Origin of the sequence: Microbacterium aoyamense, assembly GCF_023155855.1 — a bacterium.
Classification (GTDB): domain Bacteria; phylum Actinomycetota; class Actinomycetes; order Actinomycetales; family Microbacteriaceae; genus Microbacterium; species Microbacterium aoyamense.
The window spans coordinates 1-113773 of the sequence record NZ_JAKNUT010000006.1 but is presented as its reverse complement, the minus strand read 5'-3'; the positions used below and the strand labels follow the sequence as shown (position 1 = coordinate 113773).

Annotated in this window: 107 protein-coding genes and 2 tRNA genes (1 of these 109 cut by a window edge); 66 read left to right on the top strand and 43 right to left on the bottom strand. The window is 70.1% G+C overall.

Features of this window, described 5'->3' with window-relative positions; translation table 11 throughout:
• The 6 genes in view from MA876_RS15400 to MA876_RS15375 are tightly spaced (at most 34 nt apart) and all read right to left on the bottom strand, a layout consistent with a single transcriptional unit that may run on beyond the window.
• Nucleotides 1-661: the 5' portion of a sugar ABC transporter permease gene (locus MA876_RS15400; protein ID WP_248151457.1), read on the bottom strand. The gene continues 584 nt to the left of window position 1, outside the view; only the first 661 of its 1245 coding nucleotides appear in the window; its start codon is at nt 659-661; its stop codon lies off the left edge, out of view.
• On the bottom strand, nt 658-1578 hold the full coding sequence (locus MA876_RS15395) for an ATP-binding cassette domain-containing protein (RefSeq protein ID WP_248151859.1): 921 nt from the start codon (nt 1576-1578) through the stop codon (nt 658-660). Before MA876_RS15395 ends, MA876_RS15400 begins: the two co-directional genes overlap by 4 nt.
• A gap of 34 nt (nt 1579-1612) precedes the next feature.
• A complete protein-coding gene (locus tag MA876_RS15390) occupies nt 1613-2677 on the bottom strand; it encodes a sugar ABC transporter substrate-binding protein (protein WP_248151455.1) in 1065 nt (354 codons plus the stop codon).
• Between the two features lie 24 nt (nt 2678-2701).
• Nucleotides 2702-3889: an ROK family transcriptional regulator gene (locus MA876_RS15385; RefSeq protein ID WP_248151453.1), complete on the bottom strand. Its 1188-nt coding sequence runs from the start codon at nt 3887-3889 to the stop codon at nt 2702-2704.
• Between the two features lie 21 nt (nt 3890-3910).
• Complete coding sequence (locus MA876_RS15380; RefSeq protein ID WP_248151449.1) at nt 3911-4762, bottom strand: NYN domain-containing protein; 852 nt, start codon at nt 4760-4762, stop codon at nt 3911-3913.
• 1 nt (nt 4763) lies between these two features.
• On the bottom strand, nt 4764-5747 hold the full coding sequence (locus tag MA876_RS15375) for a Gfo/Idh/MocA family protein (RefSeq protein WP_248151444.1): 984 nt from the start codon (nt 5745-5747) through the stop codon (nt 4764-4766).
• A gap of 46 nt (nt 5748-5793) precedes the next feature.
• On the opposite strand from MA876_RS15375, the gene MA876_RS15370 reads away from it, so the two are divergent.
• Nucleotides 5794-7122: a M20/M25/M40 family metallo-hydrolase gene (locus MA876_RS15370; RefSeq protein ID WP_248151441.1), complete on the top strand. Its 1329-nt coding sequence runs from the start codon at nt 5794-5796 to the stop codon at nt 7120-7122.
• Between the two features lie 4 nt (nt 7123-7126).
• Here the strand turns inward: MA876_RS15370 and MA876_RS15365 are convergent, their stop codons facing one another.
• Both MA876_RS15365 and hrpA read right to left on the bottom strand, forming a co-directional pair.
• Nucleotides 7127-8068, bottom strand: coding sequence for a quinone oxidoreductase family protein (locus MA876_RS15365; RefSeq protein WP_248151439.1), 942 nt, complete (start codon nt 8066-8068; stop codon nt 7127-7129).
• Between the two features lie 13 nt (nt 8069-8081).
• Entirely contained in the window at nt 8082-11924 is a 3843-nt protein-coding gene (hrpA, locus tag MA876_RS15360; RefSeq protein ID WP_248151436.1) for an ATP-dependent RNA helicase HrpA, read from the bottom strand.
• Nucleotides 11925-12559: 635 nt separating this feature from the next.
• On the opposite strand from hrpA, the gene MA876_RS19405 reads away from it, so the two are divergent.
• The 4 genes from MA876_RS19405 to MA876_RS15340 all read left to right on the top strand — a co-directional run bounded on the left by MA876_RS19405 (nt 12560) and on the right by MA876_RS15340 (nt 16389).
• Nucleotides 12560-13033, top strand: coding sequence for an ArsR/SmtB family transcription factor (locus MA876_RS19405; protein WP_344049927.1), 474 nt, complete (start codon nt 12560-12562; stop codon nt 13031-13033).
• 9 nt (nt 13034-13042) lie between these two features.
• Nucleotides 13043-13924, top strand: coding sequence for an aldo/keto reductase (locus MA876_RS15350; RefSeq protein WP_248151431.1), 882 nt, complete (start codon nt 13043-13045; stop codon nt 13922-13924).
• Between the two features lie 63 nt (nt 13925-13987).
• Nucleotides 13988-14566 carry an FMN reductase gene (gene msuE / locus MA876_RS15345; protein WP_248151427.1) on the top strand — a complete coding sequence of 193 codons (579 nt, stop codon included), beginning with the start codon at nt 13988-13990 and terminating at the stop codon, nt 14564-14566.
• Nucleotides 14567-14583: 17 nt separating this feature from the next.
• Nucleotides 14584-16389: a thioredoxin domain-containing protein gene (locus tag MA876_RS15340; RefSeq protein WP_248151424.1), complete on the top strand. Its 1806-nt coding sequence runs from the start codon at nt 14584-14586 to the stop codon at nt 16387-16389.
• Nucleotide 16390: 1 nt separating this feature from the next.
• On the opposite strand, the gene MA876_RS15335 is transcribed toward MA876_RS15340, so the two are convergent.
• Nucleotides 16391-17632, bottom strand: a complete 1242-nt coding sequence (locus MA876_RS15335; protein ID WP_248151420.1) for a glutamyl-tRNA reductase — start codon at nt 17630-17632, stop codon at nt 16391-16393.
• A 74-nt stretch (nt 17633-17706) separates the two neighbouring features.
• Here MA876_RS15335 and hemE point away from each other — a divergent pair, with 74 nt between their 5' ends.
• From hemE to hemL, 7 genes are read left to right on the top strand one after another with little or no spacing between them, the layout of a single operon-like run.
• Nucleotides 17707-18765 (top strand): uroporphyrinogen decarboxylase, encoded by a 1059-nt coding sequence (gene hemE, locus MA876_RS15330; RefSeq protein WP_372491540.1) that lies wholly within the window; start codon nt 17707-17709, stop codon nt 18763-18765.
• A complete protein-coding gene (locus MA876_RS15325; protein ID WP_248151411.1) occupies nt 18755-19987 on the top strand; it encodes a protoporphyrinogen/coproporphyrinogen oxidase in 1233 nt (410 codons plus the stop codon). Before hemE ends, MA876_RS15325 begins: the two co-directional genes overlap by 11 nt.
• 38 nt (nt 19988-20025) lie before the next feature.
• The gene (gene hemQ, locus MA876_RS15320) at nt 20026-20673 is read left to right on the top strand and encodes a hydrogen peroxide-dependent heme synthase (protein WP_248151409.1); all 648 of its coding nucleotides are present in this window, start codon (nt 20026-20028) and stop codon (nt 20671-20673) included.
• Complete coding sequence (locus tag MA876_RS15315) at nt 20670-21809, top strand: ferrochelatase (RefSeq protein ID WP_372491538.1); 1140 nt, start codon at nt 20670-20672, stop codon at nt 21807-21809. The genes hemQ and MA876_RS15315 overlap by 4 nt, the downstream gene beginning before the upstream one ends.
• A complete protein-coding gene (hemC, locus tag MA876_RS15310; RefSeq protein WP_248151406.1) occupies nt 21806-22729 on the top strand; it encodes a hydroxymethylbilane synthase in 924 nt (307 codons plus the stop codon). The genes MA876_RS15315 and hemC overlap by 4 nt, the downstream gene beginning before the upstream one ends.
• Nucleotides 22726-23703, top strand: coding sequence for a porphobilinogen synthase (gene hemB / locus MA876_RS15305; RefSeq protein WP_248151404.1), 978 nt, complete (start codon nt 22726-22728; stop codon nt 23701-23703). Before hemC ends, hemB begins: the two co-directional genes overlap by 4 nt.
• On the top strand, nt 23700-25025 hold the full coding sequence (gene hemL / locus MA876_RS15300) for a glutamate-1-semialdehyde 2,1-aminomutase (protein ID WP_248151402.1): 1326 nt from the start codon (nt 23700-23702) through the stop codon (nt 25023-25025). Before hemB ends, hemL begins: the two co-directional genes overlap by 4 nt.
• A gap of 4 nt (nt 25026-25029) precedes the next feature.
• Here hemL and MA876_RS15295 read toward each other — a convergent pair whose 3' ends face one another.
• Nucleotides 25030-26598: a dolichyl-phosphate-mannose--protein mannosyltransferase gene (locus MA876_RS15295; protein WP_248151400.1), complete on the bottom strand. Its 1569-nt coding sequence runs from the start codon at nt 26596-26598 to the stop codon at nt 25030-25032.
• 23 nt (nt 26599-26621) lie between these two features.
• Between MA876_RS15295 and rsmI the strand changes: the two genes are divergently transcribed.
• The 4 genes from rsmI (at nt 26622) to MA876_RS15275 (ending at nt 30299) form a co-directional block, all read left to right on the top strand.
• A complete protein-coding gene (gene rsmI / locus MA876_RS15290) occupies nt 26622-27440 on the top strand; it encodes a 16S rRNA (cytidine(1402)-2'-O)-methyltransferase (protein WP_248151390.1) in 819 nt (272 codons plus the stop codon).
• 88 nt (nt 27441-27528) lie between these two features.
• Complete coding sequence (metG, locus tag MA876_RS15285) at nt 27529-29097, top strand: methionine--tRNA ligase (RefSeq protein ID WP_248151388.1); 1569 nt, start codon at nt 27529-27531, stop codon at nt 29095-29097.
• 87 nt (nt 29098-29184) lie between these two features.
• Nucleotides 29185-30072, top strand: a complete 888-nt coding sequence (locus MA876_RS15280; RefSeq protein WP_248151379.1) for a TatD family hydrolase — start codon at nt 29185-29187, stop codon at nt 30070-30072.
• Entirely contained in the window at nt 30072-30299 is a 228-nt protein-coding gene (locus tag MA876_RS15275; protein ID WP_248151369.1) for a hypothetical protein, read from the top strand. The genes MA876_RS15280 and MA876_RS15275 overlap by 1 nt, the downstream gene beginning before the upstream one ends.
• A 3-nt stretch (nt 30300-30302) precedes the next feature.
• On the opposite strand, the gene MA876_RS15270 is transcribed toward MA876_RS15275, so the two are convergent.
• Genes MA876_RS15270 through MA876_RS15265 form a run of 3 tightly spaced genes read right to left on the bottom strand, consistent with a single transcriptional unit; the run spans nt 30303 to nt 33242 of the window.
• Nucleotides 30303-31598 (bottom strand): MFS transporter, encoded by a 1296-nt coding sequence (locus MA876_RS15270; RefSeq protein ID WP_248151352.1) that lies wholly within the window; start codon nt 31596-31598, stop codon nt 30303-30305.
• Nucleotides 31599-31624: 26 nt separating this feature from the next.
• Nucleotides 31625-31747, bottom strand: coding sequence for a hypothetical protein (locus tag MA876_RS19125; RefSeq protein ID WP_275563253.1), 123 nt, complete (start codon nt 31745-31747; stop codon nt 31625-31627).
• Between the two features lie 10 nt (nt 31748-31757).
• Nucleotides 31758-33242, bottom strand: a complete 1485-nt coding sequence (locus MA876_RS15265) for a sugar porter family MFS transporter (protein ID WP_248151351.1) — start codon at nt 33240-33242, stop codon at nt 31758-31760.
• A 70-nt stretch (nt 33243-33312) separates the two neighbouring features.
• On the opposite strand from MA876_RS15265, the gene rsmA reads away from it, so the two are divergent.
• Entirely contained in the window at nt 33313-34155 is an 843-nt protein-coding gene (rsmA, locus tag MA876_RS15260; protein WP_248151350.1) for a 16S rRNA (adenine(1518)-N(6)/adenine(1519)-N(6))-dimethyltransferase RsmA, read from the top strand.
• A gap of 105 nt (nt 34156-34260) precedes the next feature.
• The gene (locus MA876_RS15255; protein ID WP_248151349.1) at nt 34261-35178 is read left to right on the top strand and encodes a phosphodiesterase; all 918 of its coding nucleotides are present in this window, start codon (nt 34261-34263) and stop codon (nt 35176-35178) included.
• Here MA876_RS15255 and MA876_RS15250 read toward each other — a convergent pair.
• Nucleotides 35126-36712, bottom strand: a complete 1587-nt coding sequence (locus tag MA876_RS15250) for a stealth family protein (RefSeq protein WP_248151348.1) — start codon at nt 36710-36712, stop codon at nt 35126-35128. The two genes, MA876_RS15255 and MA876_RS15250, sit on opposite strands and share 53 nt — an antisense overlap.
• 189 nt (nt 36713-36901) lie before the next feature.
• Here MA876_RS15250 and MA876_RS15245 point away from each other — a divergent pair, with 189 nt between their 5' ends.
• The 4 genes from MA876_RS15245 to MA876_RS15230 are packed head-to-tail and all read left to right on the top strand — an operon-like array spanning nt 36902 to nt 42090.
• Nucleotides 36902-37969 carry an aldo/keto reductase gene (locus MA876_RS15245; RefSeq protein ID WP_248151346.1) on the top strand — a complete coding sequence of 356 codons (1068 nt, stop codon included), beginning with the start codon at nt 36902-36904 and terminating at the stop codon, nt 37967-37969.
• Nucleotides 37966-38898 (top strand): 4-(cytidine 5'-diphospho)-2-C-methyl-D-erythritol kinase, encoded by a 933-nt coding sequence (locus tag MA876_RS15240; RefSeq protein ID WP_248151344.1) that lies wholly within the window; start codon nt 37966-37968, stop codon nt 38896-38898. The genes MA876_RS15245 and MA876_RS15240 overlap by 4 nt, the downstream gene beginning before the upstream one ends.
• A 52-nt stretch (nt 38899-38950) precedes the next feature.
• Entirely contained in the window at nt 38951-40261 is a 1311-nt protein-coding gene (locus MA876_RS15235) for a GNAT family N-acetyltransferase (protein WP_248151342.1), read from the top strand.
• Nucleotides 40262-40299: 38 nt separating this feature from the next.
• The gene (locus MA876_RS15230; protein ID WP_248151339.1) at nt 40300-42090 is read left to right on the top strand and encodes an ABC-F family ATP-binding cassette domain-containing protein; all 1791 of its coding nucleotides are present in this window, start codon (nt 40300-40302) and stop codon (nt 42088-42090) included.
• A 58-nt stretch (nt 42091-42148) separates the two neighbouring features.
• Here the strand turns inward: MA876_RS15230 and MA876_RS15225 are convergent, their stop codons facing one another.
• From MA876_RS15225 to MA876_RS15205, 5 genes are all read right to left on the bottom strand, one after another.
• Nucleotides 42149-43564 (bottom strand): HNH endonuclease signature motif containing protein, encoded by a 1416-nt coding sequence (locus MA876_RS15225; RefSeq protein WP_248151336.1) that lies wholly within the window; start codon nt 43562-43564, stop codon nt 42149-42151.
• A 29-nt stretch (nt 43565-43593) separates the two neighbouring features.
• Nucleotides 43594-43977 (bottom strand): hypothetical protein, encoded by a 384-nt coding sequence (locus tag MA876_RS15220; protein WP_248151335.1) that lies wholly within the window; start codon nt 43975-43977, stop codon nt 43594-43596.
• Between the two features lie 147 nt (nt 43978-44124).
• Entirely contained in the window at nt 44125-44433 is a 309-nt protein-coding gene (locus MA876_RS15215) for a nucleoside triphosphate pyrophosphohydrolase family protein (RefSeq protein ID WP_248151334.1), read from the bottom strand.
• Entirely contained in the window at nt 44433-44936 is a 504-nt protein-coding gene (locus MA876_RS15210; protein ID WP_248151333.1) for a hypothetical protein, read from the bottom strand. The genes MA876_RS15215 and MA876_RS15210 overlap by 1 nt, the downstream gene beginning before the upstream one ends.
• The gene (locus MA876_RS15205; protein ID WP_248151332.1) at nt 44933-45430 is read right to left on the bottom strand and encodes a MarR family winged helix-turn-helix transcriptional regulator; all 498 of its coding nucleotides are present in this window, start codon (nt 45428-45430) and stop codon (nt 44933-44935) included. The genes MA876_RS15210 and MA876_RS15205 overlap by 4 nt, the downstream gene beginning before the upstream one ends.
• Before the next feature lie 79 nt (nt 45431-45509).
• On the opposite strand from MA876_RS15205, the gene MA876_RS15200 reads away from it, so the two are divergent.
• The 6 genes from MA876_RS15200 (at nt 45510) to MA876_RS15175 (ending at nt 51018) form a co-directional block, all read left to right on the top strand.
• Nucleotides 45510-45581 (top strand) — tRNA-Gln (locus MA876_RS15200).
• Between the two features lies 1 nt (nt 45582).
• The gene (gene glmU, locus MA876_RS15195; protein ID WP_248151331.1) at nt 45583-47049 is read left to right on the top strand and encodes a bifunctional UDP-N-acetylglucosamine diphosphorylase/glucosamine-1-phosphate N-acetyltransferase GlmU; all 1467 of its coding nucleotides are present in this window, start codon (nt 45583-45585) and stop codon (nt 47047-47049) included.
• On the top strand, nt 47024-48058 hold the full coding sequence (locus MA876_RS15190; RefSeq protein WP_248151330.1) for a ribose-phosphate diphosphokinase: 1035 nt from the start codon (nt 47024-47026) through the stop codon (nt 48056-48058). The genes glmU and MA876_RS15190 overlap by 26 nt, the downstream gene beginning before the upstream one ends.
• A gap of 79 nt (nt 48059-48137) precedes the next feature.
• Nucleotides 48138-48584 carry an FMN-binding protein gene (locus tag MA876_RS15185; RefSeq protein ID WP_248151329.1) on the top strand — a complete coding sequence of 149 codons (447 nt, stop codon included), beginning with the start codon at nt 48138-48140 and terminating at the stop codon, nt 48582-48584.
• Nucleotides 48585-48589: 5 nt separating this feature from the next.
• Complete coding sequence (locus MA876_RS15180) at nt 48590-49432, top strand: FAD:protein FMN transferase (protein ID WP_248151326.1); 843 nt, start codon at nt 48590-48592, stop codon at nt 49430-49432.
• A complete protein-coding gene (locus tag MA876_RS15175; protein WP_248151323.1) occupies nt 49429-51018 on the top strand; it encodes an FAD-dependent oxidoreductase in 1590 nt (529 codons plus the stop codon). The genes MA876_RS15180 and MA876_RS15175 overlap by 4 nt, the downstream gene beginning before the upstream one ends.
• Nucleotides 51019-51318: 300 nt before the next feature.
• On the opposite strand, the gene MA876_RS15170 is transcribed toward MA876_RS15175, so the two are convergent.
• Both MA876_RS15170 and MA876_RS15165 read right to left on the bottom strand, forming a co-directional pair.
• Nucleotides 51319-52761, bottom strand: coding sequence for a sensor histidine kinase (locus MA876_RS15170; RefSeq protein ID WP_248151322.1), 1443 nt, complete (start codon nt 52759-52761; stop codon nt 51319-51321).
• Nucleotides 52762-52811: 50 nt separating this feature from the next.
• Complete coding sequence (locus MA876_RS15165; protein WP_248151319.1) at nt 52812-53540, bottom strand: response regulator transcription factor; 729 nt, start codon at nt 53538-53540, stop codon at nt 52812-52814.
• A 170-nt stretch (nt 53541-53710) separates the two neighbouring features.
• On the opposite strand from MA876_RS15165, the gene MA876_RS15160 reads away from it, so the two are divergent.
• Nucleotides 53711-55168, top strand: a complete 1458-nt coding sequence (locus MA876_RS15160) for an ABC transporter permease (protein WP_248151317.1) — start codon at nt 53711-53713, stop codon at nt 55166-55168.
• A gap of 40 nt (nt 55169-55208) precedes the next feature.
• On the top strand, nt 55209-55931 hold the full coding sequence (locus tag MA876_RS15155; protein WP_248151315.1) for an ABC transporter ATP-binding protein: 723 nt from the start codon (nt 55209-55211) through the stop codon (nt 55929-55931).
• A 5-nt stretch (nt 55932-55936) separates the two neighbouring features.
• On the opposite strand, the gene MA876_RS15150 is transcribed toward MA876_RS15155, so the two are convergent.
• Nucleotides 55937-56926 (bottom strand): NAD-dependent epimerase/dehydratase family protein, encoded by a 990-nt coding sequence (locus MA876_RS15150; protein WP_248151313.1) that lies wholly within the window; start codon nt 56924-56926, stop codon nt 55937-55939.
• A gap of 57 nt (nt 56927-56983) precedes the next feature.
• On the opposite strand from MA876_RS15150, the gene MA876_RS15145 reads away from it, so the two are divergent.
• Together MA876_RS15145 and MA876_RS15140 are read left to right on the top strand one after the other, a co-directional pair.
• Complete coding sequence (locus MA876_RS15145; protein WP_248151311.1) at nt 56984-57997, top strand: magnesium and cobalt transport protein CorA; 1014 nt, start codon at nt 56984-56986, stop codon at nt 57995-57997.
• Between the two features lie 33 nt (nt 57998-58030).
• On the top strand, nt 58031-59350 hold the full coding sequence (locus MA876_RS15140; RefSeq protein WP_248151310.1) for an FAD-binding oxidoreductase: 1320 nt from the start codon (nt 58031-58033) through the stop codon (nt 59348-59350).
• Nucleotides 59351-59360: 10 nt separating this feature from the next.
• Here the strand turns inward: MA876_RS15140 and gnd are convergent, their stop codons facing one another.
• Nucleotides 59361-60809: an NADP-dependent phosphogluconate dehydrogenase gene (gnd, locus tag MA876_RS15135; protein ID WP_308221666.1), complete on the bottom strand. Its 1449-nt coding sequence runs from the start codon at nt 60807-60809 to the stop codon at nt 59361-59363.
• 93 nt (nt 60810-60902) lie between these two features.
• The gene (locus MA876_RS19120; RefSeq protein ID WP_275563252.1) at nt 60903-61031 is read right to left on the bottom strand and encodes a hypothetical protein; all 129 of its coding nucleotides are present in this window, start codon (nt 61029-61031) and stop codon (nt 60903-60905) included.
• A 213-nt stretch (nt 61032-61244) separates the two neighbouring features.
• Between MA876_RS19120 and MA876_RS15130 the strand changes: the two genes are divergently transcribed.
• A complete protein-coding gene (locus MA876_RS15130; protein WP_248151309.1) occupies nt 61245-61889 on the top strand; it encodes a 50S ribosomal protein L25/general stress protein Ctc in 645 nt (214 codons plus the stop codon).
• A 105-nt stretch (nt 61890-61994) separates the two neighbouring features.
• On the top strand, nt 61995-62579 hold the full coding sequence (gene pth, locus MA876_RS15125; RefSeq protein WP_248151306.1) for an aminoacyl-tRNA hydrolase: 585 nt from the start codon (nt 61995-61997) through the stop codon (nt 62577-62579).
• Between the two features lie 3 nt (nt 62580-62582).
• On the opposite strand, the gene MA876_RS15120 is transcribed toward pth, so the two are convergent.
• Complete coding sequence (locus MA876_RS15120) at nt 62583-63329, bottom strand: hypothetical protein (RefSeq protein ID WP_248151303.1); 747 nt, start codon at nt 63327-63329, stop codon at nt 62583-62585.
• Nucleotides 63330-63411: 82 nt separating this feature from the next.
• Between MA876_RS15120 and mfd the strand changes: the two genes are divergently transcribed.
• Nucleotides 63412-67014: a transcription-repair coupling factor gene (mfd, locus tag MA876_RS15115; protein ID WP_248151301.1), complete on the top strand. Its 3603-nt coding sequence runs from the start codon at nt 63412-63414 to the stop codon at nt 67012-67014.
• A gap of 54 nt (nt 67015-67068) precedes the next feature.
• Here mfd and MA876_RS15110 read toward each other — a convergent pair whose 3' ends face one another.
• Nucleotides 67069-67236 carry a hypothetical protein gene (locus MA876_RS15110; protein WP_248151298.1) on the bottom strand — a complete coding sequence of 56 codons (168 nt, stop codon included), beginning with the start codon at nt 67234-67236 and terminating at the stop codon, nt 67069-67071.
• Nucleotides 67237-67357: 121 nt separating this feature from the next.
• Between MA876_RS15110 and MA876_RS15105 the strand changes: the two genes are divergently transcribed.
• The gene (locus MA876_RS15105) at nt 67358-67957 is read left to right on the top strand and encodes a gamma carbonic anhydrase family protein (protein WP_248151297.1); all 600 of its coding nucleotides are present in this window, start codon (nt 67358-67360) and stop codon (nt 67955-67957) included.
• Between the two features lie 333 nt (nt 67958-68290).
• Here the strand turns inward: MA876_RS15105 and MA876_RS15100 are convergent, their stop codons facing one another.
• Nucleotides 68291-70954 (bottom strand): phosphoenolpyruvate carboxylase, encoded by a 2664-nt coding sequence (locus MA876_RS15100; protein ID WP_248151296.1) that lies wholly within the window; start codon nt 70952-70954, stop codon nt 68291-68293.
• Nucleotides 70955-71066: 112 nt separating this feature from the next.
• Between MA876_RS15100 and nhaA the strand changes: the two genes are divergently transcribed.
• From nhaA to MA876_RS15080, 4 genes are read left to right on the top strand one after another with little or no spacing between them, the layout of a single operon-like run.
• Nucleotides 71067-72221 (top strand): Na+/H+ antiporter NhaA, encoded by a 1155-nt coding sequence (gene nhaA / locus MA876_RS15095; protein WP_248151295.1) that lies wholly within the window; start codon nt 71067-71069, stop codon nt 72219-72221.
• A complete protein-coding gene (locus tag MA876_RS15090; RefSeq protein WP_248151294.1) occupies nt 72185-72913 on the top strand; it encodes a nucleoside triphosphate pyrophosphohydrolase in 729 nt (242 codons plus the stop codon). The genes nhaA and MA876_RS15090 overlap by 37 nt, the downstream gene beginning before the upstream one ends.
• A 39-nt stretch (nt 72914-72952) precedes the next feature.
• A complete protein-coding gene (hisS, locus tag MA876_RS15085; protein ID WP_248151856.1) occupies nt 72953-74209 on the top strand; it encodes a histidine--tRNA ligase in 1257 nt (418 codons plus the stop codon).
• A gap of 36 nt (nt 74210-74245) precedes the next feature.
• Complete coding sequence (locus tag MA876_RS15080) at nt 74246-75037, top strand: SGNH/GDSL hydrolase family protein (RefSeq protein ID WP_248151293.1); 792 nt, start codon at nt 74246-74248, stop codon at nt 75035-75037.
• On the opposite strand, the gene MA876_RS15075 is transcribed toward MA876_RS15080, so the two are convergent.
• Nucleotides 75018-75488 (bottom strand): DUF4442 domain-containing protein, encoded by a 471-nt coding sequence (locus tag MA876_RS15075; protein ID WP_248151292.1) that lies wholly within the window; start codon nt 75486-75488, stop codon nt 75018-75020. The two genes, MA876_RS15080 and MA876_RS15075, sit on opposite strands and share 20 nt — an antisense overlap.
• An 85-nt stretch (nt 75489-75573) precedes the next feature.
• Here MA876_RS15075 and MA876_RS15070 point away from each other — a divergent pair, with 85 nt between their 5' ends.
• The 13 genes from MA876_RS15070 (at nt 75574) to MA876_RS15010 (ending at nt 87510) form a co-directional block, all read left to right on the top strand.
• On the top strand, nt 75574-75921 hold the full coding sequence (locus tag MA876_RS15070; RefSeq protein ID WP_248151289.1) for a GntR family transcriptional regulator: 348 nt from the start codon (nt 75574-75576) through the stop codon (nt 75919-75921).
• Complete coding sequence (locus tag MA876_RS15065; protein WP_248151273.1) at nt 75918-76928, top strand: DUF1648 domain-containing protein; 1011 nt, start codon at nt 75918-75920, stop codon at nt 76926-76928. Before MA876_RS15070 ends, MA876_RS15065 begins: the two co-directional genes overlap by 4 nt.
• A gap of 31 nt (nt 76929-76959) precedes the next feature.
• Entirely contained in the window at nt 76960-77628 is a 669-nt protein-coding gene (locus MA876_RS15060) for an O-methyltransferase (protein ID WP_248151270.1), read from the top strand.
• A 211-nt stretch (nt 77629-77839) separates the two neighbouring features.
• Nucleotides 77840-79120 carry a phosphopyruvate hydratase gene (gene eno / locus MA876_RS15055; protein ID WP_248151267.1) on the top strand — a complete coding sequence of 427 codons (1281 nt, stop codon included), beginning with the start codon at nt 77840-77842 and terminating at the stop codon, nt 79118-79120.
• 23 nt (nt 79121-79143) lie between these two features.
• Nucleotides 79144-79674, top strand: coding sequence for an FtsB family cell division protein (locus MA876_RS15050; protein WP_248151265.1), 531 nt, complete (start codon nt 79144-79146; stop codon nt 79672-79674).
• A gap of 41 nt (nt 79675-79715) precedes the next feature.
• Complete coding sequence (locus MA876_RS15045; protein WP_248151262.1) at nt 79716-80234, top strand: DUF501 domain-containing protein; 519 nt, start codon at nt 79716-79718, stop codon at nt 80232-80234.
• A complete protein-coding gene (locus MA876_RS15040) occupies nt 80231-81529 on the top strand; it encodes a S8 family serine peptidase (protein ID WP_248151261.1) in 1299 nt (432 codons plus the stop codon). The genes MA876_RS15045 and MA876_RS15040 overlap by 4 nt, the downstream gene beginning before the upstream one ends.
• 21 nt (nt 81530-81550) lie before the next feature.
• Nucleotides 81551-82972, top strand: a complete 1422-nt coding sequence (locus MA876_RS15035) for an NAD(P)/FAD-dependent oxidoreductase (protein ID WP_248151260.1) — start codon at nt 81551-81553, stop codon at nt 82970-82972.
• A 65-nt stretch (nt 82973-83037) separates the two neighbouring features.
• Nucleotides 83038-83110 (top strand) — tRNA-Leu (locus MA876_RS15030).
• Nucleotides 83111-83180: 70 nt separating this feature from the next.
• Entirely contained in the window at nt 83181-84410 is a 1230-nt protein-coding gene (locus MA876_RS15025; protein WP_248151259.1) for an alanine racemase, read from the top strand.
• Nucleotides 84407-85720 (top strand): D-arabinono-1,4-lactone oxidase, encoded by a 1314-nt coding sequence (locus MA876_RS15020; RefSeq protein WP_248151258.1) that lies wholly within the window; start codon nt 84407-84409, stop codon nt 85718-85720. The genes MA876_RS15025 and MA876_RS15020 overlap by 4 nt, the downstream gene beginning before the upstream one ends.
• A gap of 87 nt (nt 85721-85807) precedes the next feature.
• Entirely contained in the window at nt 85808-86377 is a 570-nt protein-coding gene (locus MA876_RS15015; protein WP_248151256.1) for a LemA family protein, read from the top strand.
• A 35-nt stretch (nt 86378-86412) separates the two neighbouring features.
• Nucleotides 86413-87510 carry a DNA glycosylase AlkZ-like family protein gene (locus MA876_RS15010; RefSeq protein ID WP_248151253.1) on the top strand — a complete coding sequence of 366 codons (1098 nt, stop codon included), beginning with the start codon at nt 86413-86415 and terminating at the stop codon, nt 87508-87510.
• Between the two features lie 9 nt (nt 87511-87519).
• On the opposite strand, the gene MA876_RS15005 is transcribed toward MA876_RS15010, so the two are convergent.
• Nucleotides 87520-88422 (bottom strand): hypothetical protein, encoded by a 903-nt coding sequence (locus MA876_RS15005; protein ID WP_248151250.1) that lies wholly within the window; start codon nt 88420-88422, stop codon nt 87520-87522.
• A gap of 9 nt (nt 88423-88431) precedes the next feature.
• On the bottom strand, nt 88432-89709 hold the full coding sequence (locus MA876_RS15000; protein WP_248151248.1) for a winged helix-turn-helix domain-containing protein: 1278 nt from the start codon (nt 89707-89709) through the stop codon (nt 88432-88434).
• A 102-nt stretch (nt 89710-89811) separates the two neighbouring features.
• Between MA876_RS15000 and MA876_RS14995 the strand changes: the two genes are divergently transcribed.
• Both MA876_RS14995 and ilvA read left to right on the top strand, forming a co-directional pair.
• Nucleotides 89812-91005 carry an AI-2E family transporter gene (locus MA876_RS14995; protein ID WP_248151245.1) on the top strand — a complete coding sequence of 398 codons (1194 nt, stop codon included), beginning with the start codon at nt 89812-89814 and terminating at the stop codon, nt 91003-91005.
• Complete coding sequence (gene ilvA / locus MA876_RS14990) at nt 91002-92252, top strand: threonine ammonia-lyase (protein WP_248151243.1); 1251 nt, start codon at nt 91002-91004, stop codon at nt 92250-92252. The genes MA876_RS14995 and ilvA overlap by 4 nt, the downstream gene beginning before the upstream one ends.
• Here the strand turns inward: ilvA and greA are convergent, their stop codons facing one another.
• Nucleotides 92253-92744 carry a transcription elongation factor GreA gene (gene greA, locus MA876_RS14985; RefSeq protein ID WP_248151240.1) on the bottom strand — a complete coding sequence of 164 codons (492 nt, stop codon included), beginning with the start codon at nt 92742-92744 and terminating at the stop codon, nt 92253-92255.
• A gap of 72 nt (nt 92745-92816) precedes the next feature.
• Complete coding sequence (locus MA876_RS14980) at nt 92817-93209, bottom strand: DUF4307 domain-containing protein (RefSeq protein ID WP_248151237.1); 393 nt, start codon at nt 93207-93209, stop codon at nt 92817-92819.
• 77 nt (nt 93210-93286) lie between these two features.
• On the opposite strand from MA876_RS14980, the gene MA876_RS14975 reads away from it, so the two are divergent.
• Nucleotides 93287-93574: a hypothetical protein gene (locus tag MA876_RS14975; protein ID WP_248151235.1), complete on the top strand. Its 288-nt coding sequence runs from the start codon at nt 93287-93289 to the stop codon at nt 93572-93574.
• A 1-nt stretch (nt 93575) separates the two neighbouring features.
• Here MA876_RS14975 and trhA read toward each other — a convergent pair whose 3' ends face one another.
• Complete coding sequence (gene trhA / locus MA876_RS14970; RefSeq protein ID WP_248151232.1) at nt 93576-94319, bottom strand: PAQR family membrane homeostasis protein TrhA; 744 nt, start codon at nt 94317-94319, stop codon at nt 93576-93578.
• Nucleotides 94320-94431: 112 nt separating this feature from the next.
• Between trhA and MA876_RS14965 the strand changes: the two genes are divergently transcribed.
• The 3 genes from MA876_RS14965 (at nt 94432) to phoH2 (ending at nt 97897) form a co-directional block, all read left to right on the top strand.
• A complete protein-coding gene (locus tag MA876_RS14965; protein WP_248151228.1) occupies nt 94432-95217 on the top strand; it encodes an isoprenyl transferase in 786 nt (261 codons plus the stop codon).
• A 19-nt stretch (nt 95218-95236) separates the two neighbouring features.
• Nucleotides 95237-96358: an aminotransferase class V-fold PLP-dependent enzyme gene (locus MA876_RS14960; RefSeq protein WP_248151225.1), complete on the top strand. Its 1122-nt coding sequence runs from the start codon at nt 95237-95239 to the stop codon at nt 96356-96358.
• A gap of 183 nt (nt 96359-96541) precedes the next feature.
• Entirely contained in the window at nt 96542-97897 is a 1356-nt protein-coding gene (phoH2, locus tag MA876_RS14955) for an RNA 5'-3' helicase PhoH2 (RefSeq protein ID WP_372491537.1), read from the top strand.
• 349 nt (nt 97898-98246) lie between these two features.
• Here the strand turns inward: phoH2 and MA876_RS14950 are convergent, their stop codons facing one another.
• From MA876_RS14950 to xseA, 7 genes are read right to left on the bottom strand one after another with little or no spacing between them, the layout of a single operon-like run.
• Nucleotides 98247-98903, bottom strand: coding sequence for a response regulator transcription factor (locus MA876_RS14950; protein ID WP_248151222.1), 657 nt, complete (start codon nt 98901-98903; stop codon nt 98247-98249).
• Nucleotides 98900-100354 (bottom strand): sensor histidine kinase, encoded by a 1455-nt coding sequence (locus tag MA876_RS14945; RefSeq protein WP_248151220.1) that lies wholly within the window; start codon nt 100352-100354, stop codon nt 98900-98902. The genes MA876_RS14950 and MA876_RS14945 overlap by 4 nt, the downstream gene beginning before the upstream one ends.
• A 41-nt stretch (nt 100355-100395) precedes the next feature.
• On the bottom strand, nt 100396-101790 hold the full coding sequence (locus tag MA876_RS14940) for a class II fumarate hydratase (protein ID WP_248151219.1): 1395 nt from the start codon (nt 101788-101790) through the stop codon (nt 100396-100398).
• Nucleotides 101791-101842: 52 nt separating this feature from the next.
• Nucleotides 101843-102454, bottom strand: a complete 612-nt coding sequence (locus MA876_RS14935) for a carbonic anhydrase (protein WP_248151853.1) — start codon at nt 102452-102454, stop codon at nt 101843-101845.
• A gap of 32 nt (nt 102455-102486) precedes the next feature.
• Nucleotides 102487-103134 (bottom strand): DUF4245 family protein, encoded by a 648-nt coding sequence (locus MA876_RS14930; protein ID WP_248151218.1) that lies wholly within the window; start codon nt 103132-103134, stop codon nt 102487-102489.
• Nucleotides 103134-103355: an exodeoxyribonuclease VII small subunit gene (locus tag MA876_RS14925; protein ID WP_248151217.1), complete on the bottom strand. Its 222-nt coding sequence runs from the start codon at nt 103353-103355 to the stop codon at nt 103134-103136. The genes MA876_RS14930 and MA876_RS14925 overlap by 1 nt, the downstream gene beginning before the upstream one ends.
• Nucleotide 103356: 1 nt before the next feature.
• Nucleotides 103357-104640 carry an exodeoxyribonuclease VII large subunit gene (gene xseA, locus MA876_RS14920; RefSeq protein WP_248151216.1) on the bottom strand — a complete coding sequence of 428 codons (1284 nt, stop codon included), beginning with the start codon at nt 104638-104640 and terminating at the stop codon, nt 103357-103359.
• Nucleotides 104641-104719: 79 nt separating this feature from the next.
• On the opposite strand from xseA, the gene MA876_RS14915 reads away from it, so the two are divergent.
• Together MA876_RS14915 and MA876_RS14910 are read left to right on the top strand one after the other, a co-directional pair.
• Nucleotides 104720-105763: a 4-hydroxy-3-methylbut-2-enyl diphosphate reductase gene (locus MA876_RS14915; RefSeq protein ID WP_248151851.1), complete on the top strand. Its 1044-nt coding sequence runs from the start codon at nt 104720-104722 to the stop codon at nt 105761-105763.
• Nucleotides 105760-106329: a DUF6264 family protein gene (locus MA876_RS14910; protein WP_248151203.1), complete on the top strand. Its 570-nt coding sequence runs from the start codon at nt 105760-105762 to the stop codon at nt 106327-106329. The genes MA876_RS14915 and MA876_RS14910 overlap by 4 nt, the downstream gene beginning before the upstream one ends.
• Before the next feature lie 57 nt (nt 106330-106386).
• Here the strand turns inward: MA876_RS14910 and fbaA are convergent, their stop codons facing one another.
• Nucleotides 106387-107415, bottom strand: coding sequence for a class II fructose-bisphosphate aldolase (gene fbaA / locus MA876_RS14905; protein WP_248151848.1), 1029 nt, complete (start codon nt 107413-107415; stop codon nt 106387-106389).
• 176 nt (nt 107416-107591) lie between these two features.
• Between fbaA and glpX the strand changes: the two genes are divergently transcribed.
• Together glpX and MA876_RS14895 are read left to right on the top strand one after the other, a co-directional pair.
• Nucleotides 107592-108581 carry a class II fructose-bisphosphatase gene (gene glpX, locus MA876_RS14900; protein ID WP_248151200.1) on the top strand — a complete coding sequence of 330 codons (990 nt, stop codon included), beginning with the start codon at nt 107592-107594 and terminating at the stop codon, nt 108579-108581.
• A 104-nt stretch (nt 108582-108685) separates the two neighbouring features.
• Nucleotides 108686-108937: a UDP-N-acetylmuramyl pentapeptide phosphotransferase gene (locus MA876_RS14895; RefSeq protein WP_248151197.1), complete on the top strand. Its 252-nt coding sequence runs from the start codon at nt 108686-108688 to the stop codon at nt 108935-108937.
• An 8-nt stretch (nt 108938-108945) separates the two neighbouring features.
• On the opposite strand, the gene MA876_RS14890 is transcribed toward MA876_RS14895, so the two are convergent.
• Together MA876_RS14890 and MA876_RS14885 are read right to left on the bottom strand one after the other, a co-directional pair.
• Entirely contained in the window at nt 108946-110307 is a 1362-nt protein-coding gene (locus MA876_RS14890) for a DNA recombination protein RmuC (RefSeq protein WP_248151192.1), read from the bottom strand.
• Nucleotides 110308-110341: 34 nt separating this feature from the next.
• Nucleotides 110342-110944 carry a 3'-5' exonuclease gene (locus MA876_RS14885; protein WP_248151189.1) on the bottom strand — a complete coding sequence of 201 codons (603 nt, stop codon included), beginning with the start codon at nt 110942-110944 and terminating at the stop codon, nt 110342-110344.
• 59 nt (nt 110945-111003) lie between these two features.
• Here MA876_RS14885 and MA876_RS14880 point away from each other — a divergent pair, with 59 nt between their 5' ends.
• From MA876_RS14880 to ychF, 3 genes are read left to right on the top strand one after another with little or no spacing between them, the layout of a single operon-like run.
• Nucleotides 111004-111747, top strand: coding sequence for a class I SAM-dependent methyltransferase (locus MA876_RS14880; RefSeq protein WP_248151186.1), 744 nt, complete (start codon nt 111004-111006; stop codon nt 111745-111747).
• Nucleotides 111748-112449 (top strand): class I SAM-dependent methyltransferase, encoded by a 702-nt coding sequence (locus MA876_RS14875; RefSeq protein WP_248151183.1) that lies wholly within the window; start codon nt 111748-111750, stop codon nt 112447-112449.
• An 11-nt stretch (nt 112450-112460) separates the two neighbouring features.
• The gene (gene ychF, locus MA876_RS14870; protein ID WP_248151180.1) at nt 112461-113534 is read left to right on the top strand and encodes a redox-regulated ATPase YchF; all 1074 of its coding nucleotides are present in this window, start codon (nt 112461-112463) and stop codon (nt 113532-113534) included.
• The last annotated feature ends 239 nt before the right edge of the window (nt 113535-113773 follow it).

The window sequence follows — 113773 nt, the reverse complement described above, 5'->3', positions numbered from 1 at the left end:
CGCGGGCGCGGCGGCGTGCCTGACGGACTCGCATCCAGGCGTAGAGGCCCACGCCGGCGACGATCAGCGCGTAGGACGCCCACGGCGGCAGATACAGCTGTCGGGCGAAGTAGACGATCCACGACGAGTCGGGCAGATTGATCGAGCCCGTCGCGCCGAGCACCCACAGCTGCAGCCCCAGGAAGCCGAGAAGTCCGGCGAGGGTGATGACGAAGCTCGGCACCCCGAAACGGTTGTACAGGAAGCCGTACAGAAGCCCCACGAGGCAGCCGATCGCGATCGCCGCGAGGAGCGCGAGCTCGAGACTCCACCGCAGCTGCACGAAGGTCACGGCGAGCACGGCCGACGCGAGTCCGGAGACCGAACCGACCGACAGGTCGATCTCGCCGACGAGCAGCACCAGCACGACGCCGAGGGCGATCGTGCCGATCGCGGCGCACTGCATCGTGAGGTTCACGAGGTTCTCGGCCGAGAGGAACGCCGCATTGAGGATCTGGAAGACCGCCCAGATCACGACCAGGCCCCCGGCGACGGGCAGCGAGCCGAGATCGCCGCCGCGGATGCGAGCGACGAGGAGTGCGAACGAGGCGCGGATGCCCTCCGGGCTCAGGGGATTCTGCTCGGGGTCGTTCGGGATCGTGCCCGTCTCGCGAGCCGTCATGATTCGTCCCGTCCGCGCGGTGCACGACGGCCACGCCCGTCCTTCGGCCGTCCATCGGCGAGCCGGATGATGCCGGCCGGTGTGTCATCGGCGACGGTCTCGGGGAGGGGAGCGGGATGCTTGCGCGCGGCATCCTGCACCATCTGCCGCATCGTGATGTCTGTCGCGCCTGTGATCGCCGCGATGAGCGTCTCGCTCGTGATGTCGGCGACGTTGTACTCGCCGTTGTTGCGACCGAGCCGCAGCACGACGACCCGGTCGGCGACCGCCATGACGTCGGCCATGTTGTGGCTGATGAGCACGACGCCGTGACCGCGTTCGCGGAGACGCTCGATGAGGTTCAGCAGCTCGGCGGTCTGCGCGACTCCCAGTGCGGCGGTCGGCTCGTCGAGGATGATGACCCTCGGGTCGCCGATGAGCGAGCGCGCGATCGCGACGGTCTGGCGCTGGCCGCCCGAGAGGGATGCCACGGGGATCCGGACCGACGGCACCTTCGCCGAGAGCTCGCGCAGGAGCGTCCACGTGCGCTCCTCCATGCCGACTTCGTCCAGCATCCCCTCGGCGACGAGCTCGCGCCCCAGCCACAGGTTCGCCACGACGTCGAGGTTGTCGCAGAGCGCGAGGTCCTGGAACACCGTCGCGATGCCGAGCTCCTGCGCATCGGCCGGGGTGTGGATCTCGACGGCCTCGCCGTCGAACTCGATCGTGCCGGCATCCGGCGCATGCACGCCCGAGAGCACCTTGACGAGTGTCGACTTGCCCGCGCCGTTGTCGCCGACGAGCGCGACGACCTCGCCCTCGTCGACCCAGAAGTCGACGCCCGAGAGCGCCTTGACCGCACCGAAGTGCTTGCCGATGCCGCGCATCGTCAGCACGCGCTCGCGTGCACGACCCGTGCGGGGAGCGGGCATCGACATCGTCACACCTCCATCTTGCGTGGTCTCGGCGTCATCACTCGTCCAGGAGCCCCGCCGCGATGCACGCGTCGCGGTAGTCCGGCGTGCAGATGTCGTCGATCGTCCAGAAGCCGTCCGCGACGACCGTCTCGCGGATGTTGTCGATCGTCACCGCCTTCGGGTCGAGCAGCGTCGTGGGCGTGCCGTCGATCTCCATCGGCGCGCTGACCTCCTCGCCGTGCAGCAGCGCGACGGCGACCTCGGCCGCGAGTTCGGCCTGCGGCTTCATCGCCTTGTAGACGGTCATGTACTGGTCGCCCGTGAGGATCCGCTGGATCGCCGTGAGCTCGGCATCCTGCCCGGTCACGATCGGCCACGGATCGGCGTTCGCCGCCTTCAGGGCCGAGACGACGCCGCTGGCCGTGCCGTCGTTCGCGGCGTAGACGCCGACGATCTCGTCGCCGAACTGCGCGATCTGGCCGGCGACCCACGACTGCGCCTTGTCGGGGCTCCAGTCGGGCGTCGCGTACTCGGCCAGGATGCGCAGTCTGGTCTCATCGAGCACGCTGTGCGCGCCTTCAGCGAAACTCGTCGCGTTGCTGTCGGTGGGGGATCCGTTGACCATCAGGATGCCTCCGGTGCGGTCGCCCCGTGCGTCGAGCGCCTCGGTGAAGGCCGTCGCCTGCAGGACCCCGACCTTCTCGTTGTCGAACGAGACGTAGTAGGCGAGATCTCCGCCCGCGACGAGCCGGTCGTAGGACACGACGGGCACGCCCCGCTCGTTCGCCGCCGTCACGATCGACACGGCCGCCGCGACGTCGACGGGATCGAGCACGAGCACCCCCGCACCCGAGGTGAGAGCGGATTCCGCCTGCTGCTGCTGCTTCGCGGCATCCTGATCCGCATTCGAGTACAGCACGCGGTAGTCGCCGAGCTCGGCGACGCGGGCCTCGAAGAACGGCCGGTCGAACGTCTCGTAGCGTGCGGTCTTCGCGTCGGGCAGGAGCAGGGCGATCGTGCCCTCGGTGCCGGTGGGTTCGTTCGTGCAGGCGGTCAGCGCGCTCGCCGCGAGGCCGAGGGCGAGCAGGGCCGCAGCCGTCCGCCGGAGGAAGCGTCGCATCGACGCCGAGAATGCCACGGCGACCTACGCCGTGTGCGACAGCGCGTCGGCTTCGACGGTCACGTGGTCGAGGGCGACCGCGATCGCGCCGCGGGTCTCGGCCCATTCGCCGAACGACGCCCCGACGATCTCGGGCAGACCGCCCGGGCCCGCGAGGCCCGAGCGCTCGAGCGAGTGCCGCATGGGCGCCATGAGGATCTCGCCTGCGAGCCCGAGCTCGCCGCCGACGACGATCAGCTCGGGGTCGAACAGGTTGCACAGGCTCGCCGCCGCGACGCCGATGTGGCGTCCGGCGTCGGCGATGACACGGCGCGAGCTTCCGTCCCCGGCCTCTGCCGCCTGCAGGAGATCGCCGATGCGGCGCATGCCGTCCTGCGGGGGGAAGAGCGACAGGAGCGCGGGCCCGCCCGCGTACGACTCGAGGCAGCCCCGGTTGCTGCAGCGGCAGATCGGTCCGTTCTCGTCGAGCGTGACGTGGCCGATCTGGCCCGCTTTGCCGTTCACGCCGTGGAACAGGTCGCCGCCGACGACGAGACCGGCGCTGATCGAGTGGCCGACCCGGATGAAGACCGACGACGACACGGCGCGAGCGCTGCCCTCGCGGGCCTCGGCGAGCCCGCCGAGGTTGGCCTCGCTGTCGACATGGACGGGCCGGTTGATGCGCGCCGTGAGGCTCGCTGCGACATCCACCCCCTCCCAGCCGCGCAGAAGGCCGGGGGTCGAGACCATCCCTGTGCGCGGGTCGATCGGCGCGGGCAGCGCGAGACCGACCGCGAGCAGGTCGGCCACGCTGCCGCCGAGCGAGTCCATCAGGTCGGCGAGCAGGATGCTGAGGCGATCGAGCTCGGCGTCGTGCCGATGATCGAGGGGGAGGGGGAGGGATGTCTGGGTCACGACGGTCCGCGTCGCATCCGCGATCGCGATCCGCAGCTGCCGCGCGCTGTAGTGCACGCCGGCGACGAGGCCGAGCTGCCGCGCGAGGGAGACGAGGGTGGCGCGCCGGCCGCTGCGCGACGTGAAGGAGGTGTGCAGGAGTCCGGATGCCGTGAGCTCTTTGACGATGTTGGACACCGTCGCGGGGGAGAGGCCCGTGCTCCCGGCGAGCTCGACCTGCGTCAGGCGACCGTGGCGCTTGAGCGACTCGACGACGCGCGCGCGATTGGCCTCGCGGAGCGAGGTCTGCGATCCCGGCTGGGAGAGGCGGCGTGCCATGGCGACATCGTACGCGACGGGTCAGCGCTGGGCCGGGATGAGCCTGATCAACACGATGTTCGTCGACTCGTCGACCTCGGCGATCGACGGATGCGCCTTGACGAAATCGGTGAAGCTCTTGAAACCGAGCGCCTTCTCGCTGAAGGCGGGGTCCAGGCGACGGATGAGGCTCTTGACCGCCGACGCGTGCTGCCAGTCGCCGCCCTCCTTGTCGCTCTCGAGACGCAGCGCGCGGTCCAGCAGCTCGGCCTCGGGGTCGACCGTCTTCTTGCGCGAACGCGAGCGAGTCGGTGCTTCCGCCTTGGCGGCGGCGGGCATCTTCACTCCCGGCAGGGCGTCGTACGCGTCGAACTGGTCGCACGCGGCGGCGAGCGATTTCGCGGTCGATCCGGCGACGCCCACCCCCACGACGAACCTGCCGAGGCGCTTGCACCGCTGCGCGAGCGGCACGTAGTCGCTGTCGCCCGCGACGATGACGACGTGCGTCAGGTCGGGCAGGCGGAACATGTCCTCGACCGTGTCGACGGCGAGACGGATGTCGGCGCCGTTCTTGGCGTAAGCGGCCGCCGGGAAGAGCTGCACGAGGTCGACGGCGCGCGCGACGAGCTGCGATCGGTAGACGGCGTTGACGGGCGACGACCAGTCGGCGTAGGCGCGCGTGAGGACGAGCGTGCCGAAGGATGCCGCGAAGTCGATGATCGCCCCGACGTCGATCGTCGCGGCCGAGAGGCGCTCGACGATCTCGGGGTCGTCAGGGCTCTCGGCGATCCGCTGCCGATCGCGCGAGTACGAGTTGCGCCCGTGCACGCGGTCGTACCAGCTCATGACGATGTTGTCGAAGTCGAGATAGACCGCGACGCGCTGATCAGGCATTTCAGGCCTCCGTGGGGTACCGCACGCCGATGATCCCGCGCACGTCGTCGAGCGTCTGCATGATGGCGACCGTCTCGTCGAGGGGGAGGATGCCGCTGTCGAGCGATCCGTCCTGGACGTACTGCTCGGCGGCGATGGCCTGGTACTGCATCCCGCGCCCCTCGATCTTGGTGTCGTACGACTCGAGCACCGTGCCGTCGGGGGCGACGACCCGGAACGACGTCTGGTTGTACCAGGTCTTGTCGATGTCGATGCGGGCCTCGGTGCCGATGACGTGCGCCGTGTTGGGCCCGGCCGAATGCGCCGCCGACAGTGTCGTCGCGATCGCGCCCGACGCGTACGTGAAGATCGTCGCGACTTCGGCGTCGGCTCCCGTCTCGCCGAGGACGGCCGCGGCCGAGACCGAGGCGGGCTCGCCCAGGACGTCCCACGCGAACGAGACCGGGTAGATCCCGAGATCCAGCAGCGCGCCACCGCCGAGCTCGAGCGCGTTGAGTCGGTGACCGGGGTCGTTCGAGATCTTCTGAGTGTGATCGGCGGTGACGGCGCGGATGTCGCCGAGCGTGCCCGCCGCGATGATCTCGCGCACGCGCACCATCATCGGCAGGTATCGGGTCCACATCGCCTCCATCGCGAGGAGACCCTTCGCGCGGGCGACGCCCTGCACCTGCGCGGCTTCGGCCGCATTGATCGTGAAGGGCTTCTCGACGAGCACGTGCTTTCCGGCCTCGAGCGCGAGGATCGCCTGCTGGGCGTGGAACGGGTGCGGTGTCGCGATGTAGACGATGTCGACGTCCGGTTCGGCCACGAACTTCTCGTACGAGTCGTGCACGTGCGGCACGTCGAACTCGGCGGCGAACGCGCTCGCCGTCTCGGCGCTGCGGGAGCCGACTGCGACGATGTCCAGTCCCGCCGTGCGCAGGTCGCTTGCGAAGGCGCGGGCGATCCCGCCGGGGCCGAGGATGCCCCATCGAAGTCCAGTCATCCTCCGAGCGTACTGGCGCTCGGCACAGCTCGCTTAGGCTCTTGCCGTGACTTCCCCCGTCGATCGCTTCCGCGAGCTCCTGCGCATCCCGACCGTCTCGCACGCCGACGAATCCGAGGTGGACTGGGCGCGGTTCGAGGAGTTCCGCGCGGCGCTCGAGCGGCTCTACCCGCACACGCATCGCGTGCTCGACCGCGAGCTCGTGGACGGGCACTCCCTTCTCTACCGGTGGACGGGGAAGGATGCCGCGGCCCCGCTCGTGCTCATGGCCCACCAGGACGTCGTGCCGATCGTCGAGTCCGAGTGGGAGCACCCGCCGTTCGAGGCGCTCATCGTCGGCGAGGGGGCGGATGCCGCGATCCACGCGCGCGGGGCGATCGACGACAAGGGCTCGCTCGTCGCGATCCTCGAGGCCGTCGAGGCGCTCGCCGAGGAGGGGTTCGTGCCCGAACACGACGTCTACCTCGCCTTCGGGCACAACGAGGAGACGGCCGGCGGGGGAGCGCAGGCGATCGTCGGGGTGCTGAAGGGACGCGGCATCCATCCGTCCCTCGTGATCGACGAGGGCGGCGCAGTGGTCGACGGCGTCATCCCGGGCGTCACGGTGCCGACCGCCATGGTGGGTGTCGCCGAGCGCGGCGTCATGACGCTCTGGCTCACGGCGCGCGAGGGCGGCGGCCACGCCTCGACGCCGCCGGCGGTGCCTGCGACGGCGCGGCTCGCGCGCGCGATCGACCGGCTGCACCGGCATCCGTTCCCCCGCCGCATCGCGGCGCCCGTGCGCGCGATGCTCACGACGATCGCGCCGCACGCCCCACAGCCGTTGCGCGCCGTGTTCCAGAACCTCGCTCTCACGGGGCCTCTGCTCACCGCGGTGTTCGCGAAGCTCGGACCCGAGATGAACGCGATCGTGCGCACGACCGCCGTCGCGACGCAGCTTTCGGGAGCCCCCGGCGAGAACGTGCTCGCGACGACCGCGAAGGCCGCCGTGAACATCCGCCTGCTCACGGGCGACACCGTCGCGTCGGCGACCGAGCGCGCGCGGCGCGTGATCGCCGACCCTGAAGTCGAGCTCGAGGTGCGGCACGGCTCCGACCCTTCGCCCGTGTCGCCGTGGAAGGGCGAGGCATGGCGGCGGATCGCGACGGCCGTCGGCTCAGCGCTCGGCGAGGACATCGTCACGACGCCGTACCTGCAGCTCGGGGCGAGCGACAGCCGCTTCTTCACCACGATCTCGAACCACGTCTACCGCTTCACGCCGTTCCACCTGACGCGTTCGGAGCGCGATGCGCTGCATTCGCACAACGAGCGCATCCGCGTGGACGTCTGGCTGCGGGGGATCGAGTTCTACCGGGCGCTGGTTCTGGCGAGCTGACGACTCAGGGCGTCAGGACGACCTTGCCGTCGACGCCGGACTCGACGACGCGGTGTGCCTCCGGCGCGTCGGCGAGCGCGTAGGACGGGCCGAGCTCGACCGAGAACCGGCCCGCAGCGAGCAGGGCGAGAGCGACCGGGATGGACTCCGCGCGCCACGCGAGCTCTCGCGCGGTCAGAGGCTTGGGCCCGCCGCCGGAGAAGGCGCGGATGCCGAAGCCCGCGGCATCCTTCCCCCGGACGAGCGTCGCGATGCGGCTCTTGTCGGCGACGAGTTCGAGCGAGGACTGGATGGCCCCGTCGGTTCCCGCCGCGTCGATCGCGACCGAGACACCCTGCGGTGCGAGGGCGCGGACGCGTTCCGCGAGTCCGTCGCCGTACGCCACCGGGATCGCACCGAGTTCGCGGACGCGATCCGCGCGGCGATCGGATGTCGTCGCGATGACGGTCGCGCCCCACAGCACGGCGAACTGGATCGCGGCCTGTCCGACGGAACCCGATCCTGCGTGCAGGAACAGCGTGTCTCCCGGGCCCACGTCGAGCGAGCGCAGGGTCTGGTAGGCGGTGCCGATCGGGATGCCGAGGGCAGCGCCCTCTGCGAAGCCCACGGCGGGTGGGAGAGGATGCACGCGGTCGGCTGCGATCGTGATGTCGGTCGCGTACGCACCCGAGGCGCCGGAGAACGCGACCGCATCGCCCGGACGGAATCCGTCGACGCCGTCGCCGACCGCTGTCACGATGCCCGCGCCGTCGGCCCCGAGGCGTCGGGGAGTGGTGATGGGATCCGAAGCGCGACGACCCGAACGGAGCTTCGCGTCGATCGGATTGACGCCCGCCGCCTCGACGCGGATCGCGACCTCACCGGCGCCGGGCGAGACGTCCGGAATGTCGATCAGGTGCAGGACATCGGGTCCGCCGAACTCGGTGTAGACGATCGCGTGAGCCATGCTCACGAACGTACTAGTCCCGAAGGGCCTTCTGGATGCGCTGGATCGAGACGGGCTCGGCCGTGCCGAGTGGCTGCGCGAAGAGGCTCACGCGGTACTCCTCGAGAAGCCATCGCGTGTGGACGAGGGATGCCGGCGCGTCAGCCGGGACCGGGATGACCCCGCCCGCGTCGGCGTAGAGCGCCGCGGCGCGTTCGAACTCCGTCATCCGCTGCCGATCGCGACCGGGATTGTCGGCGAGGGCCTTCGTACGGTCCAGCGCGCCGCGCAGGTACCGCGGAAGATGCGCCAGCCGCGCGGTGCCCGTGCGCGCGACGAATCCCGGGTACACGAGGCCCGCGACCTGCCCCTTGATGTCGTTCAGCGCGCCCAGGAGCGTGAGCGAGTTCTGGTCGCGGACGGCGCGTTCGACGTCGCGTGCCCCGGTGAGGATGCGGGCGCAGAGCGAGACCGTCTGGAAGAGCTCGTCGACGACGACGGCCGACAGCGCGTCGCGCGCCGCGGCGAAGTCGGCGCGTGTGCGGATGCCGCCGGGGACCGTCCGGGCGATCACGTCGTCGGCGACCGCGACGCGGGCGTCCTCGACGAGAGCGCGCGCCGATGGGTACGGCGAGGCCGCGAGGGCGAGCTTCTCGGGTGCGGTGAGATGGTCGAGCACGTACGTCGCGGGGGAGGGCACCGCCAGGAGCACCAGGCGGCGGGCGCCGGCGAGGGTCGCGGATGCCGCGGCATCCGGTGTCGCCTCGATCCGCACGGCGACGCTGGACCCCTCGTCGACGATCGCGGGATAGCCGCGCACGACGCCGCCGGCGACGCGCGAGTCGACGACCTCGGGGAGGTCCCCGAACGTCCAGTCCGTGAGCCCGGACTGCTCGGCGAAGACGATGTCGGGTGTCGCGCGACGAGGCGAGACGTCCTGGGGGCCGCGGCGCGGCTCGCGTTCGGTGAGGGAGCGCGAGACCGCGGTCCTCGACCGATCGGCGAGCTTCGCCTGGAGCGCGGCGAGATCGCGCCCCGACCCGATCGCGCGCCCGCGCTCGTCGACGGCGCGGAACGACACGAGCAGATGCCCCGGGACGCGGTCGAGCTCGAAGTCCGTCGCCGACACCCGCTGATTGGCCACGCGCTGGATGCGCGCCGCGAGCGCGTCGAGGAGAGACGACGGCGGGAGGCCGTCGTGCGACTCCGGTCCCTGGCCGACGAGGTCCTCCGCGAGCTTCGCCGCCCAGTCGGCCGCGGGCACGACATGGCGGCGGATCGCCTTGGGCAGCGAGCGCAGGAGGGCGGTGATGAGCTCGTCGCGCATCCCCGGCACCTGCCAGTCGAACCCGTCGGGGCGCAGCTGCGCGAGGAGCGCGACGGGCACGACGGCGGTGACGCCGTCATCCGCGGCACCCGGCTCGAAGCGGTACGCGAGCGACAGCACCTGGTCGCCTTGGGTCCACCGCGCGGGGAAGTCGCGCTCGTCACCGCGCGAGGCCTCATCGACGAGGTCGGCTTCGGTCATGTCGAGCAGCCGCGGGGTCTTCGCCGCGGCATCCTTCCACCATGTCTCGAAGGAGCGCAGATCGAAGACGTCTCGCGGAATGCGCGCGTCGTAGAACCTGTACACGGCCTCGTCGCCGACGAGGATGTCGCGGCGGCGCTCGCGCTCCTCGACCTTCTCGAGGCGGCGCCGCAGCTCGAGATTGCGCCGCTCGAAGGCGGTGACGCGCTTGTCGAGGTGCGAGACGTCCCATTCGCCCTCGACGAGCGCGTGACGCACGAACAGCTCGCGCGCGAACGGCCGGTCGAAGCGTGCGAGCTGAACGCGACGACGGGGCACGATGTCGACCCCGAAGAGCGTGATCTTCTCGTAGACGGATGCCGCGCCCGACGACTTCGACCAGTGCGGCTCGCTGAGCGAGCGCTTCGCGAGCTCCCCTGCGAGTGGCTCGGCCCACGCGGGGTCGATGATCGCGACGGTGCGGGCGAAGAGCCTGCTCGTCTCGACGAGCTCGGCGGCCATGACGGCGGTCGGCCGCTTCTTCTTGAGCGCCGAGCCCGGGAAGATCGAGAACCGCGCGCCGCGTGCGCCGAGGTACTCCGCCGACGGCGGGCGCTTCGGATCGCGCTTCGCCGCCTGCCGCTCATCCAGGATCCCGATGTGCGACAGCAGCCCCGACAGGATCGCCTTGTGGATCGCGTCGGGGTCGGCGGTCCCCCCGTCGTCCTTGGGACGGCCGAGCAGCTGGGAGAGCTGTCGGTGCACGTCGGCCCATTCCCGCACGCGTACGTAATTGAGGTGCTCGGCTCGGCAGAGCCGGCGGAAGGCGCTCGAACCGAGTTCGCCCTGCTGCTCCTGCAGGTGTTTCCAGAGGTTCAGGATTCCGAGGAAGTCGCTCGTCGGGTCCGCGAAGCGCGCGTGCAGCCGGTCCGCCGCCTCGCGGCCCTTCGGGTCGTCGGCGGAGGGGCGCTCCCGGACGTCCTGGATCGACATGCCGGCGACGATCGCGAGCACGTCGCGGAGCACCCCCGTGCGTCGCGCCTCGATGAGCATGCGCGCGAAGCGCGGATCGATCGGCAGACGCGCGATCTCGCGCCCGAGGTCGGTGAGCTTCGCGCCGTCGACGGCGCCGAGTTCGACGAGCAGATCGAACGCCGCCTTCACGCCGCGCGAGTCGGGCTTCGTGAGGAAGGGGAAGTCCGTGATGTCGCCGAAGCCCAGCGAGAGCATCTGCAGGATGACGGCGGCGAGGCTCGTGCGCAGGATCTCGGGCTCGGTGAACTCGGGGCGACTCGCGAAATCCTCCTCCGCGTACAGGCGGATCGCGACGCCGGGGCTCGTCCGCCCGGCGCGGCCCGAGCGCTGCTGCGCTGAGGCCTGGGACACCGGCTCGATCGGCAGTTGCTGGATCTTCGTGCGGTTGCTGTAGCGAGAGATGCGCGCGGTGCCCGTATCGACGACGTAGCGGATGCCCGGGACGGTCAGGCTCGTCTCGGCGACGTTCGTGGCGAGGATGACGCGGCGGCGCACGCCCGCGACGGTGGAGCGTTCGAAGACGCGATGCTGTTCGGCCGCGCTCAAGCGCCCGTAGAGCGGCAGCACCTCGGTGGGAGCGGCGTCCTTCGCGTACATGCCGCGGACGGCATCCGCCGCATCCCGGATCTCGGCCTCGCCCGGAAGGAACACGAGCACGTCGCCCGCCGGCTCGCGGTCGAGCTCGCGCAGGGCGGCGGTGATGCCGTCCACGTCGTCGGGTTCGTCCAGCGCGGCGCGATAGCGGATCTCGACGGGGAACGTGCGCCCTGACACCTCGATGATCGGCGCGGGTCTGCCGCCGCGATCGGCGAAGTGCTTCGCGAAGCTCTCGGGGTCGATCGTCGCGCTCGTGATGATGACCTTGAGGTCGGGACGCTTCGGCAGGATGCGGTGCAGATACCCCAGGAGGAAGTCGACGTTCAGCGACCGCTCGTGGGCCTCGTCCACGATGATCGTGTCGTAGCGGCGCAGCAGCCGATCGCGGTGGATCTCGTTGAGCAGGATGCCGTCGGTCATGAGCGCGACGCGTGTGTCGGCGGACACCTTGTCGGTGAAGCGGACCTTGTAGCCGACGGTCGAGCCGAGCGGAACGCGGAGCTCCTCGGCGATGCGCTCGGCGATCGTGCGCGCCGCGATGCGGCGAGGCTGCGTGTGGGCGATGTTCGTGCGGCCGAGCTCGAGACAGATCTTGGGGAGCTGGGTCGTCTTGCCGGAGCCCGTTGCTCCCGCGACGATCACGACCTGGTGATCGCGGATCGCTTCAGCGATCTCGTCGCGCGCGGCGCTGACGGGCAGCTCCGGCGGGTACGAGATGACGGGTTCGACCTGAGACATAGCCTTCGATCGTATCCCGCCGTGCTCGTCGCGGTGCCGGGTTCTCGCCGGCCCTGAGTGGTATCGCCGTTCAGCAGCGTGCGCGGGGGCTGCGGCGGGTCACCGGCGTCCCGTCGCGGTGCAGCGGCGATGCCTTCATGAGAACCGTTCTCACCCCGGAGTCGGACCATCCCTTTTCGCGATGTAACTTCCCGCTCACGCGCGCCTCCGGGGGTCGTGTGAGCGGGAAGTTCATCGGCTGCACGGGTGGGGGTTGCGTGAGCGGGAAGTTCACTGGCTGTGCTGACGGGGTGTGAGCGGGAAGTTCATTGGCTGTGCTGACGGGGTGTGAGCGGGAAGTTCAATGGACGCGCCGGCGCGGTGTGAGCGGGAAGTTCAATGGCTGTGCTGACGGGGTGTGAGCGGGAAGTTCATTGGCTGCACGAGCGAGTGTGAGCGGGAAGTTCAATGGACGCACCGGCACGGAGTGAGCCGGAGGTTCCATGGCAGGAGAGGAATGTCCCTCGTCGAAGTGAGAACGATTCTCACCGACCGCAGAAGTCACCTCTCCTCCCCAGAGGAGCCGAGCGAGCACTTTCCTGCACGAGAGACTCCGGACCGGCGAGCGGCGACCTGGACCCCCGTACGGTCTCCGCATGGACGAAGACGACGAAGACGAGCGTGCAAGGCGCGATCGAATGCATCCGTTCCAGGCGATGGCCGATCCCGTGCGCCGCCGGCTCGTAGAGCTCCTCGCCAGCGGGGAGCACACTGCGGGGCAGCTCGCCGAAGTGATCGGGCATGAGTACCGCCTCAGCCGAACAGCGGTCTCCAAGCACCTCGGCCTCCTGCGCAGTGCCGGCTTCGTCGCTGTGCGAGCCGACCTGAGTTGGCGATTCTACCGCCTGCGGGAAGACGGTCTGTTGGGCCTCGAGTGCGAGATCGCACTCCTGCGCGATCGCTGGAATCAACGGACCGGCTGGGACGTCGGTCTCGGTGATGGCCCGGACCCGCCTTCCCAGCCGCGTCGACGCGGCCCCGGGCGCCTGCTTCGCAGCGGCCGACGCGGGCGCCAGACGGTCATCCCGCGCGCGAATGATCCTGAGCACGACATGTATGGACCGCTCTAGGCTTGACGCATGGCAGGACATCACGCAGACCACCGGGCGGACGTCAAGGCGGAGCACCTCTCCGACGTTCCGCGCATCGCCCTCAACTCCGGCTACGACATCCCCCAGCTCGGCTACGGCGTTTTCAAGGTGCCGCCGGCCGAGACTGAGAAGGTCGTCACCGAAGCGCTCGAGCTCGGCTACCGGCACATCGACACGGCCGCGATCTACGGCAACGAGGAGGGCGTGGGCCGCGCGATCGCGGCGAGCGGCATCCCGCGTCACGAACTCTTCGTCACGACGAATGTGTGGAACGACCGGCAGACCGATGTCGCGGCGGCGCTCGAAGAGAGCCTCACGAAGCTCGGTCTCGAGTTCGTCGACCTCTACCTCATCCACTGGCCGGCCCCTGCGAACGACCAGTTCGTGAACGCGTGGAAGCAGCTCATCGCGCTCGGTGACACGGCATCCCTCCGCTCCATCGGCGTCTCGAACTTCCTCGTCGAGCACCTCGAGCGGCTCGAGAGCGAGACCGGCACGCTGCCCGCCGTCAACCAGATCGAGCTTCATCCCGCCTACCAGCAGCGCGACATCGTGGACTGGTGCACTGCGAAGGGCGTGCACATCGAGGCGTGGGGCCCGCTGGGTCAGGGCAAGTACGACCTCTTCGGCACCCCGGCCGTGCACGACGCCGCGGCCGCGCACCGCAAGACCCCGGCCCAGGCGGTGCTGCGCTGGCACATCCAGAAGGGCAACATCGTCTTCCCGAAGTCGGTCAATCGCGATCGTCTCAAGGAGAACCTCGAGCTCTTCGACTTCACGCTCTCGGACGCCGAGATGGCCGCGATCGACGCGCTCGACCCCGGCGACGGGTCGGGCCGAGTGAGCGCGCACCCGAGCGAAGTGAACTGACGCGTGTGACGCCCCGTGTCGGTCCACCGGCACGGGGCGCGCGTCCGCGCCTAGCCTCGGATCATGACCACCACACCGCTGCGCGTCGTAGGAGTCTCGGGCTCCCTCCATGAGCCGAGCAAGACGACGGCTCTCGTACGCGAACTGATCGACGAGGTCGCCCGCCGCACCGAGGTCGAGCCCCGCCTCATCGAGCTGACGGCACTCGGCCCCGCGTTCGCCGGCGCGCTGCGCCGTGACGACGCCGGGCCCGAGGTCGAAGACGCACTGCAGGCGATCGAGTCCGCGGATCTGCTGATCGTCGCGAGCCCCGTCTACCGGGCGTCGTTCACGGGCCTGTTCAAGCACCTCTTCGACTTCGTGGGGCAGTACGCGCTCGTGGGCACTCCCGTCATCCTCGCGGCGACCGGCGGCGGCGAACGCCACGCGCTCATCCTCGAGCACCAGCTGCGTCCGCTGTTCGGGTTCTTCCAGGCACTCACCCTGCCCGTCGGCGTCTACGCGTCCGACACCGACTTCACGGCCGGCGCGTTGTCCTCCGACGCCGTGCGTGCGCGCATCGATCAGGCCGTCTCGCGGTCGCTCCCGCTCGTCGAGCAGGCCTCCGCGGTGCGATCCTCGGAGTACGTCACGACCTGGTAGGCCGTAGCGTAGGACGCGTGAACGAGCGTCTCGCGGCATCCACGAGTCCCTATCTGCGCGATCACGCAAGCAACCCCGTCGCGTGGTTCGCGTGGGGTGTCGACGCGTTCGACGAGGCACGGCGGCGGGACGTCCCCGTCCTCGTCTCGATCGGCTACTCAACGTGCCATTGGTGCCATGTCATGGCGCGCGAGTCGTTCGCCGACGCCCAGACCGCCGCCGAGATCGACGACGGCTTCGTCGCGATCAAGGTCGACCGCGAAGAACATCCCGAGGTGGATGCCGCGTACCTCGCGGCCGCGGCCGCCTTCACTCCGAGCCTGGGCTGGCCGCTGACCGTCTTCACGACGCCCGAGGGACGCCCGTTCTTCGCGGGCACGTACTTCCCGCCCGAGCCCCGCGGCGGAGTCCCGGCCTTCCGGCAGGTGCTCGCGGCCGTCCGCGAGGCGTGGACGCAGCGCCGCGAGCAGGTCGACGGAACGGGGGCTGCGATCCTCGACGCGCTCGCCGAGGTGCGATCCGCCGAGCTCGTCGCCCACCCGATTCCGACGCGCGAGGAGCTCGCGAGTGCCGCGGCGGCGATCGCCGAACGCGAGGACCGCGAGTTCGGAGGCTTCGGAGGCGGCGACGGGCCGAAATTCCCCGTCGCGACCGCACTGCGTTTCCTGCAGACGAGCGCGACGGGCGAAGCATCGCTCGTCGCGACCCGTGCTCTCGCGGCGATGGCGGGCTCGGAGCTGCGCGACCCTGTCGAGGGCGGCTTCTTCCGCTACGCGACGCGACGGGACTGGAGCGTCCCGCACTACGAACGGATGCTGACCGACAACGCACAGCTGCTCGACGTCGCGGTCGCGGAGGGCGATGACGCGTCCGCGCGCGGCATCGCGGGCTTCCTGTGCGACGTGCTGCAGCAGCCGTCGGGAGGCTTCGGCGCCGCGCAGGACTCGGAATCATGGATCGACGGCGAGCGCAGCGAGGGCGGCTACTATCAGCGTCCCGACCGCGCAGGGCTGGAGCCTCCCCGGGTGGACGGCAAGGTCGTGACGGGCTGGAACGGCCTCGCGATCGGCGCGCTGGCGCGCGCCGGCGCGCGGCTGGGTGAGTCCGGGTGGATCGAATCGGCCCGATGGGCGGCCGATTCCGTCATCGAGACGAACGCGACGGATGCCGGCATCCTCGTGCGCGCGTCGCTCGACGAGATCCCGTCCCGTGCCGCCGCGACTCTCGCCGACTACGGCCAGTTCGCGGGTGGGCTCGTCGCGCTCGCGGTCTCGACGGGCGAGGTCGCGTACGCCGTGCGAGCCCGTGAACTCGTCGACGCGTGCGCCGACGGCACCCCACCGGGCGGAGGCGATCCGGTCCTGGTCGCACAGGGTATCGGTGCTCCCGACGCCGCGTCCGACGGGGACGAGCCCTCGGGCATCGCGGCGCTGGCCGACGCCGCGCTGTCGCTGTGGCGACTCGGCGCGGGCGAGCCGTACCGAGCGCTCGCCGAGCGCCTCGTCGCGGGGCACGCCGCCCCGGCGCTCGCACAGCCGTTCGCGCACGGAGCGCTGCTCCGAGCCGCCGCGCAGCTCGCGACACCGCCGCGACAGGTGGTCGTCGTCGCGGCGGACCACGACGATCCGCTCGTGCGCACCGCCTTCGGCGTCGAGGCCGATGTCGTCGTCGCGGTGACGCCCGAGCAGGCGATCGAGTGGTCGGACCGGGGCTTCGAGCTCTTCGACGGCAAGACGATGCAGAACGCTCGCACGACCGCCTACGACTGCCGGGACTTCGCGTGCCGTCTGCCCACGACGGATGCCGCGGAGCTGACGCACTGAGTCAGACCGCCGTGAGGCCTTCGAAGCCGTCGACGGCCGAGGACGTCTCGATCTCGACGCCGAACACCGTCTCGAGGGCGGCTTCGAACTCGCGCAGGCGCCCGGCGGCTGCGGCTTCGCGCGCACGGACGGAGGGTGCGTGCGACAGGACGCCGGCGAGGTGACGGAGGGATGCCTCGGCGCGCTCGTCGCCCCCACGAGCGCGCAGGCGCTCGAGCTCGGCGTCCAGCGCCGCCTGGATGTGCGCGCGCAGCGCGACGATGGCGGGCGCGGCATCCCGTTCCGCCGTGAAGACGGCCGCAGCCGAGCCGACCACTTCGTGCAGACCCGGGCCGAGTTCCGGGAGGGAGGCGTGGCGGCCGATGAGCTCGAGGTCGAGGAGCTCGACCCCGGCGACGCCGGCGACGCTCGGGTCGACGTTGCGGGGGAGGCCCAGGTCGATGATGAGGCGCCGCGCGGTGTCCGGGATGTCGTCGGGGGTCACGGTGTACCGCGCCGTGCACGTCATGACGATGTCGGCGTCGCCGATGGCTTCGCGCAGATCGCGTTCGGGACGGATGCCGTACTTCGCGGCGAACTGCTCTGCACGGCCCGTCGACGAGTAGACGCGGACGTCGCCGGCCCCCCGCGCGCGGAGCGCGGCGATCGTCGTCGCCGCGTACTGACCGGTGCCGACGAGAAGCACTCGGACGGTGTTCCAGTCGCTCACGCGCGAGTCCGCGAGGTCGAGCGCGATGCGTGCGAGCGAGCGGCCCGCTGCGGCGACATCGGCCTTCGCGCGCACCGACCGCGTCGCGTGGGCCGCGCGCTGGAAGACCCGCTCGAGCTCGGTGCTGGTCGTGCCGATCTCGCGTGCCGCGACGAGTGCGCGCTGGACTTGACCGCTGATCTCCTCTTCGCCGACGACCATCGACTCCAGGCCCGAGCTGACGGCGAAGAGGTGCCGGACGACGTCGTCGCCGGCGAGGCTCACGGCGGAGTCGCGGAGCGCGTCCGCGTCGTCGCCGGCGGGGCCGCGGAGCACATCGAGCACGGCTTCACGCGCGAGCGCTGCTCCGCCCGTGAGCGGCTCGTCGATCTCGAGGTACGCCTCGAACCGGTTGCAGGTCGCGAGGACGACGGCTCCGCGGACGAAGGAATGGGTGTTCGTGAGGTCTGCGGCGGTCGACGTCGCGACCCGCGAGATGCGGTCGAGAACGTCGAACTCGGTGTTGCGATGATTCGCCGTCAGACAGAACAGCACTCGCCGAGTCTAGCCGAGCCCGCATTCGCGCGGCGGCCGCTCACCGCGCGTCGTAGCCTGGAGAGGTGCCCGACGTGATCGCTCTGCCCGAGACCCACCCGCTCCGCGACGGTCGGACGTCCTCCGCTCCGCTCGTGCGCGCCGCGATGGGGGAGCGCCAGAGCCCGCCGCCCGTCTGGTTCATGCGGCAGGCCGGGCGCTCGCTGCCCGAGTACCGCGCGAGCCGCGCCGGCACCGAGATGCTCGACGCCTGCCTCACGCCGGAGCTCGCCTCCGAGATCACGCTGCAGCCCGTGCGCCGGCACGGAGTGGATGCCGCGGTCTTCTTCAGCGACATCGTGATCCCCGTCCTGCTCGCGGGCGTCGACGTCAAGATCGTCGCGGGCCGCGGGCCGGTGCTCGACAGCCCGATCCGCACGGCATCCGACGTCCTGGCACTGCGCCCCATCGATCCCGAAGCACTCGCGCCGATCACCGAGGCGGTCGCGCTCACCGTCGCCGAGCTCGGCTCGACACCGCTCATCGGCTTCGCGGGGGCGCCGTACACCCTCGCGAGCTACCTCATCGAAGGCGGTCCTTCGAAGGAGCAGCTGCGCGCTCGCGCACTCATGCGAACTGATCCGCAGACGTGGGCGACCCTGCTCAACTGGTGCGCCGACGTGTCGGGGACGTTCCTCGAGGCGCAAGTGCTCGCGGGGGCCAGCGTCGTCCAGCTCTTCGACTCGTGGGCGGGTTCGCTGTCGCGCGACGACTACATCCGCAGGGTCGCGCCGCACTCGCGCCGCGCGTTCGATCACCTGCGCGGGCTGGATGTGCCCCGCATCCACTTCGGCCTCGGAATGGGCGACATGCTCGATGCCGCCGCGAACGTCGGCGCCGATGTCGTCGGCGTCGACTGGCGCCTGCCCCTCGACGAGGCCAATCGACGCCTCGGGGGCACGAAGCCGCTGCAGGGCAACATCGACCCCGCGCTGCTGGGCGCGCCGTGGCGCGTGCTCGAGAAGCATGTGCTGGACGTCGTCGCTCGCGGCGCCGAGGCCCCTGCGCACATCCTGAACCTCGGCCACGGCGTGCCGCCCGAGACCGATCCCGATGCCCTGACCCGCATCGTCGAGCTCGTGCATGGCCTCTGACGCGATCGTCGTCGGCGGCGGCGTCGCGGGTCTCGTCGCGGCTCGACGCCTCGCGCTCGGCGGACGGCGCGTCGTGCTGCTCGAGCGCTCCGACCACCTCGGCGGCCAGGTCGTGGCGCTGCCGATCGCCGGAGTCGACCTCGACGCGGCCGCCGAGTCGTACGCGACCCGCGGGGGAGCCGTCGCCGCGCTCGCGGCGGAGCTCGGACTGGGCGACGACCTCGTGACGCCGACCCCGGCGCCCGCATGGCTGCACCGCGCCGACGGCACGGCCGTGCCGCTGCCGGCGACCGGCGTGCTCGGGATTCCCGGGCATCCTCTCGCGCCCGATGTCGTCCGCGCGATCGGCCGCCCGGCGGCGCTGCGCGCGTGGGCGGACCGCCTGCTTCCCCGGCGCCGGGGAGCGGATGCCGCATCCCTCGACGACCTCGTACGCGCCCGCATGGGCGCGGGGGTCGCCGACGGACTCGTCGCCCCGATCGTGCGCGGCGTGCACTCGAAGGAACCCCGCGATCTGACCGTCGACACCGCGTCTCCGCGTCTGCGGGCCGAACTCGCCGCCCGCGGCTCGCTCGCGGGGGCTGTGCGGGCCCTCCGCGCCCAAGCCCCCGCGGGCTCGCAGGTGGGCGGCATCCGCGGGGGGATGCACCGGCTCGTCACGGCGCTCGCGCGAGACGCCGAGCGACTCGGGGTCGACATCCGCACGGGCGTCGACATCGGCAGAGTCACGGCCGACGCCGTGGAAGCCGACGGAGAACGACTCGTCGGCACCGTCGTGCGCGCCTTCGCCGAGCCCGCCGACGATCAGCGCCGCCTCACCCTCGTGACGCTCGTCCTCGAAGCGCCCGCCCTCGACGCGGCGCCACGCGGAACGGGGCTCCTCGTCGCCGCCGGTGCGCCCGGCATCCGCGCCCGCGCCCTCACTCATCTCACCGCGAAGTGGGCGTGGGTCGCCGAGGCGCTGCCCGGCCGGCACGCCGTGCGGCTCTCGTACGACGGCGATCCGGCCGATCCGGTGGGACAGGCGACGCGGGATGCCGCGACCCTGCTCGGCGTGCGGATCGACTCCGTCCTCGACAGCGCCGTGCGAACGTGGGATCGCGGCGTGCGCACCCCCGACGACGACATCGTGTCGGTGGGCGAGGGGGCCGCCGGAACGGGGCTGGCCTCGGTCGTCGCGCAGGCCGAGCGCACCGCGGCAGAGGTTCTCACGGCCGGCTGAGTTCGCCCCGACCCCGTCGTCCGGGGTAGGATGGAGGGGTGACTTCCGCGACAGATCATTTCACCCTGTTCGCCGTGCTCCGGCGCGACCCCCACGCAGCTGCCGCCACCGGCCGCGCGCTCGCCGAGATCGCGACCGGCCTCGAGAGCCTGCGCGGCGTGTACGACGTCTCGGGTCTGCGGGCCGACGCCGACATCCTGCTGTGGCTCACGGGTCACACGGCCGAGGGGCTTCAAGCCGACCTCCGTGCGCTGCGCCGCACGGCCGAGCTCTCCCCCCTCCTGCCGACGTGGAACGCGCTCGGCGTCCACCGCGAGGCGGAGTTCAGCCGTGACCACTCGCCCGCCTTCGCGCGCGGTCTCGCGCCGAAGCAGTGGCTCACGGTCTACCCCTTCGTCCGCAGCTACGAGTGGTACATCCTGCCCGCCGCCGAGCGCGGCGCGATGCTCTCCGACCACGGCCTCAAGGGGCGCGAGTACCCGCAGGTGCAGTCCAACACCGTCGCGAGCTTCGCGCTCGGCGACTACGAGTGGCTGCTCGCCCTCGAGGCCGACGACCCCGTCGACCTCGTCGACCTCATGCGTCACCTGCGCGCGACCGAGGCCCGCCGCCACGTGCGCGAGGAGGTCCCGTTCTTCACGGGGCGGCTCATCTCGCTCGACGAGGTCGCGGAGGTGCTCGCGTGAGCGGCATCGTTCCGGGCGCGACGCCCGCCGCCGCCGGCGGGCCCGAGCACGTCGAGGAGCCCGTCGCCTACGACGCGATCCTGCTCGCGAGCTTCGGCGGACCCGAGGGGCAGGATGACGTCATCCCGTTCCTGCGCAACGTCACGCGCGGCCGCGGCATCCCCGAGGAACGTCTCGAAGAGGTCGCTCACCACTACCGCGCCTTCGGGGGCGTGAGCCCCATCAACGACCAGAACCGCGAGCTCAAGGCGGCGCTCGAGGCCGAGCTCGCCGCGCGCGAGATCGACCTGCCCGTGCTGTGGGGCAACCGCAATTGGGACCCCTATCTCGCCGACGCCCTGCGCGAAGCGAACGAGCGCGGGTACACGAAGCTCCTCGCGATCGGCACGAGCGCCTACTCCTCGTACTCGAGCTGCCGCCAGTACCGCGAGGACTATGCGATGGCGCTCGATGAGACGGGCTTGGCCGGCGTCATCGAGATCGACAAGGTGCGCCAGTTCTTCGACCACCCGGGCTTCGTCCAGCCGTTCATCGACGGCGTGAACGGGGGCCTCGCCGAGGTGGGGGATGCTTCGAAGGTGCATGTCCTGTTCGCGACGCACTCCGTCCCGACCGACGACGCCGTGCGCTCGGGCCCCCGCGACCGCGACTTCGGCGAGGGCGGCGCGTACGCGGCGCAGCACCTCGCGGTGGCGGAGGTCGTCATGGCCGATCACCCCGGCATCCCGTGGGATCTCGTCTATCAGTCGCGCTCGGGCCCGCCGAGCCAGCCCTGGCTCGAGCCGGACATCAACGACCGCATCGAAGAGCTCGCCGCCGACGGCGTGACGGGCCTGGTCATCGTGCCGCTCGGCTTCATCTCGGACCACATGGAGGTCAAGTGGGACCTCGACACCGAGGCGCTCGAGACGGCACAGGAGAACGGCATGAAGGCCGTGCGCGTGCCGACGCCCGGTGTGCACGCGGCCTTCGTGAGCGGGCTCGTCGACCTCGTGCTCGAGCGTCGTGACGGCATCCCGACCGCCGAGCGCCCTGCCCTGACCCCGCTCGGGCCGTGGTTCGACGTCTGCCGCCCCGGATGTTGCGAGAACATCCGCCTCGGCTTCAAGCCGGCCCTCGCGGGGATCGCGCCATGAGCGCCCTGCGCATCGGGACGCGCGGCAGCGCCCTCGCCCTCGCCCAGGCCGGCACGGTCGCCAAGGCCCTGGACGGCGAACTCGTCGTCATCGCCTCGGAGGGCGACACCTCGACGGCATCCCTCGCGTCGCTCGGCGGCACGGGCGTCTTCGCGAAGGCCCTGCGCGACGCGCTGCTGGCGGGAGAGGTGGATGCCGTCGTCCACTCGTACAAGGACCTCCCGACAGCACCCGAACCCGGGCTCGCCATCGCGGCCGTCCCGAAGCGCGCGGACGCCCGCGACGCCCTCTGCTCCCGGAAAGTCGAGGGCGCGCGCGACGGACTCACGCTCGAGACGCTCCCCGAGGGGGCGCGCGTGGGCACCGGTTCGCCGCGCCGTCGGGCGCAGCTCGCCGCGAAGCGCCCCGACCTCGAGCTCGTCGACATCCGCGGCAACGTCGACACTCGTCTCGGCCGGCTGACCGAGACGGGGGAGCGGGGACTGGATGCCGTCGTGCTCGCCGCGGCCGGACTCGAGCGCCTCGGGCGCATCGACGCGGCGACCGAACTCCTCGACCTCGACGCGTGGCCGACGGCGCCCGCACAGGGTGCGCTCGCGGTCGAGACCCGGCGGGGTGACGAACGGCTCGCGAAGCGCATCGCCCACAAGACCTCGCGGCTCGCCGCCGACGCCGAACGCGGGGTCCTCGCGCGGCTCGAAGCGGGGTGCGCCGCCCCGATCGGCGCGCGTGCCTTCGTCGAGGACGGGATGCTGTTCCTCACCGCTCGCGTCTACCGCCCCGATGGCGGCGCGCAGCTCACGAGCTCGCATGCCGCCTATCTCGAAGACACGACGGCGGCCGAGATCTCGACGCGCGTCGCCGACGAGCTGCTCGCCTCCGGCGCCGCCGACCTCGCTCCCCTCGGAGGCGACCGATGACCATGCCCCTCCGTCCCCGCCGTCTGCGTGCGACGCCCGCGTGGCGTCGCCTCACGAGCGAGACGCGTGTGTACCCCGCGCAGCTCGTGCTCCCGCTCTTCGTGCGCGAAGGCGTGTCCGAGCCCATCCCCATCGGATCGATGCCCGGAGTCGTCCAGCACTCCCTCGACTCCCTCAAGGCCGAGCTGCACCGCGCTGCCGCGGCGGGCGTCGGCGGGGTCATGCTCTTCGGCGTGCCCGAGCACAAGGACGCGGAGGGCTCCGGCGCGACCGATCCCGACGGCATCCTGAACGTCGCGACGCGCGTCGCCGCGGACGAGGTCGGCGACGCGCTCGTCGTGCAGACCGATCTGTGCCTCGACGAGTTCACCGATCACGGCCACTGCGGTGTGCTCGATGCGAGCGGAGCGGTCGACAACGATGCGACGCTCGTGCGCTACCGCGACATGGCGCTCGCCCAGGCCGAGGCAGGGTCCCAGCTGTTGGGCCTGTCGGGCATGATGGACGGCCAGGTCGCCGCCGTGCGCTCCGTCCTGGACGACGCGGGTCGTGGTGATCTCGCGATCCTCGCCTACGCCGCGAAGTACGCCTCGGCCTTCTACGGGCCGTTCCGCGAGGCCGTGCAGTCGTCCCTGCAGGGGGACCGTCGCACGTACCAGCTCGATCCCGCCAATCGCAGGGAGGGCGCGCGCGAGGTCGAACTCGACATCGCCGAGGGCGCCGACATCGTGATGGTCAAGCCCGCCCTGAGCTACCTCGACGTCCTCGCCGACACCGCGGCGATCTCGCCCGTGCCGGTGTGGGCGTATCAGGTCTCGGGCGAGTACGCCATGATCGAGGCCGCCGCGGCCCATGGCTGGATCGACCGCGAGCGCGCGATCGACGAGTCGCTCACGAGCATCGTGCGCGCGGGAGCCGACGCCGTGCTCACGTACTGGGCGATCGAAGCAGCTGGAAGGGCATCCCGCGCATGACGACCAACGATGAAGCGGCCGCGCGCGCGCGGAACGTCATCCCCGGTGGAGTGAACTCGCCCGTGCGGGCGTTCGGTTCGGTCGGCGGCACGCCGCTGTCGATCGTTTCGGCCGCAGGCCCGTACGTGCGCGACGTCGAGGGGCACGAGTACGTCGACCTCGTCGCATCCTGGGGTCCGGCCCTGCTCGGCCACGCGCACCCCGAGGTCGTCCGCGCGGTTCAGGATGCCGCGGCCCGCGGACTCTCGTTCGGTGCGTCGACGCCGGCCGAGAGCGAGCTGGCTGAAGCCGTCATCGCGCGGCTCACCGTCGACGGCGTCCGCGGGATCGAGCGGCTGCGGCTGGTCTCGACCGGCACCGAGGCGACGATGACGGCGATCCGCATCGCCCGTGGGGCGACCGGGCGCGACATCCTCATCAAGTTCGCGGGGCACTACCACGGCCACTCAGACGGACTCCTCGCCGAGTCCGGCTCGGGTGTCGCGACGCTCGGTCTGCCCGGGTCCGCCGGCGTCCCCGCCGACATCGCGGCGCTGACGCTCGTGCTGCCCTACAACGATCGCGAGGCCGTCCGCGCGGCGTTCGCCGCGCACCCGGGTCGCATCGCGGCGATCATCACCGAGGCGGCGGGCGCCAACGCCGGCATCCTCGCGCCCGAGCCGGGATTCAACGCGTTCCTCGCAGAGCACGCCCACGCGCACGGTGCGCTGGTCATCTTGGACGAAGTGCTCACGGGATTCCGCGTGGGACCGGCCGGCTGGTGGGGTCTCGAGCGCACATCCGGCGCAGAGTGGACGCCCGACCTCATCACCTTCGGAAAGGTCATCGGCGGGGGCATGCCGCTCGCCGCGATCGGCGGCCGACGCGACCTCATGGAGCTCCTCGCCCCGCTCGGCCCCGTCTACCAGGCGGGGACGCTGAGCGGCAATCCGCTCGCCGTCGCGGCCGGTGTCGCGACGCTCCGACTCGCTGACGCGGAGGTCTACGAGAGGGTGGATGCCGCGGCATCCGTCGTCTCGTCGGCGCTCTCCGACGCGCTCACTGTCGCCGGTGTCGCGCACGTCGTCTCGCACGCGGGCAACCTGTTCTCGGTCGCGTTCCGTGACGAACCGGTCCGCGACTACGACGACGCCCGCGCGCAGGAGTCCTGGCGCTATGCGCCGTTCTTCCACGCGATGCTCGATCAGGGCGTCTCGCTGCCGCCGAGCGTCTTCGAGGCCTGGTTCCTCACGGCCGCGCACGACGACGCGGCGATCGACCGCATCCTCTCCGCGCTTCCGCGTGCGGCGGAGGCCGCGGCATCCGCCCCCGCACCGGAGTGACCAGCTAGATCCAGGTCGGGAACCAGTTGTGCACCTGGTAGAACCACCAGGGCACGCCGGTCGCGGTGAGGATCGGGTACCAGAAGATCGACAGCGCGAGCACGAATCCGAGGTACAGCCAGACGAGGTGCTGACCCGTTCGTCTGCGGTAGTCGTCCTTCGCGCGTCGGCCGGCCACATCCCGGAGCGCGAAGGCGAGCGCCAGGAGCATGAACGGCAGGATCGCGATCGTATAGAACTGGAAGATCGTGCGTTCCGGGTACAGCAGCCACGGCACGTACGTGGCCGCGACACCCGTCAAGACGAAGGCGTATCGCCAGTCGCGCGCGACGACGAACCGCCACACGAGGTAGATCACGGCAGCGACCGCTCCCCACCAGATGAAGGGGTTCGGCATGCTGTAGACGTTCTGCACGGCGTCGTCGCGATGGAAGAACATCGATGTCGGGCGCACGAGCAGCGGCCACTGCCACGCGGGGCTCTGATAGCCGTGCGGCGTCGTGAGCCCGACGTGGAAGCCGTAGATCGCCTCGTGGTACTTCCACAGGTTCTGCAGGGGGAGCGGCACCCACGACCAGAACCCGTCGCCCGCCTCGGTGATCGCGTGGCGGCCGTAGCCGCCGTCCGTCACGAGCCAGCTCGTCCACGAGGCGAGGTACACGACGAAGGCGACCGGCACGAGCAGCACGAACGTCGCGAGACCCTGGCGCACGGCATCCATCGGCCACTGCTGCACGCCGGCCCGCCGTCGTGCGAGGGCGTCCGTCACGACGAGGTAGATCCCGAGCGAGGCCGCGACGTACAGCCCCGACCACTTGACCGCGGTCGCCGCGCCGACGGCGGCTCCGGCCGCGATGATCCACGGCCGGTTCCACAGGACGGGACCCCAGTCCGGTGGACCGTCATCGGTCGTGCGCGCTTCGACCGCGGCATCCAGCCGCTGCAGGAACCTTCCGCGATCGAGCAGGACGAACCAGAACGCGAGCAGCACGAAGAACGCCAGGAAGACGTCCAGCAGCGCGACCCGGCTCATGACGATCGCGAGGCCGTCGATCGCCATCAGGCCCGAGGCTGTGACGGCGAACGGCACGGAGTTCGTGAGGGTCTTCGCGACGAGGTACAGCAGCAGCACCAGGGCCGTGCCGAAGATCGCGGTCGCGAAGCGCCAGCCGAACGACGAATCGGCGCCGAACAGCGCCATGCCCGCGCCGATCAGCAGCTTTCCGAGCGGGGGATGCACGACGAAGCTCCCCGTGCCGGTGAAGATGTCGGTGTCGCCGGCCTCGAAGCTCTCGTCGGCGCCCTCGGGCCACGTCGATGCGTAGCCGAGATTCCATTGACTCCAGGCATCCTTCACGTAGTACGTCTCGTCGAAGGCGAGTTCGTGAGGGTTCCCCAGGTTCCACAGGCGCAGGATGCCGGCGACGACCGTGACGAGCGTCGGGGCCAGCCAGCGCCACAGGCGCGCAAGGCGCGGGTCGCCCGAGACGCGCGCCACCCACCTGTCGTACAGCGTCGGGCGCTCCGCACGCGGAGCCGGCGCGGGAAGCAGCGGCTCGGCGATCTCGGTCACCGGACAAGCCTAAGCTGGGCCGCGTGATCATCCTCGCGGCGACGCCCATCGGCAATCTCGGCGATGCCTCCAGGCGCCTCGTCGAGGCGCTCGGGTCGGTCACCGTGATCGCTGCCGAGGACACCCGCACGACGCAGCGACTGCTGGCCGCGCTCGGCGTCGACAACCGCCCCCGCCTGATCGCGCTGCACGACCACAACGAGAAGGAGCGCGCACCCGAGATCGTCGAGCTCGCGCGGACGACGGACGTGCTCGTGCTCTCGGATGCGGGCATGCCCACCGTCTCGGACCCCGGGTACGGACTCGTCGCGGCCGCTGCCGCCGCTGGTGTCGCCGTCACCGCGATCCCCGGTCCTTCGGCGGTGGTGACCGCGCTCGCCGTGTCGGGCCTTCCGACCGACCGCTTCACCTTCGAGGGCTTCGTCGCCCGCAAGCAGGGGGAGCGGCTCTCGAGCTTCCGCGCCCTGGCGAACGAGCAGCGCACGATGGTCTTCTTCGACGCGCCGTCGCGCGTGGCGGCGACGCTCGTCGACATGGCCGCCGTCTTCGGCGACGACCGGCACGGCGCCGTATGCCGCGAGCTCACGAAGCTGCACGAAGAGGTCGCCCGCGGCACGCTCGCCGAGCTGTCCGCGTGGGCCGCCGACGGCGTGCGAGGCGAACTCGTCATCGTCCTGGGCGGCGCGGCTGCGCAGGAGGTCGCGTTCCCCGACGCCGTGACCCACGTGCTCGAGCAGGTGCGGGCGGGGACGAGGCTGAAGGATGCCGCGGCCGAGGTGTCGGCGCATACCGGACACTCCAGTCGCGAGCTCTATCAGGCGGCGCTCGCGGTCAAGCGCTGAATGTGACGTTCCCATCGCTTTCAGCCCTGTCAGCGGGGCCCCGCGTCACACGGCCGGTCGCGGCATCCACCCGAACTAGAATTCACGAGTGACACAAGGCCGCAGCTTCTACATCACGACGCCGATCTACTATCCGAGCGACGTGCCCCACATCGGCCACGGCTACACGACCGTGGCGGTCGACACGCTCGCGCGCTGGCACCGCCAGGCGGGCGACGACACCTGGATGCTGACGGGCACCGACGAGCACGGCCAGAAGATGCTCCGCGCGGCCTCGGCGAACGGCGTGACGCCGCAGGAGTGGGTCGACAAGCTCGTGACCGAAGCGTGGTTCCCGCTTCTGAGGACGCTCGATGTCGCCAACGACGACTTCATCCGCACGACGCAGCCGCGCCACGAGGAGCGCGTCAAGCAATTCGTGCAGGCGATCTACGACCGCGGCTACATCTACGCGGGCGAGTACGAAGCGCTGTACTGCGTGGGCTGCGAGGAGTTCAAGCCCGAGTCCGAGATCGTCGACGGCACCGGGGCGTTCGAGGGGCTCAAGGTCTGCGCGATCCACTCGAAGCCGCTCGAGCTCCTGCAGGAGAAGAACTACTTCTTCAAGCTCTCGGAGTTCCAGGACAAGCTGATCGAGCTCTACTCGAGCGTTCCGGACTTCATCCGTCCCGACTCGGCGCGCAACGAGGTCGTCTCGTTCGTGAAGAACGGCCTCAAGGATCTCTCGATCTCGCGCTCGGCGTTCGACTGGGGCATCACGGTGCCCTGGGATGAGAGCCACGTCATCTACGTGTGGGTCGACGCGCTGCTGAACTACGCCACGGCCGTGGGGTACGGCGCCGATCCCGACGAGTTCGCGCGCCGCTGGCCCGCGTTCCACATCGTCGGCAAGGACATCCTGCGCTTCCACGCCGTCATCTGGCCCGCGATGCTGATGGCCGCCGGGCTCGAGGTGCCGCGCGGCGTCTTCGCGCACGGCTGGCTGCTCGTGGGCGGCGAGAAGATGTCGAAGTCGAAGCTCACGGGCATCGCGCCGACCGAGATCACCGACGTGTTCGGCTCGGACGCGTACCGGTTCTACTTCCTCTCGGCGATCGCGTTCGGTCAGGACGGCTCGTTCTCGTGGGAGGACCTCTCGGCGCGCTACCAGGCCGAGCTCGCGAACGGCTTCGGCAACCTCGCGTCGCGCACGACGGCGATGATCGAGCGGTACTTCGAGGGCATCGTGCCCCCGCCGGCCGAGTACACCGAGCGCGACCTCGCGGTGCAGAAGATCGTGAAGGATGCCGCGGCGAACGCGGATGCCGCGATCGAGCGCTTCCGCATCGACGAGGCGATCTCGGCGATCTGGACCATCGTCGACGACCTGAACCTCTACATCACCGAGAACGAGCCGTGGGCGCTCGCGAAGGACGACGCGCAGCGAGCGCGACTGGGCACCGTGCTCTACACGGCGGCCGAAGGTCTTCGGGCTCTCGCCGTGCTGCTGTCGCCGGTCATGCCGGTCGCGACCGAGAAGCTGTGGGTCGCCCTCGGGGTTTCCGGGCGCCTCGTCGACCAGCCGCTCCGGGACGCCGGCGGATGGGGCGTGCTGCAGCCGGGTTCGTCCGTCAACGGCCTCGCCCCGCTCTTCCCGCGCGTCGAGCAGTCGGTCTGACCCGCGCATCCATGTCCCACTTTCTCGGCAACGTGTCCCACTTCGCCTCGGTTCGCGGGGTCGATTCCGAGGGAAAGTGGGACACGGATGACTGAGTCAGACCCGTCGCAGTACGTGCGGTCGCGGTCGCACGAGGGCCGCGGCGACGTGCGCTGGCCGGCGGCGCCCGAGCCGCTCGCGGTGCCCGTGTACGACAATCACGCGCATCTCGAGATCGAAGACGGTGAAGTCGGGCTCTCGCTCGACGAGCAGCTTCAGCGCGCCGGCGAGGTCGGCGTCATCGGCGTCGTGCAGGCGGGGGGCGACATCGAGTCGAGTCGCTGGTCGGCGTGGGCCGCGGCATCCCATCCCCGCGTGCTCGCGGCGGTGGCGATCCATCCGAACGAGGCACCGGCGTACGCCGCGGCCGGCCGTCTCGGCGAAGCGATCGCAGTGATCGACGAGCTCGCGGCGCAGCCGCGCGTGCGGGCGATCGGCGAGACGGGGCTCGACTTCTTCCGCACCGACGAGGGCGGCCTGCCGGCGCAGTTCGAGAGCTTCGAGGCGCACATCGATCTCGCGAAGAAGCACGCGATCGCGATGCAGATCCACGACCGCGACGCGCACGATGCCGTGCTCGAGACTCTCGAGCGCGTCGGAGCACCCGAGCGGACTGTGTTCCACTGCTTCTCGGGCGACGAAGGCATGGCTCGGATCGCCGCCGAGCGCGGCTACTGGCTGAGCTTCGCGGGCAACGTGACGTTCAAGAACGCGCAGAACCTGCGTGACGCGCTCGCCGTGACGCCGCGCGAGCGGATCCTGGTCGAGACGGATGCCCCGTTCCTGACCCCCACGCCGCATCGCGGTCGCCCCAACGCGCCGTACCTGATCCCGGTGACGGTGCGGTTCATGGCTGAAGAGCTCGGTGCCGATCTCGACGAGTTCTGCGCCCAGCTCGCGGCCAATACGCTCGCCGTGTACGGATCGTTCGACTGATGGCGTGCCGCTGTGAGGCCCTTCCCGGCTCGAATCGAGAGCCGACGAAGGAGCAGGATGCCGGCACCGTCCGCATCCTCTCGACGAGCGAACCCGGCTGGGACATGACCTACGAACTGGTGTGCGCGTCGTGCGCGCGTCGCTATACGGTGAGGCAGACCGACGGTCCCGCGACGCAGTGGAAGTGGGTTCCGCACGGACTCAAGCGCCGCCGCGGCGAGGTCTGATCGTCAATCCCGAGAGGGCATGCCACCCTCGCCGGGCTCCGAGCCGGCCTCGGTCTCGTCATCCGAGATCACGGGCTTGGCCGCCGCGATGTGCGAGATCGACCGCCACACGAGCGCGAGCGTGACAGCGGACCCGGCGAACGCGAACCACCAGGGCGCCGTGAGGCCCCACGCCTGCGCGATGAGGCCGCCCAGCAGCTGACCGATCACGAGGCCGCCGAAGACGCCGACCATGTTGACCGACGCGATGCGGCCCTGCAGGTGCAGCGGCACGAGACGCTGGCGCACGGTCGTCGAGATCGTGCCCCAGACGAACGCGTAGGCGCCGAAGCCGAACATGATGACGAACGCGACGATGGGCGACGTCGTGAGGGCGAACCCCAGGTGCATGAGCACCTCGAGCGACAGGCACACGCGCATGAGCGTCGCGAACGACACGTGGCGTTCGAGGAAGCCGAAGCATCCCGTCGCGACGAGGCCCCCGAGGGCGGATGCCGTCGTCAGGGCGCCGTAGCCGACGACGCCCATCTGCAGATGCTCGGTCGCGTACAGCACGAGAACGCCCCAGGGAGCCGCCCATGTCACGTTGAAGACCAGGATGATGATCACGAGGGTGCGCACCGGCGCGTTGTGCCGCAGCCATCGCAGGCCCTCGCGGATCGGGTGCGGCTTCGCGCCGTCGAGGCGCTCCTCCTGCTCCGGCACCGGTGTGCGGGCGATGCGGGAGATCAGGATGACGGCGAGGCTCACACACAGGATCTGCACGAGGAACGGGATGAACGTGCCGACCGCGAAGAGGAAGGCACCCAGCGGCGGACCGGCGAGCTGATTGCCGACGAGGAATCCAGCCTGCAGGCGCGCGTTGCCGACGCCGAGATCGACGGGCCGGACGAGCATCGGCAGCAGCGTGGACCCGGCCGAGTCCGCGAAGACCTCAGCGGTGCCGTAGAGGAACGCCGCCGCCAGCACGATCCACACCGTGACGTGGCCGGTGACGAGGAAAACGACCAGAGCCGTCACCACGACGGCGCGCAGGGCGTTCGCGATCATGACCAGACGCCGCCGGTCGTGATGGTCGGCGACCGAGCCCGCGAGCAGGCCGAACAACAGCCACGGCAGGAACTGCATCATCGCGCCGGATGCGACGAGGATCGGCGATGACGTCAGCGATGCGATCAGCAGGGGAGCGGCCGACAGGGCGATGCCGTCGCCGAGGTTGCTCGTCCACGACGACGCGAGGAGCCAGCGGAAATCCCTCCCGAGGCGGCGTGGTGCGATCAGTTCGCCGAGGGAGGGCATCCCGTCATCCTAGGACGGGGGTGGGACTACTCCGCGCGGTCCTCGTCGTCGAGGCGACGCTCCTCGGCCGCTTCGAGCCGGTCCTTCTCCTTCTGAGCGGCTTCGCGCTCTTCGCGGATCTTCTCGTGCGACTTCGAGTTGTTCGTCATGCGTCTGATCCTAGGAGGCTGCCGGGGGCGCGGCATCCCGATGCTTGTAGGCGTCCTTCTTGGTGAACAGCGTCTCGGTCTGCTCGATGTCCATGCCCTTGGTCTCGGGGATCTTCCACGCGACGTAGATGAACGACAGGGCGGCGAACGCGGCGTACATGCCGTACGTGAGCGGGAGGGACCACGCCGACATGGCGGGGAACGAGACCGTGATGAGGAAGTTCGCCAGCCACTGCGCGCCCGCGGCGACACCGAGCGCCTTGCCGCGGATGCGACTCGGGAAGATCTCTCCCAGCAGCACCCAGACGAGCGGCCCCCACGAGGCGCCGAAGCCGATGACGAACAGGTTGGCCGCGACGAGCGCGACGGGTCCCCACGGCGCCGGCAGCGAGACCGCTCCCTCGGCGTCCGTCGTCGAGAACATGAAGCACACGGCCATCGCGGCGAGCGACAGCGTCATGATGACCGATCCCGTCAGCAGGATCGGCTTTCTCCCGACGCGGTCGACGAGGAAGATCGCGATGAGCGTCACGAGGACGTTCGTGATCGAGGTGACGACGCTGATCCCGAGGGATGCGGATTCGGGGAACCCGACCGACTGCCAGAGGCTCGTGGAGTAGTAGAAGATCACGTTGATGCCGACGAACTGCTGGAACACCGACAGGATGATGCCGACCCACACGATCCCCTGAAGTCCGAACACCGGTCCCTTGAGCGAGACGCCGGCGTTCTTGCGGTCCTCGTCGATCGTGTGGACGAGTTCGTTGACGGTCTTGTCGAGATCGGCGGGGGGCACGAGCGTCGCGAAGATGACTTTCGCCTCTTCCACCCGGCCCTTCGCGATGAGATACCGCGGGGACTCGGGCATCGTGAAGGCGAGGATGCCGTACACCGCGGCCGGGATCACGCCGACGAGGAACATCCACCGCCATGCCTCCAGCCCCAGCCAGAGGTCCTGCGACGCGCCGCCCGCGCCCCAGGCGAGCAGGGCGTCGCTCAGCAGCGCCACGAAGATGCCGAGCGTGATCGCGAGCTGCTGGAGGGATGCCAGACCGCCGCGGATCTGCCGTGGCGCGATCTCGGCGATGTAGGCGGGCGCGACGACCGACGCGATGCCGATGCCGAGGCCACCGAGCACGCGCCACAGGATCAGGTCCGGAACACTGAAGGTGAGGCCGGCGCCGATCGAGCTCACGAGGAAGAGCCCCGATCCGAGCATCATGACCTTGAGCCGCCCCCAGCGGTCGGAGAGGTTGCCGGCGAGCACGGCACCCACGGCGCAGCCGAGCAGCGCGACGGCCACGACGAAGCCGGTCAGGACGCTGCCGAGCTCGAAGTTCTGGTCGATCGAGTCGACGGCGCCATTGATGACCGACGAGTCGAAGCCGAAGAGGAATCCGCCGACGGCGGCGGCGACGGCGAGCCCGATGGCCCGCTTCCCGTAGGGGCTCTTCAGCGAGAAGGAGCCGGTGGGGATCGAGTCTGGCGTGCTCATAGTCGTCACGCTATCGCTCCCCGGGCCTTCGCGGGGAGGTCTTTCGAAGGACGCTCGCTAGGGTGTACGCATGCCCGTGACCCTTCTCGGCGCCTCGGAGATCCGCGCGCTGGCCGCAGAGCTCGATGTCACCCCGACGAAGAAGCTCGGGCAGAACTTCGTCGTCGACGCGAACACCGTGCGCAAGATCGTGCACACGGCCCGCATCGAGCCGGGTGATCGGGTCGTCGAAGTCGGCCCCGGACTCGGATCGCTGACGCTCGCGATCCTCGAGGCCGGAGCATCCGTCACCGCCGTCGAGATCGACCACCGCCTCGCCGAGCGTCTTCCGTCGACGGCGACGGCGCACGGCGTGCCTGAGGGTGCGTTGACGGTGGTGGATGCCGACGCCCTGCGCGTCACGGAGCTGCCCGGCGATCCCCAGGTGCTCGTCGCGAATCTTCCGTACAACGTGAGCGTGCCGGTGCTCCTGCACTTCATGGAGAGCTTCCCCGGCATCCAGCGCGGCGTCGTCATGGTGCAGGCCGAAGTGGGGGAGCGGCTCGCGGCCCCGCCGGGATCGAAGACGTACGGCGCGCCGAGCGCGAAGGCCGCATGGTACGGGCAGTGGCGGCTCGCCGGCACGGTGTCGCGCCAGGTGTTCTGGCCGGTGCCCAACGTCGACAGCGTCCTCGTCGCGTTCGAGCGCGACGCCGTGCCGCGAGGGACCGAGGAGGAACGGCTCGCGACGTTCCGGATCGTGGATGCCGCATTCCAGCAGCGACGCAAGATGCTCCGTCAGGCGCTGTCGACGGTCCTCGGCGGGTCGTCCGCCGAGGCATCCGGCGTCCTCGAATCCGCCGGCGTCGCGCCGACGGCGCGCGGCGAGGAGCTCTCGATCGACGACTTCGCCCGCATCGCCGGCGTGCTCTGACAGGACCCGTTCGCCCAACGTTCACCGCGCCGTGATCCACAGATCACGAAACATGCCTGTAACATTTCCGCGAGCCTCGCCGACCACGGGGCGAGGAGTGACGTCATGCGCCCCGCAGAGTATCCCGCCCCCGAGCGGGTTCTGCTCCACCTCAGCGACACCCATCTGCGAGCACCCGGCCCGCAGCTCTTCGACTCCGTCGACGGCACCGCTCGTCTGGCGCGCACGCTCGACGTCATCGTCGACAGCGGTGTGCGCCCGGACGCGATCGTGGTGACGGGGGATCTCACCGACCTCGGCGAGGCCCAGGCGTACCGCGATCTGCGCACTCTCGTCGAGCCGTTCGCGGCCGCCCTCGGCGCGCGGGTCCTCTGGGTCATGGGCAATCACGACGATCGCGCGCAGTTCCGGACGCACCTGCTCGACGCGTCACCCGAGGTCGACCCGATCGACCGCGTGGACGAACTCGACGGCCTCCGCATCGTCACTCTCGACACCAGCGTCCCCGGCCATCACCACGGCGAGGTCTCGGATGCCCAGCTCGCGTGGCTCGCCGGCATCCTGGAGACGCCCGCACCCCTCGGCACGATCCTCGCGATGCACCACCCGCCCGTGCCCGCCGTCCTACCGCTCGCAGCCAGCGTCGAGCTGCGCGACCAGCGGCGGCTCGCCGCAGTCCTGCGGGGCACCGATGTGCGGGCGATCATCGCGGGCCACCTGCACTATTCGACGTTCGCGTCGTTCGCCGGCATCCCGGTCTCGGTCGCCTCGTCCACCTGCTACGCGCAGGACCTCACGGTGCCCGTCGGCGGTACCCGACCGCAGGACGGCGCGCACGCCTTCAACCTCATCCACGTGTACGACGACACGATCGTCCACTCGGTCGTTCCCGTGGATGCGCCGAACGTCCTCGAGCACATCGACGCCGACGAAGCGCGTCGCCGCCTCGAGGCGGCCGGCATCGCTCCGTTCAGCGCCGACCGGCGGGATGCGCCGACCGCGCCGATCGCTGTGCTTCGCTGACCTCGTCGCGCTCCCACGGGGCGCGGACGGGGAACATGCGCTCGAGGGTGTCGCGCAGCGTGCGCACGCGCACGGTCTCGGGCACCTCGGTCTCGCCGCCGTCGTTGAGGCAGAACATGTCGACGTCGGGGCGTGCTGCGATCCGTGCCATCTTCCGCAGCCCCGACGTCATCGTGGTCTGCACGTAGCGCGTGCGCGGCTCTCTCGTGGCGACCGCGCGGCCCGTCATCACGGCGTAGTAGTGGTAGAGGCTGTTGGTCACCGAGATGTCGGTCGACGAGCGGAAGCGGGATGCCGCGGTCCGCGCGAAGTCGTCGGGGAACGTCTGCTCGAGCTCGGCCATGACGCTGCGCCGCAGCGGTGTCGCGCAGTGCTCGAGATCGCGTGCGATCGTTCGTCCGAACCGCTCGCGCAGGAGCGCACGGTTCACCCGGAGGCCGTTGTCGTGGCCGCTCCTGGCAGGCGTCGTGTCGCCGACGCCGATGCGGACCCCGCTCTCGACGAACTTCGTGATGCCCGACGGCGTGAAGAAGAGCTCGGGGTCGACGGCACGCCCGAAGAACATGTCGTCGTTCGAATAGATGAAGTGCTCGGCGAGCCCGGGAATGCGGTGCAGCTGCGCTTCGACGGCGTGCGAGTTGTGCGTGGGCAGCGTCGAGGTGTCGGCGAAGAACTCCTCGCTGCGCACGATCGTGACCTTCGGATGGTCGAGCAGCCACGACGGCGCGGGCGAATCGGTCGCGATGAAGATGCGCCTGACCCACGGCGCGTGCAGGTGCACGCTGCGCAGCGCGTAGCGCAGTTCGTCGACGTGCCGATACCGGGCGGGTCCGGCATCCCCCTCGCCCACGACGTACTGTTCGAGCTGGGCCGCCCGCTGACGCTGGAAGTCGCTCGACGAGCCGTCGACCCACGAGAAGACGAGGTCGACGGGCTCGGTGAACTCGTGCGGCTGCGGGTCGAACATGCCCGCGATCGTGCGCCATGAGCGCCCATGGCGCTCCACGCGCGTCCACGCGAGATCGGCGGTCGCCGTCCGGCGCCTCATCAGAGCGTTGTCGGCGGGTGCCTCGACGAGCTGTTCCCCGAAACGCCAGAACTCCAGACGCGCGCCGGTCGATGAGCCGTAGCGCAGGGTCCCGCTGCGGCTCACGCGCGGGCGGTACACCCGCAGCGCCGTCGGGTCGGCGCCCGGCTCCGGTGCTTCCGGCGCGGGCACGGGCGGGCGCCGCTTGGCTTTGACGTAGACCGGCTCGTGCTCGCCGAGCGCGGCGAGGGCCGCCATCGCGAGACGACGCTGTGCGACGTCGACCGCGAGCGCGTCGAGGCGAGCGTCGTTCCGCACGAGAGTCACGGCGATGCCCGCGCTCTCGAGCGCATCCGCCACGAGCAGCAGATCCGCCGTGCGTGCCTCGTCGGGCGTCACCGTGTCGTGGACGAGATGGATGACGCCGTCGTCCAGGACCGTGTCGGCGCGCAGCAGCAGATCCGTCCAGCTGGGTCCGGACGCGGGCAGCGCGGCGATCGTCGACATGTTCCTCCTCGGCGGATGCCTTGTGGCGCGAGCGTTGGCTCTGCCGGCGGGGGCTCCGGTCACGTCACACTAGGCGATCATCGTTTCCCGGAGGTTTCGTTCGGCGACCCTTGACACCGCCTTCAGCCCGTGCAGTCGCGGCGGCACTCCGGCCTGCGCGGCACCCGGCGTGCGCGCTAGCGTGGACGCATGAGCGATGCGCCCCGGTTCCGTACCGACATGCCCGACACCCACCGCCCGTACGTGGCCGCTGAGGACCGCTATCGCATCGCGGAGTATCGCCAGGTCGGGGCATCCGGTCTCCATCTGCCGCCTCTGTCGCTGGGCCTCTGGTGGAACTTCGGTGACAACTTCCCGATCGACAGCCAGCGCGCGCTCCTGCGCCATGCGTTCGACAAGGGCATCACGCACTTCGACCTCGCCAACAACTACGGCCCGCCCTACGGCTCGGCCGAGAAGAACTTCGGACGCATCTTCGCCGAGGACTTCCGCCCGTACCGCGACGAGCTCGTCATCTCGTCGAAGGCGGGGTGGGACATGTGGCCCGGCCCGTACGGCGAGTTCGGTTCGCGCAAGTACGTCCTCTCGAGCGCCGAGCAGTCGCTGCAGCGCATGGGGCTCGAGTACGTCGACATCTTCTACTCGCACCGGTTCGACCCCGTCGCCCCGGTCGAGGAGACCATCGGGGCTCTCGACACGCTCGTTCGGCAGGGCAAGGCGCTCTACGTCGGCATCTCGTCGTATTCGGCCGAGCGCACGGCCGAGGCCGCAGCGATCGCGCGCAGCCTGGGCACGCCCCTCGTCATCCATCAGCCCGCGTACTCGATCCTCAACCGCTGGGTCGAAGACGGCCTCACGGGGGTGCTGAAGCAGGAGGGCCTCGGCGCGATCGCCTTCACGCCGCTCGCGCAGGGCCTGCTCACCGACAAGTACCTCGGCGACGGCACGGCGTCGCGCGCACAGAAGCGCTCCTCGCTGCCGCAGGAGGCGCTGTCCGAGAAGGGCCTGGCGACCCTCCGCGGCCTCGATGTCATCGCGAAGGAGCGCGGCCAGTCGCTCGCTCAGCTGGCGATCCAGTGGGTCCTGCGCGACCCGGTGGTCACGTCCGCTCTCATCGGGGCGTCCCGCACGGAGCAGCTCGACGAGAACATCGCCGCGCTCGACGGGCCGGCATTCACGACCGAGGAGCTCGAGCGCATCGACGCCCTCTCGGACGGCATCGACGTCGACCTCTGGGCGGAGTCGGCGCAGCAGTGAGTCAGCCACTCGTCGCCTCTCGCGTGCACGTGCGCGCGCCCGGAAAGCTCAATCTCTTCTTCGAGGTGGGCGGGGTTCAGGATGACGGGTACCACGATGTCGCTTCGGCCTACCAGGCCGTGTCGCTGTACGAGGACGTGTGGGCGACCCACTCCGACGACTTCACGATCGCGGTGTCGGGCACGGTCGATGTGTCCGGCGTGCCGGCCGACGACCGCAATCTCGCGCTGCGCGCGGCACGGCTCGTCGCGAAGAAGGCGGGCTACCCGGGCGGGGTGCACCTCGACATCGTCAAGCACGTGCCCGTCGCGGGCGGTATGGGCGGAGGGTCCGCGGATGCCGCGGCGGCGCTCGTCGCGTGCGATGCGCTGTGGGGCACCGAGCTCGGCTCGGCCGAGCTGCATCGCCTCGCGGCGCGGCTGGGCGCCGACGTGCCGTTCGCGCTCCTGGGCGGGACGGCGATCGGCACGGGCCGCGGCGATCAGCTGAGCCCCGCGCTCGCGAAGGGGCGCTTCGACTGGGTCATCGTGCCGTCCGACGAGGGGCTCTCGACGCCCGCCGTGTACGCGCATCTCGACGAGCTGCGTTCGCATCACGACATCCGTCCCGTCGGCAGCACGCCCGACGTCGACCCGGGCGTGCTGCACGCTCTGCGCGCGGGGGATCCCGTGAGGCTCGCCGAGGCGCTGCGCAACGATCTGCAGACGGCCGCGCTGTCGATGCGACCAGATCTGCGCGAGCTGCTCGAGCGCGGCGACGCCCGTCCGTCGGCGCTCGCCGGGATCGTGTCGGGCTCGGGCCCGACGATCGCGTTCCTCGCGGCGGACCCCGAGTCGGCCCTCGATCTGCAGGTGACGCTGTCCGCGGAGGGGTACGAGGCGCTGCATGTGCACGGACCCGTTGCGGGCGCCCGCATCCTGACGTCATGATCCACGCGTGAACACGGATGCCGGTGTCGGCTCGCTTCCGTAGGCTTTCGCCATGAGCTCCGACGCCTTCCGCACCGCGCCCGTCGACGAGACCTCCCGGTCGCGTCTCGCAGACCGCGGGCTCGACTACCGGCTCGTCGACGTGGCGTCCGACGACTACGCGCGATGGCTGCAGGCCGTCGCTCGCGGGTTCCTCGGGTCGGAGCACACGGATGAGCAGATCGCCGCCATTCGCGAGCGCAGCGGGTATCGGCGCACGACGGGTGTGTACGACGCTTCCGGGCCGATGGCCGATCTGCCCGTCGCATCGATCGCCTCGTGGATCGCCGGCCTGACGGTGCCCGGCGGTTCGAGCATCCCGTCCTGTGCGATCTCGGCCGTCACGGTCGCACCGACGCACCGCCGCCGGGGCGTCGCGCGCGCGATGCTCGAGGGCGAGCTGCGCGCCGCCGCGGCCGCGGGCGTCCCCATGGCGATGCTGACTGTCAGCGAGTCGACGCTCTACGGGCGCTACGGCTTCGCTCCGGCGGCTGCCGCGGCCACGTGGAAGATCGAGACGAAGCGCGCCGGGTGGATCGGACCGCGCCCGGGCGGGCGCATCGATTTCGTGCCTCGCGAGGCCGCGCGCGAACTCCTGGAGCAGGTGCATCCCCGCACGCGTGACCGGTACGCCGGCGAGATCGAGCTCGACCCGGCGTGGTGGGACGGCTTCGCCGGCACGCGCCCCGACTCCGAGAACCCCGGAGCGCGGCGCGCGATCCGATACGCCGATGTCGACGGTGTCGCGCGCGGCGTCGCGGTCTATCGCGTGCGCGAGAACGACGAGGACTTCACGAAGTCGACCGTGACCGTCTCGTACCTCGTCGCCGAGACCGACGACGCGTACGCGGCACTGTGGCGGTTCCTGCTCGAGCTCGACCTCATCGGCGAGGTGAACGCGATCCTCCAGTCGGTCGCCGAGCCGCTGCTGTGGATGATCGCCGACCAGCGCGCCGCGACGGTGACGGTGACCGATCACCAGTACGTGCGCATCCTGGATGTGCCGGTTGCGCTCGAAGCCCGCACATTCGGCGCCTCGGGCGTGCTCGCGCTCGACGTGACCGACTCGCTCGGCTTCGCGCAGGGCCGGTGGCTGCTGACGGTGGATGCCGCGGGCAGCGGTTCGGTGGTCCCGCTCGACGGCGCGGCTCCGGCAGGTGCGGTCGAGGTAGCGCTCGGCGTCGAGGAACTGTCGGCCGTGTACCTCGGCGGGGTGTCGCTCGCGACGCTCGCCGCCGCGGGCAGAGTCACGTCGACCGACGTCGCCGCGGCATCCCGTGTCTTCGGCTGGCACGTGCCGCCGCGCTTGAGCATCTGGTACTGATCCGGGTCGCTGAGCCTTTCGCCTAGCCTTGTAGGGACATGGCACATCTTCTCGGGGCGGAAGCCCTGCACCTCGAGTTCCCCACGCGCGTCGTCTTCGACGGCGTCTCCCTCGGCATCGACGAGGGCGATCGCATCGGCGTCGTCGGCCGCAACGGCGACGGCAAGTCGTCCCTTCTCGCGATGCTCGCGGGTCGCCTCGAGCCCGACAGTGGGCGCGTGACGGTCCGCGGCGGCGTGCGCGTCGGTGTGCTCGACCAAGCCGACACGATCGGCGACGAGGGCACGGTCGGCGAAGCTGTCGTCGGCGACCTGCCCCAGCACGAGTGGGCGGGGTCGGCGCGCGTGCGCGACGTCATCGCGGGACTGCTGTCCGACATCCCGTGGGATGCTCCGATCGCCGGCCTCAGCGGTGGTCAGCGTCGTCGCGTCGCTCTCGCGCACCTGCTCATCGACGACTGGGACGTCGTCTTCCTCGACGAGCCGACCAACCACCTCGACGTCGAGGCGATCGCGTGGCTCGCCGAGCACCTCAAGCGGCGCTGGCCCGCGAATCAGGGCGGACTGCTGGTCGTGACGCACGACCGGTGGTTCCTCGACGAGGTGTGCAACACGACGTGGGAGGTGCACGACCGCATCGTCGAGCCGTTCGAGGGCGGATACGCGGCGTACATCCTGCAGCGCGTCGAGCGCGATCGCCAGGCCGCGTCGATCGAGGCGCGCAGGCAGAACCTCGCGCGCAAGGAGCTCGCGTGGCTGCGCCGTGGCGCGCCCGCGCGCACGTCGAAGCCCAAGTTCCGCATCGACGCGGCGAACGCGCTCATCGCGGACGTGCCCGAGATCCGCGACAAGACCGAACTCCAGTCGCTCGCGGTCACGCGCCTCGGCAAGGACGTCGTCGACCTGCTCGACACGTCGGTGTCGTACGGCGATCGCGCCGTGCTGAAGGACGTCGAATGGCGTATCGCTCCGGGGGAGCGCACCGGCATCCTCGGCGTCAACGGCGCCGGGAAGTCCACCCTCCTGGGCCTCGTCTCGGGCGCCGTCGAACCCACGTCGGGTCGCGTCAAGCGCGGCAAGACCGTGCAGGTGGCGACGCTCACCCAGCGTCTCGACGAGCTCGAAGACCATCTGAACGATCCCGTGCGGGTCGTGATCGCCGGGCTGCGCACGACCTACACCTTCGGCACCGGGTCGAAGGCGGCCGAGCTCACCCCGGGCCAGCTGCTCGAGCGCATGGGGTTCTCGAACGCGCAGCTCTCGACGCCCGTCAAGGACCTCTCGGGCGGCCAGAAGCGTCGCCTGCAGCTGCTCATGATCCTGCTCGAGCAGCCGAACGTGCTCATCCTCGACGAGCCGACGAACGACCTCGACACCGACATGCTCGCCGCGATGGAGGACCTGCTCGACACGTGGCCGGGCACGCTTCTCGTCGTCTCGCACGACCGGTACTTCATCGAGCGTGTGACCGATCAGCAGTACGCGATCCTCGGCGGACACCTGCGGCACCTGCCCGGAGGCGTCGACGAGTATCTGCGTCTGCGGACACGGGAGCGGGATGCACCGGCGGCGCCGCCGGCTTCTGTCGCCGTCTCGGCGCCGGGTCTGTCGGGAGCCGACCTGCGCGCGGCGCAGAAGGAACTTTCGGCGCTCGAACGACGGCTCGAGAAGCTCGAGAAGCAGATCGCCGACGGGAAGACGGCGCTCGCGGACCATGACCAGTCCGACTACGCGGGTATCGGCGTGGAGATGGCGCGGATCGGCACGCTGGAGGCCGAGCGCGACGGCGTCGAAGAGCGCTGGTTCGAGCTCACGGAGCAGATCGGCTGACCGCGCGCGCCAGTGGGCTTTACCGCCAGCCATCACGGTGAGTTGCGGGACCGTCTGTTCACGTTCGTCGGGGGATGCTGTCGAGGAGTCTCGTGGGGGATGTGGTGGCGGGGCGCCAGCGTGGTTCGCGGTCGGCCCAGGGTGGGGCTTTCACCTCGGGCACGCCGTTGCTCATGCGGATCTGCCAGCCGTGGTTGCCGAGGTGGCGGTGGTGGTACCAGCAGAGCAGCACGCCGTTGTCGACGTGTGTCGGCCCGCCGTGCGCGTACTCGATGACGTGGTGGATCTCGCACCAGGCGGCGGGCACCCCGCAGCCGGGAATGACGCAGCCGCCGTCTCTGAGGGCGATCGCCCGGCGCTGCCGGCGGTTGAAGACGCGTTCCTCGGTGCCGAGCTTCACGATCCGCCCGTTCCCACCGGTCAGGATCCGTTGGATGACCCCCGCGCAGCCCGCGTGCACGGAGGCGGCGAGCGCGACGGGTTCGCCGTCGATGTGCGCCCACCCGCGACCTTCGATCAGATCCTCTTCCCGCACCGAGACGACCAGGGTCGGTGCGGCGCCGCCGATCGTGGGCAGGAGCTGGCTGGATGCCGCTACTGACAGCGCGGTCGCGAACGCATCGTGCCGCTTCTGCGCGGGCGTGCGCACGTCGGAGCGATAGTCCAACGGGTCGGGCTCGACGTCCGCCGACGGGCGAAACATGACCGGCCCGTCCTGGTCGACGCGCGGTGACCCGATCGCGTGACAGATCGACTCGAACTGCTTCGCGACCTCGACCATCAGGTTCCCCGTGATGGGTACCACCCCGTCGCGTTCTCGTCCGAGCGTGATCCCGCGCACCCGCAGCGCGCGCTCGTCGCGGGGTTCGGCGCCATCCTGGTCGAGGTAGGTCGCCCACGTCGTCGCGTGGATCTTCAACAGATCCGCCGTAGCGGGCGGCGCGCCGTCGGGCCCTTCCCCGCGGGCAACCGCGGCGATGACCTGATCGGCGGCGAGGACTTTCTCGTACGGCACCCGCCGCGACATCTCGGCCAGCGGACCAGCGACCGCGAGCACCCCGTCGAGCCCGATGACCCCGTCGATCATCGTCTCGTGCAGTGCGGGAAGCATCCCCGGCATCGCCGTGCCCGCGAGCGACACCCGCGCCATGGTCGGCTTCGCCGCCCGCTGCAACCTGGCCGCGGTCGACGCGGAGCACCGGGCCAGTCGCTGCACGAGCTCCGACACGTCATGACAGCCCATCCGCGACGTGAGCCGATCATCCCGCGCAGCCGACTGAGACCGGCGCGATACTTCACCCGTCGCCTCGACGAGCACCGCCTCGGTGAGTCGCTGCAGCTCCGCAGCGAGAGCCAGTGCGCGGGTGATCTGCTCGTCGGAAGCGGTCAGAACACGACCCTCGCCGAGGGCCCCCGTCACGTGCGCGCGCGTCTGCTCGACAGCCTCTTCAAGGTGGTCGAGCAGTGCATCCATACAACCATTCTGCCCAGGGCCACCGACATTCAACCCGAGGTTGAAACCCCAGACCCGGCGCTATTTCGAAAGTCAGAGTCCGGACCGCGGGCTGCCGCGTGTTCCACGCTCGCCGCCGCGATCTCGATCACGATCCGTCGGCGTTCTTCGATCACACCGGGGCCTCGGTCCGGGCTCGGAGCAGGCGCGGGGAGCTCCTGCTCCGCCTCCCACTGCAGCCGCGCGTCGTGGGCCGTCGGGTGGAACAGCTCGTCGAAACCCAGCAGCCCGCCCGACGACGTCGCCCGCGGATCGCGGGAGCGCTGCCGATGCCGCGTCGAGGCCGCCACAGCGATGAAGACGATCGGGATGCCCAGCACGATCGCGATCGTCGTCCACCCCAGCAGGTCCTCCATGACAGGCACGTGAGGCATGCGGGTGGGGCGACGCCTCCGTCGTGTGGCGGATCTTCCCGTCATTTTCGAGACTGTGGAGAACCGCACCGCGCGCACGGCGCGTATGCCTGAAGATCCGAAGCGGAGAAGCCCTGAAGACCCGATGCCCGGAAGTCCGAGCCGCGGTCAGTCCTCGTCGAGATCGGCCTTCCACGCGAGCCACTTGCGCTCCATCGCCGCCGCGACGTCGACGCCGAAGCGTTCCGCAATCAGCAGCAGGTGTGCGAGCACATCGGCGATCTCGTCATCGAAGTGTTCGGGCGAGGCATCCGTTCGACGCGCCTGGCCCGTTCGTGCGAGGTACGCCTGCGTCAGCTCGCCGACCTCTTCATTGAGCTTCAGCAGGAGCCAGTCGTCGGTGCGGTCGATATCGAATCGTCGCGCGTACAGGGCCGAGATCGCCTCGACCTCGCGCTGCAGACCCGCGAGATCCATCAGTGCACCGCGTACTCGAGCAGGACGATGCTCAGGCCCAGCGCGGCGGTGCCCAGCGCGCCCAGCAGTCGGATCGCGATGTGCGCGCCGCGCCGCCAGTAGGCGACGTACCCGAGGATCGCCAGCACGACCCACGTGACCCACATCGTCGCCTCATAGGCGTCGTCGACGCTGACGCCGTTGATCCCGCACACGATGAGCACGATCGTCCCGGGGACGGCCGCGTAGAGCATGCCCGCCGCGTGGGCGACAGCGTGGGCGATGGATGCCCGCAGCCCCCGCTCTCCGTGTGCGGTGAGGGTCTCGGCGAAGACGTGCGCGATGAAGAAGACGAGGAGCGTCCACACCGCCGTGTTGAGCAGCCCCCACGCATCGTGCGAATGGTCGGACGAGATCGTGACGAACGCCGCGAACACGATGAGCCCGTAGATCGCCGCAGGGCTGCGGAAGCGAGCGTCCAGCCACGCGGCCCATCGGGTCTTCTCGGGTGCCGAGTCCGTCATGCGTCGAATCCCAGGCTCAGTTTGCGCAGCAGTCCGGCGAGTCGCTCGCGATCGCCGCGCGACACGGCGCCGAGCAGGACGGCCTCGGCATCCACGAGGCGGGTGATCGCGGCATCCACTCTCAGCTGTCCGTCGTCCGTCAGCGTCACGAGCACGCTGCGACCGTCACCCGGATCGGCTTCGCGCCGCACGAGGCGCCGGGCGACGAGCCGGTCGATGCGGTTGGTCATGGTGCCGCTCGAGACGAGCGTCTGCTGCAGGAGCTGCTTGGGGCTGAGCTGGAACGGCTCGCCGGCGCGGCGGAGTGCCGACAGCACGTCCCACTCCCACGACTCGAGGTCGCTGCGGCGGAACGCGTCCTTGCGGGCGCGATCGAGGTGGCGCGACAGCCGATCGACGCGCGACAGCACTTCGAGGGGTGAGAAGTCGAGGTCGGGCCGCTGCCGGGTCCACGCCTCGACGATCCTGTCGACTTCGTCGGACTCGTGCGGCATGAGTGCCATTCTGCCGGTCGCGCGGGCTCGACGTGCGATACCGGTCTGGCAGACTTGACGGGGTCGCACGCGCGGCCGGTCCGCCGTGGTGTAACGGCAGCACGACAGCCTTTGGAGCTGTTAGGTCTAGGTTCGAATCCTGGCGGCGGAGCATGTCGTACACGAACGCACCCCTGGCCGTCGTCGTCCTGGCTGCCGGGCAGGGCACGCGCATGAAGTCCACGACGCCGAAGGTGCTGCATCCCATCGGGGGCCGTCCACTCGTCGGCCACGTTCTCGCGACGGCGCGCGCACTCGAGCCCGAGTCGGTCGTCGTCGTCGTCCGCCACGAGCGCGACCGCGTCGCGGCCGCCGTGGTCGATCAGGAGCCCGCCGCGGTCGTCGTCGACCAGGACGAGATCCCCGGCACCGGTCGCGCCGTCGAGATCGCCCTCGCGGCGCTCCCCGGTTTCGACGGCGACGTGCTCGTGCTGAGCGGCGATGTGCCCCTTCTCGAGGCCGACACCCTCGGCGCGTTGATCGCCGCGCACCGCGCGTCGGCGGCCGCAGCGACGGTGCTGAGCGCCGTCGTCGATGACGCGCGCGGGTACGGACGAGTGATCCGGGATGCCTCGGGCGCTGTCCTGCGCATCGTCGAACAGAAGGACGCGAGCCCCGAAGAGGCGGCGGTCCGCGAGATCAACGCGGGGGTCTACGTCTTCCGCGCACCTGCGCTGCGCACGCAGATCGCGCTCGTCGGAACCGCCAATGCGCAGGGCGAGAAGTACCTCACCGACGTCGTCGGACTGCTGCGCGGAGCGAGCGAGCCCGTCGCGGCATCGGCGGCTCCGAACGCCGCGGCCGCCCTCGGCGTGAACGACCGCATCCAGCTCTCCGACGCCGGCCGCCTGCTCAACGCGCGCACGGTGCGCCGCTGGCAGCTCGCGGGGGTGACGATCGTCGACCCCGCGACGACCTGGATCGACGTCACGGCGACCCTCGCACCCGACGTCACGATCCTTCCGAACACGCAGCTCCTTCGCGCCACGGTCGTCGAATCGGGCGCTGTGATCGGCCCCGACACGACGCTCGTCGATTGCGAGGTCGGAGCGGATGCCACGGTCAAGCGCACCGACGGCACGCTCGCGGTCATCGGGGCCGGAGCATCCGTCGGCCCGTTCTCGTACCTGCGTCCCGGCACGTACCTCGCCGCCGGAGGCAAGATCGGCACGTTCGTCGAGACGAAGAACTCGACGATCGGCGAAGGCAGCAAGGTGCCGCACCTGTCGTACATCGGCGACACCACGATCGGGGCGCACGTCAACATCGGCGCGGGCGCCATCACGGCCAACTACGACGACATCGCCAAGCACCGCACCGAGATCGGCGACGAGGTGCACACGGGGTCGCACAACGTCTTCGTCGCGCCCGTTAGGATCGGAGACGGAGCGAAGACCGGGGCAGGGGCTGTGGTCCGAAAGGACGTCCCCGCAGGCGCCCTGGCACTGAGCGTCGCCCCTCAGCGCAACGTCGAGGGGTGGGTCGAGACCAACCGACCGGGCACGGGTGCGGCGGATGTCGCGGCCAAGGCCCGGTCCGCACAGAAGGCGGACGATGGGTCGCAAGAACAAGACGGTTGAGCTCGATCGCGAACACGACATCGCACCCGGGCTCGTCGCGAAGACCAAGAAGCGGCTCGTCGTCGCGCGAGGCAGCTCGCACCCCGAACTCGCGACCGAGGTCGCCGGTCACCTGGGCACCGAACTCGTACCCACGGAGTACCGCACGTTCGCGTCGGGCGAGATCCTCACGCGGTTCGAGGTCTCGATTCGCGGCTGCGACTTCTTCCTGATCCAGAGCTTCGGTCCGCCCGTCAACGAGTGGCTCATGGAGACGCTCATCATGCTCGATGCGGCCAAGCGCGCGTCGGCGAAGCGCATCACCGTCGTCGCGCCGTACTACCCGTACTCGCGCCAGGACAAGAAGGGTCGCGGCCGCGAGCCGATCAGCGCCCGGCTCGTCGCCGATCTGCTCAAGACGGCAGGCGCCGACCGCGTCATGAGCGTCGACCTGCACGCGGCGCAGATCCAGGGCTTCTTCGACGGCCCGGTCGACCACCTCTTCGCCAAGCCCGTGCTGCTGGACTACTTCCAGAGCACGCTGAGCGCCGAAGACCGCGAGAAGCTCACCGTGGTCTCGCCCGACACCGGCCGTGTGCGCGTCGCCGACCAGTGGTCCGACAGCCTCGGTGCTCCGCTCGCGATCATCCACAAGCGTCGCGACCCGAACGTCGCGAACCAGGTCACGGTGAACGAGATCGTCGGCCACGTCGAAGGACGCGTCTGCCTCCTCGTCGACGACATGATCGACACGGGCGGCACGATCGTCAAGGCCGCCGAGGCGCTCAAGGCGAACGGCGCGGAGCGCGTGATCGTCGCCGCGACCCACGCGATCTTCAGCGACCCCGCCGCGACGCGTCTGCAGAGCGAGGCGATCGACGAGGTCGTCGTCACCGACACGATCCCGGTACCCGAGTCCAAGCGCTTTCCGACGCTCACGATCCTGCCGATCGCTCCGCTCCTCGCCCGCGCGATCCGCGAGGTCTTCGAAGACGGCTCGGTCACGAGCATGTTCGGCGGGGATGCCTGAGCCGGCTCGTCACTCCTTCAAAGGCGGTTCATAGAGTCCTCGGTGAGGATGGCAGGACGCTCGCAGAAGGAGGACCACCATGATCCGCACCACCGCAGCATCCCGCACGGCCGTCCGTTTCGGCACGGTCGCGACCGTCGGCTTCGCCGGCGCCCTCGCGCTCGCCGGTTGCACCTCACCCGCCACGACCGACACCGGCTCGGGCACGGACTCCGGATCGTCGACGGGGGAGTACACCGACGGCACCTACACCGCTGAGGGCACGTACCAGACCCCCGAATCGGTCGAGACGATCTCGGTCACCGTCGCACTCGAGGACGGCATCATCACCTCGGTCGACGTCGAGGGCGACCCGCAGAAGGCGGAGTCGCAGCAGTACCAGGGCCAGTTCATCGGCGGCATCTCGGACGAAGTCGTCGGCAAGTCCATCGACGAGATCTCGGTCAGCCGCGTCGCCGGGTCATCGCTCACGAGCGGCGGCTTCAACGACGCGATCGAGACGATCAAGGCCGAAGCGGCCGCCTGACGCTCGTGCCCGAGATCTGGCGCTTCGACGCGATCGGAGTGCCCTGGCAGATCGAGACGGTCGATCCGCTCGATCAACCAGCACGCCGCAGGGTGGAGACGGTCATTCGGCGCTTCGATGCGGAGTGGTCGCGCTTCCGCGTCGACTCGGTCGTGTCGCGGCTCGCCCGCGACGGCGGTCGGGTCGTCGCACCACCTGACACCATCGCGATGCTCGATGCGTACGCCACGCTCTCCGCGGCGACGGACGGTGCCGTCAGCCCGCTCGTCGGCGATGCGCTCGCGCGGCGTGGATACGACTCCACGCTGTCGCTCGTCGATCGCGGAGCCGCCCCGGCGCCCGACTGGTCGGCCGAGCTCGCGTGGGACGACGACGAACTGCGGCTGCGGCATCCGGCCACCATCGACGTGGGAGCCCTCGGCAAGGGCCGCCTGGTCGACCTGGTGCTTGCGGCGCTCGACGGCGACGCCGTCGTCGATGCGAGCGGTGATCTCGCCGTGCGCGGAGCACCGCAGCGCATCGGGCTCGAGCACCCCTTCGACCCGCGTCGAGCGATCGGCGTATGGGAGGTCCAGGATGCCGCGCTCTGCGCGTCGGCGACGAACCGCCGCGCGTGGGGCGACGGCCTGCACCACGTCCTCGACGCGCGGACGGGGGAGCCCGTGCGCACGATCGCCGCGACGTGGGCGGTGGCGTCCACCGCGATGCGCGCCGACGGGGTCGCCACCGCGCTGTTCTTCGACGGCGGAGAGAGAGTCGCGCACGAGTGGGGCGTCGAGTGGGTGCGCATGACGACGGACGGCCGCGTCGAGTGGTCACCCGGGAGTAAGGCAGAGTTGTTCACGTGATCGGATCCCTCACCGCCCTGTGGAACCGCGTCTTCGCGGTGCTCGGCCGCGTCTCGATGTACCGGCTCGTCCTGCTCTCGCTCGGCACGCTCGCCGTCATCGCGCTCGTCCTGTCGTTCTTCGGCCTCGTCGCGCCGGGTCCGCTCGAGCTGGTCGTCGCGCTCGTCGTGCTGTCGATCGTGTGCGTCGGGGTGGATGCCGCGGCCCAGCGCGTCCTGCACCTGCCCTGGCGCATCGAGTCGTCGCTCATCACGGCGCACATCCTGCTCTTCGTGCTGATGCCGAGTCTCGATCTCTGGAAGCTCGTCGGCATTACGATCGCGGGGGCCGTGGCATCCCTCTCGAAGTACGTCATCGCATGGCAGGGCCGCCACATTCTCAATCCCGCGGCTGCGGGCGCAACTGCGCTCTACCTCCTGGGAACGGCGTTTCCGGTGCTTGGCGCGCCGCTGTGGTGGGTTGGCACGCCGGCCATGGTCACCCCAGTCGTCATCCTCGGGCTCGCCATCCTCTGGCGCACCGAGAAATTGCGGGTGATCGCGGTCTTCGTCGTCACTGCCGTGGCTGTCACCGTGATGCGGATGTCGATCCAGACCCAGACTGCGGGGAGCGATTTCGATCTGGGGAGCGCGTTGTGGTCGAGCATCAGCCAGTACCCGTTCCTCTTCCTCGGCGCGTTCATGCTCTCCGAGCCGCTCACGCTGCCGCCGCGCCGCTGGCAGCAGTTCACGGTGGCCGGCGTCGTCGGCGTGCTCGCCGGCTGGCCGATCGACCTCGGCGCCGTGAGCCTGGGCCAGGAGCGCGCGCTCATCATCGGCAACCTCGTCGCGTTCGCCTTCGCGGTGCGCTCGGCCGTGCGCCTGACGCTCGAGTCCCGCGCGGACCTCACTCCCACCGTGCGCGAGCTGACGTTCCGCACGCGCCGCGGGCTGAAGTTCGTCCCGGGGCAGTACATCGAGATCGAAGTGCCGCACCACCACCCCGACGCGCGCGGCACGCGCCGCGAGTTCAGCATCTCGTCGGCGCCCGAGGACCTTCCGCTCGTCAAGGTCGCGTTCCGTGAGGCATCCGGTCCCCCCGCGCAGCCTGGTTCAGCATTGAAACCTCAGAGCTCCTTCAAGCGCGCGCTCGCGCTCGTCGAGCCCGGCGATGCGCTGCCGGTCACGGGCGTGTGGGGCGATTTCGTCCTCCCCAAGCGCACGGCGGCGCCGGTGCTCATGGTCGCGGCGGGGATCGGCGTGACGCCGTTCGTGTCGCAGCTGCGGCACGTGCAGGCTGCGGCTGAGGATCGCGACGTCGTGCTGGTGTACGTCGCGTCCGAGTCATCCGAGCTCGTCTATCGCGCCGAGCTCGAAGCGACGGGCGTCCCGACGATCGTCTTCACGCGCGACCGTCCCGCCGATCTGCCGCGCCACTGGATGTGGGCGCAGGGCGTGCGTCTCGACGCCGACGGCCTCTTGCGGGTCGTGCCCGATCTGTCGGCCCGCCACGCGTACATCTCGGGCCCACCGGGGCTCATCGCCGACCTCGCGCCCGCGCTCGAGCGCGCGCGGTCCATCACGACGGACGCCTTCAGCGGCTACTGAGGTCCGTCGCCGCCTCAGAGGTCCTCTCTGTGCGCCGTTGAACTTCCCGCTCACGCGCGATGTGGTCGCGCTGGTGACGATTGTGCGGCAGTTCCCGGCATCCGCTGCATCAATCGGTGGCGCGGATGCGGGAAACTGCCGCCATCGTGTTTCCCGCCCGATCGGAGGTCGGGGACCGCACGAATGGCGTGTGAGCGGGAAGTTCATCGGCGCGGCAAGAGAGTCTCAGCGCCGACGACACGCCGTCGGCGTCCCTCGCGCGCGGCGATCCGGTGCCGTCCGGCGAACGCAGAAGCCGGCTCAGGATGCGGCGGGCTCGGCGGGCTCGGCGGGCTTGGCGGCGGGGAGCCGCAGCTCGAACGTCGTGTCGCCGGGCTCGCTCTCGACCGAGAGGGTTCCGCCATGCGCTTCCGAGATCGCGCGCGCGATCGAGAGCCCCAGACCCGTGCCACCCGTCTTGCGTGCGCGGGAGCGGTCGGCGCGTGAGAAGCGCTCGAACAGCTCGTCGGCCAGCTCGGGCTCGATGCCGGGGCCGTCGTCGTGCACGCGCAGCACCGCCTCGTCGCCCTCGTGCGCGACGGTGACGGTGACGGTCGTGTCCTCGGGTGTGTGCACCCGCGCGTTGGCGAGCAGATTCGAGAGCACCTGCGTCACGCGGCCCGCGTCGCCCGCGACGACGACGGGCTCGTCGTCCAGCTCGAGCACCCACGTGTGATCGGGGCCGGCGGCCTGAGCGTCGCCGACTGCCTCGATCGAGAGCTTGGAGAGGTCGACGGAACCGTAGACGAGCTCCTGCCCCTCGTCGAGTCGAGCGAGCAGCAGGAGGTCCTCGACGAGCGACGTCATCCGCAGCGACTGCGCCTGGATCCGCTCGAGCGACGACTCGGTCGTCTCGCTCAGGGTCCGGTCGCGCAGTGAGAGCTCGGAGTATCCGCGGATCGAGGCGAGCGGGGTGCGCAGTTCGTGGCTCGCGTCGGCGACGAAGCGTCGCATCCGCTCCTCGTTGCGCTGACGGGCGTCGAGGGATGCCCCGACGTGATCGAGCAGGGTGTTCAGGGCGAGCCCGACGCGGCCGATCTCGGTGCGATCGTCGGTCTCGGCATCCGGAACCCGCTCCGTGATCGTGACCTCGCCCTGATCCAGCGGCATCGTCGCGACCCGCTCAGCGGTGTCGGCGACGCTGCGCAGGGGCTGCAGGCCCGAGCGCACGACGAACGCGATCGCGGCGGCGAGGAGCAGTAGCCCGCCCGCCGTCACGAGCGCGACGGTCGTGATGATCTGCGCGACCGTGGACTGCACTTCGCTCAGCGAGACGCCCACGACGGCGAAGTAGTCGCGCGCCTGCAGGCCCGTCACGCGGTACGAGCCGAGCTCCGAGATCGAGAGCGACACGGGGGAGGGGCCGGGTGCGGTCAGCGCGTCGACGACCTCGTTCAGCTGGTCTTCCGAGAGCTCGCGCACATCTCCGGGCTCGGCGACGTAGGCGCCCGTCGTCGTCAGGGTCGACGACTGCATCACCAGGACGGTGCCCGGCTCCTGCCAGCCCCTGTCGAGCACCTCGACCGCTGTGAGCTCCTCGCCGCCCTGGGGGAATTGCGCCTGCAGGAGGCTCTGGCCCGTCTCCGACGCGGTCGTGCGCAGCTTCGCGTCGAGGTTGGTCTGCAGGATCTGCCCGAGGATCGCACTCGTCGCGAAGGCGACCGCGACGATGATGAACGTCACGATTCCGATGATCGTGACCATGAGGCGCGACTGGAGGCTCCACCGCCTCCGCCTGGGAGCAGCGGCTGAGGTCACTGCGGCGCCTTGATCATGTATCCGACGCCGCGGACGGTGTGGATGAGGGGCTCGCGCCCCGCGTCGATCTTCTTGCGCAGGTACGAGATGTAGAGCTCGACGACCGACGAGCGACCGCCGAAGTCGTAGTTCCACACGCGGTCGAGGATCTGAGCCTTCGACACGACGCGACGCTGGTTGCGCATCAGGAAGCGGAGCAGCTCGAACTCGGTCGCCGTCAGCTCGATCTCGGCGCCCGCGCGCTCGACCTCGTGGCTGTCCTCGTTGAGGGTCAGGTCGGCCACGCGAAGAATCGGCTCGGCACCGCTCGCATAGGCGGTGCCCGCGCGGCGCATCAGCCCGCGCAGCCGTGCGACGACCTCTTCGAGGCTGAACGGCTTCGTGACGTAGTCGTCTCCGCCGGCGGTCAGGCCGGCAACGCGGTCCTGCACGGCATCCTTCGCCGTCAGGAACAGGACGGGAACGTCGTCGCCCGACTGCCGTAGCCGCTGCAGCACGGCCATGCCGTCGAGGTCGGGCATCATGATGTCGAGCACCATCGCATCGGGGGCGAACTCGCGCGCCGTCTGCAGGGCCTGGAACCCGGATGCCGCGGTCTTGACCTCCCAGCCCTCCATGCGCAGCGCCATCGACAGCAGGTCGGTGAGCATCTGCTCGTCGTCGACCACGAGCACGCGCAGGGGCGTGCCGTCGGGACGGGTGAGGGCGGTGGCAGGCGTCGTCATGCATCACATGATGCCCTGCTTCCTATGCGGTTCCTATGGAGCGGGCTATGGACACGCTGTGAGTGCGGACGCGGCATCCATAACGTCCTCATAGCCCGCGCTGGATCGGCGCATCGACGGCGTCCCTAGCTTCGATCGCGACGGCCCGAGGCGGGCCCGGAAGGAGCCCCATGTACGGCACGTATCTCCGGCGCGAACTCGCCGGCCGCAAGAAGCAGACGATCATCGTGGCCGCGGGCCTCGCGATCGCGATCGCGCTGGTGATCATCGTGAACTCGTTGGCGGCGGGGGTGCGGGATGCCCAGGCCCAAGCCCTCGCGTCGGTCTACGGCGTCGGGACCGACCTGACGGTCACGGGCGCGCAGGCCGAGCCCGGCGAGGGCGGCGGCCAGCGCTTCGACTTCGGCGAGGACGCCGGGACGACGGGCGAGGACGGCTCGACCGAGCTCAACCAATCGCGCCTCATGACCGAGCCCATGCGCGCGACCCTCGACGCCTCGGTGCTCGACACCGTGACCGGCGTCGACGGGGTGGCTGCGGCATCCGGCGCCCTCAGCCTCACCAACATGACGTTCTCGGGCGAGCTGCCGCAGCGACAGGACGAGGGCACCGATCAGACCCAGCAGGCGCCGCCGCAGGGCGGCGAGCAGGGCGGATTCGGCGGCGGCTCATTCGGCGTCGACTCGGTCACGGTGCTCGGGATCGATCCCGCGGACGACGCGGTCGGCCCGCTGTCGGCCGTGTCGGTCGACGACGGTCGTGCCCTCGCGTCCTCGGACGACGGCGCCTCCGTCGCCGTGCTCGATGCCACCTACGCCACGACGGCCGAGCTCGCCGTCGGCGACGCAATCGAGCTCGGCGGCACCGAGTTCGAGATCGTCGGCATCGTGTCGTCGACCTCGAGTGAGGCCGACACCGCGTCGAACGTCTACATCCCGCTCGACGTCGCGCAGGAGCTCTCGGGTGCCGGCGACGTGCTGTCGACCGTCTACGTGCAGGCGGCCTCCGCCGCCGGCATCGCGACCGTGCAGGCGGCGATCCAGGACGAGGTTCCGGATGCCACGGTCAGCTCGCAGTCGGACCTCGCATCGACGGTCTCGGGCTCGCTCTCGAGCGCTTCGTCGCTCATCACGAGCCTCGGCACCTGGCTCTCGATCATCGTGCTCGCAGTCGCGGTGCTGCTCGCCGTGCTGTTCACGATCTCGGGCGTCTCGCGCCGCACGCGGGAGTTCGGCACCCTCAAGGCGATCGGCTGGTCGAACGGTCGCGTCGTCGGCCAGGTCGCGGGCGAATGTCTCGTGCAGGGCCTCCTCGGCGGTGCTGTCGGGCTCGTGATCGGACTCGCCGGCATCTGGGCGATCAACCTCGTCTCGCCGACGATTTCGACCGCTCCCTCGGCCGAGACGATGCAGGGCGGCCCCGGCGGCATGACCCAGGGTGGCGGGCCCGGCTTCCTCGGCAACGGCGCGCAGGCGTCCGCCGACGTCGTCCTGAACGCCCCGTTCACCCTGTGGGTCGTCCTCGCCGCCGTCGGACTCGCCGTCGCCGCAGGCCTCATCGCCGGCGCGTTCGGAGGGTGGCGCGCCGCGCGGCTCAGCCCGGCCGAGGCCCTCCGATCGGTCGGCTGAGGCATCCATGACCATTCAGAACACCCGTGAAGGAGACACCATGTCCATGACCGAGACGCAGACCCCGGAGGTCGAGGCGCCCCTCGCGCCCCTCTATCGCCTCGAGGGCGTCACGCGCACGTATCAGCAGAAGGGCCGCGTCGTGAAGGCGCTCGCGGGCGTCGACCTCGAGATCGCGGCCGGCGAGTTCGTCACGATCCAGGGGCCGACGGGCGGCGGCAAATCGACGCTCCTGCAGCTCCTCGGCGCGCTCGACCGCCCCAGCGCGGGCGCCGTCCACCTCGGCGAGATCGACGTCGCGACGGCGTCGAACGCAGAGCTCGGCCGCATCCGCGCCCGTGAGATCGGCTTCGTCTTCCAGGGGTTCAATCTCATCCCGACCCTGACGGCGGCCGAGAACGTGGACATGGCGCTGGAGCCCCTCGGCCTTTCGAAGACCGAGCGGGGCGAGCGCGTCGCCGAAGCGCTCGCCCACGTCGGACTCGCCGATCGCACCGACCACAAGCCCGGCGAGCTGTCGGGGGGTCAGCAGCAGCGCGTCGCGATCGCCCGCGCGATCGTCAAGCGCCCGCGCGTCCTGCTGGCCGACGAGCCGACGGGCAACCTCGACGAGAGCATGCGCGACGAGATCCTGGCGCTCCTGCAGGGCCTGAATGCCGAAGGGCTGACCCTCATCGTCGTGACGCACGATTCGGCGGTCGCGCGCCGAGCGACACGGCGACTGCGCCTCGACAAGGGCACGGTGCGCGACATCACGCGCTGAGCGGTTCAGCCCGCAGAACGGGCGTAGGCGGCCATCCGGTCGAACGCGGCGTCGATCTCCCCGTCGACGATCTGCGCGTCCGGATGGCCGTCGTAGTGCTCGAGGATGCCGCGTGCGCCTTCGTCGAAGGTCACGGTCGTCGCGAACTCCGGGACGAGCGCACGGACCTTGCTGTTGTCGAAGACCATCGAATGCGCCTTGTCGCCCAACAGCGTCGGGCCGAGCTCGGGACGGAAGGCGGCGATCGCGTCGCTCGTGACGTGCACGAGATCCGGTTCGGCGACGCCCGCGGCACCCGCCAGCCATCCGTAGATCTGGTTCCAGGTCGGCGCGTGATCCCCGGTGACCGTGAAGGCCTCGCCGATCGCGGCGGGATTGCCGACGAGGCCCGTCACGGCCACCGCGACATCGTCGGCATGCGTGATCGTCCACTGCGTCGTGCCGTCGCCGTGCACGATGACGGGCTTTCCGGCCCGCATGCGGGCGATGTCGGTCCAGTGCCCGATCGTGGGGATGGCCTGGCGATCGTACGTGTGCGACGGACGGATGACGGTGACCGGCAGTCCTCGTGCCGCGTGCGCTGCGAAGAGCAGGTCTTCGCACGCGATCTTGTCGCGCGAGTACTGCCAGAACGGGTTCACGAGCGGCGTCCGCTCGGTGACCGGGAGGCCCGACGGCGGCTTCTCGTAGGCGGACGCCGAGCTCACGAAGAGGTACTGGCCTGTGCTGCCCTCGAACACGCCGAGCATGTTCTGGACGTGTTCGGGCACGAACGACAGGAAGTCCGCGACGACATCGAACTCCGAACCTCTCACCGCTTCGCGCACCGCGGCGGGGTCCCGGACGTCGGCGACGAGTACGCGCACGCCGTCGGGCACGGGCCGGCGCTCCGTGCCGCGGTTCAGGACCGTCACCTCGTGACCGCGTTCGAGCGAGCGGCGGACGCTCGCGGCGCTGATGATTCCCGTGCCGCCGATGTAGAGGATGCTCGTCATGACCTTCACCATAGGGCGCTGCCGCAGGCGATACGGCGCGACCGTAGGCCGAACGGCATGTCCGTCATCGACACCGCCGTGTACGTCGAGGGGGAGCGCGTCGCACACGGCGCGGCGCCCGCAGACGCGATCACCGACGCCCGCGCGCGCAACGGGATCGTGTGGATCGGCCTGCGGTCGCCCGACCCGGCCGAGCTCGAGGCGCTCATCCAGCCCCTCGGCCTCTCGCCGCTCGCGGTGCGCGATGCGCTGCGCGGACACCAACGCTCGAAGCTCGAGCAGTTCGGCGACATGGTCTTCCTCGTCCTGCAGCCCGCGCGCTACATCGACGAGACCGAGCGCCTCGAGTGCTCCGAGGTCGACCTCTTCGTCGGGGCGGACTTCGTCGTCACCGTCCAGAACGACGACCTCATCGACACCGGGCGCGTCAGAGTCGAGCTCGAGGAGCATCCCGAGATCCTGCACAAGGGCACGTTCGGCATCGTGTGGGCGCTCATCTCGGCCGTCATCGGCGGGTACGCACCCGTGTTGGACGGCGTCGAGAACGACATCGACGAGATCGAGGAGGAGATCTTCTCCGACAAGCCGAAGGTGTCGCGGCGCATCTTCAGCCTGCAGCGCGAAGTCATCGACCTGCAGCACGCGACCGACCCGCTGCGCGAGATGCTCGATCGCCTGCAGGACATCGTCCGCGCGTCGACCCACGCGGCATCCGCCCCCGCCTTCCACGACCTCGACGACCATGCGCGTCACGTGATCGACAAGGTCCACGGCTTCCGCCACACGCTCGACAACGCGCTGACGGTGCACGCGAGCCTCGTCGACCAGCAGAGCAACGAAGAGATGCGACGGATGACGGAGTTCGGTCTGCAGCAGAACGACCAGGTCAAGAAGATCTCGTCGTGGGCGGCGATCCTCTTCGCCCCGACGCTCGTGGGCACGATCTACGGCATGAACTTCGACAACATGCCCGAGCTGCACTGGCCCGGCGGCTACTACATCGCCCTGGGGCTCATGGTGGCCACGAGCGTGACCCTCTATCTCGTGTTCAAGCGCAAGGACTGGCTCTGACGGACGTCGGCGCCGCGCGCTAACGTGTCGCGCATGACCCTCGAAGACCTCCGTTCCGCGGTGCCCGACACGATCGCGCCCGGCGATGCCGATTGGGATTCCGCAAGACTGTTCCACTCGGGCATCGGCGAGCCCGACGCGGTCATCCGCGCCCGATCCGTCGACGATGTGCAGACGGCCGTGCGCTGGGCGTCGGCGACCGGCACACCGGTGATGGTGCGCGGCGGCGGCCACAGTGCGTGGGGGAGCGTGCCGGGCGGGCTCACGATCGATCTCACCCCGCTCGACGCTGTCTCGGTCGACAGCGCCCGAGTGAGCGTCGGCGGCGGCGCGACGTGGGGCGTCGTCGCGCATGCGCTCGCCGAGCACGGCCTGGGCATCAGCTCGGGCGACACCGCGTCGGTCGGGGTCGGCGGGCTGACGCTCGGCGGCGGCATCGGGTGGATGGTGCGCGCGTGGGGTCTCGCCGCCGATCAGCTCGAGGGCGCGCAGCTCGTGACCGCCGCGGGTGAGGTCATCGAGGTGACGGATGCCTCGCATCCCGATCTCCTGTGGGCGCTCCGCGGCGGCGGCGGAAATGTCGGCGTCGTCACGCGCTTCGACTTCCGGGCCCACGCCCTGCCCTCCGTCGTCTTCGCGACGTTCGGCGTCTCGGGGGATTCCCGTCCCGTGCTGCAGGCGATGCGCGATGCCCTCGCCGACGCGCCGCGAGACCTCACGGTCACGTTCATGGACGTCCCGCCGATGGATCCGAGCGCGCCCGAGGGGGCGACGGTCACGGCGTGCTGGATCGGTCCCGACGAGATCGCCGCGCGCGCCGCGCTGCTGCCGATCCTGTCCGTCGAGGGCGTCACCGAGGTGGAGTTCGGCGTGCGCGAGTACCCCGACATCCTTCTCGAGGCGCCCGAGTTCGACCCTGACCAGCCCATGCCGGGCTTCGTCGGCGGCAACGCGCTCGTCGCCGACCTGAGCGACGATGCGATCGATCGACTCGTCGCGTTCCGCGAAGCGCATCCCGCCTCGGTCCTGTTCCTGCGGTCGCTCGGTGGCGCCTACGGCGATGTGGCTCCGGATGCCACGGCCTTCGCCGCGCGAGATGCGACGTGGTTCGCGATGGCAGGTGCCTTCGACATCCCGGGCATGCTCACAGGCGACGAACGTGCCGCGGCGGTGGCGCAGTGGGACGCGATCGAATCCCTGGGAGTCGGTGTCTACGGCAACTTCACGACGTCGACCGACCCTGTCTGGGTGCCGCGGATGTACCCGCCCGCGACCCTCGCGCGCCTGACCGGGATCAAGCGCGCGTGGGACCCGGCGAACGTGTTCTCGAGGAACCACAACGTCCGGCCGTAGCCGGACGCGGTCAGTGGGTGTCTTCGGCTTCGATCTCGGTGCGGTCGCCCGACCAGAGGGTGTGGAAGGTGCCGGGCTTGTCGATGCGCTTGTAGGTGTGGGCGCCGAAGAAGTCGCGCTGCCCTTGGATGAGGGCGGCGGGCAGGCGCTCCGCGCGCAGCCCGTCGTAATAGGCGAGCGATGACGAGAACGCGGGGGCCGGGATGCCGACCTTGGCCGAGGTGGCGACGATCTCACGCCACGCGTCCTGCGCGCGGGTGAACACGTCGACGAAGAACGGCGCGGTGAGCAGCACGGGCAGGTCGGGGGTCTCGGAGTAGGCGTCGGTGATGCGGTTGAGGAACCGGGCGCGGATGATGCAGCCGCCGCGCCAGATCGCGGCGATCTTGCCGAGGTCGATGTTCCAGTCGTATTCGGCGGCGCCCGCGCGGATCTCGTCGAAGCCCTGCGAGTAGGCGACGATCTTCGACGCATAGAGCGCGAGGCGCACCTGCTCGATGAACGCGTCGGGATCCTGAGCGGTGAAGCCCTCGGTCGGGCCGGGCAGGTCGCGCGAGATCTCGCGCTGCTCGGGGTGCGACGAGAGCGAGCGGGCGAAGGTCGCTTCGGCGATCCCCGAGACGGGGGTGCCGAGCGAGAGCGCGGTCTGCACCGTCCAGGCGCCGGTGCCTTTCGCGCCGGCCTGGTCGAGGATGACGTCGACGAGGGGCTGGCCGGTCGCGGCATCCACCTGGCGCAGCACTTCGGCGGTGATCTCGATCAGGTACGACTCGAGCTCGCCCTTGTTCCACTCAGCGAAGACCTCGGCGATCTCGGCGGGGCTTTTGCCCGTGCCGCGGCGGATCAGGTCGTACGCCTCGGCGATGAGCTGCATGTCGGCGTACTCGATGCCGTTGTGCACCATCTTCACGAAGTGGCCCGCACCGTCGTGGCCGACGTGCGTGACGCACGGCTCGCCCTCGGCGATCGCGGCGATCGAGCGGAGGATCGGGCCGAGCGTGATCCACGACTCGTCCGACCCGCCGGGCATGAGCGACGGGCCCAGGAGGGCGCCCTCCTCACCGCCCGAGACACCCATGCCGACGTAGTTGATGCCCGTCTCGCGGACGGCCTTCTCACGGCGGATCGTGTCGGTGAACAGCGAGTTGCCGCCGTCGACGATGATGTCGCCCGGCTCGAACACCTCGACCAGCGCATCGATCACGGCATCCGTCGGACCGCCGGCCTTGACCATGATGATCGCGGTGCGCGGCTTCTGAAGCGCCGCGGCGAACTCCTCGTACGACGCGGTCGAGACGAATCCCGCTTCGGGATGCTCCGCGACGAGCTCCTCGGTCTTGGCATGCGTGCGGTTGAACACGGCCACCGTGTTGCCCTCACGGGAAGCGAGATTGCGGGCCAGGTTCGACCCCATCACCGCCAGTCCCACGACTCCGATGTTCGCTGCCTGCTCGGTCACGTGCACTCCTCAAGACGCTGTGTGCGGGGGATGCCCCCAGCCTAGAGGTTCGCGACGCGTGACGGCGGGCGGCGCGTCACAGTGCGACGGCGCTCAGTCGTTGCGGTAGCCCGAGCGGCCCATCGACCAGAACGCGCCGATGACGGCGACGAACCCGACGAGCGACATGAGTCCGATGACGCCCAGAAGCAGGTTCGATGCGAGCTGGCTGTCGATCGTCATGTGGTCCTCCGGAGGGCGCGTGCACGGTGCGTTCCTCATCGTAGCGGGGCCGCTGGTAGACTTGATGCTGAACTTCGGCGAGGGATCGCCCGAATCGCCGCATCGGCTGACTCGGAGCATCCGTGATCGACGCGGTGTTGCAGGCTTCACGGCTTTCCTCACGCGTGCGCGTTCGAGTCGAGACCAGACCTCACAACCTGCAAGGAGAACACCATGTCGACTGAGACCGACACCAAGGTCCACGCCGAGCTGCGCGAGAACTTCGGCAAGGGCTTCGCCCGCCGTCTGCGCGCCACCGGCCAGATCCCCGCCGTCATCTACGGCCACGGCACCGACCCCGTCCACGTCGCCCTCCCGGGCCACCAGGTCGCCCTGCTGATCCGCAAGGCGAACGTCGTGCTCGAGCTCGACGTCAACGGCACGGAGCAGCTCACGCTGGTCAAGGACGTCCAGAAGGACCCCGTGCACCAGATCATCGAGCACATCGACCTCCTCGTCGTGAAGAAGGGCGAGAAGATCCAGGTCGACGTCCCGATCGTCGTCGTGGGCGAGCCGTTCGCGGGCACGATCGCGAACCTCGACAACGCCACCGTCGCGCTCGAGGTCGAGGCGACCCACATCCCCGAGAACATCGAGATCGACGTCGAGGGGCTCGAAGAGGGCACGCACATCACCGCCGGTGACCTGAAGCTCCCGAAGGGCGCGGCGCTCGTGGCCGACGCCGAGCTGCTCATCGTCGCCATCTCGGTCCCGGCTGCGACGCTCGCCGCCGAGGACGAGATCGCCGAGGCTGACGCCGAGGTCGCCGCCGAGCAGTCCGAGGAGTCGGCCGAGGCCGCCGAAGAGGCTTCCGAGTAACGTCGCACTCTGCAATCACCGCGCGGATGCCGCGTCGTCAGCCGATCACCGGCGGCGGCGCGGCATCCGTCGTCTGCGGGAGTGCTGCTCTGGGAGGATGGATGCATGGCTGAAACGTGGCTCGTCGTCGGACTCGGCAACCCCGGTCCTCGGTATGAGGCCACCCGGCACAACATCGGTCAGATGGTCGTCGACGAGCTCGCCGCGCGCCGAGGCGAGACCTTCAAAGCGCACAAGACGAACGCCCGCGTCGTCGAGACCTGGCTGCGGCCGGGGGACGCGAAGATCGTGCTCGCGAAGCCGAACTCGTTCATGAACGTCTCGGGCGGTCCGGTCGCGGGGCTCGCGAAGTTCTACGGTGTCGACCCCGACCACGTCGTCGTCGTGCACGACGAGCTCGACATCCCCTTCGACACGATCAAGCTGAAGACCGGCGGCGGGCACGGCGGCCACAACGGCGTCCGGGATGTCGCGAAAGCTCTGGCGACGCCGGACTTCCCGCGCGTACGTGTCGGCATCGGGCGGCCCGCCGGGCGCCAGGACGCGGCCGACTGGGTGCTCGACCCCTTCGGTGCGGCCGAGCGCAAGAACCTCCCGATCCTCATCGACGACGCCGCCGACGCGGTCGAGCAGCTCATCGGCGAGGGCCTACTCGCGGCGCAGCAGAAGCATCACGCTCCGCGCGCCTGAGCGTCAGCCGCCGATCGACGACCCCGCGGCGAAGCCGAGTCCGAGGCTCACCTGCACGGCGATCGCGAAGACGATCGGGCCGAGGACCGCGATGATGACCGCGACGATGCCCTGCACGCGCCCGCGGTTCTTGACGATCGCGATGATCCCCTGCACGAGCGCCCAGATGCCGAGCGCCGTGCCGATCCAGAACGCGACCTCGCCGAGCAGCACCTGATCGCGCACGGGGGCGAGCACTGACCAATCGAAGTCGGCATCCAACGGTCGCAGGGCGATCTCGCGGCCGGCGCCGATCCCGATGTTGAAGCCGGCGATGGATGCCATGATCGGCGTCACGACGGCGGCGGCGACCGCGACGAGCAGTGCGACGAGACCGAGAGCCGAGGATCCCCGCTCGGCGATCGGCGCCGCGGGGCGATCGGCAGGGCGCGCGGCCCCACCGGGGTAGGTGTACGGCGCGGCGTACCCCGACGGCGGTGCGTACCCCGACGGCGGAACGTAGCCCTGGGGTGGCGCATAGCCCTGGGGCGGTGCGTAGCCCTGAGGGGGTGCGTAACCCTGGGGCGGCGCGTAACCCTGGGGCGGCAGGGGCGTCTGCGGGGGAGCGGGTGCGGCCTGCGGGCCGGTGTCGCCGGGCTGCGCCTGCGGACCCGCGCCGGCAGAAGGCGTCGGATGCGTCGGGACGGGGGCGGCGGGGCGCGCGGGGACGGGCGGCAGAGGAGGCACGGGCGGCACGGCGGGATCGCTCACGGCTTCATCCTAGGAGGGGCCGCGACAGCGCCCACGCGTGCATCGCACCCTGCGTGTCCGTCCTCCGCCGTAGACTTCTGCGGTGACAGTTCCCGGGATCGTGCGCGCCCTCGAGCAGGCGGAGTCCTTCCAGGATGCCGGGGCCGCGGCATCCGTCGACGCCGACTTCTCGCTCGTCGAGGGGCTCGCCGCCCCGACTCTCGCGGCACTCCTCGAGCGTCGCCGGAGCGGCGGCAAGCCGGGAGTGCTGCTCGTCGTGACTCCGACGGGGCGTCGCGCCGAAGCGATCGGTCCGGCGATCGGCTCCGTCCTGCCCGGGGCCGAAGTGCTGCACTTCCCGGCGTGGGAGACCCTGCCGCACGAGCGGCTGAGCCCGTCCGCCGAGATCGTCGGGCGGCGCCTCGAGGTGCTGGGTCGCATCGCGCGGTGGACGAGCGAGACCCCGCTCGTCGTCACCGCCTCCGTCCGCGGGGCCATCCAGCCCCTCGCAGCGGGCCTGACCGACATCGCACCGATCGAGCTCGCGATGGGCGGCCGCGGCCATGATCTCGGTGCCGTATCCCTCCGGCTCGTCGAGCTCGCCTATCACCGGGTCGACATGGTGTCGCGCCGCGGCGAGTTCGCGGTGCGCGGCGGCATCCTGGACGTGTTCCCGCCCACCGCGCCACATCCGTACCGGATCGAGTTCTTCGGCGACGAGGTCGACCAGATCCGGGCCTTCTCGGTCGCGGACCAGCGCTCACTGCCCGGCGATGTGCCATCCGTCGAGCTCATCGCGAGCCGCGAACTGCTGCTGACCGACTCCGTGCGCTCCCGCGCGCTGCAGCTCAAGGACGAGTTCCCGGGCCTGCGCGGAATGCTCGAGAAGATGAGCGAAGGCATCCCCGTCGAGGGGATGGAGTCGCTCATGCCGGCGGTGGCGGGCGAGCTCGTGACGCTCGTCGACTATCTGCCCGCGGCATCCGCCATCGCCCTCGTCGACCCGGAGCGATCCGTGACCCGCGCGATGACCCTCGGCGAGACGAACCGCGAGTTCCTCGGCGCCGCCTGGAGCGCCGCGACGGCCGGCGCCGAGACGCCCATCGACCTCGGGGCGGGCGATTTCGTGACGCTGCCGCGGCTGCGCGAAGACGCGCACGCGCGCGGCGACGTGTGGTGGACGCTCAGCGCGTTCGATTCGGGCGCGGCGGATGCAGCGGCCGAGGGGCTCATCGACGATGACATCGACGTCGCCCTCCAGCAGGCCGCGCTCGTGCGCGTTCCAGGTTCTGCGGTGCCGTCGTTCCAGGGGAACGTCGACGGCGCGATCGCTCACGTCGGCGCCCTGCTCGCCGACGGCTGGCGGGTCGTCGTCGCGGCATCCGGAATCGGACTCGTCGAGCGGGCACGCGATGTGCTCGCCGATCGGGGGATCGCGGCGCGCAAGGTCGACGATCTGCTCGCGGCACCCGAGCCCGGGGTTGCCCACGTCGTCGTCTCGACGCTGGAGCGCGGTTTCGAGGCTCCGGATGCCAAGCTCGCGGTGCTCACCGAGACCGAGTTCTACGGCCGCACGATCGGCGGAGACCAGCGCGTCGTCAAGAAGCTCGCGTCGCGGCGCAAGAACGTGGTCGACCCGATCCAGCTGAAGGCGGGGGATGTCGTCGTGCACGCGACGCACGGCATCGGCCGCTTCGTCGAGCTGACGCAGCGCGAGGTCTCGAGCGGCGGGCGCAACCCCGTCAAGACGACGCGCGAGTACCTCGTGCTCGAGTACGCGCCGTCCAAACGGGGCTACCCGGGCGACAAGCTCTTCGTGCCCACCGACCAGCTCGATCTGCTGTCGCGCTACGTCGGAGGCGAGGTTCCGACCCTGTCGAAGATGGGCGGCAGCGACTGGGCGCAGGCCAAGGGCAAGGCCCGCAAGGCGGTCCGCGACATCGCCGTCGAGCTCGTCAAGCTCTACTCGGCGCGCATGGCGGCCAAGGGGTACGCGTTCGGCCCGGACACCCCGTGGCAGCGCGAGCTCGAAGAGGCGTTCCCGTTCGCCGAGACGCCCGATCAGCTGCAGACGATCGACGAGATCAAAGCCGACATGCAGAAGCCGATCCCGATGGACCGCCTGCTGTCGGGCGATGTCGGCTTCGGCAAGACCGAGGTCGCCGTGCGCGCCGCCTTCAAGGCGATTCAGGACGGCAAGCAGGTCGCGATGCTCGTGCCGACGACGCTTCTCGTCAAACAGCACCTCGAGACGTTCACGGAGCGCTTCGCGGGGTTCCCCGTCAAGGTCAAGGCGCTGTCGCGCTTCCAGACCGACAAGCAGGCCCGCGACGTGCTCGCGGGGCTCACCGACGGCACGCTCGACATGGTGATCGGCACGCACCGCATCCTCACCGAAAAGGTCATCTTCAAGGACCTCGGGCTCATGATCATCGACGAGGAGCAGCGGTTCGGCGTCGAGCACAAGGACGCCCTCAAGAAGCTCAAGACGAACGTCGACATCCTCGCCATGAGCGCGACACCGATCCCGCGCACGCTCGAGATGGCGGTCACCGGCATCCGCGAGATGTCGACCCTGCAGACGCCGCCGGAAGACCGGCATCCGATCCTCTCGTTCGTCGGCCCCAAGAACGACAAGCAGATCGGCGCTGCGATCCGTCGTGAGCTGCTCCGCGAGGGCCAGGTGTTCTACGTGCACAACCGTGTGCAGTCGATCCAGCGCGTCGCGGCCGAGCTGCAGGAGCTCGTTCCCGAGGCGCGCATCGCGGTCGCGCACGGGCAGATGGGCGAGCACGCGCTCGAAGAGGTCGTCGACGCGTTCTGGGAGCGCCGGTTCGACGTGCTCGTGTGCACGACGATCGTCGAGACGGGCCTCGACATCTCGAATGCGAACACGATCATCATCGACCGCGCCGACAAGTACGGACTGTCTCAGCTGCATCAGCTGCGCGGGCGCGTCGGCCGGGCGCGCGAGCGCGCGTACGCCTACTTCCTGTACGACGATATGAAGCCGCTGTCCGAGACGGCGGCCGATCGGCTCGAGACGATCGCCGTCAACAACGACCTCGGCTCGGGCATGCAGGTCGCGCTGAAGGACCTCGAGATCCGCGGGGCGGGCAATCTCCTCGGCGCTGAGCAGGCCGGTCACATCGCGGGGGTCGGCTTCGACCTCTACCTGCGTATGATCGGCGAGGCCGTGTCGGCCTTCCGCGGCGACGAGGTCGAAGGGCCGACCGAGCTGCGGCTCGAGCTGCCCGTGCAGGCGCGCATCCCCGAGTCGTACATCGACAGCGAGCGCCTACGGCTCGAGGCCTATCAGAAGCTGTCGGCCGCGGCATCCATCTCGGCCAAGGACGACGCACTCGACCTCGTCATCGAGGAGCTCACCGACCGATACGGCGACCCGCCCGCTGAGGTCGACGGCCTGCTCGCGGTCGCTCGCCTGCGGCGTCGCGCCGCACGTGCGGGACTGGCCGACGTCGTCGCGATGGGCCCGAACCTGCGGCTCGCGCCCGCGAACCTGCCGGATTCGATGCAGGTGCGCCTGCGCCGGCTGCACCCCAAGGCGAAGCTCGTCGCGAGCGGTGAAGCGCTCGTCGTGCCGCTGCCGTCGGCGGGTGGCGAGGCCGTGGGGGATGCCGATCTCATCGCGTGGGTCGGTCAGCTCATCGACCAGCTCTGGCCCGAGAAGGATGCGGTGGCCTGAGCACCCGCGACCTCGCCGAGGACCCGCGACGGGCCCTCGGCGTGCTCTGAGTCGTCAGCTCCAGACGGCGAGGCAGTCCCGACAGGCGAACTCGAGCGTGTCGACCCAGCCCTCGTCGATCTCGCCGCGGCGATCGAGCGCGACCTGGAACCACCGCTCTGTCGCTCGCACATCGAGCGACCCGCAGTCGGGACAGACTTCGGCGACGATGATCCGTGCCATGCCGCCACGGTAACCCCGTCGGCGGGCAGCCCCGTGTGCGACGCGCGAGCGGCGCGGCATACGCCCTGTGTGCGCAGGACCCGCGGCGCTACGCTGGCGTCATCGGCAGAGAGGGCGAGCAGTGCGGTTCGAGCATCTCGGGGCGGAGCCCCGCATCCATCCGACGGCGGTCGTCGCGCCCACGGCCGTCATCAGCGGCGACGTCGAGATCGGTCCCGACTGCCAGATCCTGCACGGCGCCGTCATCACGGCCGAGGGCGGCGCGATCACGCTGGGCGAGAACGTCATCGTGATGGAGAACGCGCTCATCCGGGCGACGGCGACCAATCCCGTGCACATCGGGGATCACGTGCTCGTGGGGCCCATGGCGAGTATCTCGGGCGCCGTCATCGAGGAGGAGGTGTTCCTCGCGACGGGGACGCGCATCTTCAACGGCGCGCGCATCGGCGAGCGTTCGGAAGTGCGGATCAACGCCGTCGTCCACCTGCGCACGACGCTGCCGCCCGAGTCGACCGTGCCGATCGGCTGGATCGCCGTCGGCGACCCCGTGCAGCTCCTGCCACCCGACCGCCACGAGGAGATCTGGGCCGCTCAGCGCGAACTCGACTTCCCCGGCTACGTCTTCGGCCTCGATCATGAGACGCCCGACCTCATGGTGCAGCTCACGGAGCGGTACGGGCGCAGTCTCGCCCGCCACGAGCACGACCGTCGCCTCGACTGAGCCTCGCGCCGGCCGCGCCGCGGGTGGGGTCGTCTTGGGTTGGCGCATTCCGTCGCCGTTGGCGCGCGACGCCGCGGTATTCGCCAACTCACCGACTCGGCCCCCAGGTCGCGTTGGCGCGTTCTGTCGGGAGTGGCCGGGGCGATCGCAGCGAACCCGCGTCCGTCTCGGGTTGGCGCATCCTGTCGCCGTCGGCGCGCGACGCCGCGATGTGCGCCAACCCAACGAACCGGAGCCGCGTCGGGTTGGCGCACTCTGTCGGCAACGACGCGAGCGACCGCGGAATGCGACGACCCAGCGATCAGTCGACCAGCGCGGGGTGGATGCCGGGGGTCAGCCGGTGTTCTGGAGGCCCGCCGCGACGCCCGAGACCGACAGCAGCAGCAGGCGCTGGAGCTCCGGATCCACCGTCTCGGACGACCGCAGGCCGCGCAGGGCGCGCAGCTGCAGGAGCGACAGCGCATCGACGTAGGGGCTTCGCATCTTGACCGCCCGCTGGAGCACGGGCTTGTTGCCGAGTAGCTCCGTTCCGCCCGTGAGGCGCACGACCCACGAGCGCGTGAGCGTCATCTCGTCGCGCACGAGTTCCGCGAGGTCATCGCGATCGCCGAGCGACAGGTAATGCCGTGCGATGCGGTCATCGGCCTTCGCGAGGCTCATCGCGACGTTGTCGATCAGGGTGCGGAAGAGCGGCCACTCGGCGTACGCGGCGAGCAGGCGTTCTTCGTCGCCCACCGCGTCCAGCGCCGTGCCCAGACCGAACCAGCCCGCGAGGTTGATGCGCGCCTGCGTCCAGGCGAAGACCCACGGGATCGCCCGCAGATCTTCGAGTGACTCGACCGAAAGCCCGCGCCGCGCGGGCCGCGAGCCGAGCGCGAGCAGCCCGAGCTCTTCCATGGGCGTCACCTGGGCGAACCAGGGCGCGAAGCCGGGCGCCTTGACGAGGTCGAAGAAGCGGGCGCGGGATGCCGCATCCATCGCCGCCGCGACGTCCGCGTAGCGCTCCGCAGCCTCGCTGTTGCGTCGCTCGATCGAGGGGGCGGACGCGAGCAGCACGGCGGCGGCCACCTGATCGATGTGGCGCATCGCGATCGCGGGGTCTCCGTAGCGGGCGAAGATGACCTCGCCCTGCTCGGTCAGCTTGAAGCGCCCGTCGACGGAGTGCGGCGGCTGCGCGAGGATCGCCGAGTTGGCGGGGCCTCCACCGCGCCCGAGGGCTCCGCCGCGGCCGTGGAAGAGCGTCAGCTCGATCCCGCTCTCGCGCGCCCACGCCGAGATCTGCGCCTGCGCTTCGTAGAGCGCGAGGTTCGCCGCGACCGGCCCGACGTCCTTCGAGGAGTCGGAGTAGCCGAGCATGACCTCGAGGCGACGGTCCGTGGCATCCAGGCGTGCCGCGAACAGCGGGTGCTGGACGATCTCGGCCATGATCGCCGGACCCGCCTGCAGGTCGGCGAAGGTCTCGAACAGCGGGATGACGTCGAGAACGGGCGGCGTGCCGTCGGGGCCCACGGCATAGCGCGCGAGGCGGTGCACGTTCGCAAGGTCGTCGGCGGACTGCGTGAACGAGACGATGTAGCGGCCGGCGGCGCGGGGACCGTAGCGCTCCTGCAGGAAGACGATCGTGCGGAAGACCTCGAGCACTTCTTCCGCGAGTTCGCTGCGCGGCTCGTCGGCGTCCAGCTCCGCGAGCACCTTCGCGTGCACGGCGGAGTGCTGACGCACCTCGAGCTCTGCGAGATGGAACCCGAACGTCTCGACCTGCCAGAGCAGCTGCTGCAGGTGACCGTAGGCCTGTCGTGGTGCGCGCGCCGCGACGAGGGAGTCCTGCACGATGCGGAGGTCGGCGATCAGGTGCTCGGGGTCGCGGTAGGCGAGGTCGGCGTCGCGTGTGCGGGTCGCGGCGATCTTGCGGGCGACGAGGAGCAGGATGCGACGGTGCGGCTCGTTGGGCGACCGCTTCGCGATCTCGGTGGCCGCGTCCTCGTCGGCGTCCTTCAGTCTCTGCCACAGGGCGGTGAGTGCTGGCGACGGGGGAGTGGTCGAGGCATCCAGCGTCAACGTCCGCCCGATGCGTGCCGCCGTGCGCTCGAGGCCGAGCAGCACGTGCTCGCTCGCGATACCGGCCGCCTTGCGGGTGACGGAGGCCGTGACGAACGGATTGCCGTCGCGGTCGCCGCCGACCCACGATCCGATCCGGACGAACGGGCGCACGACCGGTGCCCGGCCGCCCGCCGCCGGACCCTGCAGGGCGTCGTCCACACGTCGGTAGACGTGCGGCACCGCGGTGTAGAGGGTCTCGTCGAAGATCGCCATGACGGCGCGCACTTCGTCGGTCGGCGCGGGCTTCTCGGGGCGCAGCGGCGCCGTGCGCCAGAGCGTGTCGATCTCCTCGAGCATGCGGCGTTCGGCGCGACGCTGGTCGGCGCCGTTGCGCAGCGACGCGTCGTGCTCTTCGAGCAGGGACGCGAGGCGACGGATGCTGGATGACACGGCCCGCCGCCGCGCTTCGGTCGGGTGGGCGGTGAAGACGGGGTGGAAGCGCAGCGCCTGCAGGCGCGCGAGCGCCGTGTCGTCGCCCACCTCGGTCGCGAGGTGCACGAACGCGGCGGCGATCGAGTCGCCGGCCTCCTCCTTGTCGGGGCGCCCGTCCCGCTCGCGCAGGATGCGGACGCGCTGGTGCTCCTCGGCGAGGTTGACGAGGTGGAAGTACGCCGTGAACGCGCGGGCCACTTCGTCGGCGCGCGAGATCGTGAAGGAGTCGGCGATCGCCGCGGCGCGCGCGAACGCTTCGTCGGACTCGTCGGTGTAGGCCTGGATCGTCGCGACCCGCAGGCTCTCGACATCCTCGAACAGGCCGGGCGAGCCGCTCTCGCGCAGAACTCTGCCCAACAGCGCGCCGAGCATGCGCACATCCGAGCGCATCTGCTCGGGGATCTCCTGCTCGGCTTCGTACCTGCCGACGAGGTCGATCGCTTCGGTCCGGGTGAGTTCGCGCATCCCTCAACGCTAACGCCGCCGTGTTTCGGTTTCGTCACGTCGTACACTGTGTGACGGAGCGCCGGGAAGTCTGGTCGGCACGATTCCCGTCGACCCTCCTGGAAGGCACCGTATGACGCTGCTCCGTTCTGACCGTTTCCCCGCGATCGTGCTGCTCGCCGCCGCCGCGCTCGGCCTCGTCGTCGCCAATACGGCGGCCGGCACGGTCGTCGACGACGCGATGCACGTCTACCTCGGCATCCCGGGATTCTTCGAGCTCTCGATCGAGCACTGGATCAAGGACGGCCTGCTCGCCGTCTTCTTCTTCGTCGTCGCGGTCGAGCTGCAGTTCGAGCTGACCGCGGGGGAGCTCAACTCCGCACGCAAGGCGATGCAGCCCGCGATCGCGGCGGCCGGAGGCGTCGTCGTGCCGATCGCGATCTTCCTCGCCTTCTCGTGGGGCACCGACAGCGCGAACGGCTGGCCGATTCCGACCGCGACGGATATCGCCTTCGCGCTCGGCGTGCTCGCCGTGTTCGGCAAGGGTCTGCCGTCCGCGCTGCGCATCTTCCTGCTCGCCCTCGCGATCCTCGACGACATCGTCGGCATCGTCTTCATCGCCGTCCTCTTCACGAACGGTGTCGACATCGGGATGCTGGCGCTCGCCGCCGTGGGAGTGGTCGCGTTCGGCATCCTGAGTCGTCAGCTCGACGGCCGGGGCCGCGTCCCGATCATGATCGCGCTGATCGTGGTCGCCGTCGTCACGTGGGCACTCGTCTACAAGTCCGGCGTGCACGCGACGATCGCCGGCGTCGCGCTCGGGCTCGCGATGGCCCAGCAGCCCGCGCTGCGCACCCGCCACGCCCTCGAACCGTGGGTCAACGGCGTGATCCTGCCGCTCTTCGCGTTCTCGGCGGCGCTCGTCGTCATCCCATCGGTCTCACCGTCGCAGCTGCAGCCCGCCTTCTGGGGCATCGTCGTCGCGCTCCCCGTCGGCAAGATCATCGGCATCTCGCTGTTCGGCTGGTTGTCGCTGCGAATCGGACACGACCGCACGACGGCGCCGGCACTGCGGTTCGGCGACCTTCTCGCGGCCGGCGCACTCGGGGGGATCGGGTTCACGGTGTCGCTCCTGCTGTCCGAGCTCGCGTTCTCGGGTGAGCCCCTCCTGCGCGACGAGGCGATCCTCGGGGTGCTCACGGGTTCCGTGATCTCACTCGTGCTGGCCGGAATCCTCGTATCGTGGCGGGCATGGCATCACCGGAGGATCGCGGCCGCGACGTCGTGACCGACCCCTTGCGCGACGCGGCCGACACCATGAGAGCCGTGCGCGACCGCTGCGTGTGGACGCAGCAGATCGACCACCGCGCGCTCGTTCCGTACCTCGTCGAGGAGAGCGCCGAGCTCATCGACGCCGTCGAGGACGGCTCGCGTGACGAACTGCGCGAAGAGCTCGGCGATCTGCTGTGGCAAGTGCTCTTCCATGCCGAGATCGCGTCGCGGGACGCTGAGGACCCGTTCGACATCGACGACGTCGCGCGCGGACTCACCGAGAAGATGGTGCGGCGGCATCCCCACGTCTTCGCAGACGCCGTCGCGACGACCCCGGAAGAGGTCCTCGTGCACTGGAACGCCGCGAAGGCGGCCGAGAAGCACGCCCGGACGAGCGTGCTGGACGGCGTTTCGCGCCACATGCCGTCGCTCGCGCTCGCGCAGAAGCTCCTGGGCAAGGCGGCGATCGTCGGACTGCCGAACCCGGGTGATCCTGTCGAACCCGAGCTCGTCGAGGTGCGGCTCGACGAGGATGCTCGGGTTCGCGACGACCCGCCCGCGTCCGAGGCCGAGCTCGGCGACGCACTGCTCGCGCTCGTGGTCGCAGCCCGTGCGAGCGGTTGGGATGCCGAGCGCGCGCTGCGCGAGCGGCTCCGCGTGCTCGAGGGCGAGATCCGCGGCCGGGAGCAGACGCCCGAAGCGACCTGAGAGACTGGTTCCGTGGCATCCGTGAACCCGCCGCGCGGCATGCGCGACTTCCTCCCCGCCGAGAAGGCCCGGCGCGAGCGCGTGCTCGCCGTCATCCGCGAGCGCTACCGCGCGCACGGCTTCGACGAGATCGAGACGCCCGTCATGGAGGAGTACGCCCGGCTGCACGCGGGCATCGGCGGCGACAACGAGAAGCTCGCGTTCAACGTGCTCAAGCGCGGTCTCGAGCCCGACGCGATCCGGGCAGCCGCCGACGATCCGGCCGCACTCACCGACCTCGGCCTGCGTTACGACCTCACCGTGCCGCTTGCGCGGTTCTACGCGAGCCACCGCGGCGAGCTGCCCGGCGTCTTCCGCTCGGTCCAGATCGCGCCCGTGTGGCGCGCCGAACGGCCGCAGAAGGGGCGCTACCGCCAGTTCGTGCAGTGCGACATCGACATCGTCGGCGACGCGTCCGCCCGCGCCGAGGCCGAGCTCGCGACGGCCACCCTCGACACGCTCGACGCGCTCGGGCTCGAGGGCGGCAGCATCCGCATCAACGACCGTCGAGTGCTGGACTGGATGCTGGCATCCTTCGGATTCACCGAGGACGAGCGCCCCGGGGTGCTCATCACGATCGACAAGCTCGACAAGCTCGGACCGCAGGGGATCGTCGACGAGCTCGCCGGCCGCGGCGCTTCGCCAGAGGCCGTTGAAGCCTTCCGTGCGTTCCTGTTCCGCCCGCAGACGAGGGAGTACAACCCCTTCGGTGAGCGTCAGATCCGCAAGGCCCTGCCCGAGGGCGCGCCTGACGAGATCGTCGCCCACCTCGTCGGCATCGGCGAGGCCGTGGCGGCGGCGCGCGATGCCGACGACATCCCGCTCGTCTTCGACCCGTTCCTCGTGCGGGGCATGGGCTACTACACCGGCACGATCTTCGAGCTCGCCCACCCGTCAGTGTCGTACTCCCTCGGCGGCGGCGGTCGCTACGACGGCATGATCGGCCGTTTCCTCGGGCAGGACGTGCCCGCGGTCGGCTTCTCGATCGGCTTCGAGCGCATCGTCGACCTGCTCGAGGCGGGAGTGGATGCCGCAGCGTCGGCCGTCGTCCTCGTCCACGACCGCGACATGCCGACGCGCGAACTGCTCGCGCTCAAGGCGGCGCTCGTCGCGGAAGGTTCACGCGTGCGGCTCGAGCACCGCACGAAGAACCTCAAAGCGCTGCTCGAACGAGCAGAGGCCGACGGCTACACCGCCTTCGCGACGGTTTCGGCGGGCGTGGCGCGCGACGACATCGAGATCAAGCCGCTCGGCTGACACCCGCCGTTCACCTGGGCGGTGTGCAATCGCGGCATGGCACACGCACGAACGGTCGCCATCGCCGCGGGCGCTCTGGTCGGATTCGCCGCCGTCACGGTTGCGGCTCGCGCCACCCTCGCCCGCCAAGCGGCGATCGCGCGTCGGCGCATCGGCAAGCCGCTCGGTGAGGACGCCCTCGACGCCGATCGGGTCTGGCAGCGCAGACGCGACGGCGAACCCATCGACCTTCTGCTCCTGGGGGACTCGATCGCCGCGGGCTTGGGGGCCGAACACCGCAAGGACACCCTGGGCGGACGGATCGCGAAAGGCCTCGCGAAGAGGCTGCACCGCCCCGTCCGGCTCCGGACGGCCGCGATCGTGGGCGCGGAGTCGTCCGCGCTCGCGCAGCAGCTCGACGACCTGCCCGCCGGCTACCGACCCGACATCGCGATCATCGTCGTCGGCGGCAACGACGTGACGCATCGCGTCCCTGTGGCGGAGTCCGCGCGCCACCTGAGCGACGCGGTCGGTCGCCTGCGACAGCGCGGAGCGAGCGTCGTGGTGGGCACGTGCCCCGATCTCGGAGCGCTCCGCCCCGTTCCGCAACCGCTCCGGTCGCTCGGGTCGAGGCAGTCACGCGTGCTCGCGGCGGCCCAGGCCGCTGCGGCCGAGGCTGCGGGCGCCCAGGCGGTGTCGCTGCGCACGGCGGTCGGGCACATCTTCATCTCCCAGCCCGACGAGATGTTCAGCCTCGACCGCTTCCACCCGAGCGCCCTCGGCTACCGGCGGACCGCCGAGGCGCTCCTTCCGGCCGTACTCGCCGCTCTCAGCGAGCGGACTCCGTGACGCGCTTCTTCTCTCTGACGTAGACCTCGCGGCGCACGCGCGCGACGACGTCGCCCGCGGCATCCGTGATCTCGGTCTCGAACCACTCGAGCACCTTCGCGCCGCCCTTCGCGCGTTCGCGGAGCTCCTGCGCCTTCTCGGGTGTCACGACGAAGTGCGCAGTGAGGACCCCGCGACCGGGCTTGAGGAACTCGATCTCTCCGCGGGTGTCCCAGACGACGTAGTCGCGACCGAGCTGATGCATCACGAGCATGAAGAAGTAGGGATCCGTCATCGCCGACATCGACCCGCCGAACGCCGTCTTGACGTAGTTGCGCGTGATGAGGTTGACGTGCAGTTCGACCGTGGCGCTCGTCCAGTCATCGGCGAACCGGCGGATGCGGATCCCGCTCCACAGGTTCGGGGCCCACAGGCTCATTCCGATCGCGAGGCGGCGGGGAGTCATGCGCATCCAGCCATGGTGCCCCAGCGCGCGAATCGTGCCGGAATCGATTGTCCGGCTGGTACAACTATTCTAGTTGCCATAGAATAAGTGCATGCTCATCCGCGTCGACCCGACCCGAGACACGCCGCTGTTCGATCAGCTCGCGGGCTCGATCCGCGCGGACATCGCGGCGGGAGTCCTGAGCGCAGGGGATCGCCTGCCCTCAGCCCGCGACGTCGCCACCGGCCTCGACGTGAACCTGCACACGGTCCTTCGTGCGTATCAGGAGCTCCGCGACGAAGGCCTCGTCGACATGCGCCGGGGGCGTGGGGCCGTCGTGACGGATGCCGCGGCCCCGCTCGCCGCCCTGCACGGCGACGTCACCGCGCTCGTCGAGCGCGCTCGCGCGCTGGGCCTCAACCCCGAAACCCTCGCATCCCTCATCAAGGAGCACCGATGACCGATATCCCGGCCGACGTCCGCCGCGCGAAGCGCGCCTACCTGCTGGTGGGACTGTGGATCCCGCTCGTGGTCGTCACAGGAGCGCTCGTGCTCATGCTCGTCTGGCTGCCAGGCATGCCCGAGACGATCGCGATCCACTGGAACGCGCGCGGTGAGGCCGACGGATTCGCCGCCGCCCGGACGACACCGGCGCTCTTCGCGGCCGTGGGCTACGGGCTCCCGCTCCTGCTCAGCCTTCTGGGTCTCGCAGGCAACCGCGAGGGCGAATGGGGGCCGACGTACCGGTTCCTCGCGACGATCAGCCTCGCCACGACGGCCTTCCTCACGACGCTCATCACCTGGACGTTCGCAGCGCAGCGGGGGCTCGCCGACACGCACGACGCTCCATCGATCGTCCCCGCGCTCGCAGTCGGGGCCGGACTCGGAGTCGCCGCGGGCGTCGCGGGTTGGTTCGCGCAGCCGAAGCTCACGGTGAGCGGCGGCAGCGCCGCGGGCGACTCGGTGCCCGCGATCACACTCGAGCCCGGCGAGCGTGTCGTGTGGCTGCGCACGACGACCATGGCCCGCGGCGGCGTGTTCGCGATCGTCGGCTCCACCGTGCTCGTCGCGGGGCTGGCCGTCGCGTTCGCGCTGATCGGCATCGACATCTGGTGGGTCATGGCGCTCATCGCACTCCTCTTCGCGGTGCTCGCCGTGACGACGTGCGTCTTCCGCGTGCGTGTCGACTCGTCCGGGTTGCGGGTCGTCTCGCCGGTCGGCATTCCGCGCTTCCGTGTTGCGCTCGACGACATCTCATCGGTGTCGGTCGTGCACGTCAACCCGATGGCGGAGTTCGGCGGCTGGGGCATCCGCCTCGGTGTCGACGGGCGGTTCGGCATCGTGCTGCACTCGGGTCAGGCGATCCAGGTGGTCCGGCGCAGCGGGAAGACCTTCGTCGTGACGGTCGACGACGCCGAGACCGGTGCCGCGCTGCTGACGGCGCTCGCGGCGCGCGCTCGCGCTTGACGCGGCATCCCTCGGCTTGTTGGCTGACTTCATGACCGAGCCCACCCCCGACGCCTGGCGACGCCTCGACGACTACCTCACGGAAACGCTCGTCGGCCATGACGACGCCCTCGAAGCCGCTGTCGCCGCTCAGGAGACCGCGGGACTGCCCGCGATCGAGGTCGCACCCGTGAACGGCAAGCTGCTGAACCTGCTGGCCCGCATCTCGGGCGCGCGACGGGTGCTCGAGATCGGCACCTTGGGCGCGTACTCGACGATCTGGATGGCCCGCGGCATCCCGGACGACGGACGCATCGTGACGGTCGAGGCGGAGCCGGTCAACGCGGGCGTCGCGCGGGCGAACCTCGACCGCGCGGGTGTGGGAGAGAAGGTCGAGATCCTCATCGGCCGGGCCGCCGATGTGCTGCCGGGCCTCGAGGGCGGCGAGCCGTTCGACCTCGTCTTCATCGACGCCGACAAGGAGTCCAACACGATCTACCTCGACTGGGCCGCGCGGCTGGGCCGTCCCGGCACGGTCGTCGTCGTCGACAACATCGGCCGCGGGGGAGAGGTCGCCAACCCCGCGACCGAGAATCCGCAGGTCATCGGCACTCAGCGCGGGCTCGAACTGCTCGCGCGGGATCCGCGGTTCGACGCGACCGCGCTGCAGACCCTGGACCGCAAGGGCTGGGACGGCGTCGCGATCGCGCTCGTGGTCTGACACCGCAGGAACCCTCTGCTCGGCCAAGGGTGAATGCCCAGCCGAGGGCCGGATCCCGCTCATCGCTCCTCCGCTCGGCAACCTTCCTTGGCCGAGGCGAGGGAGAAGGGAAAGACTGGATGCCTAGGGCCGAGGCATCCGGTTCACTAAGCTCGGAACCGGACCGACGACGCTCCGCAAGAACCACTCTCCACGAACCAAGGAGTCCCCTGTGGCACTGATCGAGGCTGTAGGCGCGCGCGAGATCCTCGACTCGCGCGGTAACCCGACCGTCGAAGTGGAGGTGCTCCTCGACGACGGAATCGTCCAGCGGGCGGCCGTCCCCTCCGGTGCGTCGACCGGCGCATTCGAGGCGTACGAGCTGCGTGACGGCGACAAGAGCCGCTACGGCGGCAAGGGCGTGCTCAAGGCCGTCGCGGCCGTCATCGACGAGCTCGGGCCCGCGATCGAGGGTGTGGATGCCAGCGAGCAGCGCATCATCGACGAGATCCTGATCGAGGTCGACGGCACCGACAACAAGGCGCGCGTCGGCGCGAACGCGATCCTCGGCGTCTCGCTCGCCGTCGCGAAGGCCGCGGCCGACTCGTCCGACCTGCCGCTCTTCCGCTACCTCGGCGGTCCGAATGCGCACGTCCTGCCCGTGCCGCTGTTCAACGTCATCAACGGCGGCGAGCACGCCGACAACGGCATCGACTTCCAGGAGTACTTCCTCGCGCCCATCGGCGCGGACACGTACTCCGAGTCCCTGCGCTGGGGCACCGAGATCTACCACGTCCTCAAGGGCGAGCTGAAGGCCGCGGGCTTCAACACGGCGCTGGGCGATGAGGGCGGCTTCGCCCCCGACCTCCCCAGCAACCGCGAGGGCCTGGACTTCCTCATCCAGGCGATCGAGAAGGCCGGCTTCAAGCCGGGTGAAGAGATCGCGGTGGGACTGGATGTCGCGGCCACCGAGTTCTTCAAGGACGGCGTGTACACGGTCGAGGGCAACGCCTGGTCGGCCGAGAAGCTGACGGACTACTTCGCCGACCTCGTCGCGAACTACCCGATCGTCACGATCGAGGATGCGCTGGCCGAGGACGACTGGGACGCCTGGAAGGACCTCACCGACAAGATCGGCTCGAAGGTGCAGCTCGTCGGCGACGACCTGTTCGTCACCAACCCCGAGCGTCTGCAGAAGGGCATCGACCTCGGCGTCGGCAACGCGCTGCTGGTCAAGGTCAACCAGATCGGCACGCTGTCCGAGACGCTGGATGCGATCGCGCTCGCCACCCAGAACGGCTACCGCTCGATGCTGTCGCACCGTTCGGGCGAGACCGAGGACACCACGATCGCCGACCTCGCGGTCGCCGTCAACGCGGGTCAGATTAAGACCGGCGCGCCCGCCCGCAGCGAGCGCGTCGCGAAATACAATCAGCTTCTGCGCATCGAAGAGGAGCTCGGCGACGCCGCGGTCTTCGCGGGCCGCGGAGCGTTCCCGCGCTTCAAGAAGTAGATCTTTCGACGAGAGGGGGAGCCGTGGCGAAGACGACGGCTCCCCCTTCTCGTGCCCGCCGCACGGCGCAGCGACCCGCGCGGCGCCGTCTCGACGTGCGCGAGTGGCTCGGCGGCATCCGTCTCTCGGGCTTCATGGTCATCATGATGGGCCTCGTCGTGCTCGCGGCCTTCGTGCTCGTGCCGACGATCGGCACCTACCTCGGTCAGCGCCAGCAGATCGCGGCGCTCGAGCAGGCCGTCGAGCTGAGCAAGGAGCAGGTCGTGGCCCTCGAGGCCGAGCGGGAGCGCTGGAAGGACCCGGCCTTCATCACGACGCAGGCGCGCGAGCGCCTGTACTACGTCAAGCCGGGTGAGGTCGTCTACCTCGTCGACAACGACCTGCCGCTCGAGGACATCCCGCAGGAGCGGGCGACGGTGAGCGAAGACGTCGAGCAGACGCGGACCGACTGGATGTCGCAGTTCGTACGGTCGGTCACCGAAGCGGGCCTCGCGCAGACGGTCAAGGCCCCGACGATCGGCGTGCCCGACCCGACGCCCACTTCGACCCCCTGACCGCCAGGCGTCGCCCAGGTGCCGCCCGGTAGCCTGGACGCGTGCCGACTCCGCCCTACGCCCCTGCGACCGAGCGCGACCTCGAGGTGCTGCGCGCACAGCTCGGACGCCCCTCGCGCGGCGTCGTCGGCATCGCGGCACGCTGCGTGTGCGGCAACCCCACGGTGGTCGCGACCGCACCGCGACTGCCCGACGGCACGCCGTTCCCCACGTTCTACTACCTCACCCACCCCGCCGCGACGGCGGCGATGTCGACGCTCGAGGCCGGCCAGGTCATGCGCGACCTCAACGAGGAGCTCGCCGCGGATGAAGACCTCCGCGCGGCGTACGCCCGCGCCCACGTGGCCTACCTCGCCGACCGCGCTCCTTACGGCGACGTCGCCGAGATCGACGGCATCTCGGCGGGCGGCATGCCGACGCGAGTCAAGTGCCTGCACGCCGTGCTCGGGCACACGCTCGCGGCCGGCCCCGGTGTGAATCCGATCGGCGACCGCGCGCTCGCACTGTCGTCGTGGTCGCCCGAGCGCTGCGTGTGCGCCGAGCCGGGGCCGGGCGGATGATCCGCCGCGCCGCGCTCGCGGGCACGGCCCTCACGCTCGCGCTCCTGGTCGGAGCGGCTCCCGCGGCGACTGCCGCGCCGATCCCCGACCCCGCAGTCCCGGTGACGACGGACACCGACCCTGTGCGGGCCGAGCAGTACTGGCTCGACGACTACGGCATCCGCACCGCATGGCAGACGACCCGCGGCGCCGGCGTCCGCATCGCGATCATCGACACGGGCATCGCGCGCGGTCCCGTGGAGTTCTCGGGCGCCGTCGCCGCGGGAACGGACGTCTCGGGCGCCGGCACGCCCGACGGTCGCACCCCCGTGGGCGCCGTCGACTCGAACCACGGCAGCTGGGTGGGCTCGCTCGCCGCGGGCCGCGGCACGGGGCCGGACACCGGCATGATCGGCGTCGCGCCCGATGCGGAGCTGCTGTCGATCTCGGTCGGCTTCGGCTCGTCGGCGACCGTGCCCTTCACGGAGCAGATCGCCGAAGCCGTGCGCTGGGCGGTCGACAACGATGCCGACATCATCAACATGTCGCTCACCACGAACGTGCCCGATTGGGACCAGAGCTGGGACGACGCCTTCCTCTACGCCTACGAGAACGACGTCGTGGTCATCGTCGCGGCCGGCAACCGCGCGAGCGGCACGACCCGTGTCGGGGCCCCCGCGACGATTCCGGGAGTCCTGACCGTGGGCGGAGTCGATCCGTCCGGGCGCGCGAGCATCGACGCGTCGACGCAGGGCATCACGATCGGCGTCTCGGCGCCGAGCGAGCAGCTCCTCGGGGTCTCGGCCGACGGGCGGCTGGTCCGGTGGGACGGCACGAGCGGCGCCGCGCCGATCGTGGCCGGCATCGCCGCACTCGTGCGGTCGGCGCATCCCGACCTCGACGCGAACAACGTGATCAACCGTCTCATCAAGACCGCGAAGCCCACGCCCGCCATGAAGGCGACACCCGACCTGCTCTACGGGTACGGATTGGTGGATGCCGCGGCCGCCGTCTCGACGACCGTCCCCGCCGTGACGTCCAACCCCATGGGCAGTCTCGAAGAGTGGATCCGGCTCTACCGCCGCGCGGACTCGGGTCCGGCGCCCGAGCAGACGTCGGCACCCGTCGTGGTCGACCCCCTGCCCGCAGCTGAGGCGGCACCGCTCCCGGCATCCCCCCTTCTGCCGTCACGGGACACCCTGCTGTACGGCACCCTGCCGCTCCTGATGCTCACGGTCACGGCTATACTGGTGGCGCTCGGCGTCACTGCTGCTGTCCGACGCATCCGATCGGCGACGAGAACGCCGAGCCGCTGACACGTAGGAGTACTCCGAACCGTGACGAACACCGTCCCCAAGATCCTCATCGTCGGTGGTGGCTACGCAGGCTTCTATACCGCGTGGAAGCTCGAGAAGCACCTCCGCAAGGGCGAAGCCGACGTCATGATCGTCGATCCGCTGCCGTACATGACCTACCAGCCCTTCCTCCCCGAGGTCGCGGCCGGCTCGATCGAGGCACGTCATTCCGTCGTCGCTCTCCGTCGCCACCTCAAGCGGACGACGGTCGTCGCCGCCAAGGTGACCGGGATCAATCACGCCACCAAGACGGCGACGATCACGCCGATCGCCGGCGAGCCGTACCAGCAGGAATACGACCAGATCGTCGTCACCGCGGGCGCCGTCTCGCGCACCTTCCCGATCCCCGGCATCGCCGACAATGCGATCGGTCTCAAGACGATCGAAGAGGCGGTCGCGATCCGCGACAAGCTCATGTCGAATTTCGACAAGGCATCCATGCTCCCGGCAGGTCCCGAGCGCGACCGGCTGCTCACGGTCGTGGTGGTCGGCGGCGGTTTCGCGGGCATCGAGGTGTTCGCAGAGCTGCGCTCGCTGGCCTCGTCGCTCATCAAGCACTACCCGACCATCACGTTCGACGACACGCACTTCCACCTCATCGAGGCGATGGGCCGCATCATGCCCGAGGTGTCGCTCAAGACGAGCGAGTGGGTGCTCAAGAGCCTCGCCCAGCGCGGTGCGTTCGTGCACCTCGACACGCAGCTCACGAGCGCGGTCGACGGCATCGTCGAGCTCTCGACGGGCGAGAGCATCCCCACCGATCTGATCGTGTGGACCGCGGGCGTCATGGCCAACCCGACCGTCGTGCGCGGCGGTGATCTCCCCGTCGAGGAACGTGGGCGCATCCGCACACGGGCCGACCTCCGTGTCGGCAGCGAAGACGAGATCGTCGAGGGCGCGTGGGCAGCCGGTGACGTCTCGGCGGTTCCCGACCTCTCGGGTGGTGGGGTCGGCGGGTACTGCGTGCCCAACGCGCAGCACGCCGTGCGCCAGGCGAAGCTCCTCGCGAAGAACCTCGTCGCGGTCCTGCGTGGTGAGCTGCCCCGCGAGTACTTCCACAAGAACATGGGTGCCGTCGCGGGCCTCGGCCTGTACAGCGGTGTCTTCCAGTCCGGCAACTTCGCGATGAAGGGTCTCATCGCGTGGTTCGCCCACCGCGGCTACCACGGCCTCGCGATGCCGTCGTGGGAGCGCAAGTGGCGCGTGCTGTGGGGCTGGTGGCACAACTTCTGGCTCGGCCGCGACCTGGTCAACCTCGAGGCGGTGCAGAACCCCCGCTACGTCTTCGAGGAGTTCGCCGCGCGCCCGCGTCCGGCCGCGCCCGCGATCGACCCCAAGAGCGTCGTGGGCGAGAAGGCACCGGTCGCCGGTGCCGACGCGAAGAAGCCCGCGAAGGTCGGCTGAGCCGCTTCACGCTAGCCTGGGCCCGGGTGTCGACGTCTGTCGACCCCGGGCCTTCGGCTTCCCTGGCCCCCGTAGCCCAATGGCAGAGGCAGGCGACTTAAAATCGCTTCAGTCCGGGTTCGAGTCCCGGCGGGGGTACGTCACGTCTTCGATCCTCCGCCCGCGGTCGTAGGCTGGTGCGCATGTGCTTCCCCCCGAAGATGCGCGCATGAGCCTCGACCTGCTGTCGTCCGCCCCGGCAACGGAGCCGTGGAACGATCCGGCGTCTTACTGGCAGGCGATGACGGATGCTGTGGCATCCGTTCCCGGTCCCGTCGGCGTCATCAACCTCGCAGCCCTGCGCCACAACGCCCTCGACATGCTCGTGCGCGCGGGAGGCGTGCCGATCCGCGTCGCGAGCAAGTCCGTCCGCGTGCGCGAGGTGATCGATGCGACGCTCGCCCTGCCAGGCTACGCCGGCATCCTCGCCTTCACGCTCCCCGAGGCCCTGTGGCTCGCTCAGACGCACGATGACGTCGTCCTGGGGTATCCGACCGCCGACCGCGCGGCGATCGCGCAGCTGGCCGCCGACGAGGCGCTCGCGGCGCGTGTGACCCTCATGGTCGACGACCTCGCGCAGCTCGACCTCGTCGACGCTGTGGCACCGGCATCCACCCGCCCGCCGATCCGCCTCGCGATCGACGCCGACGCCTCCTGGCGCGCCCCGGCCCTGGGACACATCGGCGTGCACCGTTCGCCCGTGCACGAGCCGGGAGAGGTCGCGAGCCTCGCGCGGGCGATCGCAGAGCGCCCCGGGTTCACGCTCGTGGGCCTCATGATGTACGAAGCCCAGATCGCCGGGCAGGGGGATGCCACGGGATCGGGGGATGCCGTCATCCGATGGATGCAGCGCCGCTCCGGCCACGAGCTGCTCGAGCGCCGCACGGCGATCGTCGCAGCGCTCCGCGATATCGCGCCGCTGGAGTTCGTCAACGGCGGCGGGACCGGATCGCTCGAGTACACGGCATCCGACCTCTCCGTCACCGAGCTGACGGCCGGCAGCGGTCTGCTCGCCGGGCACCTCTTCGACGGCTATCGCGTCTTCGATCTCGCGCCCGCCGCGGCGTTCGCGCTCGACGTCGTCCGCAAGCCGCAGGCCGACATCGCGACGGTCCTGGGCGGCGGCTGGATCGCCTCCGGCCCGCCCGTGGCATCCCGACAGCCCCTGCCGACATGGCCCGCAGGGCTCAAGACCAACGGACGCGAAGGCGCGGGCGAGGTGCAGACTCCGCTGCAGGGCGAGTCGGCACGGGGTCTGGCCGTGGGCGACCGCGTGTGGTTCCGGCACTCGAAGTCGGGCGAGCTCGCGGAGCGCATCGACCGGTACCTGTTGATCGACGGCGATCGCATCGTCGCAGAACTGCCCACCTATCGGGGCGAAGGGAAGGCCTTCCTATGACGCGGCCCGGCGGCGTGTGGGAGAACTGGGGCAGGTCGGAGCGCATCCGTCCACAGCTCGTCGAGTTTCCGAGGACGGTCCAAGCCGTGCAGCGCGCCGTGACGGCGGCTACGAAGCGCGGGATGCCCGTCAAGGCCGTGGGGGCCGGTCACAGCTTCACCGGCATCGCGGTGGCGCCCGGATTGCTCCTGGACCTCACCGATCTCACCGGGATCGTGGAGGTCGATCGCGATCGCCGGCGCGTCACGCTGCTGGCCGGCACCCGCCTGCACCAGGTGCCGGCGCTGCTCGCGCCGTACGGACTCGCGATGCAGAACCTCGGCGACATCGACCGGCAGTCGATCTCGGGCGCGATCTCGACGGGAACGCACGGCACGGGCGCGCGGTTCGGTGGCATCGCGACGCAGGTGGTCGGCGCCCGCCTCGTGACGGCCGCCGGCGAGCTGCTCACGGTGAGCGACGACGAGAACGCCGACCTGCTGCCGGCCGTCGCGCTCGGACTCGGCGCGCTCGGCATCCTCGTCGAGGTCACGCTCCAATGCGTGCCGGCGTTCCTCCTGCACGCGGTCGAGAAGCCCGTGGCGCTGACGGAGCTGCTGCCCTCGCTCGACGACTGGGCCGCGGCATCCGATCATTTCGAGTACTACTGGTTCCCGCACACCGACGTCGGACTCACGAAGGCCGACATGCGCCTGCCCGAGAGCGACGTGCGGCATCCGCTGCCCGCGGTCGGGAAGTGGATCGACGAGACCCTGCTCGCGAACGGCGTGTACCGCGTCGCGTGCGGTGCGGCCACCGTCGTCCCGAGGATCGTGCCGTCGTTCTCGCGACTCGCGGTGAAGCTCACGGGCGATCGCGAGTACACGGACCGCTCGACGAAGGTGCTCACGCAGAGCCGCACCGTGCGGTTCCGCGAGATGGAGTATGCCGTCCCCGCCGAGAACGTGCGGCCCGCGTTCGACGCCCTGCGCACGCTCATCGACGAGCGGGGCTGGAAGATCTCATTCCCCGTCGAGGTGCGCTTCGCGGCCGCGGACGACCTGTGGATGTCGACGGCGCATGGCCGGGCATCCGGCTACATCGCCGTCCACCGCTACTGGCGCGAGGACCCGACGGAGTACTTCGAGGCCGTCGAAGCGATCATGCTGGCGTCCGGCGGGCGCCCGCATTGGGGCAAGATGCACACGTTGGATGCCGCGGCCCTCCGCGAGCGGTACCCGCGGTTCGACGACTTCACGGCGCTGCGCGATCGGCTCGATCCCGATCGGATGTTCCGCAACGCGTATCTCGATCGCGTCCTCGGTGAGTAGGGGCTGAGAGTAAACCTCTTATCTCACTGAGGGTGTGCCGCGGTAAGTAGGATGAGGGCACAAACCCCTCGAACGGAGTCCTGCGCTATGTGGGAATGGCTGATCCCGGTCCTGATCGTCGTCGCGATCATCATCATCGGCGGCATCTATCTGTGGGCGACGTACAACTCCCTCGTCGCGCTCAACGTGCGCGTCGACGAGGCGTGGAGCGACATCACGGTCCAGCTCAAGCGCCGCGCCGACCTCTTGCCCAACCTCATCGAGGCGGTCAAGGGGTATGCCGCGCACGAGAAGGCGGTCTTCGAGAACGTCACCCGCGCGCGCGCCGAGACGCTGACGGCCGGGGGACCGGCGGAAGCGGGCGTCGCCGAGGGGCATATGCAGCAAGCGCTCAAGTCGCTGTTCGCCGTCGCCGAGGCGTACCCGCAGCTGCAGGCCAGCCAGAACTTCCTGCAGCTGCAGCAGTCGATCGTCGACACCGAGGACAAGATCCAGGCATCCCGACGGTTCTACAACGGCGGCGTCCGCGAGCTGAACACCAAGATCAAGGTCTTCCCCAACAACCTGTTCGCGCGCAATCTCGGCTTCCACGAGCGTGAGTTCTTCGAGGTCGTCGACGGCGCCGCGATCTCGGAGCCGCCGAGAGTCCAGTTCTGACGATGGATGTCGGGTCCGAGCGCTAGCCTCGGACGGTGGTCGTCCAGCTCTCCCGAGACGAAGCGCGCCGGATCGCCGTGCGCGCACAGCTGCTGAGCGCCGAGCGCCCGACGAGCATCGTCGAGACGCTCTACGGGTTGACCGTCGTGAACATCGAACCGACAGCCGCGATCATGCCGAGCGCCGACCACATCCTGTGGTCGCGGCTCGGCTGGCCGTATCAGCCGGCGGATCTGAAGCAGGCGGTCGAAGTCGATCGCGACGTCTTCGAGTGGGGTGGGTTCTACCGCCTCATGTCCGACCTGCCGCTCCTGCGCCACGAGATGGCCCAGCGTCCGGCGTACGCCGAAGCACGTGAGTGGCTCGCCGCGAACGCCGTGTTCCGGGCCGAGGTGATGGAGCGACTGCGTTCCGAAGGGCCGCTCCACGCGGCCGACGTGCCCGACACCGCGCAGGTGTCGTGGCGCTCGTCGGGGTGGACGAACAACCGCAACTCGTCGCAGATGCTCGAGATCCTCGTCACGACGGGCGATGTCGCCGTGTCGCGCCGCGACGCGAAAGGACGCCTGTTCGACCTCGCCGAGCGGGTGTACCCGAGCGATCTGGCCGACGTGTCGTTCGACGCGGCCGCTCGCGAACGAACCGAAAGACGGCTCGCCGCCTTCGGTATCGCGCGCGCGAAGGGGATCAAGCAGCCGTTCGAGCCGGTCGACGTCGGCACGATCGGCGAGGCGGCGGTCGTCGACGGCGTCGAAGGGGAATGGAGAGTGGATGCCGCAGCCCTCGCATCCATCGACTCCTTCACGCCGCGTACCGCGCTGATCTCGCCCTTCGATCGCCTCGTCTTCGACCGGGATCGGCTGCTCGATCTGTTCGACTACGAATACCTGCTCGAGATGTACAAGCCCGCCGCGAAGCGGCGGTGGGGGTACTTCGCGCTGCCGATCCTGCACAGCGACCGATTCGTCGGAAAGCTCGACGCGAAGGCTGACCGCAAGGCGGGGGTGCTGAACGTGCACGCCGTGCACGAGGACCTGCCGTTCTCGGCCGAGGTCGCCGCCGCGGTCGACGGTGAGATCCGAGAGCTCGCGCGATGGCTCGGACTCGAGGTGAAGGGCCTCGCGGTGCAGTAGCGCCGCGCGTCAGCCGACGGACAGGGTCATCGTGTCGCCCGTGAACGTCACGGTGCCCCGCAGCGCCCAGTCGTCGGCGCGATACGTGAAGGTTCCCGCCGAGCCGTCGCGTTTCGTCCCTGTGGCCGTCGCCACGAGCACTCCGCCGGTCGCGGCGAACGCGCGCGCGTCCGGAGCGAGAGCGAGCACCGGTGCCGAGTCGACGCGGAAGGCGAGGCTGTCGAGCGTCGCGAGGTCGGCGGCCCACGGCACGCGGATGCCGCAGTGCTCGGGTACCGCGGTCGCGGTCTTCGTGCAGTCGGCGATGTAGCCGCCGAGCTGTTCCTCGATGGTCGCCAGCGCGTCGGGGGAGACGGATGCCTCGACCGCCGCCGTGGCGGGCTCGGCGTTCGTGAGCGCGACAGTGGTCGAGCCTTCGACGAGATCCGACGGTGCGGCCGCCACGGTGTACACGGCGGGCAGCAGCGAGACGCGACCCGCCGGCATGAGCACGTCGCCCACCCGTACGGAGTCGCCGATCGTCGTCGCCGTGTCAAGAAGCGCCAGGTAGTCCCCGTTCAGCACGAAGCGGCCGGACTCATCGGCCGCGAGAATGAAGAACACGACCCCCGGCTCGCCGTCGATCACGACGTCGGCGCGGACCCCTCCGTCGTCGCCGACGTCGTCGAACTCGTATGTCTCGATGTACGAATCCGCTCCCTCGAACGCCGCCGCGATCTCGTCGAAGCCGCCGGGCGGTTCGTTCAGCAACCCGCGGATCGTCTCGGCATCGCCCTCCGAGAGTGCCCTCAGGTAGGTCTCGGCCGTCTGCTCGGCCGTCGGCGGGCGGCTGAGCAGCCACCATCCGACACCCGCAGCAGCGACGAGCGCCACCGCACCCGCCGCGATCCCGATGACGGCTCCGCGCTTCACCCCTTCACGCTAGCCGGACGGCTCATCCGCGGCGAGTGCGACCGGCTCCGGCGCTGCGGACTCGTGGCGAAGCGCGCCCGGCAGCTCAGCGGCGAGGTCGCCGACCGCGTCGCCCCACGACGAGATCGAGATCGTCTCGAGGCCCTGCCATGCGGCCGCGCTGCGCAGTTCGCCCGCGAGGTGCGCCGCGGCATCGGCCGGCCTGCCGTGTTCCCACCACGCCGACTGCACCAGCAGACGCGAGGTCGCGCGGTCGGCCTTGAGATCGACGCGCCCCACGATGTCGTCGCCGACCAGGACGGGCAGCGAGTAGTACCCGTAGCGGCGCTTGGGCGCGGGTGTGTAGATCTCGATGCGGTACTCGAAGTCGAAGAGCCGCTCGGCGCGATCGCGGAACCAGACGACGGGATCGAAGGGCGTGAGGATCGCGGCCGCGTCGACACGGCGGGGGATCGCCGCATCCGTGTGCAGCCACGCTCTGGCCGGCCGACCCGCGACCTGCCACCCTTCGACGGTCACGGGCTCGAGCTCGCCCGCGTCGACGAGGTCGGAGACGGCGGCCATGATGGCGGGACGGTCGCGGATGCGCCAGTAATCGGCCAGGTCCGCGGCCGTCGCGACGCCGTACGCGCGCGCCGCACGACGAACGAGTTCGCGGATCGCATCGGCGCGCGGGACGGGGGCTGCGAGGACGGATGCAGGGATCACCTGCTCGGCGAGGCCGTAGACCCGCTCGAACCCGCGCCGACCGGCGATGGCGACCTCGCCGAACCACCAGAGGTACTCGAGCGCGTTCTTGACGGCATCCCAGTTCCACCACTCGCCGCCCGTGCCCCGAGGGATGTCGTACTCGATCTGCGCGGGGCGCAGCGGCCCGCGCTCGGCGAGTTCGGCGCGGACCCAGTCGATCACGGCCCGATGCGCGTCGAACCACTCGCGCGTGCCGTGCTTCGCGCGGATCTCGTCCATGCGGAACCGGAACAGCCCCCAGTCCGTGGCGGGGATGAAGGCGGCGACGTGCGCCCAGTACTCGACGTAGGGCGCCTTGCGCGCGAACAGCAGGCGGTCGAGCGCCGCCGTGTCGTACGCGCCGAGTCGCGAGAACAACGGCATGTAGTGGGATCGCGAGAAGACGTTGACCGAGTCGATCTGCAGCGTGGCCATGCGCGCGAGCTCGAGATTGAACTGACGCGTGCCCGGCCGAGCGGGGCGGTCGCGCGCGAATCCCTGTGCGGCGAGGGCGATGCGCCGCGCCTGGGCCCTCGAGAGCGTGGATGGCCGTGGCATGCGCGCCAGCCTAGTCACGCGCTCCGACAACGGATCGGCCGCTCCTCGCGGAGAGAACGACCATATGACCGGCTCGGAATGCTCCGACTCTAGACTGGCGTGATGAGCGGCTCCGACGAAAAGCCCCGCGGCTCGCTGTTCGACGCCCTGCGCGATCGCAGCCGTGTCGTGTCGTCCGATCTCGCCGGTTCGATTCCGCACGGACTCCGCGTCGCGGCCGCGTACTCGTGGCGTCTCATCGCGATCGCGATCGCCGCCGGGGTCATCGTCTGGCTCGTCATCCAGCTCAAGCTCCTGGTCATCCCGCTGCTTCTCGGCATCCTGATCTCCGCCCTCCTGTGGCCCGCCTTCAGCTGGATGCTGCGACACCGCGTGCCCAAGTGGCTCGCGATCGTCATCGCGGTCGTCGGCACCCTCGCGATCGTGTCCGGTCTGCTCTGGCTCGTCATCTGGCAGGTGACGCGTCAGTGGTCATCGGTGCAGGAGAGCACGGTGCAGGCCGTCGATCGGCTCCGCGACTATCTGATCGCAGGCCCGCTCCACCTGACAGAGGAGCAGATCGACGGCTATCTCGACCAGGCGTGGACCCTGATCCAGGAGCAGGCGGAGCTGCTGTGGTCGGGCGCGCTCGCCTTGGGCACGACGCTCGCGCACGTCGCGACCGGTGCCGTCCTGACGCTGTTCATCCTGCTGTGCCTGCTCGCGGACGGCGCGGGCATCTGGAAGTGGACGACCCGGATCTTCCCGAAGCGCGCCCGCCCCGCGGTCGACGGTGCTGGGCGCGCGGGCTGGGTCACAGTCGTCAACTATGCGCGCACGCAGCTGCTGGTCGCGACGATCGACGCCGTCGGCATCGGCCTCGGCGCCTTCTTCCTCGGTGTGCCGCTCGCGATCCCCGTCGCCGTGCTCGTCTTCCTGGGCGCGTTCGTGCCCATCGTCGGCGCCGTCGTCACCGGCGCGATCGCCGTCTTCCTCGCGCTGGTCTACAACGGCCCTCTGGTCGCGCTGCTGATGCTCGTCGTCGTTCTCGGCGTGCAGCAGCTCGAAGGGCACGTGCTGCAGCCGCTCCTCATGGGATCGGCCGTCAAGGTGCATCCCCTCGCGATCGTCCTCGTCGTCGCCGGCGGCGCCATGATCGCCGGCATCCCCGGTGCCCTCTTCGCCGTGCCGCTGGCCGCGTTCGTGAACGTCGTCGCGGTGTACCTGAGCGAACGCGGCTGGGAGTCCGGCGCGCCACCCCCGCAGGGCGATCTCATCTGGACCACCGTGCCGCGTCAGAGAAGGACCCCCGCGTGACCTCGCAGACCCACCCCTCGAGCCTCGTGCCGACACTCGCCGCGTTCGAGGATGCCGCATCCGTGCTCCGCGGCGTCATCTCGCGCACCCCCGTCGACCAATCGCAGCACCTGTCCGAACTGCTCGGTGTGCCCGTGCACCTCAAGCTCGAGAACCTGCAGCGCACGGGATCCTTCAAGATCCGCGGGGCCACCTACCGGCTCTCGCGGCTCACCCCGGAAGAGCGCGCGCGCGGCGTCGTGGCGGCGTCCGCCGGCAACCACGCGCAGGGCGTCTCGCTCGCGGCGCAGGAACTCGGCATCCCGGCGACGATCTTCATGCCCCTCGGGGTCCCCGTGCCGAAGCTCCTCGCGACGCGGGGCTACGGCGCCGACGTCGTGCTCGAGGGGGCCACGGTCGAGACGCCGCTGCGGCTCGCGGCGGAGTTCGCCGAACGCACGGGAGCCGTGCTCATCCATCCCTTCGACCACGCCGACATCATCGCGGGGCAGGGCACGCTCGGCCTCGAGCTGTACGACGAGGTGCCCGATCTCGAGACGGTCGTGCTCGGAATCGGCGGCGGGGGGCTCATCGCGGGCGTCGCGGCGGCTCTCAAGGCCCGCGCCGCGGCGGAGGGCCGCCGCATCCGGATCATCGGCGTCCAGGCCGAGAACTCGGCCGCGTATCCGTCATCGCTCGCGGCCGGGCGCCCGCTCGAGGTCGCGACGAAGCCGACGATCGCCGACGGCATCGCGGTCGCGCGGCCCGGCGACCTGCCGTTCGAGATCATCCGCGAACTCGTCGACGACGTCGTGACGGTGTCGGACGACGACATCGCGCGCGCTCTGCTCATGCTCCTGGAGCGCGCGAAGCAGGTCGTCGAACCCGCGGGTGCCGTGGGCGTCGCCGCGATCCTCGCGGGGAAGGTGGATGCCGCGGGCCCCACCGTCAGCGTGCTGTCGGGCGGCAACATCGACCCTCTGCTGCTGCAGCGCGTCGTCGCTCACGGGCTCTCGGCATCCGGCCGCTACATGTCGCTGCAGATTCCGCTGCCCGATCGTCCGGGCCAGCTCGCACGCGTGTCGGAGCTGCTCGCTCAGGCGGGTGCGAACGTCATCGAGGTGCTGCACACGCGGCATGGGCAGGGCCTGCAGATCAGCGAGGTCATCCTGCAGCTGAGCGTCGAGACCCGCGGCGAAGAGCATCGTGCTCACGTCATCGCGACACTCGAGGCCGCCGGCTATGCGCCGACCGTCATGCCGGATTGATCACTGCCCGTTGTACGTCTCGACCTTGACGATCTCGACCGCGATCTCGCGACCGTTGGGGGCGGTGTAGGACGTCTTCTCGCCCTCCTTGAGGCCGAGGATCGCGGCGCCCACGGGCGACGCTTCGCTGTAGACATCGAGCTCCGACCCCACCGCGATCTCGCGATTGCCGAGCAGGAAGCGCTCCTCGCCGCCGGCGACGACGGCCGTGATGACGGTGCCCGACTCGACCACGCCGTGGCTCTCGGGCGCTTCGCTGACCGTCGCGGTCTTGAGCAGGTGCTGCAGGGTGCGGATGCGGGCCTCCTGCTTGCCCTGTTCGTCCTTGGCCGCGTGGTAGCCGCCGTTCTCCTTGAGGTCGCCCTCTTCGCGGGCGGCTTCGATGCGCTTCGCGATCTCTTCGCGGCCGGTCGTCGAAAGGTGCTCGAGCTCGGCGACGAGACGGTCGAAGGCATCCTGAGTGAGGAAGGTCACCGGGGCATCGCTGGACACGTCGATCTCCTTGGTTCGGGGGCGGTACGGCGAACGCCCCGGGCTCCTGCCGGGGCGTCACTGCGGGCCAGACTACGTCACCCAGCAGTTGTTGACAAAACCCGTCACGGCGACGGCGGTCACAGGCAGCGTCGCGCGGTAGGCCCTGCCGTGGGCTTCGGAGGCCTCGAACTCCACGACTTTCCAGCCGACGGTGCCGTGCTCGGCGTCCTGCGCTTCCACGGCGCACGCCACGCCGCGGCCGGGCGGTGAGGTGAACTGGAACGTGACCTCGACCGTGCGGTCGTCGACCAGCCGGAAGCCCGTCGTGTCGGCGTCGACGGCGGATGCGGACGACGCGACCGTCATCCATGCGACGACGACCGCGGCGACGATGCCGAGGGCGATCCCGATCCACAAGCCCCAGCGGCGTCCGCGCGTACGGGTGCGTCCGTACCGCTCGTCGAGCATCTGCTGAGTGGTCATGGGCGTCCGTCTGCGGGGATCGGGAAGATTAGGCTGGAGTTCCAGGCTATGCGCTTTCGGCGCGGAAGAAGGAACCCATGCACGACGCGCTCTTCGCGGGCCTCCAGACGCCGTCGCCCACGGGGCCGGCCGTCGATCCGGACCTCGTCACGCCGGGTTTCTGGGGCTTCGCGTTCATCATCTTCATCGCGCTCGCCGTGATCGTGCTCGTGTGGGACATGCTCCGCCGCATTCGCCGTGGGCGCGTGCGCGCCGACATCCGCGAGGAGCTCCTCGCGGAGCAGCAGGCGGCGGATGCCGTGCGGGCGAGCGACGTCGACGACCAGGACGTCGATCCGCAGGACGACCCCGATCGCAGGGCCTGAATCAGCCCGGCAAACCGAGCGACGGACTCACGGGCTGGAGCGCGATGAGCAGACACGCTGTCCAGTGGCAGAGGAAGGCGAGCACCGTGCACACGTGGAAGATCTCGTGGAATCCGAAGTGCCCGGGCCACGGGTTGGGCTTCTTGAGCGCGTAGACGATCGCGCCGCCCGTGTACAGCAGTCCGCCGACGATGACGAGGATCACCATCGCGATGTTCGCCGCGAACAGCTGCGGCATGTACATCACGGCGGCCCAGCCGAGGGCCAGGTAGAGCGCGACGTAGAGCCAGCGCGGGGCGTTGATCCAGAAGACGCGGAAGAGGATGCCGAGGATCGCGCCCGACCATACGACGATCAGCAGGATCGTGCCCTGCTCGGGGGGGAGTGCGAGCGTCGCGAGCGGAGTGTAGGTGCCCGCGATCAGCAGCAGGATGTTGGCGTGGTCGATGCGCTTGAGCACCGCTTTGGTCGTCGGACCCCAGTTGAAGCGGTGGTAGACGGCGGAGTTCCCGAAGAGGAGGAGCGAGGATGCCATGAACACGGCCGCGGCCCACTTCGCCGGCGCGCCGTCCGAGAGCACGATCAGCACGACGCCGGCCGCGATCGCGACCGGGAAGATCGCGGCGTGGATCCAGCCCCGCCACGTGGGTTTGATCTCGGGGGCGGCCGCATCGGCGGCGGCGACCTCCATGAGCGGCAGCACAGGGACCTCGGGGGCCTGGGGGACGCGAGTGCGGCGGCTCATGTCCCCAAGGGTAGGCCCATCCCCATGCCGCGGAGCGTACATACCGAGTCTCACACTCGATGGCACTGAGTACCACCGCGCAGGAACGACGCGGGAACGGTAGCGTAGGCATGTGGCGCGGGCATCGTCGAACGAGGGCAGGGGCCCCCTCTATCGGCTCTACATCAATCGGCTGCGCAGACGGCTCGAGCCCGGTGCCGTGCCGCGTCATCTCGCCATGATGATCGACGGCAACCGGCGCTGGGCACGCCAGCTCGGCTACGACTCGGCCGCACACGGCCACCGCGCAGGGGCCGCCAAGATGCGCGAGTTCCTCGAATGGTGCGACGACCTGGGCATCCGCGTCGTATCGCTCTACCTGCTCTCGAACGACAACCTGACCAAGCGCGACTCGAAAGAGCTGTCGGATCTTCTGGAGATCATCGCCGAGCTCGCCGAGCAGCTCTCGCACGAGCGCGATTGGCGCGTGCAGCACGTCGGGCGATCCGATCGTCTTCCTCCGGAACTCGCGCGCGTCCTCGTCGCGGCCCAGGACCGCACGCGCGACCACACCGGCATGCACGTGAATCTCGCGGTCGGGTACGGCGGACGTGGCGAGATCGTGGATGCCGTGCGGAGCATCATCGCGAAGCACGACGAGGGGGGCGGATCGCTCGAAGAGCTCGCGGCATCCCTCACTCCGGAACAGATCGGCGAGCACCTGTACACCGGCGGACAACCCGATCCCGACCTCGTGATCCGCACGTCGGGGGAGCAGCGCCTGAGCGACTTCCTCCTCTGGCAATCCGCGCACTCCGAGTTCTATTTCGTGGAAGCCCTTGGTCCGGACCTCCGCGAAGTGGACTTCCTGCGTGCGATCCGTGCCTTCGCGGATCGCGACCGCCGCTTCGGCGGCTGAGCGGTGCCAGAATGTGACCGTGACGGACCTCGAGGCCTTCCACGCGTCGTTCGACGGTGAACCCGGCTACCTCGACTGGGCGGCGTTCGGGCCGCTGTGTCCCGCGGTGCGCGTCGAGGCGCAGGCCGATGCCGAGCTGCTGGGTTCGGGGCGGCGCTCGAGCATCGACCTCGTCGATGCCCATGTCGGCGAGGCGCGCGAGCTCGTCGCGGGGCTCATCGACGCGCCGGTCGACGAGGTCGTGCTGCAGCCGTCGACGACCTACGGCATCATGCAGGCCTTCTACGGACTCGCCGGGGGCCTGATGCTCTCACGCACCGAGTTCCCCAACCTCACGGTCGCCGCGACCCGCGCGAGCAACGCGCTGGGTTCGCTCCAGCTGCAGTGGCTCGAGTCCGAAGACGGGTTCGTGACGCCCGACCTCGTTCGCGAGGCGCTCACCGACGACACGACGGCACTGGCGGTGAGTCTCGTGGATGCCCGCACGGGCTACCGCGCGGACCTCACCGCCCTGCGGGACGTGATCGGCGACCGACTGCTCATCGTGGACGCGATCCAGGGGTTCGGAACCGTCGATGTCGACTACCGCGCGGCCGATGTCGTCTGCTCGAACGGCTACAAGTGGCTGCGGGCCGGCAGAGGCACGGGCTGGGCCTGGTTCGGCGAGCGGGCGCTGGAGCGGATCGCGCCTGTGCTCTCGGGCTATGCCGGCATCGACGGCGACCTGTCGTTCGGGCTCGTGCCCGTGCCCTCGTCATCATCGGCGGCGTTCACGGTCAATCGTCCCGACAGCCTCGCGGCCGCGCGTCTCGCGACGGCGCTGCGCGAGGTACGGGATGCCGGAGTCGCCGCGATCGAGGAAGAGATCGCGCAGCGCACGGGCGACGTCATGTATTTCGCCGACCGCTACGAAGTGCCGGTCGTCACGCCGCGCGAGCCGTCGCAGCGCGGCGGGATCGTCACGCTCGCACCCGCGCCGCAGGATGCGGGGCCGCTCGCGGCATCCCTCGCCAATCACGGACTCACGGTGACGCTGCGCGCAGGCCTGGTGCGCGTGTCGCCGCACGTCGGTACGGGCGGCGATACGCTGCGCCTCTTCGGCGATGCCCTCGCAGCGTTCTCGTCGTCGCGCGTGTGGTGAGGCATCCCGAGTTCACAAACTCGTAACCCGCGCACCGCGTGTCGGAGTTGGTCGGTGTCGGCGGGCGGACGTACGTTCATCACATCGGGCAAGGAGCCCGTTCGAGTCGGCCGTTCGGACCACGACTCGTGACCCTGGTCGACTCGTGACTGCCGGGTTTCCCACCCGGGGCGGGAGTGGGTTGTGACCACACGAGCTACAACGGATCAGCGCAGCACGGCGGCCGAGGCGGGCGGTGAGGTCGATCAGGACCTCCGCACGTACGTCCTGGACACCTCGGTTCTGCTGAGCGATCCGCGAGCGTTCTTCCGATTCGCCGAGCACAACGTCGTCATCCCCGTGGTGGTGATCACCGAACTCGAAGGCAAGCGTCACGACCCCGAGATCGGCTACTTCGCCCGGCAGGCGCTGCGACACCTCGACGAGCTGCGGATCGAACACGGACGCCTCGACTTCCCGGTTCCCGTCGGTGAGGGCGGCACGCTGCGTGTCGAGCTCACGAACACCGACGCGAGCGTGCTGCCGGCAGGCATGCGCCTCGGCGACAACGACAGCCGCATCCTCGCCGTCGCGATGAATCTCGCGCAGGACGGGCAGGAGGTCACGGTCGTCTCGAAGGACCTCCCGATGCGCGTCAAGGCGGCATCGCTCGGTGTCACGGCCGAGGAGTACCTCGCCGAGCAGGCCATCGACTCGGGCTGGACGGGTATCGCCGACATCGCCGTATCGGGTGACGACATGAGCGACCTCTACGAGAGCGAGGTCGCGACGAGCGACGACGTGCGGGGGTTCCCGGTCAACACGGGCCTCATCATCCACTCCGAGCGGGGGTCCGCCCTCGGGCGCGTCACGGGCGACGGCTCGTACAAGCTCGTCCGCGGCGATCGCGACATCTTCGGCCTCCACGGCCGTTCGGCCGAGCAGCGCATCGCGATCGACCTGCTGCTGGACTCCGAGGTGGGGATCGTGTCACTCGGCGGGCGCGCGGGGACGGGCAAGTCCGCTCTTGCGCTGTGCGCCGCGCTCGACGCCGTGCTCGAGCGCCAGCAGCAGAAGAAGATCATCGTCTTCCGTCCGCTGTTCGCGGTCGGCGGGCAGGAGCTCGGCTACCTGCCCGGTGATGCGCAGGAGAAGATGAATCCGTGGGGGCAGGCGATCTTCGACACCCTCGGGTCGGTCGTGTCCGGCAACGTCGTCGAGGAGGTCGTGGCGCGCGGGCTCCTCGAGGTGCTGCCGCTCACGCACATCCGCGGTCGCTCCTTGCACGATGCCTTCGTGATCGTCGACGAGGCTCAGTCCCTCGAGCGCAACGTGCTGCTGACCGTGCTGAGCCGCATCGGGCAGAACTCGCGCGTCGTCCTCACCCACGACGTCGGTCAGCGCGACAACCTGCGGGTCGGTCGTCACGACGGGGTCGCGTCGGTCATCGAGACGCTGAAGGGTCACGACCTGTTCGCCCACGTCACCCTCATGCGGTCGGAGCGCTCGGCGATCGCCGCGCTCGTGACGGATCTGCTGGAGGCGGGCGAGCTCGCCTGAGTGCGCCTGGAAAGCGGGGTCGGATGCCGTCATCCGGCCCCGTTTTCTGCGCCTAACCCGGCACGAATCGATGCATAGGTATGAGAAGAGTCTCATCTCCCGACAGCGATTCGGCATGCGGTATCTGTCACCATTGAGGAAGCAACTCAATACTTCACAGACGCCCGCATTGCGGGCCAGACCGACACCGTGGCGACGACGCCAGGTGGCGGATCGAAGAAGAATCGATCGCACGGTACCCCAGACCCTGGCGATTGAACGGCCGGTTTCCCCAGAGCCAGGCCCTTCTCAGCCCCCGACGTCCCCCAGCGTCGGGGGCTTCTTCGTGTCTGCGGGATGCCCGCGCCGATCACTCCCAGCGGTAGCCGACGCCCCGCACCGTGACGATGTGCTGAGAACCGAGCTTCGCGCGCAGGTAACGCACGTAGACGTCCACGACGTTCGAGCCCGGGTCGAAGTCCATTCCCCACACCCGGCTCAGCAGCAGCTCACGCGTCAGCACTTCGCCGGGGTTGCGCAGGAACTGCTCGGCGAGGGCGAACTCGCGCGTCGAGAGCTCGATCTCGGAACCGTCGACCGTCGCGCGCCGCGCGAGGACGTCGAGCACGACGTCACCCTGCGTGATCGAGACGCTCGCAGACGTGCCGGATTCGCGCAGGCGCGACCGCACGCGCGCGAGGAGCTCCTCGAACGTGAACGGCTTGGCCATGTAGTCGCTCGCGCCGGCGTCGAGCCCTTCGACCGTGTCACGCGTGCTCGATCGCGCGGTCAGCATGATGACCGGCAGGAGGGTGTCGCGGGCTCGAAGCTCGCGCAGCACCTCGAACCCGTCCATCGTCGGCAGGCCGACGTCCAGCAGGACGAGGTCGACACCACCGCCGAGGGCGAGCTCGAGGCCTTCCGCGCCATCCTCGGCGATCGCCGTCTCGTACCCCGCGCTCGTCAACCCGCGACGGATGAACGCGGCGATGTGCTGTTCGTCTTCGACGATGAGAATTCGGCTCATCCTGCTGCATCCCTCTGGAGAACGACGTCGCCGGCACGGACCGGCGCGGGGAACGCCGTCGTCGCGGCGGGGAGATGGATCGTGAAGGTGGCGCCTCCGCCGGGGGTGTCGGTCACGCCGCAGTGCCCGCCGTGCGCCTTCGCGATGGCGTCGACGATCGCAAGTCCGAGTCCGGAACCGCCGACCGTGCGCTTGCCGTGGGCGCGGTCGAAGCGGCGGAAGATGCGGTGACGGACGGCCGGCGGGATGCCGGAGCCGTGATCGCGCACCCACAGGTGCGCGCCTTCGCCGTCGAAGCCGCTCCCGATCTCGATGGGCGTGCCTTCGGGTGTGTATTTGGCGGCGTTCTCGGCGAGCTGCAGCCACGCCTGAATGAGGCGGTCGTAGTCGCCGACGAGCTGCGCGCGGGCGGCGGTCTCGACGCTCCAGCGGTGGCCGGGGATGACCGAGACGAGTTCGCCCACGCGGTGCGTCAGACCGCGCAGTTCCAGGCGCTCCGTCGCGAACGAACCGCCCTCGACGGTGGCGAGCACGTCGATGTCCTCGACGAGGCGCGTCATGCGGTCGAGTTCGGCGATCCCGAGAGCCCGAGCGCTCTGCACATCGGTGACGTCGGACGGGTCCATCAGCTCGAGATGGCCGCGCACGATCGTGATCGGCGTCTTGAGCTCGTGGCGCACGTCATCGAGGAGCTGGCGCTGGACGTCGACCGAGCCTTCCAGGCGATCCAGCATGGAGTTGACCGTGCGCGACAGGTCGGCGATGTCGTCGTTGCCCTCGGCGCTCAAGCGGGGTGAGAGGTCGGTCAGGGTGATCGAGTCCGCCGTCTCGCGCAAGTGCCGGATCGGCGAAAGCAGTCGCCCCGTCACGAACCAGCCCACGACTCCCATCGCGACGAGGACGACGATCGCCGCGATGCCGTACGTCGTCATCGCCGCCGACACGGGCGCGAGCTCGGCCTCCAGGTCGACCGCGCGGACGTACACTCCGGTCTCGCCGTCGATCGTGACGGGGATCGCGATATAGCGTACCGAACCGCTGTCGGTGACGACTGTTCGCGGGATCGGCTCGGTGTCGGCATCCGTCTCGGCGACGACCCGGTCGATGAACGACTGCTCCTGAGAGATGTCGAAACCCGAACGCGTCGAGGGGGAGAACAGCGGCACACCGTCGATGATGGCGAGCGATGCCTCGTTCGCGCCCGGAACGAGGCCCACCGCGGCATCCCGGAGGAAGTCCTCGACGCTCGCGGGCGGATCTCCGGCCTCCTCGGCGATCTCATCGAGCACCTCGACCTGGGCGATCAGCCGATCGTCGATCTCGCGCAGCACCCACTCGCGCTGCACGAGGAACGTCACGCTGCCGACGATCGCGAGGCCGACGCACGCGACCGCCAGCACGGCCGCGAGGATGCGGGCGCGGGCCGAGATCGGGCGAGGTGTGCGGGCCACTCACTGATTATGGCGCTCGTAGGCCCGCTTGCGCGCGAAGCTCAGCCCGGGTGCGTCATCGAGAGCAGGTCGAGCTTCTCGTCGAGCTGCTCGAGCGTGATCTCGCCGCGCTCCACGTAGCCGAGGTCGATGACGGCCTCGCGCACCGTGATGCCCTTCGCGACGGAGTGCTTCGCGATCTTCGCCGCCGCTTCGTAGCCGATCAGCTTGTTGAGCGGCGTCACGATCGAGGGCGACATGCCGGCGAGAGCCGACGTGCGTTCGATGTTCGCCTCGAGTCCGTCGATCGTCTTGTCGGCGAGCAGGCGCGAGGCGTTCGCGAGCAGCTCGATCGACTCGAGCAGTGCCGAACCCATGACCGGGATCGCGACGTTGAGCTCGAAGGATCCGGATGCCCCGGCCCACGCGATCGTCGCATCGTTGCCGATGACCCGCGCGCACACCATGAGTGTCGCTTCGGGCACGACGGGGTTGACCTTGCCGGGCATGATCGACGAGCCGGGCTGCAGATCGGGGATGTGCAGTTCGCCGAGACCCGTGTTCGGCCCCGAGCCCATCCAGCGGATGTCGTTGTTGATCTTGGTGAGTGAGACGGCGATCGTGCGCAGTGCGCCGGATGCCTCGACCAGCCCATCGCGGTTCGCCTGCGCCTCGAAGTGGTCCTTCGCCTCGGTGATCGGCAGTTCGGTGTCGGCGACGATCAGCTCGAGCACCTTCTGGGGGAAGCCGAGGGGGGTGTTGATGCCCGTGCCGACCGCGGTGCCGCCGAGCGGAACCTCGGCGACGCGGGGGAGCACGGCCTGGACGCGCTCGATGCCGAGCCGGATCTGCCGCGCGTACCCGCCGAACTCCTGGCCGAGGGTGACGGGCGTCGCATCCATCAGGTGCGTACGGCCGGACTTCACGACGCTCTTCCACTCGTCGGCCTTCTTCTCGAACGCGACCGCGAGGTGGTCGAGCGCCGGGATGAGGTCGTCGATGAGCTCCTGCGTCACGGCGATGTGGACGGAGGTGGGGAAGACGTCGTTCGACGACTGCGACGCGTTGACGTGGTCGTTCGGGTGGACGTTCGCACCGAGGTCGGCCGTCGCGAGCGTCGCCAGGACCTCGTTCATGTTCATGTTCGAGGACGTGCCGCTGCCGGTCTGGTAGACGTCGATCGGGAACTGGTCGACGAACTCGCCGGCGATGATGCGGTCGGCTGAGCGTGCGATGGCGTCGGCGATGGCACCGTCGAGCGTGCCGAGCTCCTTGTTGGCGAGCGCGGCGGCCTTCTTGATGCGAGCCAGGGCCACGATCTGCGCGGGCTCGAGGGGGTCGCCCGAGATCGGGAAGTTCTCGACCGCGCGCTGCGTCTGCGCGGCGTACAGGGCGTCCTTGGGCACGCGCACTTCGCCCATCGTGTCGTGCTCGATGCGGTACTCGATGTCAGTCACGTCGTTGTTCCTTCTCGTGTGTCGGTGGCGTGAGAGCCGGTTCGTGTGAGTATCAGGCGTCCGAATCGACGCCGAGGCTGATGGAGGGCACGGCGGCGCCCTCGGCGAGGCGGTAGTTCGCCCCCACGATGCCGAGCCGGCCCTCGGCGACGGCCTGGCTGATGAGCTCCGACGAATGCAGGAGCGCCGCGACGGTGTCGCGCAGGTGCTCTCGGCCGACCGCTTCGGCGTCGATGGTCGTCGGCGGCACGCCGTCGACCATCGAGCTGCGGATGACGCGGCGAGCGGCGGGCACGATAGGCGCGATCTGGCGCCAGATGAGGGCCGGAAGAGGCGGAGCATCCAGCTGAGTGCTCTCGATGGCCGCATTGACGGCGCCGCATGCGTCATGGCCGAGGATGACGATGAGCGGAACCTCGAGAACGGCGACGGCGTACTCGAGGCTGCCGATGACCGAGTCCGAGATGACCTGGCCGGCGTTGCGCACGACGAAGAGGTCGCCCAGGCCCTCGTCGAAGATGATCTCGGCCGCGAGCCGTGAGTCGGAGCACCCGAAAAGAGCCGCAGTGGGGCGCTGCCCGCCCGCGAGTTCGGCTCGACGTTCGACGTCCTGACGCGGATGCCTCGGTTCGCCCGCGACGAATCGGGCGTTGCCGCGCCGCATCTCATCCCAGACCTGCTGAGGCGTCCTCTCGGTCACTGCGCTTCCTCCTGGAGTTCTCGCACCTGATCGGTGACCGAGCCCGCGACCTGCTCGAGCGTCGCGGCGTCCGCCTGGCCGTAGACGAGGATCGTGTCCGCTCCCGCACGCGTCGAGAGCGCGACCGAGATGTTACCCGTGCGCGACGGGTCGAGTTCGTAGCGATCCCACGGGATGCCGTCGATCGTGACGGCTCCGACCGGAGCCGCGCCTGACAGCACACGAGCGGGCCACGCCTCATCGGCGTCGAAGCCCTGTGCGATGCGGAGGAATCCGGGGATCTCTTCGTCCGTCGGTGTCGTGAGGATGAGCCACGTGCGGACGGATCCTTCGCCGTCGATCGTCGCGCGCGTCGCGGTCCAATCCTCGGGGAGTTCGGGCGAGATCGCCGTGCGTCCCTCCGAGGAGGAGACGCGCTCGGCCGCTGCGGAGATGTCGAGGGGATCCTGCGGCGCCGGCGTGCCGCGTGGGACGGCGAAGATGATGACCGCGACGACGATCAGCGTCGCGATGAGCGCCGCGACGAGGTTGCGCGTCGTCTGGCTGGAGCGGTAGATGCGGGATGACTCGGCCTTGCGTGCCGCCGTCTCATCGGGCGTCTCGGGGCGTCCGAGCTCGGCGACGACGCGCTGGCGCTCCGCCATCACTGCTCCTCGCCCGAAGACGGTCGTGCCGCGTCGAGGCGCTTCTTCGCGCCGAGGAGCCACTCCTCGCAACGGGTCGCGAGGGCCTCGCCGCGCTCCCACAGGGCGAGCGACTGCTCGAGGGTGGGGGAACCCTGCTCGAGCTCGGCGACGACGCGGACGAGTTCGTCGCGCGCCTGCTCGAACGAGAGGCTCTCCACCGCTTCGGTCATGACATCCATCTTAGGTCGGGCTCACTTCGTCGATCGGCCCGTCGGAACGCGCGGCGAACGACCCCTCGCCGACCGTCACGACGACCGGCGTCCCGGACGGCGCCTGCGCGGCATCCCGCACGATCACTCCGTCGGCGAGGTGCGCGATCGCGTACCCGCGCGCGAGGGTCGACGCCGGCGACAGGGCGCGCAGCGTGGCTCGCAGCTCAGCCGTCTGGCGGTGGGCGACGTCGAGAGCACGGTCGATGCGCTCGCGACCCCGGCCCGCGAGCACGTACACCTCGTGCGAGCGCGTCGTGAGCAGCGTCTCGGGCGCGCGCAGCACGGGCCGCGACCGCAGCTGCTCGAGCTGCGCGATGTCGTGGTTCACCCGGTGCGTGAGACGCGACGTCAGTCGCGCGCGCAGCTGCCCGACGAGCGAGCGCTGCTCGGCGACATCGGGAACGATGCGCTTCGCGGCGTCCGTCGGCGTCGATGCGCGGAGGTCTGCGACGTCGTCGAGGAGCGGATGGTCGTTCTCGTGGCCGATCGCGCTGACGACGGGAGTGGATGCCGCGGCCACTGCCCGCAGCAGTCGCTCGTCGCTGAACCCGAGCAGGGACTGGGGATCACCACCGCCGCGGGCGATCACGATGACGTCGACGTCGGGGTCGGCATCCATCGCCTTGAGAGCCGCGATCGTCTCGGGAACGCACCGGTCGCCCTGGACCGCCGCATGCTTGGTGCGGAACCGCACCTGCGGCCAGCGCAGCTCGGCGTTGCGGTGCACGTCCTTCTCGGCGTCGGAGTTCTCGCCCGTGATGAGGCCGATGAGGTGCGGCAGGAACGGGATCGGCTTCTTGCGCGCGGGATCGAACAGGCCCTCCGAGCGCAGCTGCGCGCGCAGACGCTCGAGCTTCTCGAGCTGGTCGCCGAGGCCGACGTGGCGCATCGCCGAGATCGTGAAGGTGAAGTCGCCCGTCTTGACGAAGTAGTCGGCCTTGACGCACGCGATGATGTGATCGCCGACCTTGAGGTCGTTCGGGATCCGATCGCGCGTCGACGACCACAGGCGGAACGAGATCGCCGAGTCGGTCACGAGATCCTTGATGCGGCCGAAGACGTTGCCGCCGCGCAGGTTCCACTGCGTGATCTCGCCCTCGATCCATACGACGCCCCAGTTCTGCACGAAACCCTTGATGGTGTCGTTGAGGCGGGCGACGGATGTCGGGGCGTCGGGCTTCGAGTCGCGGGGCGCGACGGAGTCGGGCGGAGGAGCTTCGCCGGGGATCGCCGCGGGCTGGAAGGTCGTCATGTCGTCCTCTCGCCGCGTGCTCAGGGGGCCACCGTAGAATCGGAGGGTGAGTGTCGCCCCCGCAGCCCCGGCCGTCCGCATGCCCATTCCGCGCGTGCCCCGCCGGCGCGAGCGCCTCAAGGATATCCCGGTCGACGGACACAAGCGGGTGCTGCTCGCGTCTCCGCGCGGTTACTGCGCCGGCGTGGACCGCGCCGTCATCGCCGTCGAGAAGGCGCTCGAGCGCTTCGGCGCGCCGGTGTACGTGCGCAAGCAGATCGTGCACAACATCCACGTCGTGACCGAGCTCGAGGGCAAGGGCGCGATCTTCGTCGAGGAGGTCGACGAGGTTCCCGCAGGGGCGCACGTCGTCTTCAGCGCGCACGGGGTGTCACCGGCGGTCGTGAACGCGGCCTCCGATCGCGGACTCCAGGCCATCGACGCGACGTGCCCCCTCGTGACGAAGGTGCATCGCGAGGCCGTGCGTTTCGCGCGCGACGACTTCGAGATCCTGCTCATCGGGCACGAGGGGCACGAAGAGGTCGAGGGCACGGCCGGTGAGGCGCCCGACCACGTCACGATCGTCAACTCGCCCGACGACGCCGACCGCATCGAGGTGAAGGATCCCTCGAAGGTCGTGTGGCTGTCGCAGACGACGCTCTCGGTCGACGAGACGATGGAGACCGTGCGCCGCCTGCGCGCGCGGTTCCCCGAGCTGCAGGACCCGCCGTCGGACGACATCTGCTACGCGACGCAGAACCGTCAGGTCGCGATCAAGAAGGTCGCCAAGGACGCCGACCTCGTCATCGTCGTCGGCTCCGCGAACTCGTCCAACAGCGTGCGTCTCGTCGAGGTCGCGCTCGAATACGGCGCGAAGGCCGCGTACCGCGTCGACTACGCCGACGAGATCGAGCAGGCGTGGTTCGACGGTGTCACGACGGTGGGCGTCACCTCGGGGGCATCCGTTCCCGAGGTCCTCGTGAGCGAAGTCCTCGCGGACCTCGCGACGGCCGGCTACCTCGACGTCGAAGAGGTGCGCACGGCCGAAGAGGACCTCATCTTCTCGCTGCCCAAGGAGCTGCGACAGGATGCCGCGGGCAAGCGCGACGATCGCGCTCTCGGCGGTCGAGGGGGTCGCTCGTGAGCGATCTCGCTCCCGAGGTCGGCCCGGACGGCAGGCAGCGTCCGCGGTACGGCGAGTACGCCTCGCCCGAGGAGCAGCGCTCCCGCATCCAGCAACCCGATGTGACCGACGCGCTGTCGGCCGGGATCGCACCTGCACCTGCACCTGCACCTGCAATTGCACCGGGACCGGTCGCGCCGGCGCCCGTCGCGGCGCGACCGCCGGCGGATCGGATCATCACGATCGTGCTGCTCGCGATGGGCGCCGTGAACGTCGTGTTCTCGGTGCCGAGCTTCTTCGACGTCGGCACGGCGTTCGCCCGCACGTTCGAGGCCATGGGCATCCCCGGCGATTTCACGAACACGCCGAGCGCCGACATGTGGGGCGCGATCGCGGGGGTGCTGCTGCTGGCGACCTATCTCATCACGGCGCTCGCCGCGTGGCGGCGACTGCGCGCCGGCAAGCTCTCGTGGTGGATCCCCGTCGTGGGTGCCGTCGTCGCGTACGTGGCGATCGTGATCTGCCTCTCGGTGCCGCTCGCGAGCGACCCGGCCTTCCAGGAGTACATCCGCTCGATGGGCGCCTGACGCCGGACATGACGGATGCCCCGGCCGAGCGGCCGAGGCATCCATTCGTGTCTCGCGTCAGCTCTGCGACTTGCCCGCCGAGCCGAGCTGCTGCGTCGCCTCGACGACACGGGCGGCCATCGCCGACTCGGCGATCTTGCCCCACGCACGCGGGTCGTAGGCCTTCTTGTTGCCGACCTCGCCGTCGACCTTGAGCACGCCGTCGTAGTTCTGGAACATGAAGCCCGCGACCGAGCGCGTGAACGCGTACTGCGTGTCGGTGTCGATGTTCATCTTCACGACACCGTTCGCCACGGCGAGGGCGATCTCCTCGTCGGTCGAACCGCTGCCGCCGTGGAACACGAGGTCGAGGGGCTTCTCACCCGTGCCGAACTGAGCGGCGATGCCGGCCTGGATCTCGCCGAGGAGCTCGGGCTTGAGCTTGACGTTGCCCGGCTTGTAGACGCCGTGGACGTTGCCGAACGTGAGCGCGGCGATCCAGCGGCCCTGGTCGCCCAGGCCGAGCGCCTCGACCACCTGTGCGACGTCGGCCGTCGTCGTGTAGAGGGCGTCGTTCGTGCCCTCGTGCTTGACGCCGTCCTCTTCGCCGCCGACGACGCCGATCTCGACCTCGAGGATGGCGCTGATCGCCTTCATGCGGGGGAGGATCTCCTTCGCGATCTCGATGTTCTCGGCGAGGGGCACGGCCGAGCCGTCCCACATGTGTGACTGGAAGATCGGGTTTCCGCCGTCCGCTACGACCGCCTCGGAAGCCTTGATGAGGGGCAGCACGAAGTCCTCGAGGGCGGGCTTCGGGCAGTGATCGGTGTGCAGGGCGACCGTGATCGGGTAGCTCTTGGCGACCTCGTGCACGAAGGCGGCGAACGCGAGCGCGCCGGTCGCGCGGCCCTTGACGGTGTGGCCGGCGAAGTAGTCGGCGCCGCCCGTCGTGACCTGGAGGATGCCGTCGGAGCCGGCCTCGGTCAGGCCCTGGAGCACGGCATTGACGGACTGCGAGCTCGCAGCGTTGATGGCGGGATACGCGAAGCCACCCGCCTTCGCGCGGTCCAGCATTTCGGCGTACTGCTCGGGAGTTGCGACGGGCATGAGGGCTCCTGACGTGAAGGTCTCGTGGTTCACGCCACAGCCTAGCGAAGCGACGCGCGTGAGGCCGTGGTGACGGGATGCCGGCTTCTGACCGTCCACGAAAGAAGCGTGATTCCTTCATCCGTGCCGACCGTCCCACCCGTGTTCGGGGAGGGCATGCTGGCTAGGCTGGCGGCATGGTGAGTCTGACGGCCGACATGAGCCCCCTGCATCCCGATCGAAATCTGGCTCTCGAGCTGGTCCGGGCGACGGAGGCCGCGGCCATCCGCGCCGTGCCGTTCATCGGCCGCGGTCGCAAGGAGGACGCCGACGGCGCGGCGGTCGACGCGATGCGGGCGTTCTTCACGACGGTCAACTTCGACGGCACGATCGTGATCGGCGAGGGCGAGAAGGACGAAGCGCCCATGCTGTTCAACGGCGAGAAGGTCGGCAACGGACGCGGTCCGAAGTGCGACGTCGCGGTCGACCCGATCGACGGCACCTCGCTCACCGCCGCGGGGCGCAACAACGCCCTGTCGGTCATCGCGGTCTCGGAGCACGGCACGATGCTCGACGCGTCGTCGGTGTTCTATATGGACAAGCTCGTCACCGGCCCCGCGGGTGTCGGCGTGGTCGACATCCGACTGCCCATCGGCGAGAACATCCGCCTGCTGGCCAAGGCGCTCGGCAAGCCCGTCGACGAGATCGTCGTCTCGGTGCTGCACCGGCCCCGCCACGATCGCCTCATCGAAGAGATCCGCGAGGCCGGAGCGGGCACGCGCCTCATGTCCGACGGCGACGTCGCGGGCGGGATCAACGCCGCGCGCCACAACGCGCGCACCGACATGTGCGTCGGGGTCGGCGGCAGCCCCGAGGGCATCGTCACCGCCTGCGCGATCAAGGCGCTCGGCGGCCACATCCAGGGGCGACTGTGGCCCCGGGACGACGATGAGAAGCAGAAGGGGCTGGATGCCGGGCTCAAGCTCGACGACCACGTCTACGAAGCCGACGAACTGGTCAAGGGCAGCAACACGATCTTCGTGGCGACCGGCGTGACGGACGGCCAACTCGTCGCCGGCGTTCGCCGCGAGGGCGGCTACGTCTACACCGAGAGCGTGGTGCTGCGCGGCGCGTCGGGCACGCTTCGCCGCATCTCGTCGGAGCACCTCACGTCGAAGTGGCTTTAGCCCTTCGGGGCACGGCCTCCAGCGCGGGTGCGCAGTCGTCTGGCACAATCGATAGCGGTGTCACCGGCGACGCACGCCCGTTTCTCGCCCCCAGGAGGTCGACGATGTCTGCACCGACCAGCGGTCCCACCGCTGTTCCGTCGACCGGCAGCTCGGCGTCGGTCGAACCCGAGGCCAAGACCGGCGCGCAGGCGGTCGTCGCCGACGCGATCGATCCCGCTCGTCGCCCCGACGTGCTGCTGCGCGTGCGGCGTGACGAAGGGCACGAGGTCAGCGCCTGGTGGCTCATCGGCGCCTTCGTCTTCATCTCGGGCGCCGTGATCGCCCTGCTGAGCTTCGTGCCCGGCGGCTCCTGACCTCGGCCCTACTCCGCCGAGACCTCGAGGCCGTCGAGCACGTCGAGCCGCTCGCGCAGGTCCCCGATCTCGGCGCGATGCCCCGGTCGCTCGGGAGCGGGCTCGCCGGCGCGATGTTCCGGGGGTCCACTCATGGTGTCGTCGGCGAGCGCGTCGAGCAACTCGGGCGCGACGAGCCGTCGCGGAGACTTCTCGATCGCCGCGGGCGCGGTCGTGGCATCCAGCTTCGTCTCGTCGATCCCCGGGAACTTGCGGGCCGTGACCAGCACCCGGGACTCGAGGGAGCCGGCGAAACGGTTGTAGCTGTCGACCGTGCGCTCGATCGCGCGGCGGAGATCGTCGGCGTGCCCGGCGAGTCCGCCGAGGCGTTCGTACAGCTGGTTGCCGAGATCGAACAACGCGCGGGCTTCGACCGACACGTCCTGCTGCGTCCACGTGTAGGCGACCGTCTTGAGCACGGCCCACAGGTTGACCGGAGAGGCGAGCGCGACGCGCTTGCCGAAGGCGTAGTCGAGCAGCGACGGGTCCTCTTCGAGCGCCGCCGCGAGCAGCGATTCGCTCGGCACGAAGCACACGACGAACTCGGGGCTCGAGGTGAGCCCCGCCCAGTAGGACTTCTTCGCGAGCGCGTCGACGTGCGCGCGGACGGCCTTGACGTGCTTCTCGAGCAGCGCGCGACGGCGGCCCGCCTCGGCCCCCTGCGCCGTGAAGGGGATCGCGCTCGCCTCGAGGTAGGCGTCGAGCGGCACCTTCGCGTCGACGGCGATCGCCTTCTCGCCGGGCAGGCGGATGACCATGTCGGGGCGCCCGGCCCCGGCATCCGTCGACACCGACTGCTGCAGATCGAAGTCGACGTACCTCGTGAGCCCTGCCGCCTCGACGACGCGGCGGAGTTGCGTCTCGCCCCAGACTCCGCGCGTGCTCCCCGAGCGCAGCGTGCTCGCGAGCGACTCGGTCGTCGCGCGCAGCGACTCGTCGGACTCGTGCGCCCGGCGCAGCTGCTCGGCGAGCGAGCCGTACTGCTCCTGCCGATCGCGCTCGAGCTCGTCGACCTTCGCGCGCATCGACTGCAGCGACTCCTGCACGGGTGCGAGGGCGCGCAGCACCGTCTGCTCGCGGCGCTCGCGTTCTTCGCGCTGCGCCTGGTCCGTGCGGGTCTGCGCCGCGAGCTCGCGATACAGCACGTGCTGGTGGTCGAGCTGGGCCTGTACCCCCTGCCGCGCCGCCTCGGAGGCCGCGAGACGTGCCCGCAGCTCTGCGTGCTCGCGCGTCGCGCGCGCCGTCGCGCGGGCGAGACCCGCGACCCACCCCGCCAGCGCGCCGAGCGCGAGGCAGCCGATCACGAGGAGCGAGACAGTCAGTGCATCCATGAGCACATGGTGACGGATGCCTCCGACATCGCTGTCAGGCGGCGAAGACCGTCGTGTCGGGGGCGGGGGCGAACCGGATCTGCGACACCCGCACACTCGCTCCCGCCGCGAGGGAGTCGATGTCGTCGGCGCCGACCCGCCGGGCTGCGTCGATCATGACGTGCGCGCACGCGAGGGCGTCGGCCGTCGCATTGTGGTGCGGGAAGTCGGGGAATCCCGCCTCGGCCGCCACGAACGGCAATCGGTACGACGCGAGCTGGTAGACGCTCCGGGCGACCTGCAGGCTGCACGCGTAGCGGTACGGCGGGCAGTCGTCGCCCGTCGCCTCGCACGCCCGCTTGAGCACGGCCATGTCGAATCCCGCGTTGTGCGCGACGAGCACGTCGTCGCCCGCGAAGGCCGCGAGTTCCACGAGCTGCTCGCTCCACGACATGGCCCCGACGACGTCTTCGGCGCGGATGCCGTGGATGCGCGTGTTGAGCTCGAAGAACCGGTCGTGCCCCGCCGGGGGATGGATCAGCCATCCGGTCTTGGCGACGACCTCGCCGTCGCGCACGCGTACGAGACCGACTGCGCAGGCCGACGCGTTGCTGGAGTTCGCCGTCTCGAAGTCGATCGCGGTGAAGTCCAAGGGCACGACTCCACTCTCGCCCGGCCCGCCGACATCCTCGGGGAGCCACGCCGTAGGCTCGGAGCATGGCCGATCGCGAGGAGATGTCCAGGTCGTTCGGAACCGCCGCGGGCGCGTACGAGGCGGGCAGGCCGGATTACCCGCTGGCCGCGGTGGAGTGGATGCTGGAGCCCGCCCGCCGCGAGGGCCACGCGCTGCGTGTCGCGGACGTGGGCGCCGGAACCGGCAAGCTCACCCGCGTCGTCGTCGAGGCCGGGGGCGAGGCGGTCGCGATCGACCCCGACCCCGCCATGCTCGAGTCGCTCCGTGCGGCGGTGCACGGCATCCCGACCTTCGTCGGAACAGCGGAGGGGATGCCGCTGCGCGACGCCTCGGTCGATGCGGTCGTGCTCGGTCAGGCGTGGCATTGGGTCGATCCCGATCTCGGCGCGGCCGAGGCCGCGCGTGTGCTGCGGCCCGGCGGCGCCCTCGGGCTGATCTGGAACATCCGCGACGAATCCGTGCCGTGGGTCGCCGCGCTCACGCGTGCGATGCACGGCAGCCACGCCGAGCAGATGCTCGCGGGCGACGGCGTGCGCGTCGGGGAGCCGTTCGGCGCTCCCGAATCCCGCACGTGGACGTGGACGCGCACCATGACGCGGGAGGCCCTGCTGCACATGGTCGCGTCGCGCAGCTACATCATCACGGCGACCGGCGACGAGCGAGCGCGCATTCTGGACGAGGTCGAGGCGCTCTTCGACGCGCACGCGCAGGAGGAGATGATCGAGCTTCCGTACGTGACGCACGTCTATCGAGCGGTGCGGCCGTGAGTGCCGCCGACTTCGACCCGGTCGCGGCGCTACGCGACGGCGCGACCGACGTATCCCGCGGCCGTCGTGGAGTTCCTCGTGCCGGATGACGCGGCCATCGTCGCCGACGTCGGAGCCGGGACCGGCCTGTTCGCCCGGCTGCTCGTGCGACCGGGCAGGTCGGTCGTCGCGATCGAGCCGTCCGCCGCGATGCTCGACGAACTGCGCGCCGCAGTGCCCGAGGCCGTGGCCCTGCAGGGGACGGGTGAGCGGATGCCGGTGGCCGCAGCATCCATCGACGCCGTCGTCTTCGCGCAGGCGTGGCACTGGGTCGACGTCCCCGCGGCGACCGCCGAGGTCGCGCGCGTCCTGCGGCCGGGCGGCACGCTCGGTCTCGTCTGGAACCTTCGCGTCGAGCGCGTGCCGTGGGTGCGGGCGCTCGGCACCGCGATGCGCGCCGACGGCGACCACTACCGCGGCGGCGAGGTCGACGCCGAGGTCGATGCGCCCTTCGGTGAGCCGGGGCGTTTGTCCGTCGAATGGATGCGAGAGACCACGCGCGACGAGATCCTCGCCGACGTGCGCTCGCGCAGCTACTTCGCGCTCCTCTCGTCCACGGAGCAGGCGCAGGTGCTCGACGATGTGCGCGCCGTGCTCCCCGACGAGGAGCGGATCGCGCTGCCGTACGTGACCGCCGCATTCCGATACATCCGTCCGAACTAGACTGGGTGCCCGTGGCTCTCACTATCGGCATCGTCGGCCTGCCCAACGTCGGCAAGTCCACCCTCTTCAACGCGCTGACCAAGAACGCGGTGCTCGCGGCGAACTATCCGTTCGCGACGATCGAGCCCAACATCGGTGTCGTGAACCTCCCCGACCCTCGGCTCGAGAAGCTCGCCGAGGTGTTCCACTCCGAGCGCATCCTGCCCGCGGCCGTGTCGTTCGTCGACATCGCCGGCATCGTGCGGGGCGCGTCCGAGGGTGAGGGGCTCGGCAACAAGTTCCTCGCGAACATCCGCGAAGCGGACGCGATCGCACAGGTCGTCCGCGGCTTCACGGATGACGACGTCGTCCACGTCGAGGGCACGGTGAACCCCCGCAACGACATGGAGACGATCAACGCCGAGCTGCAGCTCGCCGACCTCGAGACGCTCGAGAAGGCGATCACGCGCTACGAGAAGGAGGTCAAGGGCCGCAAGCTCGACCCCTCGGTCCTCGCGGCTGCGATCGAGGCGCGCGATGCACTGCAGCGGGGTGAGCTGCTCTCGGCATCCGCGATCGACCTCGCTCCGATCAAGGAGCTCGGGCTGCTCACCGCGAAGCCGTTCATCTTCGTCTTCAACGTCGATGAGGCGGTGTTGACGGATGCCACGCGCAGGGCCGAGCTCGAAGCCCTCGTCGCGCCGGCCAAGGCGGTGTTCCTCGACGCGAAGATCGAGTCCGAGCTGATCGACCTCGATCCCGAGGATGCGGCAGAGCTGCTCGCGTCGACGGGGCAGGAAGAGTCGGGTCTCGACCAGCTCGCGCGCATCGGGTTCGACACCCTGGGACTGCAGACGTACCTCACGGCAGGTCCGAAGGAGGCGCGCGCCTGGACGATCGGCAAGGGCTGGAAGGCCCCGCAGGCCGCCGGCGTCATCCACACCGACTTCGAGAAGGGCTTCATCAAGGCCGAGGTCATCTCGTTCGACGACCTCATCGAGACCGGCTCGGTCGTCGAGGCCCGCTCGAAGGGCAAAGCCCGCCTCGAGGGCAAGGACTACGTCATGCAGGACGGCGACGTCGTCGAGTTCCGCTTCAACGTCTGACAACCGCCCGACTCCCGCGCAAACACGCGGAAAGCCGAGCGATCAGCTGGCCGCAGTCCGCAACGAGTCCGCAGGAAGTCCGCGAACCTGCAGAGCAGCGCGCATCATTCCGCGGGTGTGTCCGATAAACGGTGGATCTGGTCTGGCGGTCATTAGTTGATACGGCCTTCGAATGCGATCGCGAACGCGTTCAGCGCCGGCTTCCACCTCGTCGCCCAGCGTGCCCTGCCCCGGCCGGT

Coding starts and splice junctions, on each gene's coding strand:
- MA876_RS19120 (WP_275563252.1), bottom strand. CDS start 61,031: ATGACGATCGACAGCCAGCTCGCATCGAACCTGCTTCTGGGCGTCATC.
- xseA (WP_248151216.1), bottom strand. CDS start 104,640: ATGACGACCTTCCAGCCCGCGGCGATCCCCGGCGAAGCTCCTCCGCCC.
- MA876_RS15160 (WP_248151317.1), top strand. CDS start 53,711: ATGTACGGCACGTATCTCCGGCGCGAACTCGCCGGCCGCAAGAAGCAG.
- MA876_RS15075 (WP_248151292.1), bottom strand. CDS start 75,488: ATGCGCATGACTCCCCGCCGCCTCGCGATCGGAATGAGCCTGTGGGCC.
- MA876_RS15350 (WP_248151431.1), top strand. CDS start 13,043: ATGGCAGGACATCACGCAGACCACCGGGCGGACGTCAAGGCGGAGCAC.
- MA876_RS15065 (WP_248151273.1), top strand. CDS start 75,918: ATGACCGATATCCCGGCCGACGTCCGCCGCGCGAAGCGCGCCTACCTG.
- MA876_RS15385 (WP_248151453.1), bottom strand. CDS start 3,889: ATGGCACGCCGCCTCTCCCAGCCGGGATCGCAGACCTCGCTCCGCGAG.
- MA876_RS15140 (WP_248151310.1), top strand. CDS start 58,031: ATGACCCTCGAAGACCTCCGTTCCGCGGTGCCCGACACGATCGCGCCC.
- msuE (WP_248151427.1), top strand. CDS start 13,988: ATGACCACCACACCGCTGCGCGTCGTAGGAGTCTCGGGCTCCCTCCAT.
- MA876_RS15100 (WP_248151296.1), bottom strand. CDS start 70,954: ATGCGCGAACTCACCCGGACCGAAGCGATCGACCTCGTCGGCAGGTAC.
- MA876_RS14890 (WP_248151192.1), bottom strand. CDS start 110,307: ATGGATGCACTGACTGTCTCGCTCCTCGTGATCGGCTGCCTCGCGCTC.
- MA876_RS15130 (WP_248151309.1), top strand. CDS start 61,245: ATGTCGACTGAGACCGACACCAAGGTCCACGCCGAGCTGCGCGAGAAC.
- MA876_RS15390 (WP_248151455.1), bottom strand. CDS start 2,677: ATGCGACGCTTCCTCCGGCGGACGGCTGCGGCCCTGCTCGCCCTCGGC.
- MA876_RS15270 (WP_248151352.1), bottom strand. CDS start 31,598: ATGCCCTCCCTCGGCGAACTGATCGCACCACGCCGCCTCGGGAGGGAT.
- MA876_RS15375 (WP_248151444.1), bottom strand. CDS start 5,747: ATGACTGGACTTCGATGGGGCATCCTCGGCCCCGGCGGGATCGCCCGC.
- MA876_RS15220 (WP_248151335.1), bottom strand. CDS start 43,977: ATGCCTCACGTGCCTGTCATGGAGGACCTGCTGGGGTGGACGACGATC.
- MA876_RS15090 (WP_248151294.1), top strand. CDS start 72,185: ATGGCATCACCGGAGGATCGCGGCCGCGACGTCGTGACCGACCCCTTG.
- MA876_RS15185 (WP_248151329.1), top strand. CDS start 48,138: ATGATCCGCACCACCGCAGCATCCCGCACGGCCGTCCGTTTCGGCACG.
- MA876_RS15275 (WP_248151369.1), top strand. CDS start 30,072: ATGGCGTGCCGCTGTGAGGCCCTTCCCGGCTCGAATCGAGAGCCGACG.
- MA876_RS15015 (WP_248151256.1), top strand. CDS start 85,808: ATGTGGGAATGGCTGATCCCGGTCCTGATCGTCGTCGCGATCATCATC.
- MA876_RS15280 (WP_248151379.1), top strand. CDS start 29,185: ATGACTGAGTCAGACCCGTCGCAGTACGTGCGGTCGCGGTCGCACGAG.
- rsmA (WP_248151350.1), top strand. CDS start 33,313: ATGCCCGTGACCCTTCTCGGCGCCTCGGAGATCCGCGCGCTGGCCGCA.
- MA876_RS15025 (WP_248151259.1), top strand. CDS start 83,181: ATGAGCCTCGACCTGCTGTCGTCCGCCCCGGCAACGGAGCCGTGGAAC.
- MA876_RS15245 (WP_248151346.1), top strand. CDS start 36,902: ATGAGCGATGCGCCCCGGTTCCGTACCGACATGCCCGACACCCACCGC.
- hrpA (WP_248151436.1), bottom strand. CDS start 11,924: ATGTCTCAGGTCGAACCCGTCATCTCGTACCCGCCGGAGCTGCCCGTC.
- MA876_RS15145 (WP_248151311.1), top strand. CDS start 56,984: ATGTCCGTCATCGACACCGCCGTGTACGTCGAGGGGGAGCGCGTCGCA.
- MA876_RS19405 (WP_344049927.1), top strand. CDS start 12,560: ATGGACGAAGACGACGAAGACGAGCGTGCAAGGCGCGATCGAATGCAT.
- MA876_RS15155 (WP_248151315.1), top strand. CDS start 55,209: ATGTCCATGACCGAGACGCAGACCCCGGAGGTCGAGGCGCCCCTCGCG.
- MA876_RS15250 (WP_248151348.1), bottom strand. CDS start 36,712: ATGTCGACGATCGCCGCGCTGCCCGCGTCCGGACCCAGCTGGACGGAT.
- MA876_RS15080 (WP_248151293.1), top strand. CDS start 74,246: ATGGCACACGCACGAACGGTCGCCATCGCCGCGGGCGCTCTGGTCGGA.
- MA876_RS14880 (WP_248151186.1), top strand. CDS start 111,004: ATGGCCGATCGCGAGGAGATGTCCAGGTCGTTCGGAACCGCCGCGGGC.
- MA876_RS14925 (WP_248151217.1), bottom strand. CDS start 103,355: ATGGATGTCATGACCGAAGCGGTGGAGAGCCTCTCGTTCGAGCAGGCG.
- hemL (WP_248151402.1), top strand. CDS start 23,700: ATGACGACCAACGATGAAGCGGCCGCGCGCGCGCGGAACGTCATCCCC.
- MA876_RS15265 (WP_248151351.1), bottom strand. CDS start 33,242: ATGAGCACGCCAGACTCGATCCCCACCGGCTCCTTCTCGCTGAAGAGC.
- MA876_RS15150 (WP_248151313.1), bottom strand. CDS start 56,926: ATGACGAGCATCCTCTACATCGGCGGCACGGGAATCATCAGCGCCGCG.
- MA876_RS15365 (WP_248151439.1), bottom strand. CDS start 8,068: ATGGCTCACGCGATCGTCTACACCGAGTTCGGCGGACCCGATGTCCTG.
- trhA (WP_248151232.1), bottom strand. CDS start 94,319: ATGAGCCGCCGCACTCGCGTCCCCCAGGCCCCCGAGGTCCCTGTGCTG.
- MA876_RS15395 (WP_248151859.1), bottom strand. CDS start 1,578: ATGTCGATGCCCGCTCCCCGCACGGGTCGTGCACGCGAGCGCGTGCTG.
- MA876_RS14950 (WP_248151222.1), bottom strand. CDS start 98,903: ATGAGCCGAATTCTCATCGTCGAAGACGAACAGCACATCGCCGCGTTC.
- hemB (WP_248151404.1), top strand. CDS start 22,726: ATGACCATGCCCCTCCGTCCCCGCCGTCTGCGTGCGACGCCCGCGTGG.
- MA876_RS15170 (WP_248151322.1), bottom strand. CDS start 52,761: ATGGTCACGATCATCGGAATCGTGACGTTCATCATCGTCGCGGTCGCC.
- MA876_RS15110 (WP_248151298.1), bottom strand. CDS start 67,236: ATGGCACGGATCATCGTCGCCGAAGTCTGTCCCGACTGCGGGTCGCTC.
- nhaA (WP_248151295.1), top strand. CDS start 71,067: ATGACGCTGCTCCGTTCTGACCGTTTCCCCGCGATCGTGCTGCTCGCC.
- MA876_RS15190 (WP_248151330.1), top strand. CDS start 47,024: ATGGGTCGCAAGAACAAGACGGTTGAGCTCGATCGCGAACACGACATC.
- MA876_RS14975 (WP_248151235.1), top strand. CDS start 93,287: ATGCACGACGCGCTCTTCGCGGGCCTCCAGACGCCGTCGCCCACGGGG.
- MA876_RS14895 (WP_248151197.1), top strand. CDS start 108,686: ATGTCTGCACCGACCAGCGGTCCCACCGCTGTTCCGTCGACCGGCAGC.
- MA876_RS14980 (WP_248151237.1), bottom strand. CDS start 93,209: ATGACCACTCAGCAGATGCTCGACGAGCGGTACGGACGCACCCGTACG.
- MA876_RS15325 (WP_248151411.1), top strand. CDS start 18,755: ATGGCCTCTGACGCGATCGTCGTCGGCGGCGGCGTCGCGGGTCTCGTC.
- glpX (WP_248151200.1), top strand. CDS start 107,592: ATGGTGAGTCTGACGGCCGACATGAGCCCCCTGCATCCCGATCGAAAT.
- MA876_RS19125 (WP_275563253.1), bottom strand. CDS start 31,747: ATGACGAACAACTCGAAGTCGCACGAGAAGATCCGCGAAGAGCGCGAA.
- MA876_RS15225 (WP_248151336.1), bottom strand. CDS start 43,564: ATGGATGCACTGCTCGACCACCTTGAAGAGGCTGTCGAGCAGACGCGC.
- MA876_RS15215 (WP_248151334.1), bottom strand. CDS start 44,433: ATGGATCTCGCGGGTCTGCAGCGCGAGGTCGAGGCGATCTCGGCCCTG.
- pth (WP_248151306.1), top strand. CDS start 61,995: ATGGCTGAAACGTGGCTCGTCGTCGGACTCGGCAACCCCGGTCCTCGG.
- MA876_RS15210 (WP_248151333.1), bottom strand. CDS start 44,936: ATGACGGACTCGGCACCCGAGAAGACCCGATGGGCCGCGTGGCTGGAC.
- MA876_RS15235 (WP_248151342.1), top strand. CDS start 38,951: ATGAGCTCCGACGCCTTCCGCACCGCGCCCGTCGACGAGACCTCCCGG.
- MA876_RS15205 (WP_248151332.1), bottom strand. CDS start 45,430: ATGCCGCACGAGTCCGACGAAGTCGACAGGATCGTCGAGGCGTGGACC.
- MA876_RS15000 (WP_248151248.1), bottom strand. CDS start 89,709: ATGCCACGGCCATCCACGCTCTCGAGGGCCCAGGCGCGGCGCATCGCC.
- MA876_RS15070 (WP_248151289.1), top strand. CDS start 75,574: ATGCTCATCCGCGTCGACCCGACCCGAGACACGCCGCTGTTCGATCAG.
- hemC (WP_248151406.1), top strand. CDS start 21,806: ATGAGCGCCCTGCGCATCGGGACGCGCGGCAGCGCCCTCGCCCTCGCC.
- MA876_RS14915 (WP_248151851.1), top strand. CDS start 104,720: ATGCCCATTCCGCGCGTGCCCCGCCGGCGCGAGCGCCTCAAGGATATC.
- hisS (WP_248151856.1), top strand. CDS start 72,953: ATGCGCGACTTCCTCCCCGCCGAGAAGGCCCGGCGCGAGCGCGTGCTC.
- fbaA (WP_248151848.1), bottom strand. CDS start 107,415: ATGCCCGTCGCAACTCCCGAGCAGTACGCCGAAATGCTGGACCGCGCG.
- MA876_RS15230 (WP_248151339.1), top strand. CDS start 40,300: ATGGCACATCTTCTCGGGGCGGAAGCCCTGCACCTCGAGTTCCCCACG.
- MA876_RS15060 (WP_248151270.1), top strand. CDS start 76,960: ATGACCGAGCCCACCCCCGACGCCTGGCGACGCCTCGACGACTACCTC.
- glmU (WP_248151331.1), top strand. CDS start 45,583: ATGTCGTACACGAACGCACCCCTGGCCGTCGTCGTCCTGGCTGCCGGG.
- MA876_RS14930 (WP_248151218.1), bottom strand. CDS start 103,134: ATGGCGGAGCGCCAGCGCGTCGTCGCCGAGCTCGGACGCCCCGAGACG.
- MA876_RS15020 (WP_248151258.1), top strand. CDS start 84,407: ATGACGCGGCCCGGCGGCGTGTGGGAGAACTGGGGCAGGTCGGAGCGC.
- MA876_RS15165 (WP_248151319.1), bottom strand. CDS start 53,540: ATGACGACGCCTGCCACCGCCCTCACCCGTCCCGACGGCACGCCCCTG.
- MA876_RS14935 (WP_248151853.1), bottom strand. CDS start 102,454: ATGCGGCGCGGCAACGCCCGATTCGTCGCGGGCGAACCGAGGCATCCG.
- MA876_RS15040 (WP_248151261.1), top strand. CDS start 80,231: ATGATCCGCCGCGCCGCGCTCGCGGGCACGGCCCTCACGCTCGCGCTC.
- MA876_RS15380 (WP_248151449.1), bottom strand. CDS start 4,762: ATGCCTGATCAGCGCGTCGCGGTCTATCTCGACTTCGACAACATCGTC.
- MA876_RS14995 (WP_248151245.1), top strand. CDS start 89,812: ATGAGCGGCTCCGACGAAAAGCCCCGCGGCTCGCTGTTCGACGCCCTG.
- MA876_RS15255 (WP_248151349.1), top strand. CDS start 34,261: ATGCGCCCCGCAGAGTATCCCGCCCCCGAGCGGGTTCTGCTCCACCTC.